110 protein-coding genes and 1 riboswitch (2 of these 111 only partly in view) are annotated in these 111,674 nt (G+C 61.0%); of the genes, 57 read left to right on the top strand and 53 right to left on the bottom strand.

The window, feature by feature from the left end; all coding sequences use genetic code 11:
- Positions 1-168, top strand: partial view of a DUF2269 domain-containing protein gene (locus tag AOA62_RS28155; protein WP_099550313.1) — the final stretch only. Its footprint begins 300 nt before the window's first position; 168 of the gene's 468 nt are visible here — the last part of the coding sequence; its start codon lies beyond the left edge, outside the window; its stop codon occupies positions 166-168.
- A gap of 102 nt (positions 169-270) precedes the next feature.
- Here the strand turns inward: AOA62_RS28155 and AOA62_RS28160 are convergent, their stop codons facing one another.
- Positions 271-927, bottom strand: a complete 657-nt coding sequence (locus AOA62_RS28160) for an HAD family phosphatase (protein ID WP_099550314.1) — start codon at positions 925-927, stop codon at positions 271-273.
- A 143-nt stretch (positions 928-1,070) separates the two neighbouring features.
- Here AOA62_RS28160 and AOA62_RS28165 point away from each other — a divergent pair, with 143 nt between their 5' ends.
- Together AOA62_RS28165 and ptsP are read left to right on the top strand one after the other, a co-directional pair.
- The gene (locus AOA62_RS28165; RefSeq protein ID WP_003176750.1) at positions 1,071-1,550 is read left to right on the top strand and encodes an RNA pyrophosphohydrolase; all 480 of its coding nucleotides are present in this window, start codon (positions 1,071-1,073) and stop codon (positions 1,548-1,550) included.
- A gap of 22 nt (positions 1,551-1,572) precedes the next feature.
- Positions 1,573-3,852 (top strand): phosphoenolpyruvate--protein phosphotransferase, encoded by a 2,280-nt coding sequence (gene ptsP / locus AOA62_RS28170; RefSeq protein ID WP_017139499.1) that lies wholly within the window; start codon positions 1,573-1,575, stop codon positions 3,850-3,852.
- 97 nt (positions 3,853-3,949) lie between these two features.
- On the opposite strand, the gene AOA62_RS28175 is transcribed toward ptsP, so the two are convergent.
- Positions 3,950-4,696: an NRDE family protein gene (locus AOA62_RS28175; protein ID WP_017139498.1), complete on the bottom strand. Its 747-nt coding sequence runs from the start codon at positions 4,694-4,696 to the stop codon at positions 3,950-3,952.
- A gap of 212 nt (positions 4,697-4,908) precedes the next feature.
- On the opposite strand from AOA62_RS28175, the gene lgt reads away from it, so the two are divergent.
- Positions 4,909-5,721, top strand: coding sequence for a prolipoprotein diacylglyceryl transferase (lgt, locus tag AOA62_RS28180; protein WP_056857664.1), 813 nt, complete (start codon positions 4,909-4,911; stop codon positions 5,719-5,721).
- Positions 5,722-5,774: 53 nt separating this feature from the next.
- Entirely contained in the window at positions 5,775-6,608 is an 834-nt protein-coding gene (locus AOA62_RS28185; RefSeq protein ID WP_017139496.1) for a thymidylate synthase, read from the top strand.
- A gap of 141 nt (positions 6,609-6,749) precedes the next feature.
- Here AOA62_RS28185 and cadR read toward each other — a convergent pair whose 3' ends face one another.
- A complete protein-coding gene (gene cadR, locus AOA62_RS28190) occupies positions 6,750-7,199 on the bottom strand; it encodes a Cd(II)/Pb(II)-responsive transcriptional regulator (protein ID WP_017139495.1) in 450 nt (149 codons plus the stop codon).
- An 85-nt stretch (positions 7,200-7,284) separates the two neighbouring features.
- On the opposite strand from cadR, the gene AOA62_RS28195 reads away from it, so the two are divergent.
- From AOA62_RS28195 to AOA62_RS28235, 9 genes are all read left to right on the top strand, one after another.
- Entirely contained in the window at positions 7,285-9,579 is a 2,295-nt protein-coding gene (locus AOA62_RS28195; protein ID WP_099550315.1) for a heavy metal translocating P-type ATPase, read from the top strand.
- A 16-nt stretch (positions 9,580-9,595) separates the two neighbouring features.
- Positions 9,596-10,459, top strand: a complete 864-nt coding sequence (locus tag AOA62_RS28200; protein WP_099550316.1) for a LysR family transcriptional regulator — start codon at positions 9,596-9,598, stop codon at positions 10,457-10,459.
- A 224-nt stretch (positions 10,460-10,683) separates the two neighbouring features.
- Positions 10,684-11,748: a putative 2-aminoethylphosphonate ABC transporter ATP-binding protein gene (locus AOA62_RS28205; protein ID WP_017139492.1), complete on the top strand. Its 1,065-nt coding sequence runs from the start codon at positions 10,684-10,686 to the stop codon at positions 11,746-11,748.
- A gap of 1 nt (position 11,749) precedes the next feature.
- Positions 11,750-13,474, top strand: coding sequence for a putative 2-aminoethylphosphonate ABC transporter permease subunit (locus AOA62_RS28210; RefSeq protein WP_099550317.1), 1,725 nt, complete (start codon positions 11,750-11,752; stop codon positions 13,472-13,474).
- A 22-nt stretch (positions 13,475-13,496) separates the two neighbouring features.
- Entirely contained in the window at positions 13,497-14,513 is a 1,017-nt protein-coding gene (locus AOA62_RS28215) for a putative 2-aminoethylphosphonate ABC transporter substrate-binding protein (RefSeq protein ID WP_099550318.1), read from the top strand.
- Between the two features lie 126 nt (positions 14,514-14,639).
- Entirely contained in the window at positions 14,640-15,770 is a 1,131-nt protein-coding gene (locus tag AOA62_RS28220; protein ID WP_017139489.1) for a TIGR03364 family FAD-dependent oxidoreductase, read from the top strand.
- Entirely contained in the window at positions 15,767-16,327 is a 561-nt protein-coding gene (locus AOA62_RS28225) for a phosphonate degradation HD-domain oxygenase (RefSeq protein ID WP_017139488.1), read from the top strand. The genes AOA62_RS28220 and AOA62_RS28225 overlap by 4 nt, the downstream gene beginning before the upstream one ends.
- A gap of 97 nt (positions 16,328-16,424) precedes the next feature.
- The gene (locus AOA62_RS28230) at positions 16,425-16,955 is read left to right on the top strand and encodes a hypothetical protein (protein ID WP_017139487.1); all 531 of its coding nucleotides are present in this window, start codon (positions 16,425-16,427) and stop codon (positions 16,953-16,955) included.
- A 314-nt stretch (positions 16,956-17,269) separates the two neighbouring features.
- Positions 17,270-17,824 (top strand): hypothetical protein, encoded by a 555-nt coding sequence (locus AOA62_RS28235; RefSeq protein ID WP_099550319.1) that lies wholly within the window; start codon positions 17,270-17,272, stop codon positions 17,822-17,824.
- On the opposite strand, the gene AOA62_RS28240 is transcribed toward AOA62_RS28235, so the two are convergent.
- Together AOA62_RS28240 and AOA62_RS28245 are read right to left on the bottom strand one after the other, a co-directional pair.
- Positions 17,811-19,193, bottom strand: a complete 1,383-nt coding sequence (locus AOA62_RS28240; RefSeq protein ID WP_099550320.1) for a DUF3482 domain-containing protein — start codon at positions 19,191-19,193, stop codon at positions 17,811-17,813. The two genes, AOA62_RS28235 and AOA62_RS28240, sit on opposite strands and share 14 nt — an antisense overlap.
- Positions 19,186-20,565, bottom strand: coding sequence for a DUF2868 domain-containing protein (locus AOA62_RS28245; RefSeq protein WP_099550321.1), 1,380 nt, complete (start codon positions 20,563-20,565; stop codon positions 19,186-19,188). The genes AOA62_RS28240 and AOA62_RS28245 overlap by 8 nt, the downstream gene beginning before the upstream one ends.
- Before the next feature lie 69 nt (positions 20,566-20,634).
- Here AOA62_RS28245 and AOA62_RS28250 point away from each other — a divergent pair, with 69 nt between their 5' ends.
- Positions 20,635-21,147 carry a dihydrofolate reductase gene (locus AOA62_RS28250; RefSeq protein WP_017139482.1) on the top strand — a complete coding sequence of 171 codons (513 nt, stop codon included), beginning with the start codon at positions 20,635-20,637 and terminating at the stop codon, positions 21,145-21,147.
- Between the two features lie 95 nt (positions 21,148-21,242).
- Here AOA62_RS28250 and AOA62_RS28255 read toward each other — a convergent pair whose 3' ends face one another.
- A complete protein-coding gene (locus tag AOA62_RS28255; protein WP_017139481.1) occupies positions 21,243-22,634 on the bottom strand; it encodes an L-cystine transporter in 1,392 nt (463 codons plus the stop codon).
- A 241-nt stretch (positions 22,635-22,875) separates the two neighbouring features.
- Between AOA62_RS28255 and AOA62_RS28260 the strand changes: the two genes are divergently transcribed.
- Positions 22,876-23,934 (top strand): hypothetical protein, encoded by a 1,059-nt coding sequence (locus tag AOA62_RS28260; protein ID WP_017139480.1) that lies wholly within the window; start codon positions 22,876-22,878, stop codon positions 23,932-23,934.
- Positions 23,935-24,110: 176 nt separating this feature from the next.
- Here the strand turns inward: AOA62_RS28260 and ilvD are convergent, their stop codons facing one another.
- From ilvD to AOA62_RS28275, 3 genes are all read right to left on the bottom strand, one after another.
- The gene (ilvD, locus tag AOA62_RS28265; RefSeq protein WP_017139479.1) at positions 24,111-25,952 is read right to left on the bottom strand and encodes a dihydroxy-acid dehydratase; all 1,842 of its coding nucleotides are present in this window, start codon (positions 25,950-25,952) and stop codon (positions 24,111-24,113) included.
- 228 nt (positions 25,953-26,180) lie between these two features.
- Positions 26,181-27,341, bottom strand: coding sequence for an MFS transporter (locus AOA62_RS28270; RefSeq protein ID WP_099550322.1), 1,161 nt, complete (start codon positions 27,339-27,341; stop codon positions 26,181-26,183).
- A 203-nt stretch (positions 27,342-27,544) separates the two neighbouring features.
- A complete protein-coding gene (locus AOA62_RS28275) occupies positions 27,545-28,741 on the bottom strand; it encodes a class I SAM-dependent rRNA methyltransferase (RefSeq protein ID WP_003213799.1) in 1,197 nt (398 codons plus the stop codon).
- Positions 28,742-29,026: 285 nt separating this feature from the next.
- On the opposite strand from AOA62_RS28275, the gene AOA62_RS28285 reads away from it, so the two are divergent.
- Both AOA62_RS28285 and mutM read left to right on the top strand, forming a co-directional pair.
- Positions 29,027-29,839 carry an HDOD domain-containing protein gene (locus AOA62_RS28285; protein WP_169987622.1) on the top strand — a complete coding sequence of 271 codons (813 nt, stop codon included), beginning with the start codon at positions 29,027-29,029 and terminating at the stop codon, positions 29,837-29,839.
- Positions 29,840-29,860: 21 nt separating this feature from the next.
- A complete protein-coding gene (mutM, locus tag AOA62_RS28290) occupies positions 29,861-30,673 on the top strand; it encodes a bifunctional DNA-formamidopyrimidine glycosylase/DNA-(apurinic or apyrimidinic site) lyase (protein ID WP_099550323.1) in 813 nt (270 codons plus the stop codon).
- A 123-nt stretch (positions 30,674-30,796) separates the two neighbouring features.
- Here the strand turns inward: mutM and AOA62_RS28295 are convergent, their stop codons facing one another.
- The 5 genes from AOA62_RS28295 to AOA62_RS28320 form a co-directional block, all read right to left on the bottom strand.
- Positions 30,797-31,048, bottom strand: coding sequence for a YfhL family 4Fe-4S dicluster ferredoxin (locus AOA62_RS28295; protein ID WP_003213796.1), 252 nt, complete (start codon positions 31,046-31,048; stop codon positions 30,797-30,799).
- 226 nt (positions 31,049-31,274) lie between these two features.
- Positions 31,275-31,754 carry a pantetheine-phosphate adenylyltransferase gene (coaD, locus tag AOA62_RS28305; protein ID WP_003176711.1) on the bottom strand — a complete coding sequence of 160 codons (480 nt, stop codon included), beginning with the start codon at positions 31,752-31,754 and terminating at the stop codon, positions 31,275-31,277.
- Positions 31,755-31,857: 103 nt separating this feature from the next.
- Entirely contained in the window at positions 31,858-33,453 is a 1,596-nt protein-coding gene (locus AOA62_RS28310; protein WP_099550325.1) for a GMC family oxidoreductase, read from the bottom strand.
- Between the two features lie 147 nt (positions 33,454-33,600).
- Complete coding sequence (locus AOA62_RS28315; RefSeq protein WP_017139473.1) at positions 33,601-34,146, bottom strand: hypothetical protein; 546 nt, start codon at positions 34,144-34,146, stop codon at positions 33,601-33,603.
- Positions 34,147-34,174: 28 nt separating this feature from the next.
- On the bottom strand, positions 34,175-35,602 hold the full coding sequence (locus tag AOA62_RS28320; protein WP_099550326.1) for a coniferyl aldehyde dehydrogenase: 1,428 nt from the start codon (positions 35,600-35,602) through the stop codon (positions 34,175-34,177).
- 146 nt (positions 35,603-35,748) lie between these two features.
- On the opposite strand from AOA62_RS28320, the gene AOA62_RS28325 reads away from it, so the two are divergent.
- Together AOA62_RS28325 and AOA62_RS28330 are read left to right on the top strand one after the other, a co-directional pair.
- Positions 35,749-36,420 carry a TetR/AcrR family transcriptional regulator gene (locus tag AOA62_RS28325; protein ID WP_099550327.1) on the top strand — a complete coding sequence of 224 codons (672 nt, stop codon included), beginning with the start codon at positions 35,749-35,751 and terminating at the stop codon, positions 36,418-36,420.
- 33 nt (positions 36,421-36,453) lie between these two features.
- Positions 36,454-37,308: a sulfurtransferase gene (locus AOA62_RS28330; protein ID WP_099550328.1), complete on the top strand. Its 855-nt coding sequence runs from the start codon at positions 36,454-36,456 to the stop codon at positions 37,306-37,308.
- A 153-nt stretch (positions 37,309-37,461) separates the two neighbouring features.
- Here the strand turns inward: AOA62_RS28330 and AOA62_RS28335 are convergent, their stop codons facing one another.
- From AOA62_RS28335 to AOA62_RS28350, 4 genes are all read right to left on the bottom strand, one after another.
- Positions 37,462-38,457: a hydrolase gene (locus AOA62_RS28335; RefSeq protein WP_099550329.1), complete on the bottom strand. Its 996-nt coding sequence runs from the start codon at positions 38,455-38,457 to the stop codon at positions 37,462-37,464.
- 229 nt (positions 38,458-38,686) lie between these two features.
- Positions 38,687-39,304: a 16S rRNA (guanine(966)-N(2))-methyltransferase RsmD gene (gene rsmD / locus AOA62_RS28340; RefSeq protein ID WP_056857682.1), complete on the bottom strand. Its 618-nt coding sequence runs from the start codon at positions 39,302-39,304 to the stop codon at positions 38,687-38,689.
- The gene (locus AOA62_RS28345) at positions 39,304-40,794 is read right to left on the bottom strand and encodes a pitrilysin family protein (RefSeq protein ID WP_099550330.1); all 1,491 of its coding nucleotides are present in this window, start codon (positions 40,792-40,794) and stop codon (positions 39,304-39,306) included. The genes rsmD and AOA62_RS28345 overlap by 1 nt, the downstream gene beginning before the upstream one ends.
- A complete protein-coding gene (locus AOA62_RS28350) occupies positions 40,787-42,142 on the bottom strand; it encodes a pitrilysin family protein (RefSeq protein ID WP_065912227.1) in 1,356 nt (451 codons plus the stop codon). Before AOA62_RS28350 ends, AOA62_RS28345 begins: the two co-directional genes overlap by 8 nt.
- A gap of 338 nt (positions 42,143-42,480) precedes the next feature.
- Between AOA62_RS28350 and ftsY the strand changes: the two genes are divergently transcribed.
- The 4 genes from ftsY (at position 42,481) to rpoH (ending at position 46,576) form a co-directional block, all read left to right on the top strand.
- Entirely contained in the window at positions 42,481-43,905 is a 1,425-nt protein-coding gene (ftsY, locus tag AOA62_RS28355) for a signal recognition particle-docking protein FtsY (RefSeq protein ID WP_099550331.1), read from the top strand.
- Positions 43,902-44,573, top strand: coding sequence for a cell division ATP-binding protein FtsE (ftsE, locus tag AOA62_RS28360; RefSeq protein WP_003213784.1), 672 nt, complete (start codon positions 43,902-43,904; stop codon positions 44,571-44,573). The genes ftsY and ftsE overlap by 4 nt, the downstream gene beginning before the upstream one ends.
- A complete protein-coding gene (gene ftsX / locus AOA62_RS28365) occupies positions 44,570-45,592 on the top strand; it encodes a permease-like cell division protein FtsX (RefSeq protein WP_017139466.1) in 1,023 nt (340 codons plus the stop codon). Before ftsE ends, ftsX begins: the two co-directional genes overlap by 4 nt.
- Positions 45,593-45,721: 129 nt before the next feature.
- On the top strand, positions 45,722-46,576 hold the full coding sequence (gene rpoH / locus AOA62_RS28370) for an RNA polymerase sigma factor RpoH (protein ID WP_017139465.1): 855 nt from the start codon (positions 45,722-45,724) through the stop codon (positions 46,574-46,576).
- 410 nt (positions 46,577-46,986) lie between these two features.
- On the opposite strand, the gene mtgA is transcribed toward rpoH, so the two are convergent.
- Positions 46,987-47,709: a monofunctional biosynthetic peptidoglycan transglycosylase gene (mtgA, locus tag AOA62_RS28375; RefSeq protein WP_099550332.1), complete on the bottom strand. Its 723-nt coding sequence runs from the start codon at positions 47,707-47,709 to the stop codon at positions 46,987-46,989.
- Between the two features lie 74 nt (positions 47,710-47,783).
- Between mtgA and AOA62_RS28380 the strand changes: the two genes are divergently transcribed.
- The 4 genes from AOA62_RS28380 (at position 47,784) to trmB (ending at position 50,028) form a co-directional block, all read left to right on the top strand.
- Positions 47,784-48,161, top strand: coding sequence for a DUF423 domain-containing protein (locus tag AOA62_RS28380; RefSeq protein ID WP_099550333.1), 378 nt, complete (start codon positions 47,784-47,786; stop codon positions 48,159-48,161).
- A 71-nt stretch (positions 48,162-48,232) separates the two neighbouring features.
- Positions 48,233-48,433, top strand: coding sequence for a sulfur carrier protein ThiS (gene thiS, locus AOA62_RS28385; protein WP_032865944.1), 201 nt, complete (start codon positions 48,233-48,235; stop codon positions 48,431-48,433).
- A 65-nt stretch (positions 48,434-48,498) separates the two neighbouring features.
- Entirely contained in the window at positions 48,499-49,293 is a 795-nt protein-coding gene (locus AOA62_RS28390; protein ID WP_017139461.1) for a thiazole synthase, read from the top strand.
- 9 nt (positions 49,294-49,302) lie between these two features.
- Positions 49,303-50,028: a tRNA (guanosine(46)-N7)-methyltransferase TrmB gene (gene trmB, locus AOA62_RS28395; protein ID WP_017139460.1), complete on the top strand. Its 726-nt coding sequence runs from the start codon at positions 49,303-49,305 to the stop codon at positions 50,026-50,028.
- 143 nt (positions 50,029-50,171) lie between these two features.
- Here the strand turns inward: trmB and AOA62_RS28405 are convergent, their stop codons facing one another.
- From AOA62_RS28405 to AOA62_RS28445, 9 genes are all read right to left on the bottom strand, one after another.
- Positions 50,172-50,495 (bottom strand): DUF3392 domain-containing protein, encoded by a 324-nt coding sequence (locus tag AOA62_RS28405; protein ID WP_017139459.1) that lies wholly within the window; start codon positions 50,493-50,495, stop codon positions 50,172-50,174.
- Positions 50,496-50,512: 17 nt separating this feature from the next.
- A complete protein-coding gene (hemW, locus tag AOA62_RS28410; protein WP_017139458.1) occupies positions 50,513-51,715 on the bottom strand; it encodes a radical SAM family heme chaperone HemW in 1,203 nt (400 codons plus the stop codon).
- Positions 51,712-52,305, bottom strand: coding sequence for an RdgB/HAM1 family non-canonical purine NTP pyrophosphatase (gene rdgB / locus AOA62_RS28415; RefSeq protein ID WP_017139457.1), 594 nt, complete (start codon positions 52,303-52,305; stop codon positions 51,712-51,714). Before rdgB ends, hemW begins: the two co-directional genes overlap by 4 nt.
- Positions 52,302-52,739, bottom strand: a complete 438-nt coding sequence (locus AOA62_RS28420; protein ID WP_017139456.1) for a DUF4426 domain-containing protein — start codon at positions 52,737-52,739, stop codon at positions 52,302-52,304. The genes rdgB and AOA62_RS28420 overlap by 4 nt, the downstream gene beginning before the upstream one ends.
- 21 nt (positions 52,740-52,760) lie before the next feature.
- Positions 52,761-53,381: a methionine biosynthesis protein MetW gene (gene metW, locus AOA62_RS28425; protein ID WP_016972957.1), complete on the bottom strand. Its 621-nt coding sequence runs from the start codon at positions 53,379-53,381 to the stop codon at positions 52,761-52,763.
- 7 nt (positions 53,382-53,388) lie between these two features.
- Positions 53,389-54,528 carry a homoserine O-acetyltransferase gene (locus AOA62_RS28430; protein WP_017139455.1) on the bottom strand — a complete coding sequence of 380 codons (1,140 nt, stop codon included), beginning with the start codon at positions 54,526-54,528 and terminating at the stop codon, positions 53,389-53,391.
- A 194-nt stretch (positions 54,529-54,722) separates the two neighbouring features.
- Positions 54,723-55,310, bottom strand: coding sequence for a YggT family protein (locus AOA62_RS28435; protein ID WP_017139454.1), 588 nt, complete (start codon positions 55,308-55,310; stop codon positions 54,723-54,725).
- Positions 55,311-55,335: 25 nt separating this feature from the next.
- Positions 55,336-56,154, bottom strand: coding sequence for a pyrroline-5-carboxylate reductase (gene proC / locus AOA62_RS28440; protein ID WP_017139453.1), 819 nt, complete (start codon positions 56,152-56,154; stop codon positions 55,336-55,338).
- Between the two features lie 33 nt (positions 56,155-56,187).
- A complete protein-coding gene (locus AOA62_RS28445; protein ID WP_099550335.1) occupies positions 56,188-56,874 on the bottom strand; it encodes a YggS family pyridoxal phosphate-dependent enzyme in 687 nt (228 codons plus the stop codon).
- Positions 56,875-56,931: 57 nt separating this feature from the next.
- Here AOA62_RS28445 and AOA62_RS28450 point away from each other — a divergent pair, with 57 nt between their 5' ends.
- Positions 56,932-57,966 (top strand): type IV pilus twitching motility protein PilT, encoded by a 1,035-nt coding sequence (locus tag AOA62_RS28450; RefSeq protein ID WP_099550336.1) that lies wholly within the window; start codon positions 56,932-56,934, stop codon positions 57,964-57,966.
- Between the two features lie 130 nt (positions 57,967-58,096).
- Here AOA62_RS28450 and AOA62_RS28455 read toward each other — a convergent pair whose 3' ends face one another.
- Positions 58,097-58,732 (bottom strand): C40 family peptidase, encoded by a 636-nt coding sequence (locus AOA62_RS28455; RefSeq protein WP_017139450.1) that lies wholly within the window; start codon positions 58,730-58,732, stop codon positions 58,097-58,099.
- Positions 58,733-58,981: 249 nt separating this feature from the next.
- Between AOA62_RS28455 and AOA62_RS28460 the strand changes: the two genes are divergently transcribed.
- Entirely contained in the window at positions 58,982-59,410 is a 429-nt protein-coding gene (locus AOA62_RS28460) for a TM2 domain-containing protein (protein ID WP_099550337.1), read from the top strand.
- Between the two features lie 145 nt (positions 59,411-59,555).
- On the opposite strand, the gene AOA62_RS28465 is transcribed toward AOA62_RS28460, so the two are convergent.
- The 7 genes from AOA62_RS28465 to gshB form a co-directional block, all read right to left on the bottom strand.
- Positions 59,556-60,827, bottom strand: coding sequence for a dihydroorotase (locus AOA62_RS28465; protein WP_099550338.1), 1,272 nt, complete (start codon positions 60,825-60,827; stop codon positions 59,556-59,558).
- A complete protein-coding gene (locus tag AOA62_RS28470; RefSeq protein ID WP_056857699.1) occupies positions 60,824-61,828 on the bottom strand; it encodes an aspartate carbamoyltransferase catalytic subunit in 1,005 nt (334 codons plus the stop codon). Before AOA62_RS28470 ends, AOA62_RS28465 begins: the two co-directional genes overlap by 4 nt.
- A gap of 24 nt (positions 61,829-61,852) precedes the next feature.
- Positions 61,853-62,359, bottom strand: a complete 507-nt coding sequence (gene pyrR / locus AOA62_RS28475; RefSeq protein WP_099550339.1) for a bifunctional pyr operon transcriptional regulator/uracil phosphoribosyltransferase PyrR — start codon at positions 62,357-62,359, stop codon at positions 61,853-61,855.
- Positions 62,360-62,441: 82 nt separating this feature from the next.
- Positions 62,442-62,879, bottom strand: coding sequence for a Holliday junction resolvase RuvX (gene ruvX, locus AOA62_RS28480; RefSeq protein WP_003195067.1), 438 nt, complete (start codon positions 62,877-62,879; stop codon positions 62,442-62,444).
- Entirely contained in the window at positions 62,879-63,448 is a 570-nt protein-coding gene (locus tag AOA62_RS28485; protein ID WP_017139445.1) for a YqgE/AlgH family protein, read from the bottom strand. Before AOA62_RS28485 ends, ruvX begins: the two co-directional genes overlap by 1 nt.
- A gap of 179 nt (positions 63,449-63,627) precedes the next feature.
- The gene (locus tag AOA62_RS28490) at positions 63,628-64,533 is read right to left on the bottom strand and encodes an energy transducer TonB (RefSeq protein WP_017139444.1); all 906 of its coding nucleotides are present in this window, start codon (positions 64,531-64,533) and stop codon (positions 63,628-63,630) included.
- Between the two features lie 77 nt (positions 64,534-64,610).
- Complete coding sequence (gene gshB / locus AOA62_RS28495; RefSeq protein ID WP_099550340.1) at positions 64,611-65,564, bottom strand: glutathione synthase; 954 nt, start codon at positions 65,562-65,564, stop codon at positions 64,611-64,613.
- Positions 65,565-65,803: 239 nt separating this feature from the next.
- Between gshB and pilG the strand changes: the two genes are divergently transcribed.
- The 15 genes from pilG (at position 65,804) to madM (ending at position 83,627) form a co-directional block, all read left to right on the top strand.
- The gene (pilG, locus tag AOA62_RS28500; RefSeq protein ID WP_010564379.1) at positions 65,804-66,211 is read left to right on the top strand and encodes a twitching motility response regulator PilG; all 408 of its coding nucleotides are present in this window, start codon (positions 65,804-65,806) and stop codon (positions 66,209-66,211) included.
- 46 nt (positions 66,212-66,257) lie between these two features.
- Complete coding sequence (gene pilH / locus AOA62_RS28505) at positions 66,258-66,623, top strand: twitching motility response regulator PilH (RefSeq protein ID WP_017139442.1); 366 nt, start codon at positions 66,258-66,260, stop codon at positions 66,621-66,623.
- Between the two features lie 12 nt (positions 66,624-66,635).
- Entirely contained in the window at positions 66,636-67,160 is a 525-nt protein-coding gene (locus AOA62_RS28510) for a chemotaxis protein CheW (RefSeq protein WP_017139441.1), read from the top strand.
- Positions 67,157-69,208: a methyl-accepting chemotaxis protein gene (locus AOA62_RS28515; RefSeq protein ID WP_017139440.1), complete on the top strand. Its 2,052-nt coding sequence runs from the start codon at positions 67,157-67,159 to the stop codon at positions 69,206-69,208. The genes AOA62_RS28510 and AOA62_RS28515 overlap by 4 nt, the downstream gene beginning before the upstream one ends.
- A gap of 159 nt (positions 69,209-69,367) precedes the next feature.
- A complete protein-coding gene (locus AOA62_RS28520) occupies positions 69,368-75,187 on the top strand; it encodes an Hpt domain-containing protein (RefSeq protein ID WP_099550341.1) in 5,820 nt (1,939 codons plus the stop codon).
- Positions 75,180-75,635: a chemotaxis protein CheW gene (locus tag AOA62_RS28525; RefSeq protein WP_017139437.1), complete on the top strand. Its 456-nt coding sequence runs from the start codon at positions 75,180-75,182 to the stop codon at positions 75,633-75,635. Before AOA62_RS28520 ends, AOA62_RS28525 begins: the two co-directional genes overlap by 8 nt.
- 870 nt (positions 75,636-76,505) lie before the next feature.
- A complete protein-coding gene (gene mdcA, locus AOA62_RS28540) occupies positions 76,506-78,176 on the top strand; it encodes a malonate decarboxylase subunit alpha (RefSeq protein ID WP_099550344.1) in 1,671 nt (556 codons plus the stop codon).
- Positions 78,177-79,010: a triphosphoribosyl-dephospho-CoA synthase gene (locus AOA62_RS28545; protein ID WP_099550345.1), complete on the top strand. Its 834-nt coding sequence runs from the start codon at positions 78,177-78,179 to the stop codon at positions 79,008-79,010.
- Positions 79,010-79,309 carry a malonate decarboxylase subunit delta gene (locus AOA62_RS28550; RefSeq protein WP_017139433.1) on the top strand — a complete coding sequence of 100 codons (300 nt, stop codon included), beginning with the start codon at positions 79,010-79,012 and terminating at the stop codon, positions 79,307-79,309. Before AOA62_RS28545 ends, AOA62_RS28550 begins: the two co-directional genes overlap by 1 nt.
- Entirely contained in the window at positions 79,302-80,144 is an 843-nt protein-coding gene (locus AOA62_RS28555) for a biotin-independent malonate decarboxylase subunit beta (RefSeq protein ID WP_099550346.1), read from the top strand. Before AOA62_RS28550 ends, AOA62_RS28555 begins: the two co-directional genes overlap by 8 nt.
- On the top strand, positions 80,141-80,911 hold the full coding sequence (mdcE, locus tag AOA62_RS28560; RefSeq protein ID WP_099550347.1) for a biotin-independent malonate decarboxylase subunit gamma: 771 nt from the start codon (positions 80,141-80,143) through the stop codon (positions 80,909-80,911). Before AOA62_RS28555 ends, mdcE begins: the two co-directional genes overlap by 4 nt.
- A complete protein-coding gene (locus tag AOA62_RS28565) occupies positions 80,905-81,501 on the top strand; it encodes a malonate decarboxylase holo-ACP synthase (protein ID WP_099550348.1) in 597 nt (198 codons plus the stop codon). The genes mdcE and AOA62_RS28565 overlap by 7 nt, the downstream gene beginning before the upstream one ends.
- The gene (mdcH, locus tag AOA62_RS28570) at positions 81,498-82,397 is read left to right on the top strand and encodes a malonate decarboxylase subunit epsilon (protein ID WP_099550349.1); all 900 of its coding nucleotides are present in this window, start codon (positions 81,498-81,500) and stop codon (positions 82,395-82,397) included. Before AOA62_RS28565 ends, mdcH begins: the two co-directional genes overlap by 4 nt.
- Positions 82,398-82,464: 67 nt before the next feature.
- Entirely contained in the window at positions 82,465-82,857 is a 393-nt protein-coding gene (gene madL, locus AOA62_RS28575) for a malonate transporter subunit MadL (RefSeq protein ID WP_017139428.1), read from the top strand.
- Positions 82,858-82,862: 5 nt separating this feature from the next.
- Positions 82,863-83,627 carry a malonate transporter subunit MadM gene (madM, locus tag AOA62_RS28580; RefSeq protein WP_026013868.1) on the top strand — a complete coding sequence of 255 codons (765 nt, stop codon included), beginning with the start codon at positions 82,863-82,865 and terminating at the stop codon, positions 83,625-83,627.
- Between the two features lie 137 nt (positions 83,628-83,764).
- Here the strand turns inward: madM and AOA62_RS28585 are convergent, their stop codons facing one another.
- Both AOA62_RS28585 and AOA62_RS31605 read right to left on the bottom strand, forming a co-directional pair.
- Positions 83,765-84,679: a LysR substrate-binding domain-containing protein gene (locus AOA62_RS28585; RefSeq protein WP_017139426.1), complete on the bottom strand. Its 915-nt coding sequence runs from the start codon at positions 84,677-84,679 to the stop codon at positions 83,765-83,767.
- The gene (locus AOA62_RS31605) at positions 84,673-84,855 is read right to left on the bottom strand and encodes a hypothetical protein (RefSeq protein WP_143521932.1); all 183 of its coding nucleotides are present in this window, start codon (positions 84,853-84,855) and stop codon (positions 84,673-84,675) included. The genes AOA62_RS28585 and AOA62_RS31605 overlap by 7 nt, the downstream gene beginning before the upstream one ends.
- Positions 84,856-85,090: 235 nt before the next feature.
- Here AOA62_RS31605 and AOA62_RS28590 point away from each other — a divergent pair, with 235 nt between their 5' ends.
- On the top strand, positions 85,091-85,708 hold the full coding sequence (locus AOA62_RS28590) for a hemolysin III family protein (RefSeq protein ID WP_099550350.1): 618 nt from the start codon (positions 85,091-85,093) through the stop codon (positions 85,706-85,708).
- A gap of 90 nt (positions 85,709-85,798) precedes the next feature.
- Here AOA62_RS28590 and AOA62_RS28595 read toward each other — a convergent pair whose 3' ends face one another.
- Entirely contained in the window at positions 85,799-86,701 is a 903-nt protein-coding gene (locus AOA62_RS28595; RefSeq protein WP_099550351.1) for a LysR family transcriptional regulator, read from the bottom strand.
- Between the two features lie 108 nt (positions 86,702-86,809).
- Between AOA62_RS28595 and AOA62_RS28600 the strand changes: the two genes are divergently transcribed.
- The 3 genes from AOA62_RS28600 to AOA62_RS28610 are packed head-to-tail and all read left to right on the top strand — an operon-like array spanning position 86,810 to position 89,339.
- Positions 86,810-88,051: a D-amino acid dehydrogenase gene (locus AOA62_RS28600; RefSeq protein ID WP_099550352.1), complete on the top strand. Its 1,242-nt coding sequence runs from the start codon at positions 86,810-86,812 to the stop codon at positions 88,049-88,051.
- Between the two features lie 10 nt (positions 88,052-88,061).
- Positions 88,062-88,412, top strand: a complete 351-nt coding sequence (locus AOA62_RS28605) for a RidA family protein (RefSeq protein ID WP_017139422.1) — start codon at positions 88,062-88,064, stop codon at positions 88,410-88,412.
- A 24-nt stretch (positions 88,413-88,436) separates the two neighbouring features.
- The gene (locus AOA62_RS28610) at positions 88,437-89,339 is read left to right on the top strand and encodes a transporter substrate-binding domain-containing protein (protein WP_099550353.1); all 903 of its coding nucleotides are present in this window, start codon (positions 88,437-88,439) and stop codon (positions 89,337-89,339) included.
- A 131-nt stretch (positions 89,340-89,470) separates the two neighbouring features.
- Here AOA62_RS28610 and AOA62_RS28615 read toward each other — a convergent pair whose 3' ends face one another.
- Both AOA62_RS28615 and AOA62_RS28620 read right to left on the bottom strand, forming a co-directional pair.
- Entirely contained in the window at positions 89,471-90,190 is a 720-nt protein-coding gene (locus AOA62_RS28615) for a 16S rRNA (uracil(1498)-N(3))-methyltransferase (protein WP_017139421.1), read from the bottom strand.
- A 126-nt stretch (positions 90,191-90,316) separates the two neighbouring features.
- Entirely contained in the window at positions 90,317-91,723 is a 1,407-nt protein-coding gene (locus AOA62_RS28620; protein WP_099550354.1) for an adenosylmethionine--8-amino-7-oxononanoate transaminase, read from the bottom strand.
- A 273-nt stretch (positions 91,724-91,996) separates the two neighbouring features.
- Here AOA62_RS28620 and AOA62_RS28625 point away from each other — a divergent pair, with 273 nt between their 5' ends.
- Together AOA62_RS28625 and AOA62_RS28630 are read left to right on the top strand one after the other, a co-directional pair.
- Complete coding sequence (locus AOA62_RS28625) at positions 91,997-92,548, top strand: cytochrome b (protein WP_099550355.1); 552 nt, start codon at positions 91,997-91,999, stop codon at positions 92,546-92,548.
- Positions 92,549-92,580: 32 nt separating this feature from the next.
- On the top strand, positions 92,581-93,177 hold the full coding sequence (locus tag AOA62_RS28630) for a YceI family protein (RefSeq protein WP_026013867.1): 597 nt from the start codon (positions 92,581-92,583) through the stop codon (positions 93,175-93,177).
- Between the two features lie 61 nt (positions 93,178-93,238).
- Here AOA62_RS28630 and AOA62_RS28635 read toward each other — a convergent pair whose 3' ends face one another.
- The gene (locus tag AOA62_RS28635; RefSeq protein WP_099550356.1) at positions 93,239-94,123 is read right to left on the bottom strand and encodes a LysR substrate-binding domain-containing protein; all 885 of its coding nucleotides are present in this window, start codon (positions 94,121-94,123) and stop codon (positions 93,239-93,241) included.
- A gap of 127 nt (positions 94,124-94,250) precedes the next feature.
- Between AOA62_RS28635 and AOA62_RS28640 the strand changes: the two genes are divergently transcribed.
- Entirely contained in the window at positions 94,251-94,625 is a 375-nt protein-coding gene (locus tag AOA62_RS28640; protein WP_017139416.1) for a nuclear transport factor 2 family protein, read from the top strand.
- Positions 94,626-94,686: 61 nt separating this feature from the next.
- Here the strand turns inward: AOA62_RS28640 and AOA62_RS28645 are convergent, their stop codons facing one another.
- From AOA62_RS28645 to ahcY, 4 genes are all read right to left on the bottom strand, one after another.
- A complete protein-coding gene (locus AOA62_RS28645; protein ID WP_017139415.1) occupies positions 94,687-96,579 on the bottom strand; it encodes a DEAD/DEAH box helicase in 1,893 nt (630 codons plus the stop codon).
- A gap of 221 nt (positions 96,580-96,800) precedes the next feature.
- On the bottom strand, positions 96,801-97,592 hold the full coding sequence (locus AOA62_RS28650) for an ABC transporter substrate-binding protein (RefSeq protein ID WP_099550357.1): 792 nt from the start codon (positions 97,590-97,592) through the stop codon (positions 96,801-96,803).
- A 129-nt stretch (positions 97,593-97,721) separates the two neighbouring features.
- Positions 97,722-98,567, bottom strand: a complete 846-nt coding sequence (gene metF, locus AOA62_RS28655; protein WP_017139413.1) for a methylenetetrahydrofolate reductase [NAD(P)H] — start codon at positions 98,565-98,567, stop codon at positions 97,722-97,724.
- Positions 98,568-98,736: 169 nt separating this feature from the next.
- Complete coding sequence (gene ahcY, locus AOA62_RS28660; protein ID WP_017139412.1) at positions 98,737-100,146, bottom strand: adenosylhomocysteinase; 1,410 nt, start codon at positions 100,144-100,146, stop codon at positions 98,737-98,739.
- 21 nt (positions 100,147-100,167) lie between these two features.
- A riboswitch (S-adenosyl-L-homocysteine riboswitch) is annotated at positions 100,168-100,273 on the bottom strand.
- Positions 100,274-100,471: 198 nt separating this feature from the next.
- On the opposite strand from ahcY, the gene AOA62_RS28665 reads away from it, so the two are divergent.
- The 3 genes from AOA62_RS28665 (at position 100,472) to AOA62_RS28675 (ending at position 103,770) form a co-directional block, all read left to right on the top strand.
- Positions 100,472-100,870, top strand: coding sequence for an acyl-CoA thioesterase (locus AOA62_RS28665; protein WP_017139410.1), 399 nt, complete (start codon positions 100,472-100,474; stop codon positions 100,868-100,870).
- Between the two features lie 86 nt (positions 100,871-100,956).
- Entirely contained in the window at positions 100,957-101,841 is an 885-nt protein-coding gene (locus tag AOA62_RS28670) for a formate/nitrite transporter family protein (protein ID WP_017139409.1), read from the top strand.
- A gap of 66 nt (positions 101,842-101,907) precedes the next feature.
- The gene (locus AOA62_RS28675) at positions 101,908-103,770 is read left to right on the top strand and encodes a DUF3857 domain-containing transglutaminase family protein (protein ID WP_099550358.1); all 1,863 of its coding nucleotides are present in this window, start codon (positions 101,908-101,910) and stop codon (positions 103,768-103,770) included.
- Positions 103,771-103,812: 42 nt separating this feature from the next.
- Here AOA62_RS28675 and AOA62_RS28680 read toward each other — a convergent pair whose 3' ends face one another.
- Positions 103,813-105,072, bottom strand: coding sequence for a sodium:proton antiporter (locus tag AOA62_RS28680; protein WP_017139407.1), 1,260 nt, complete (start codon positions 105,070-105,072; stop codon positions 103,813-103,815).
- Positions 105,073-105,264: 192 nt separating this feature from the next.
- On the opposite strand from AOA62_RS28680, the gene AOA62_RS28685 reads away from it, so the two are divergent.
- Positions 105,265-105,651, top strand: coding sequence for an MAPEG family protein (locus AOA62_RS28685; protein WP_017139406.1), 387 nt, complete (start codon positions 105,265-105,267; stop codon positions 105,649-105,651).
- A 153-nt stretch (positions 105,652-105,804) separates the two neighbouring features.
- Here AOA62_RS28685 and AOA62_RS28690 read toward each other — a convergent pair whose 3' ends face one another.
- Positions 105,805-106,992 carry a murein transglycosylase A gene (locus AOA62_RS28690; protein ID WP_099550359.1) on the bottom strand — a complete coding sequence of 396 codons (1,188 nt, stop codon included), beginning with the start codon at positions 106,990-106,992 and terminating at the stop codon, positions 105,805-105,807.
- A 129-nt stretch (positions 106,993-107,121) separates the two neighbouring features.
- Between AOA62_RS28690 and AOA62_RS28695 the strand changes: the two genes are divergently transcribed.
- Positions 107,122-107,571, top strand: a complete 450-nt coding sequence (locus AOA62_RS28695) for a cytochrome c (RefSeq protein ID WP_017139404.1) — start codon at positions 107,122-107,124, stop codon at positions 107,569-107,571.
- Positions 107,572-107,577: 6 nt separating this feature from the next.
- Here AOA62_RS28695 and AOA62_RS28700 read toward each other — a convergent pair whose 3' ends face one another.
- The 5 genes from AOA62_RS28700 to AOA62_RS28720 form a co-directional block, all read right to left on the bottom strand.
- On the bottom strand, positions 107,578-107,973 hold the full coding sequence (locus AOA62_RS28700; protein ID WP_099550360.1) for a DUF1090 domain-containing protein: 396 nt from the start codon (positions 107,971-107,973) through the stop codon (positions 107,578-107,580).
- Positions 107,974-108,042: 69 nt separating this feature from the next.
- Complete coding sequence (ligB, locus tag AOA62_RS28705) at positions 108,043-109,707, bottom strand: NAD-dependent DNA ligase LigB (RefSeq protein WP_099550361.1); 1,665 nt, start codon at positions 109,705-109,707, stop codon at positions 108,043-108,045.
- 95 nt (positions 109,708-109,802) lie between these two features.
- Positions 109,803-110,150, bottom strand: a complete 348-nt coding sequence (locus tag AOA62_RS28710) for a hypothetical protein (RefSeq protein WP_017139401.1) — start codon at positions 110,148-110,150, stop codon at positions 109,803-109,805.
- 213 nt (positions 110,151-110,363) lie between these two features.
- The gene (gene metK / locus AOA62_RS28715; protein ID WP_099550362.1) at positions 110,364-111,554 is read right to left on the bottom strand and encodes a methionine adenosyltransferase; all 1,191 of its coding nucleotides are present in this window, start codon (positions 111,552-111,554) and stop codon (positions 110,364-110,366) included.
- Between the two features lie 19 nt (positions 111,555-111,573).
- Positions 111,574-111,674: the 3' portion of a metalloregulator ArsR/SmtB family transcription factor gene (locus AOA62_RS28720; protein ID WP_017139399.1), read on the bottom strand. The gene runs 895 nt beyond the window's last position; the window shows 101 of its 996 coding nt (coding positions 896-996); the start codon falls outside the window, past its right edge; it ends in the stop codon at positions 111,574-111,576.

The raw sequence follows: 111,674 nt of genomic DNA on the forward strand, positions 1-111,674 counted from the left end.
GTGTGGCTGCAGATTCGTGTGCACAAGATGGCGGAGCAGGCGCTGCGCTATGGCACGGCGATGCCGATCAAGGCCGCGACCTATATGCGCTGGTGGTTTGGCCTGGGCTGGCCGGCGTTTCTGGCGTTTCTGGTGATTTTCTATTTGATGGTGGCCAAGCCGGTTTAGGGCTTGGGACCGAGGCGGCTTCATCGCAGGCAAGCCAGCTCCCACATTTTGATCTGTGAATACATCTAAAGTGTGGGAGCTGGCTTGCCTGCGATGGCGTCATCAGCCGCGCAGGGTAATCACCGGCCAGCCACGCTTCTCGGCTTCGGCACGCAAATTCGGGTCCGGGTCCACCGCCACCGCATGCGCTACCTGCTCCAGCAACGGCAAATCATTCATCGAATCGCTATAGAAGTAGCTGTCTTCCAGGCTGTACCCGGTTTCTTCCAGCCAACGATTCAAGCGCGTCACTTTGCCTTCACGGAAGCACGGGATATCCGTGCTGCGCCCGGTATATCGGCCGTTTTCCATCTCGCATTCAGTGGCGATCAGGGTTTCAACCCCCAGCAGCTCGGCGATCGGCGCGGTCACGAAGCGGTTGGTGGCGGTGATGATCACCAGCTTGTCGCCAGCGGCGCGGTGTTTGTCCAGCAGTTCCAGGGCGAGCGGCAGCATCAGTGGGGCGATGCAGTCGCGCATGAAGTCGCGGTGCCATTCGTCCAACTGGGCCATCTCGGTGCGGCCAAGGATTTCCAGGCTGAAGTTCAGGTAGGCGGCGTTATCCAGCTTGCCGGCCAGGTAATCCTGGTAAAACTCGTCGTTACGGGCTTTGTAGGCCACCGGGTCAAGAATCCCACGCTCACAGAGGTAATCGCCCCACGCGTGATCGCTGTCACCGCCGAGAAGCGTGTTGTCCAAGTCGAATAAAGCCAGGCGCATTGCAGTTACTCGCTGAAAAGTCTGTAAAAAGGCGTCCAGAATACGGTCTTTTCACAAGAGTGCACATAAGGTAAGAAGCCTCGTTGCCGCTGGAACAACCTTTGTGGAACAATGCGGCGACATGCGTTTGCGAGGTTGTTGCCGTGATCGACCCCGATGGTTTCCGTCCTAATGTCGGGATTATTCTTACGAATGATGCCGGACAGGTGCTATGGGCTCGCCGAATCAACCAAGATGCCTGGCAGTTTCCTCAAGGCGGAATCAACCCCGACGAGACCCCTGAAGACGCCTTGTACCGTGAGTTGAATGAAGAAGTCGGCCTTGAGCGCGAAGATGTGCAAATTCTGGCCTGTACCCGTGGCTGGTTGCGCTATCGTTTGCCGCAACGCCTGGTGCGTACCCACAGCCAACCGCTGTGCATCGGCCAGAAGCAGAAATGGTTTCTTTTGCGCCTGATCTCGAACGAGCAGCGGGTGCGAATGGATTTGACCGGTAAACCGGAGTTCGATGGCTGGCGCTGGGTCAGCTATTGGTACCCGTTGGGCCAGGTGGTGACATTCAAGCGCGAGGTTTATCGTCGCGCTCTCAAAGAGCTTGCCCCGCGCCTTTTAGCGCGCGACTGACGACGGAGTTCGACCCCGAGCCATGCTCAATACGCTGCGCAAGATCGTCCAGGAAGTTAACTCCGCCAAGGATCTCAAGGCGGCGTTGGGGATTATTGTGTTGCGCGTCAAGGAAGCCATGGGCAGCCAGGTCTGCTCGGTTTACCTGCTGGACCCAGAGACCAACCGTTTTGTGCTGATGGCCACCGAGGGCTTGAACAAGCGCTCGATCGGCAAGGTCAGCATGGCGCCCAATGAAGGTCTGGTGGGCCTGGTGGGGACGCGTGAAGAACCCCTGAACCTTGAAAACGCGGCCGATCACCCGCGTTATCGCTACTTTGCCGAAACCGGCGAAGAGCGCTACGCCTCGTTCCTCGGCGCACCGATCATTCACCACCGCCGCGTTGTCGGCGTGTTGGTCATCCAGCAAAAAGAACGCCGCCAGTTCGATGAAGGCGAAGAAGCCTTCCTCGTGACCATGAGCGCGCAGCTCGCCGGGGTTATTGCCCACGCTGAGGCGACGGGTTCGATTCGTGGTCTGGGCCGTCAGGGCAAGGGCATCCAGGAAGCCAAGTTCGTCGGCGTGCCAGGTTCGCCGGGCGCTGCGGTCGGTACGGCCGTGGTCATGCTGCCGCCAGCCGACCTGGATGTGGTGCCGGACAAAACCGTCGATGACATCGACGCTGAAATCAAACTGTTCAAGACTGCCCTGGAAGGCGTGCGCGCCGACATGCGCAACCTGTCGACCAAGCTGGCCACGCAACTGCGCCCCGAAGAGCGCGCGCTGTTCGACGTGTACCAGATGATGCTCGACGACGCGTCCCTGGGTAACGAAGTCAAAACCGTGATCAAGACCGGGCAGTGGGCCCAGGGCGCGTTGCGCCAGGTGGTCACCGATCACGTCAACCGTTTCGAACTGATGGACGATGCCTACCTGCGTGAACGCGCCTCGGATGTGCGCGACCTCGGCCGCCGTCTGCTGGCCTACTTGCAGGAAGACCGCACCACCAACCTGGTCTACCCCGACAACACCATCCTGATCAGTGAAGAACTGACCGCCACCATGCTCGGCGAAGTGCCAGAGGGCAAGTTGGTGGGTTTGGTGTCGGTACTGGGTTCGGGTAACTCCCACGTCGCGATCCTGGCTCGGGCCATGGGTATTCCGACGGTAATGGGCCTGGTGGACCTGCCGTATTCCAAGGTCGACGGCATCGACATGATCGTCGACGGCCATCGTGGTGAAGTCTTTACCAACCCCAGCGAGCTGCTGCGCAAGCAATACGCCGAGGTGGTGGAAGAAGAGAAACAACTGGCGCTGGGCCTCGATTCGCTGCGCGAGCTGCCGTGCGTCACCCTCGATGGCCACCGTGTGCCGCTGCTGGTCAACACCGGCTTGCTGGCCGATGTGGCCCGAGCGCAACAGCGCGGCGCTGAAGGTGTGGGGCTGTACCGCACCGAAGTGCCGTTCATGATCAACCAACGTTTCCCGAGTGAGAAGGAGCAGCTGGCGATTTATCGCGAGCAACTGTCCGCCTTCCACCCGTTGCCGGTGACGATGCGCAGCCTGGACATCGGCGGCGACAAGTCACTGTCGTATTTCCCGATCAAGGAAGACAACCCCTTCCTTGGCTGGCGCGGTATTCGTGTAACCCTCGACCACCCTGAAATTTTCCTCGTCCAGACCCGCGCCATGCTCAAGGCCAGCGAAGGCCTGAACAACCTGCGTATCCTGCTGCCGATGATCTCCGGCACGCATGAGCTGGAAGAAGCGCTGCACCTGATCCACCGCGCCTGGGGCGAAGTACGCGACGAAGGCGCCGACGTGCCGATGCCACCGATTGGCGTGATGATCGAAATTCCGGCGGCGGTGTACCAGGCCAAAGAACTGGCGCGGCAAGTGGACTTCCTCTCGGTCGGCTCCAACGACCTGACCCAGTACCTGCTGGCCGTGGACCGCAACAACCCACGGGTGGCCGACCTCTACGATTACCTGCACCCGGCAGTGCTGCAAGCCCTGCAGCATGTGGTGCGCGACGCCCATGCCGAAGGCAAGCCGGTGAGCATCTGCGGTGAAATGGCCGGCGACCCGGCGGCAGCGGTGCTGTTGATGGCAATGGGCTTTGATAGCCTGTCGATGAACGCCACCAACTTGCCGAAGGTGAAGTGGATGTTGCGTCAGGTTGAGCTGAGCATGGCCAAGGACCTGCTGGCCGAGTTGATGACCATCGACAACCCGCAAGTTATCCACAGCTCGCTGCAACTGGCGCTGAAGAACCTGGGGCTGACGCGAATGATCAACCCGGCTTCTGCAAAAACCCTCTAGACAGCTATCGCAGGCAAGCCAGCTCCCACATTTGACTGTGTTCACAGTTCAAAATGTGGGAGCTGGCTTGCCTGCGATGACGGCAGCCCAAGCGCCATCAAATGTTCAGTTCGACCTCACCCAACCGTCCCCCCAACGGCCCAAAACTACGCTCCACCATCTGCCGCGACCCATCGGCATTCACAATCAACGCCGTACTCGCCCGCGTTCCATAACTGGGGCTGGCAATAAACACGCTGGAGAGCAGGCTTTCGGTCGCCAAGCCCACGCCGGTGTCCGGCAAGTCGGCAAATGGCGCAGTCTGCGGGTCGCTCAAGATTTCCAGCAAGGCCTGCGGCTGTGGGTGCTCCAGCAATTCACTCAACGCCGCCCTGGCCTTGAGCAATTTGGGCCAAGGCGTATTCAGGCCTGCATTCGACAGGCCATAAACCCCAGCCTCCAACCGCGTCGGCTCGGTCTCATTGGCGTTGTAATGCCACAGCTCATCCCGCGTGCCTACCAGCAGGTTAAAACCGGAGTATTCAATCGAACGGCCGTTAACATCGGCCAAATATTCGTCAATTGGCAGCGATCCACTGAGAAATCGCGCCACCAACTCCCCTCGGGACTTACGTGCAGGCGGCTGGTGCGGGTCGCGAATATTGGTCAGGGCAGCAAACCGCCCCTCGGCGTTCACCCCAAGCCAGGTGCCACCGGCTTCCTGGTCGCGACCAGCGTAGACATGTGGCGCATCCGGCCACTGAGCCAGCGGCAGGCTGGGGCGGGCGTAGAACTCATCACGGTTGGCCGCGACGATCAGCGGCTGGGCGTGGCCCGGCCGCCAGGCGAAAACAATCAGGCACATAAGGCGTTCCCTTTGTGTTTTGTTCACTCTACCCATACAGCGGATGGCTATCCATCGTATCGAAGTTGGGCCGAGCGCCTTCCATCCGTTAACATGCCGGGCAATTGGGCGTGTCTAACCTTCTTAATTTGAAATTGCGGCTGTAACGCAGGCTTAATCCCACACCGGCATGGTCCGGTGCGCCATGACTAATGATTTAACGAGGAGTCGCAATGCTGCCTTACCCGCAGATCAACCCGGTGGCCGTGGCCATCGGTCCGCTGCAAATCCATTGGTACGGGTTGATGTACCTGATCGGCATCGGCGGTGCCTGGCTGCTGGCTTCCCGGCGCCTGAACCGTTTTGACCCGACCTGGACCAAGGAGAAGCTCTCCGACATGGTGTTCTGGATGTCGATGGGCGTGATCGTCGGCGGACGCCTGGGGTATGTGCTGTTCTACGATCTTCCGGCCTATATCGCCAACCCGACGCTGATTTTCGAAGTGTGGAAGGGCGGCATGGCGTTCCACGGTGGCTTTGTCGGCGTGATGATTGCCGCATGGTGGTTCGGCCGCCGCAACGGCAAGTCGTTCTTCCAACTGATGGACTTCGTCGCACCGTTCGTGCCGATTGGCCTGGGTGCCGGGCGTATCGGTAACTTCATCAATGCCGAGTTGTGGGGCAAGCCGACCGACGTGCCGTGGGCCATGGTATTCCCACCCTTCAGCGACCCGGCGCAACTGCCACGCCACCCGTCGCAGCTCTACCAGTTCGCGCTGGAAGGTGTGGCACTGTTCCTGATTCTTTATATCTTCTCGCGCAAGCCACGCCCAACCATGGCGGTTTCCGGCATGTTTGCGTTGTTCTACGGGATCTTCCGCTTCATCGTCGAGTTCGTCCGCGTGCCGGATGCACAGCTGGGCTACCTGGCGTGGGGCTGGTTGACCATGGGGCAGATTCTCAGCATGCCGATGATCCTGGCGGGCCTGGGCCTGCTGTGGTGGGCGTACAATCGCCCGCAAGGCATCAAGAACGCCGCGCTTTAAATTCGAATGCCGAGGCTTTTGCGAGCCTCGGCTTCTTTGATACGGGTAAAAACATGAAGCAATATCTCGAACTACTGAACGACGTCGTGACCAATGGATTGACCAAGGGCGATCGCACCGGCACCGGCACCAAAGCCGTGTTTGCCCGTCAGTATCGGCATAACTTGGCCGACGGCTTCCCGCTGCTGACCACCAAGAAGCTTCATTTCAAAAGCATCGCCAACGAATTGATCTGGATGTTGAGCGGCAATACCAACATCAAGTGGCTGAACGAAAACGGCGTGAAAATCTGGGACGAATGGGCCACCGAAGACGGCGACCTCGGCCCGGTGTACGGCGAGCAGTGGACCGCCTGGCCAACCAAGGACGGCGGCACCATCAACCAGATCGACTACATGGTCGACACGTTGAAAAACAACCCCAACAGCCGTCGCATCCTGTTCCACGGCTGGAACGTCGAATACCTGCCGGACGAAACCAAGAGCCCGCAGGAAAACGCGCGCAACGGCAAGCAAGCCCTGCCGCCGTGCCACCTGCTGTACCAGGCGTTTGTGCATGACGGCCATCTGTCGATGCAGTTGTACATCCGCAGCTCCGACGTATTCCTCGGCCTGCCGTACAACACCGCCGCGCTGGCGTTGCTGACCCATATGCTGGCCCAGCAATGCGACCTGATCCCGCACGAGATCATCGTCACTACCGGCGACACCCATGCCTATAGCAACCATATGGAACAGATCCGTACGCAGCTGGCGCGCACGCCGAAGAAGCTGCCGGAACTGGTAATCAAGCGTAAGCCGGCGTCGATTTACGACTACAAGTTCGAAGATTTCGAGATTGTGGGCTACGACGCCGATCCGAGCATCAAGGCTGACGTCGCCATCTAAAGCCTGTCTCGGTTAAAAATGTGGCAACTGGCTTATGTGGGAGCTGGCTTGCCTGCGATAGCGAAGTGTCAGGCGATACAAATGCCTCTGATCCACCGCTATCGCAGGCAAGCCAGCTCCCACAGTTGTTCTGTATGCACCTTAATGCCCGTGGCTTCTGCCCACATGCGAAGGCTCCGCCTCGCTGGCCGCCACACTGCCGCTGACCTCCAGCCGCTGCAAAATCCCGCACTGGTCCAGATCCGGCCCACCGCCGCAGCGTTGGCGCAGGTCGAGCAATTGCGCCTGCAACGCCAACAGCCCATCGATCCGCGCTTTCACATGGTGGATATGCTCGTCGATCAACGCATTCACACTCTCGCACTGGTCCTGCGGGCTGTCGCGCAGCCCCAGCAGGCTGCGGATTTCTTCAAGCGTCATGTCCAGGCTGCGGCAGTTGCGGATAAAGATCAGCCGCTCGGTGTGCGCCTGGGTGTACACGCGATAATTGGCATCGGTGCGCGCCGGGGGCGGCAGCAGGCCTTCTTTTTCGTAATAACGGATGGTTTCCACCTGACAATCGGTCAGTTTGGCCAATTCACCGATCTTCATCGCAGCAATCTCCAAATGGGTGCTTGACCCTATAGTGGCTACAGGGTCTTTACTTGGCAACAGGCACCTTTACGGACGCGACAGAATGAGCGATTCCATCCACACCCCGAAAAAACATGATCACAAGCACGACCATGATCATGACCATAGCCACGAACATAGCCACGACCACGGCGCCACGCTGACCCCGGTCAAAAAGCATGATCATGGCAGCCATGGCGATTCCTGCTGTTCCAGCAAGGTAGCGCCTGCTGTGGTTACGCTCAGCGAAGCGCCGACGGCCGGCTCGCGCCTGAGCACTTTCCGCATCGAAGCCATGGACTGCCCCACCGAACAGACGCTGATCCAGAACAAACTGGGCAAGCTTGCCGGTGTGCAGCAGCTGGAATTCAACCTGATCAACCGCATCCTCGGCGTCACCCATGACCTGCCGAGCACTGCGCCGATCATCGCGGCGATCAAATCCATCGGCATGCAAGCCGACCCTATCGAAGAGGGGACACCTGCTGCCGCGCCGCCTGCCAAGAAACATTGGTGGCCGTTGGCGGTGTCCGGCGTAGGTGCATTGGGCGCCGAAGTGTTGCATTTCACGGGCGTGGCACCGACCTGGGTAATTGCCTTGGTGGCGCTGGTATCGATCCTCAGCGGCGGCCTCACCACCTATAAAAAGGGCTGGATCGCCCTGAAAAACCTCAACCTGAACATCAACGCGCTGATGAGTATCGCGGTAACTGGTGCGATCCTGATCGGCCAGTGGCCGGAAGCGGCCATGGTGATGTTCCTGTTTACGGTGGCCGAGTTGATCGAAGCCAAGTCTCTGGACCGTGCGCGTAATGCCATCAGCGGCCTGATGCAAATGACGCCGGAACAGGCCACGGTGCAGCAGGCCGATGGTTCGTGGCTTGAAAAGGAGGTAAAAAGTATTGAATTGGGCGCGATCGTGCGGGTAAAACCCGGCGAACGCATAGGCCTGGACGGTGAAGTTACTGCCGGCCAATCCACCATCGATCAGGCGCCGATCACCGGCGAAAGCCTGCCGATTGAAAAAACCGTAGGCGATAAGGTCTTCGCCGGCACCATCAACCAGGCCGGTTCCCTTGAGTACAAGGTCACCGCAGCGGCGAACAATTCCACCCTGGCGCGCATCATTCACGCGGTGGAACAGGCCCAGGGCGCACGGGCGCCGACCCAGCGCTTTGTCGACAGCTTCTCGAAGGTCTACACCCCGGCAGTCTTCCTGTTTGCCCTGGGCGTGGCGATTATCCCACCGTTGTTCATGGCCGGCGTGTGGTTCGACTGGATCTACCGCGCCCTCGTATTGCTGGTGGTCGCGTGTCCATGCGCCCTGGTGATTTCCACCCCGGTGACCATCGTCAGCGGCCTGGCGGCTGCGGCGCGCAAAGGCATCCTGATCAAGGGCGGCGTGTACCTGGAGGGTGGTTACAAGCTCGACTACCTGGCCCTCGACAAGACCGGCACCATCACCCACGGTAAACCGGTGCAAACCGATTACCTGGCGCTGTTCCCCAACGTCGAAGACAGCGCACCCGCCTTGGCGGCCAGCCTGGCCGGGCGCTCCGACCACCCGGTGTCGCTGGCCATCGCCAAGGCAGCTGTGGATAAAAACTTGCCAAGCCACGTTGTGGATAACTTCGAGGCCTTGCCAGGTCGCGGTGTGCGTGGCGACATCAACGGCGAAACCTACCACTTGGGCAACCACCGTCTGGTGGAAGACCTGGGCCTGTGCTCGCCGGCGCTGGAAGAAAAGCTGTTCGCCCTGGAAAAACAAGGCAAGTCCGTGGTGCTGCTGCTCGACAAGTCCGGCCCGCTGGCGTTGTTCGCCGTGGCTGACACGGTAAAAGACAGCAGCCGCGAAGCCATCCAGCAACTGCACGCGCTGGGCATCAAGACCCTGATGCTCACCGGCGACAACACCCACACCGCCCAGGCGATTGCGGCGCAGGTTGGCATCGATCAGGCCCAGGGCGATCTGTTGCCCACCGACAAGCTGCAAGCCATCGAAACCCTCTACGGCCAAGGCCGCCGGGTAGGCATGGTCGGCGACGGCATCAACGACGCCCCGGCCCTGGCCCGCGCCGAAATCGGCTTTGCCATGGCCGCAGCCGGCACTGACACGGCAATCGAGACTGCCGACGTGGCGCTGATGGACGATGATCTGCGCAAGATTCCGGCATTCATTCGTCTGTCGCGGCAAACGTCGAGTATCCTCAAGCAGAACATCGCCCTGGCGTTGGTGATCAAGGCGATCTTCCTGGCAGTCACCTTCCTGGGCATGGCGACCATGTGGATGGCGGTGTTCGCAGACATGGGCGTGAGCCTGCTGGTGGTATTCAACGGTCTGCGCCTGTTGCGCAAATAGAGGATGAGAGGGCGGTGTGCTGAGTGCTGAGTTAAAGGCGTTTTTTATGGTCGCCCGCCTGGGCAGCATTACCCAGGCGGCGAAAAAACTCGGCTTGAGCCAGCCCACCGTCACCACCCAGATTCGCAACCTGGAAAGCCAATACGGCGTTGAACTGTTCTACCGCGGCGGGCGGCGCCTCACCGTCAGTGACGACGGCGCGCGCCTGCTGCCGATGGTCAAGGCGCTGTTGCAGCAAGAGGCCGATATCGAGTTTTTCCTGCGCAATACTGGCCAGGTCCAGGGCGCTTTGAGGATTGCCGCCACGGCGCCGTATTACATCCTCGATCTGGTCAAAGCCTTTCGCGAACGCCTGCCCCATGTGGACGTCTCGGTGGAAATCGGCAATTCCCAACAAGTGCTCGAAGCACTGGACGATTACCGCGTCGATGTCGCGGCCTCCTCGCAACTGCTCGAAGACCCACGCCTGATCCGCCGCGTGCTGGGCACCGACCCGCTGGTACTGGCGGTGCATCGCAATCATCCCCTGGCCAAGCTTGAACATGTGCCACTGAGTGCGCTGGCCGGGCATACGCTGCTGATGCGCGAAGCCGGTTCCACCACGCGGCGGTTGACTGAAGATATGTTGCAGGGCGCCGGCGTGAGTTACGGGCCGTTACTGGAAATCGGCAGCCGTGAGTCGATTCGCGAGGCGGTGCTGCGCAACATCGGCATCAGCATCATTGCCCGCCAGGAAGTGCCCCATGACCCACAACTGCGGGTGCTGACCATCGAGAATGCACCGCAGATTCCCGAGTATTTGTACTGCCTCAAAGAGCGCAAAGGCGCGCGGTTGCCGGCGGCGTTTCTGGGGTTGGCGCAGGAAATGTCGCCGCTCTGATCGTTCCCACGCTCCGCGTGGGAATGCCGCCCTGGACGCTCCGCGTCTGCGCTTGAATGTCGTGACGCGGAGCGTCACAAGATGCATTCCCACGCAGAGCGTGGGAACGATCGCCTTACACCCAAATCCACCAATACCACTATCACTGCCTTTTGCCTTTCTGCCACAAGAGGGACGCATTGCCCGCCTAGCATGACCTTCATCAGTTTGATGAGGTGCCTTGCATGAACACAGCCCTGACCCAACCCGGTGCGCCAATGAAGGTGCGCGGTATCCAGAAACGCTTCGGCGCATTCACCGCGCTGGACAACGTGTCCCTGGAGGTCGCGGCCGGCGAGCTGGTGTGCCTGCTAGGCCCGTCCGGCTGCGGCAAGACCACCTTGCTGCGCTGTATCGCCGGCCTGGAGCGCCAGGACAGCGGTGAGCTTTACCTGGGCAACCGCGATGTTTCCCTGCTGCCGCCGCAGGCTCGGGACTACGGCATTCTGTTCCAGTCTTACGCGCTGTTTCCCAACCTGACCGTCGAAGCGAACATCGGCTACGGCCTCACCGGCAGTGGTCGCGACGAAGTGCGCAAGCGCGTCGGGCAGATGCTCGAACTGGTCGGCCTGGTCGGCAGTGAAAAAAAGTACCCCGGTCAACTCTCCGGCGGCCAACAACAGCGCGTCGCCTTGGCTCGCGCCCTGGCACCGGCGCCGTCATTGCTGCTGCTGGATGAACCCATGTCGGCCCTCGACGCCCGCGTGCGTGAGCATCTGTGTACCGAGCTGCGCCAATTGCAACGGCGCCTGGGCATCACCACGCTGATGGTCACCCACAACCAGGACGAGGCCATGCTGATGGCCGACCGAATTGCCGTGATGAACAACGGCAAGGTCGAGCAGTACGCCACGCCCCAGGAAATCTACGACCGCCCGGCCACGCCGTTTGTGGCGGAATTTGTCGGCCAGGGCAACTGGCTGCCGTTCAGCCGCAGCAGCGACAGTCATGCCCAAGTCGGCGGCCTGCACATGCGCCTGGATGACAGCGCCAGCAAAGCCAAGTCCGGCCGCTTGTTCTGCCGCCCGGAAGCCATCAGCGTCAACCCGCTGGTGCATGAAGAAAACCTGTTCCCGGCCAAGGTCCGCGAGATCACTTTCCTCGGCAACCGCTGCCGCATGAGCTTTGAGCTGGAGCAATTGCCTGGCCACCCGCTGTTGGCCGAACTGGCCCCCGAAGCCATGCCGCGCCTGGGCGCGCAGGATATCTGGGTGGCCCTGCCGCCGCGCAGCCTGCAGGTGTTTGCCTGAGATGGCTGCTGATATGAGTCTGCCGATACCCGACCACGTGGCTCGTCAGGTTTCCCGCGCTGAGCTTGGCGACCGCCTCTTTGTGGTCGGCGGCAAGCTGCTTTGGTTACTCCTGCTGGGCATTGCGGTGTTGTTGCCGTTGCTGGCGATCTTCTGGCGCGGCTTCAGCAGCGAAGCCGGGCAGGGCGGCGGCCTGGTCGCGGCGCGAGAGCTGGTGACCAGCGCCAACTTCCATTGGTTGTTGGGCAATAGCCTGAAAGTTTCCCTCAGCGTGGCGGCCATCGTCGTACCGCTGGCCTACCTGTTTGCCTACGCACTGCAACGCACGCTGATCCCCGGCAAGCCGATCTGGCGCGGCCTGTCGCTGCTGCCATTGATGGCCCCGTCGATGTTGCCGGGTATTGCGCTGGTCTATCTGTTCGGCAACCAGGGCATGTTGCGTGGTTTGCTCTCGGACAATATCTACGGCTTCTGGGGCATTGTGCTGGGTGAAGTGATCTACACCTTCCCACATGCCCTGATGATTCTGCTGTCGGCGCTGTCCCTGGCGGATGCGCGCCTGTTCGATGCCGCCTCCAGCATGGGCGCCAGCCCGGCCCGGGCGTTTCGCAGCATTACCTGGCCGGCCACGCGTCAGGCGGTATTCGCGGCGTTTTGCCTGGTGTTCACCCTGACCATCACCGACTTCGGCGTGCCCGTGGTGGTGGGTGGCGATTATCAGGTGTTGGCGCTGGAAGCCTACAAGGCGGTGGTCGGCCAGCAACAGTTCGGTCGCGGCGCCTTGATCGGCATGGTGTTGCTGCTGCCGGCGCTGTTCAGCTTTGCTGTGGATGCCTGGCTGCGCCGTCGTCATGGCGACGCCATGAGCGGCCGCGCCCAAGTGTTCCAGCCGGCGCCATCGCGCTTGAGGGATGGCTGCTACCTGGCGATTGTGCTGTTGATCTGCGGCGTGTTGCTGCTGGTGTTCGGCATGGCGGTGTATTCCTCGCTGGTGAAGTTCTGGCCGTACAACCTCTCTCTATCGCTCAATCACTACCAATTTGAAGACACGGCCGGCGGCGGCTGGCTGGCCTATCGCAACAGCCTGACCATGGCCCTGTGCACCGCGCTGATCGGCAGCGTACTGATCTTCACCGGCGCCTACCTGATGGAAAAGACCAAGGGCCAGAAAGGCCTGAACCTGGCGCTGCGCATGCTCAGCTTTGTGCCGATGGCTGTGCCGGGCTTGGTGCTGGGCCTGGGTTACGTGTTCTTCTTCAACCTCAACGGCAACCCGCTGCATGTGTTCTACGGCACCATGACATTGTTGGTGGTGTGCACCATTGCTCACTATTTGACCACTGCGCAAATGACCGCAACCACCGCGTTGCGCCAACTGGATGCCGAGTTCGAAGCCGCTGCGCTGTCCCTCAAGGCGCCGCTGTACCGCCACTATCTGCGTGTCACCGTGCCGATCTGCCTGCCCGCGCTGCTGGATATCGTGCGCTACCTGTTTGTGTCGGCGATGACCACCGTGTCCGCCGCGATCTTCCTCTACAGCCCCGACACCATCCTCGCCGCCGTCGCCGTGTTGAACATGGACGACGCCGGCAATGTGGGCGGCGCTGCGGCCATGTCGACCCTGATCCTGTTCACGTCGGCCGGCGTCTCGCTGCTGCTGGCGTGGGCCTCACGTGGCGCTTTACGCCGCTCTCAAGCCTGGCGCCAAACCGCGCCCGGCCAATAAAAGTCCCTGAAGGAGGTGCTCCATGTTCAAGCCCTTGGCCCTGGCCGCTGCTCTACTCAGCGCATTCAGCCTGAATGCCTTTGCCGCCAAAACCGAGTTGACGGTGTACACGGCCCTCGAAGCCGAGCAGTTGAAGACCTACAAACAGGCCTTCGAAAAAGCCAACCCGGATATCGATATCAAGTGGGTGCGCGATTCCACCGGCATCATCACCGCCAAGCTGCTGGCCGAAAAAGCCCGGCCCCAGGCGGATGTGGTGTGGGGGCTGGCTGCCTCCAGCCTGGCGATTCTCGATCAGCAGGGCATGCTGGATAACTACGCGCCCAAGGACTTGGACAAGATCGGCAAAAACTACCGTGACGCCGCCAACCCACCGGCCTGGGTCGGCATGGACGTGTGGGCTGCGACCATCTGCTTCAACACTGTCGAAGCCGAGAAACAAGGCCTGACCAAGCCGGTGAGCTGGCAAGACCTGACCAAGCCTGAGTACAAGGGCAAGATCGTGATGCCGAACCCGGCGTCGTCCGGCACCGGTTTCCTGGATGTGAGCGCCTGGCTGCAGACCTTCGGCGAGAAGCAGGGCTGGCAGTACATGGACGACCTGCACCAGAACATCGGCCAGTACGTTCACTCCGGCTCCAAGCCGTGCAAGCTGGCGGCTTCCGGGGAATTCCCGATTGGTATTTCGTTTGAGTACCCGGCCGTGCAGCTCAAACGCCAAGGCGCGCCGCTGGACATTATCTTGCCCAAAGAAGGCTTGGGCTGGGACATCGAAGCGACTGCCGTGATCAAGGGCACTGCTCACGCCGATGCGGCCAAAAAACTTGCCGACTTCTCCGCCAGCCCCGCTGCGATGGAGCTGTACAAGGACAACTTCGCCGTCCTCGCCCAGCCGGGTATCGCCAAGCCGCAGACCGAATTGCCGGCTGATTACGAACAACGCTTGATCAAGAACGACTTCGCCTGGGCCTCGAAAAACCGCGACAGCATCCTGACCGAATGGCGCAAGCGTTATGACGGAAAGTCCGAGAAGCAGTAACTGATCATCGTTCCCACGCTCCGCGTGGGAATGCTGCCCTGGACGCTCCGCGTCCGCTCTTGGAAGTCGTGACGCAAAGCGTCACTGGATGCATTCCCACGCAGAGCGTGGGAACGAGAGGAACACATGAGTAGCGATCTGTTAATCATCGGCGCCGGCATCCTCGGCCTGTCCCACGCCTACGCCGCCGCCAAACGTGGCCTCAAGGTCAAGGTCTTCGAGCGCAGCGCCACACCGCTGGGCGCCTCCGTGCGCAACTTCGGCCAGGCACTGGTCACCGGCCAACCCCCCGGGCCGATGCTTGATCTGGCGCAGGAAAGCCGTGATATCTGGGCGCACTGGGCACAGGTGGCCGGTATCCAGCTCAAGCGCAACGGCTCATACCTGTTCGCCCGCACCGAAGCCGAAGAACATCTGCTGGAAGCCTTCTGCGCTGGCCGGGCGCAAGAACACGACTACAACGTCGAGCTGTTGCAAGGCGCGGCGATGAAAGACCTGTACGGCGGCCAGTTTCGCCATCACCGTGCCGCGCTGCATGGCAAGGATGATCAGCAACTGTATTCGCGCGAAGCGATCCCGGCGCTGATCAATTATCTGGCCCAGGAATTGAAGGTGCAGTTCTATTTCTCCACGCTGGTGCGCGACGTTGAGCCTGGTCAAGTACACACTACAGCGGGCAGCTTTCGCGGTGAGCAGGTCATCGTATGCTCCGGTCATGACTACCAAACCTTGTTGGCGGAGTCGATTGCCGGGCTCAACCCCAGCATCTGTCGCCTGCAAATGCTGCGCGCCCGGCCTGCGCTCAACCTGAACCTGCAACACGCATTGCTCACGGGCCTTAGTTGCGTGCACTACGGCGCGTTTGCCGACCTGCCGGAAGCTGCGCCAGTGCAGGCGCAGATCCTGCGTGAAGCGCCCCACCTGCAAGAGCACGGCATTCACTTGCTGATCAGTCCGACACCGCAGGGCGAGCTGATCATCGGCGACTCCCATGACTACGGCAGCGACGCATCGCCGTTCAATGCCGAGCAAGTCGATGACTGGCTGATCGAACTGGCTGAGCAAACGTTAGGCTGCAAAATCCAGGTAGTGGAACGCTGGCAAGGTGTCTATGGCTCACGCGGCCCGGCACCGTTTTCATTCCTGCCTGCGGCGCCGGGCGTGAGCGCGGCGTTGATGCACTCCGGCGTAGGCATGAGCGTTGGCCCGGCGATGGCCGAGCGAAATATCACAGCATTGTGGGGAGACGCATCATGAATCCGGAACAGGCAATCGCCGAAGTCTTCGGCTTATACGAACAGCACGGCGCGGCCGATTACATCGGTGAGCCGGTGTCGCAGATCGAACATATGTCCCAGGCTGCGCAGCTCGCTATGGCCGAAGGCTTCGACGATGAGGTGGTGCTGGCGGCGTTTTTCCACGACATAGGGCATCTCTGCGGGCAGGGCGGTGAGAACATGGGCGGCTATGGCGTGGTCAGCCACGAACGCCTGGGTGCGGACTATTTGCGCCGCGCAGGCTTCAGCGAGCGCATGGCCAAACTGGTGGAGTACCACGTGCAAGCCAAACGCTACCTGACCTTCAGCCAGCCGGACTACTGCGCGCGCTTGAGTGAAGCCAGCCGCCGTACCCTGGGTTACCAGGGCGGTGTGATGACGGCCGAAGAGGCTCGGGCTTTTGAGCAAGATCCGCTTTGCGAGGTCAGCCTGCGCCTGCGTGATTGGGATGAGCAGGCCAAGCAAATGCACGTGCCTGTACTGGACTTGGAGGTATTAAAGTTCAAGGCTCGGCGGCTACTGACGTTGCCTTCATAAGAATGGCGTGATTCCGACCGATGACACGGACGCAGCGCATGGAGTCAATGTCCACGCACTCTGTAAGGTACGCCCTCTGATTAAGGGAGCGATTTAGATGCGTTATTTGAGAGTTGCCGTGAAGGATCAAAGTGCTAATGCTTTGGCGGATACCGTGGACCTTCTGTTTTTTCAACGCACGCCAAAGCTGCCGGATGAGCTGGTGCGCCAGGCCACAGCTGTCGACTTATCTGCGGATGGCCTGGTCGATTACCAGATCACCGGTGACATCGACGGCAATGGTGTCTCGGGGGAGAGGGACAGGGCGTTACTCAAGGATTTTGCCAATGCTGTATTGAAAGTGAATTGGCTCTGCCGTCCACCCATGCCCAACCGCTCGATCAACTTTTATGTGAGCCGTTTCACCGTCGCAGGCGACCCCGCCGAAGTTCGCTTGGATCTCTATCAGAACGAAAAACCCATGATTGAAAAACAGCGGCTGAAGTTCAGCGTCACCGCGTGCGATAGCCTCGGCATGGGCGTAATGCAACTGGATGACGAAGCGCTGCCTCTTGAGCTGTTCGACACCATGGATCTAAAGGCACTGCAATCAATGGCCAATCTGTATCTGAAGTTCAACTGGCGTTAAGGGGCGACACATGTCGAGCCTTCTTACAGCGGGCATCGACTGTGTGCGCTGGTGAGCGCACGAGGCATGAATTAGCTTTTCAGGAAACCTCCATGCGCTATTCACCCTTGCGATAACACCCCGCTGATATGGAACGCCGCCTATGACTTTGATAGTGACGGGGCGTTGGAGTGGAATATTCACTTCGATATTAACCGTGACGGCGTCACCAATGACGTCGACAAGGGCTTGGTGCAAGTGCTCGCCGATACGGTTTTGAAGTTCAATTGGTTTACTGACGACGAGGGATGTCCAGTATGAAACGAGAGTCTGTGATGCGTTACTTGAAAGCCACCGCTCAGGACAGAAGCGGTAATGGCAAACCCGACATGGCGGTGTTGCAGTTTTTTCAGCGGGCCGACAACGACCCTGACGAGCTGGTGCATGAAGCCGTGGCCGTGGATATTACGGCTGACGGTGCTGCCGATATCCTGCTACCCGGCGATATCAACGCTGATGGCTATAAATCAGCGGAAGACAAAGTGTTGCTCAAGGCCTTTGTCGATACCTTTTTGAAGCAAGGCTGGTTTAACCCCGGCGATACCTGGCGGCGTTACTTGACGATGCACGTCAGTCACTGGGCGAAAGATGGCGTGCCCAATGCGATCAAGCTGAATTTTTACCAGTGCTGCTCACTGCAGGGTAAACGCGCGCTGGTGTACAGCGCGGCTGGTTATGACGGCGATAGTGATGGGGTTCTGGAGTCATTTACCAACAGTGACTTGGATCGGGATGATGTTGCTGACCACCGCGACAAACTTGCGATTAAGGTCTTGTGCAACGCGTTCCTCGCATTCGACTGGCATACACAACCCATCAAGACGGCTTAACCTCAGCCTCATTGAGTTTGGTCGCCAAGACTTCGACCTGCTCTTGGCGCTCGGCTTGGCTCAGCTTGGCGTGAGGGTTGAGCGACGACCATTGCGGATGGGCGCGCGCCTTATACAGCGCATCCGGCAGCTTGCCTTCGCGCCAGGTTTTGTCCTGCGGCGAGTCGACCTTGATGCTGTGCATCGCCGCATGGCCACGCAGGTTCAGGGCCCTGAGCAACTGGCGTTGGCGCAGGGCGAGCAGGCGCAGCACGCTGTCGTCGACGGTCAGCTCGCGCTGGCCCTTGAGCTTGCCCAGCAGGCGGCTGCCGTAGCTGCGTGCAGTTTGCAGTGCGCCACCGGCAATGGCACCGGCGAGGGCGGCGGCGCCGAGGGTGAGACCGCCGACCAGCAGGTCCACACCCGCACCGGCTGCCGCGCCTGCGGCGATCCCGCCGCCGACCCGAACGCCGAGTTGTTTGAGGGTTTCGGGGTTGAACAGGTCATCGCCCCAGCGGCCATCCAGCAAGGGCAGGTCGCTGGCCGCGGCGTCCTGTGGGCGAAAACCGAATAGCTTGAGCAACGCCTCTACGCATTTCTGTTCGCGCTGGCGCACGGCTTTGCGCAAATCAGCGATGGCTTGCTGCTCATCTTCGGTGACCACACTGCGCCGACATGCGGCGCAGTCGATCAGCAGCTCGGCGATCAAGCGCGCAGCGCTTTGCTGGCGGGCCAGGCGTTGGGCTTGCTGATCGAGGATCAGGCGTTCCAATTGCGGCCGTGAGTTTTCCAGCAGCAGTGCCAGGCTTTCATACAAGCGGCGTTCGCCGTCTTCCGGCGGCGCCACGCTGTCGAAACGCACCAGCGCATGCAGGCCGAGGCGGGCCAGGGCTTCGCGCCAGTCCGGCTCGCGGTGGTCGTTGCTGCTGACGAAGTTGAGCACCGGCAGCAATGGCTTGCCGCAACTGGCCAGCACTTGCAGCTCGTCGCGGTACTTGGCCAGCACTGGTTCGCGGGCGTCGATCACGTACAAACCGGCGTCCGAGGCCAGCAGTTGCCGCAGCACTTTGGCCTCCTGTTCAAAACGCTGGCGGGCTTCGCTGCCTTCCAGGAACCGCGCCAGGCGAGCCGGGCCATCGAGGCGTTCGCCGGGTCGGTCCAGGCGTTCCAGGTAATCAAGCAACGCGATGGCATCCTCCAGGCCGGGCGTGTCGTACAGCTCCAGCAAGGCTTCGCCATCGACCGACAAACGCGCACCTTCCACATGACGGGTGGTGCTGGGGCGATGGGAGACTTCGCCAAAGCCCACATCACGGGTCAACGTGCGTAGCAGCGAGGTCTTTCCGACATTAGTGTGGCCGACCACGGCGAGCTTCAGCGGTTTAGTCATGACCGGTCTCCAGCCAGTTCAGCGGCGCACAGTCGGCGAACGGCAGCTCCAGCTGTTGCAGCGCGGCGTGCCAGTCGCCCAAGCGCTCGGCGTCCAGCGCCTGGCCGGGTGGCGCCTGCAACAGCCATACGCGGGTGGCGGTGGCGCTGCGGGCCAGCTCGGCGATCAACGCCAGGCTGCCGCGATCCGGCGAGCGGCGCGGGTCACAGGCAATGGCCAGGCGTGCGGGCGGGAAGCGCGTGAGTTGTTCCAGCAGTTTGTTGCGCGATTCGCGGCTGTCGAGGATGCCAGCATCCTTGACGCTGCTTGGCAGCTTGGGCGGCCACGGGTGCTGATCGTCGAGTTCGATGGCCACCAGCAGGGCGCCGTCGCTTTCCAGTTCGCTGATGCCGCCAGTGACGAGGTGCAGTTGTTCGGGCGCGGCGTCGTTGACGCCCAGCCGTTCACTGCTTGGCATCAGGCGTTCGCGTAATTGGCTGTAGCCGGGCAGGTTGAGGTCCAGGCGCAACGCAGCACGCCCGCGTTTCCAGCGCCACAGGCACAGCAGGGCGAGGAGCAATCTGGGCAGCAGGCCGTACACCAGCAGTACGCCTACCAGCCACGCGGCCCAGGCCTGGCGGGCGCTTTCGATATTCAGGGCCGAGTCACCGCTGGCGCGGATCATCTCCACCGTCGGCACATTAAAACCCAGCAAGGCGGGCAAGCTGCCGAGGGCTTGGGTGACGGCAACAAAGGTATCGGCGCCGAGGATGGTGGTTTCCCACACAAAACCGTAGCGCCGCGTGGCCAGCAGTGTCAGCAGAATCACCAAGGCGCTGAGCAATGCCAACAACCACAGGCTGTTGACCAGCACACCCACGGCCCAACGGTTGAGTTTCTGGCGCTGCAACAACAGCAACAAGGCTGGCGCCAATTGCGCGGCTTTGGCATCCCGGGCAAGTTTTTCGCTGAGCCACAACCACAGCCGCCCGAGGCTGGCGCTGTGTTCACCGGCAAACAGCAAGCCCAAGGCCCAGCTGATTAACAGGATCAGGTTCAAGCCGAGCAGGCTGCCCAAGGCCCAGAACACGTTCACCGGCGTCAGGCCGTTGCCCAAGGCGGCAAAGGCCAGCCCGGCGCCACTGATAACCGCGACCGCCGCCAGCAGCACCAACGCCAAACGAGCGCCTTGTAGCCAGCGGGTGAGGGCGGCGGTCAGCCCATCGCGCTCGGCCAGGTGCAGAGCACGCTGCTGGATGCGCGTCGCCAGGTCGCCACCGGCCGCGCGGGCCAGCCGGTTGGCTTCCAAGTCTTCCAAAGGGCCTGCGTGTTCTTCGCGCAGGCGCACGGTTTCGGTCAGCCAAAGTGTATGCAGCGGGTTCAGAGCAGTCACGCGCCGTCCTGTTGAGCAAGTGAGCTTGGAGCATAACCGCAGACTCGTGGCTCTGGTATTCTCGTCGGCATGAAAAAAACTCTCCCTTTAAGCCTGATCGCAGCCCTTGGTGAAAACCGGGTGATCGGCGTCGACAACAGCATGCCCTGGCATTTGCCGGGGGATTTTAAATATTTCAAGGCCACCACGCTCGGCAAGCCGATCATCATGGGGCGCAAGACCTGGGATTCCCTGGGCCGACCGTTGCCGGGGCGCTTGAACATTGTGGTCAGCCGTCAGACCGGCTTGGCGCTGGAAGGTGCGGAAGTTTTTCCGTCACTGGACGCGGCGGTTGAGCGGGCTGAAGCCTGGGCGCTGGAACAGGGCGTGGATGAGCTGATGCTGATCGGCGGTGCGCAGCTGTATGCGCAGGGGCTGGCGCAGGCGGATCGCCTGTATTTGACGCGGGTGGCGTTGAGCCCGGAAGGCGATGCATGGTTTCCGGCGTTTGATTTGAACCAGTGGAAGTTGGTTTCAAACGTCGAGAACCTGGCTGAAGGCGATAAGCCTGCCTACAACTTCGAAGTCTGGGAAAAAGCCTAAAAGCATCGCAGGCAAGCCAGCTCCCACAGTTGACCGATTTCTCCTGAGGAAACCGATTCAAGTGTGGGAGCTGGCTTGCCTGCGATAGCGGTCTATCAGACCTGCGCTAATTCAGCATGCTCATCGGCATCCAGCAGCGCTTTATCCGTCTGCCCCATGATCTGGCTGGTAATCGCCCCGGCTGTCATCGAACCATTCACGTTCAACGCCGTGCGGCCCATGTCGATCAGCGGCTCCACGGAAATCAGCAGCGCCACCAGTGACACCGGCAAGCCCATCGCCGGCAGCACGATCAGCGCGGCAAAGGTCGCACCACCGCCCACGCCTGCCACACCGGCCGAACTCAAGGTCACAATCGCCACCAGCGTCGCGATCCACAGCGGGTCCAGCGGGTTGATGCCCACGGTCGGTGCAACCATCACCGCCAGCATGGCTGGGTAGAGACCGGCGCAACCGTTCTGGCCGATCGTCGCGCCAAACGAGGCGGCAAACCCGGCGATGGACTGCGGGATCCCCAGACGGCGGGTCTGCGCTTCAATGCTCAGCGGAATGGCTGCCGCACTGGAACGACTGGTGAAGGCAAACGTCAGTACTGGCCACACCTTGCGGAAGAACCGCAGCGGGTTGATCCCGGCCAGCGACAGCAATAGGCCGTGAACCACAAACATCAGCCCCAGAGCCAGATAAGACACCACTACAAAACTGCCGAGCTTGATGATGTCTTGCAGGTTGGAGCCGGCGACTACCTTGGTCATCAGCGCCAGCACGCCGTAGGGCGTCAGCTTCATCACCAGGCGCACCAGGCGCATGACCCAGGCTTGCAGGGTGTCGATGGCGTTGAGCACTTTCTGGCCTTTTTCCACGTCATCCTTGAGCAGTTGCAGCGCGGCAACCCCCAGGAATGCAGCGAAAATCACCACGCTGATGATCGACGTCGGCTTGGCGCGGGCCAGGTCGGCAAACGGGTTGGCCGGTACGAACGACAGCAGCAGCTGCGGGATATTCAGGTCGGCAACCTTGCCTGCGTAATCACTCTGGATCACTTGCAGGCGTGCCATCTCCTGGGTGCCCGCCACCAGACCTTCGGCGGTAAGGCCGAACAGATTGGTCAGGCCGATACCGATCAGCGCCGCAATCGCGGTGGTGAACAGCAGCGTGCCGATGGTCAAAAAGCTGATCTTGCCCAGGGACGAGGCGTTATGCAGGCGCGCCACGGCACTGAGGATCGAGGCGAACACCAGCGGGATCACGATCATTTGCAGCAGTTGCACGTAGCCATTGCCGACCAGATCAAACCAACTGATCGAGGCCTTCAGCACCGGGTTGCCGTCGCCATAAATGGTGTGCAACACCGTGCCGAACACCACGCCCAATACGAGGGCAAACAGCACCTTCTTGGCGAGGCTCCAGTTCGTGCGACGGGTTTGTGCCAGGCCCAGCAACAGGGCCACGAACACCAGTAAGTTGAGAATCAGGGGCAGATTCATTGAAGCTCCGTTGAGAAGGCAGCCAATCGCGTGAGCCTGCGATTGCGAACCGGGAAGCCTAACAGTTTGAAATATATTGATTTAATACCAATATGGAATGGCGACTGTCGTTTTTGGAATAAGCATTTGGCGCTCAGGCACATGCCCTTGGCGTTATCACGACGCAAGCGGTCGTGCTCGGGCGATAACTGTCATACAGATTTGTTAGCGTCGGTGTCTTTCACTCAGGGAGAAAACGCTTATGAAGCTCGCGCCAAAACTACTTGCCGCCGCCTTCTGCCTCGGCCTCGTCAGCCAGGCATTTGCCGCCACAGAGTTGAAACACTGGCCGGCGCCGGCCGCCGAGCAACTGAACAAGATGATCGCCGCCAACGCCAACAAGGGTAACTTCGCGGTGTTCGACATGGACAACACCAGTTACCGCTACGACCTCGAAGAGTCCTTGCTGCCCTACATGGAAAACAAGGGCCTGATCACCCGCGAGAGCATGGACCCATCGCTGAAGCTGATGCCGTTCAAGGACACCGCCGACCACAAGGAAAGCCTGTTCAGCTACTACTACCGCCTTTGCGAAGTCGACGACATGGTCTGCTACCCATGGGTTGCGCAGATTTTCTCGGGCTTCACCCTCAAGGAGCTCAAGGTCCAGGTGGACGAGCTGATGGCTTCCGGCAAGCCGGTGCCGGTCACCTACTTTGAAGGCGATGTGGTGAAGAAGTCTGAGGTGCAGCCGCCAAAAGTCTTCACCGGCCAGGCCGAGCTGTACAACAAGCTGATGGAAAACGGCATCGAGGTGTATGTGATGACCGCCGCCTCCGAGGAGTTGGTGCGTATGGTCGCCGCCGATCCGAAGTACGGTTACAACGTCAAACCCGAGAACGTCATCGGCGTGAGCACCTTGCTCAAGGATCGCAAGACCGGCGAACTGACCACTGCGCGTAAGCAAATCACTGCGGGCAAGTATGACGAGAAGGCCAACCTCGGCCTGGAACTGACGCCGTACTTATGGACCCCGGCAACCTGGATGGCCGGCAAGCACGCAGCGATCCTGACCTACATCGACGAGTGGAAAAAACCGGTGATCGTCGGCGGTGACACACCGACCAGCGACGGTTACATGCTATTCCACGATGTGGACGTGGCCAAGGGTGGCATTCACTTGTGGATCAACCGCAAGGACAAATACATGACCCAGCTCAACGGCATGATGGCCAAGCACGCGGCTGCTCAGGCCAAGGAAGGCTTGCCGGTGACGGCGGACAAGAACTGGGTGATCGTCAAGCCGGACGAAATCCAGTAACGCGGTCAGTGTGGGAGCTGGCTTGCCTGCGATAGCGATCGGTCAGGCTCAGAGAGGCAAGCTGACACGCCGCCATCGCAGGCAAGCCAGCTCCCACAGTTGATCTCTGTTGTCTGGGGAGTTTTATTCAGGCAAAAAAATGCCCCGCACGTGGCGGGGCTTTTTTATGGGCGGGCTTACAGGCCGTCGAGCATCGCCTTGTTACGCACAGCACCTTTGTCGGCACTGGTGGCCAGCAGGGCGTAAGCCTTCAACGCGGTGGTGACTTTGCGCGGACGCTTCTCCACCGGTTTCCAGCCTTTCTTGTCCTGCTCAACCCGGCGTGCCGCCAGTTCTTCGTCGCTGATCAACAGGTTGATCGAGCGGTTCGGAATGTCGATCAGCACCTTGTCGCCGTCCTGCACCAGACCAATCGCGCCACCGGCAGCGGCTTCTGGCGAAGCGTGGCCGATCGAGAGGCCCGAGGTGCCGCCAGAAAAGCGGCCGTCGGTCAGCAAGGCGCAAGCTTTGCCCAGGCCTTTGGATTTCAGGTAAGACGTAGGGTAGAGCATCTCCTGCATACCCGGGCCGCCTTTCGGGCCTTCGTAGCGGATGATCACGATGTCGCCTTCTTTCACTTCGTCGGCGAGGATGCCGCGTACCGAGCTGTCCTGGCTTTCGTAGATCTTGGCGCGGCCTTCGAACACGTGGATGGATTCATCCACACCGGCGGTTTTCACCACGCAGCCGTCCAGCGCGATGTTGCCGTACAGCACGGCCAGGCCGCCTTCTTGCGAGTAGGCGTGCTCGACACTGCGGATGCAGCCGTTTTCACGGTCGTCATCCAGGGTTTCCCAACGGGTCGACTGGCTGAACGCGGTCTGGGTCGGGATACCCGCCGGGCCAGCCTTGAAGAAGTGATGCACCGCTTCGTCGTCAGTCTGAGTGATGTCCCACTTGGCGATGCCTTCGGCCAGGGATTTGCTGTGCACAGTCGGCAGGTCGGTGTGCAACAGGCCGCCACGGGCCAGCGAGCCAAGAATCGAGAAGATCCCGCCGGCGCGGTGCACGTCTTCCATGTGGTACTTCTGGATATTCGGCGCGACTTTGCACAGTTGCGGCACATGACGGGACAGGCGGTCGATGTCGCGCAGGTCGAAGTCGATCTCGGCTTCTTGCGCTGCGGCCAGCAAGTGCAGGATGGTGTTGGTGGAACCGCCCATGGCGATGTCCAGGGTCATGGCGTTTTCGAACGCCTTGAAGTTGGCGATATTGCGCGGCAACACCGACTCATCGTTCTCGGTGTAGTAACGCTTGCACAGCTCGACGATGGTGCGGCCAGCCTGCAGGAACAGCTGTTCGCGGTCGCTGTGGGTGGCCAGGGTGGAACCGTTGCCCGGCAAGGCCAGGCCCAGGGCTTCGACCAGGCAGTTCATCGAGTTGGCGGTGAACATGCCGGAGCACGAACCGCAGGTCGGGCAGGCGCTGCGTTCGTATTCCGCGACCTTCTCGTCAGAAGCGCTGGAATCGGCGGCGATGACCATGGCGTCGACCAGGTCGAGGCCGTGGGAGGCGAGCTTGGTCTTGCCGGCTTCCATCGGGCCGCCGGAGACGAAGATCACCGGGATGTTCAGGCGCAGGGCGGCCATCAGCATGCCGGGGGTGATCTTGTCGCAGTTCGAGATGCAGACGATGGCGTCGGCGCAGTGGGCGTTGACCATGTATTCCACGGAGTCGGCAATGATCTCGCGGCTCGGCAGCGAATACAGCATGCCGTCATGGCCCATGGCGATGCCGTCATCCACGGCGATGGTGTTGAATTCCTTGGCGACGCCACCGGCGCGTTCGATCTCGCGGGCGACCAGCTGGCCCAGGTCCTTGAGGTGGACGTGGCCCGGTACGAACTGGGTAAAGGAGTTGGCAATCGCGATGATCGGCTTCTTGAAGTCGTCATCTTTCATCCCCGTGGCACGCCACAGTGCGCGCGCGCCGGCCATATTGCGGCCGTGGGTGGATGTTTTCGAGCGGTAATCTGGCATGGAGCACTCCGGGCGGCTAATCAAGTACTAAAGGGAAGTGAGCTTCTATTGACGTATGGAGCACTCAGAAAATGGCCGTGTGTCCAAACGTTGCCACTCGCGTCGCGGGATCGCCGCGTGCCTGGGCCTCGAGCTCATAAACCCGCCGGGGGATGACTGGCGATGAATAAGGCCGATTCTACACCGCTGGCGGCTGGAGGGAATGACCGTCTGTGGCGAGGGCGCTTGCTAGCGACCCACACGTGCATTCGCCACCCAACCCCACAGGCTGAAAACGATGAAGCTTACGGCGATGGTCATCAGCAAATGGTTGCCGGTCTGCGCGAGGGCGGCGCTGCTGATGGCCGCGGTCAGGAACATGATGCTGTTGCCCGCCGACGCTGCCGTGCCCGCGCTGCTGGAAAACAGCAGCATCGCCGCCGAAATCGCGGCAGGCCGCACAAGAGTGACGGCCAGGGCACTGATCAGCATCGGGATCAGCAGAGTCAGGGAGGTGATGGCCTCAACGCTGATAATCAGCGTTAACAAAATGCCGGCCACCAGCAGCAATCCCAGCCCGATATTGATTTGCCGGGACAGCGAGATGCGCTTCTGCAAGTACGATGCCGCGACGCCACCGAGCAGGTAGGCCACGCCGTACACCATCAACACCAGTGCGTATTGGTATTCGGACAGTTTCAACGCATCCATGAAAATCAGCGGCGTCACGCTGATCAAGGCGAAATAGCAGGCGAACACCAGCGCGGCGATCCACCAGTAGCGCAGGAAGTCGCGGTTGCCAGCGACGGCTCTGAGCGTACCGATGATTGATACCGGCGCGCGGTGCGGGCTGGCGGCCTTGGACGGCAGGATGCAGAGCGCATGGATCAACATGCCCAGTGCCATCAGCGCAAAGCCGTAGAAGCTGCCTTGCCAGTCGAAGGTGGTTTGCAGCCAGGAGCCGATCAGCGGCGAGAGCGCCACAAACGAACCGCTAAGGGTCATGTAATACAGGCGTACGCGGGCGCGGTCCTGTTCTTCGAACAGGTCTTCGACCAGCGCATGGCCCAGTACGAAAAACCCGCAGCCCATGGCCTGCACGCAGCGAAACAGCAGGAAGGTCAGGTAGTCGGACGCGAACGCGCAACCCATCGCGCCGAGGATCGACAGCGTAATGCAGCCGATCAACACTTCCTTGCGGCCCCATTTATCCGACAGCGGGCCTGCAATCAATTGGGAAATTGAAAACACCAGCGTGAACAGACTGATCGACAGTGCGATTTCTGCGGTAGGTGTGTCGAACCTGGCAGCCAGCGCGGGAAAAGAGGGCAGCAGAATGTTAATCGGGAAGAAACTGATCAGGGAAATGCAGGTGATGAGGATGAAGCGGGAGAGGTAGGGCCCAGACATTGTTTTTGTTTTCCGGAGTAATTCCAGAAACCGATACTAGTCTGCGAAATGTGGAATTCAATCAAAACCGTTGAAGGACGGTTTGTGTCGGAAAAATGTGGGAGCGGGCTTGTCCGCGATGGCTGAGTGTCAGTCAACAAACTCGTCAACAGGTCCACCGCTATCGCAGGCAAGCCAGCTCCCACATTTGATCTGCGTGTTACTTAGCTATTAGGCAACAATCGGCAGGTAATGCTCTTGATGTAGCGCGTTTCGGCAATCGCCGGGTGCACCGGGTGATCCGGGCCCTGGCCGCCGCGTTCGAGCATCTGGATGTTGCGGTCCAGGTGACGGGCGCTGGTCAGCAGGATGTTCTGCAGGTCGTCTTCCGGCAGGTGCATGGAGCACGATGCGCTGACCAGAATGCCGTCCTTGCTGAGCAGGCGCATGGCTTGCTCGTTCAGGCGGCGGTAGGCGCCTTCGCCGTTTTTCATGTCTTTTTTGCGTTTGATGAAGGCCGGTGGGTCGGCGACGATCACGTCGAAACGTTCTTCGCTGGCTTTCAGCTCTTTGAGGGCTTCGAACACGTCGCCTTCAATGCAGGTCATCTTCTCGGCAACACCGTTCAGTGCGGCGTTGCGCTCTACGCCGTCGAGGGCGAAGGCGGAGGCGTCGACGCAGAACACTTCACTGGCGCCGAACGCTGCAGCTTGCACGCCCCAGCCGCCGATGTAGCTGTACAGGTCGAGTACGCGTTTGCCTTTGGCGTACGGGGCCAGGCGGGCGCGGTTCATGCGGTGGTCGTAGAACCAGCCGGTTTTCTGGCCCTGGATCACCGGGGCTTCGAATTTCACGCCGTTTTCTTCCAGCGCCACCCACTCCGGCACCAGGCCGAACACGGTTTCGACATAGCGGTTGAGGCCTTCGGCGTCACGCGCGGCGGAGTCGTTCTTGAACAGGATGCCGCTTGGCTTGAGCACTTGGGTCAGGGCAGCGATCACGTCTTCTTTGTGCGCTTCCATGGTCGCCGAGGCGATCTGTACTACAAGGATGTCGCCGAAACGGTCGACGACCAGGCCCGGCAACAGGTCGGAATCACCGTAGACCAGGCGGTAGAACGGCTTGTCGAACAGGCGGTCACGCAGGGACAGGGCGACGTTGATGCGGTGCACCAGCAGCGATTTGTCCAGCGGCAACTTGATGTCGCGTGACAGCAGGCGGGCGCAGATCAGGTTGTTCGGGCTCATGGCCACGATGCCCAGGGTCTTGCCGCCAGCCGCTTCCAGGATAGCCTGGTCGCCTGCCTGGAAGCCGTGAAGAGGTGTGGCGGCCACATCGATTTCGTTGCTGTAGACCCACAGGTGGCCGTTGCGCAAACGACGATCGGCGTTGGCTTTGAGACGCAGGCTAGGCAGGGACATGACGTCGCTCCGGAAAAAAGAGCGGGAGTATACCCTGTTGCGCCGTTATTCATGTGGGAGCTGGCTTGCCTGCGATGCAGGCGATTCGGTGTATCTGACGTACGGTGGTGATGCAATCGCAGGCAAGCCAGCTCCCACACAAGCCCAGAGCCCACATTCAATCCGGTTTTTGAGGTGTCGGTCAGCTTCCCATAGAGGTTAGAATTCGCGCCTAGTCCAGAGTGTGTATTTATGTCCCCAGAGCTTTCCGCCGAGCAGATCCAGCAGGCCCTGCAAGGCATCAGCGTGCCGCCTCAACCGCAAATCATGGTGGATTTGCAGATGGAGCAGTACATGCCCGACCCGGACCTGGAAGTGATCGCGCGGCTGATCTCCCAGGATCCAGGCCTGTCTGGTGCGCTGCTGAAGATCGTCAACTCGCCGTATTACGGCCTGAGCAACAAGATCGCCTCGATCCAGCGCGCGGTGAACCTGCTGGGCAGCCGCTCGATCATCAACCTGATCAACGCGCAGTCGATCAAGGGCGAGATGAGCGACGACACCATCGTCACCCTCAACCGCTTCTGGGACACCGCCCAGGACGTGGCCATGACCTGCCTGACCCTGGCCAAGCGCACCGGCTCGCAAACGGTCGACGAGGCCTATGCCTTGGGCCTGTTCCACGACTGCGGCGTGCCGCTGATGCTCAAGCGCTTCCCCAATTACATGGCGGTGCTGGAGCAGGCTTACGCCAATGCCGGCCCGGATTGCCGGGTGGTCGACACCGAGAACAACGCGTTCAACACCAACCATGCCGTGGTGGGTTACTACACCGCCAAATCCTGGCGTCTGCCGGAGCATGTGACCGACGCCATCGCCAACCACCACAACGCCCTGGCGATTTTCAGCGATGAGTCGTCGCGCAACCCGCAACTTAAAAACCTGTTGGCGATCCTCAAGATGGCCGAGCACATCTGCTCGTCCCACCGCGTGCTGGGCAACCAATCGGCGGACCATGAGTGGGATGCCATCGGGCATCTGGTGCTGGACTACGTGGGCCTGTCGGACTACGACTTTGAAAGCCTGAAGCTATCGATCCGCGAACTGGGCGCGCACTGACCCTTTAATCAAGAGGTACACATGCCCGAGTTACCCGAAGTCGAAACCACCCGGCGCGGGATTGCGCCGCATTTGGAAGGCCAACGCGTCAGCCGTGTGGTGGTGCGTGAACGGCGCCTGCGCTGGCCGATCCCGGAAGACCTGGATGTGCGCCTGTCCGGGCAGCGCATCGTGCTGGTGGAGCGGCGGGCCAAGTACCTGTTGATCAATGCCGAAGTGGGCACGTTGATCAGCCATTTGGGTATGTCGGGCAATTTGCGCCTGGTGGAAGTCGGCTTGCCAGCGCTCAAGCATGAGCATGTGGACATCGAGCTGGAGTCGGGCCTGGCGCTGCGCTATACCGACCCTCGGCGTTTTGGCGCGATGCTCTGGAGCCAGGACCCGCACAACCACGAACTGTTGCTGCGCCTGGGGCCGGAGCCGTTGACCGACCTGTTTGATGGCGAGCGTCTGTTCCAGCTGTCGCGTGGCAAGTCGATAGCGGTGAAGCCGTTCATCATGGACAACGCGGTGGTGGTGGGCGTGGGCAATATCTACGCGACCGAAGCGTTGTTTGCGGCAGGGATAGATCCGCGCCGGGCTGCGGGTGGTATCTCACGCGGGCGTTATTTGAAGCTGGCGATCGAGATCAAGCGCGTGCTGGCGGCAGCTATCGAGCGTGGTGGCACCACGTTGCGGGACTTTATCGGCGGTGATGGGCAACCGGGGTATTTCCAGCAGGAGCTGTACGTCTACGGCCGGGGCGGTGAGGCGTGCAAGGTCTGCGGGAGCGAGTTGCGCAATGTGGTGCTGGGGCAGCGGGCGAGTGTGTTTTGCCCAAAGTGCCAGAGCTGAGTGTCGGGTGATGGCTGATGTCGCCATCGCAGGCAAGCCAGCTCCCACATTTGGATGTATTCACCACTCTAAATGTGGGAGCTGGCTTGCCTGCGATGAGGCCTTTACAGGCAATAAATAACTTCAGGCCTTGCCGGTAATCAACCGGTACTTCTCCATCAACTGCTCTTCCGTTTCCGGATGGGCCTCATCCAGTGGAATACAATCCACCGGGCACACTTGCTGGCACTGAGGCTCGTCGTAGTGACCGACGCACTGGGTGCACAGGTTGGGGTCGATCACGTAGATCTCTTCGCCCTGGGAAATCGCAGCGTTCGGGCACTCGGGTTCGCAGACGTCGCAGTTGATGCAATCGTCGGTGATGATCAGGGACATGGAAACTCCTGCCAGGGCTGTCAGCCAGGGCATCTGAAAACTAATGCGTGCAATTGTGCCGCATTGGCGCCCGCAGTGCGAGCGTGTGGCAAGCCCGAATATCGGTCGCTGTCTCTGTGGCGAGGGAGCTTGCTCCCGTAGGGCCGCGCAGCGGCCCCGCTGTGCTGGAAACGATTGGGACTGCTGCGCAGTCCAGCGGGAGCAAGCTCCCTCGCCACAAAGAGCCTTACTTCTTGAAGCGCAGGGTCAGCGCATCGGCTACGGCCGGATGCACGAACTTGGTGATATCTCCGCCCAAAGCGGCAATTTCACGCACCAACGTCGAGGAAATGAACGAGTAACGTTCCGACGGCGTAAGAAACAGGCTTTCCACGTCCGGCGCCAGTTGGCGGTTCATGTTGGCCAGCTGGAATTCGTATTCGAAGTCCGACACAGCGCGCAGGCCACGCAGGAACACATTGGCGTTCTGCTCTTTGGCAAAGTGCGCCAGCAACGTCGAAAAGCCCACCACTTCCACGTTGGGCAGGTGCTTGGTGACCTCACGCGCCAGCTCTACGCGCTGTTCCAAGGGGAACAGTGGGTTTTTCTTGGGGCTGGCGGCGACCGCGATGATCACATGGTCGAACAAGCGAGACGCACGTTCGACCAGATCGCCATGGCCTTTGGTAATCGGGTCGAAGGTACCTGGGTACAACACTCGGTTCATCGCGTCGTCCTGGCGGAGTCCGTTGGGGAACCGGATGGTATCGCAGCATTCCCGGTGGGCCAAGTCGACTTATGTAGATAGATACCGTGAATACCCGGTTTTTTCATGCTGTTTTCAGACGTTCGGCCAATGCTGTCGCCAGTTGCGCGGTCAACCCGTACACCGATAATTGTGGGTTGGCGCCAATGCTGGTGGGGAACAGCGAGCCGTCGTGGATCGACAGGTTACGCAATTGATGATGACGGCCGAGGCTGTCGGCCACCGCGTTTTTCGGGTCCTCGCCCATGGCGCAACCGCCCATCACATGGGCGCTGCCCAGCGTGGTGCGGTGCAGTTCCAGGCTCAGGCCATCGATCAGGCTGCGTGCCTCGGCCAGGGTATTCACGTAGCGTGCATCGTGATGCAGCGGCTTGACCGACTTGGCGCCCGCCGCGAACTGAATCTCGGCCATGGTATGAAACGCACGGCGCAGGCCGTCCCAGGCGTAGTCCGAGACCTGATAGTCGAGCACCGGTGTGCCGTCGCCACGTAATTCCACCGTGCCGCCGGGGCTGTCGGGGTGAAAGCCGTCGCGCAGCAGGGCGAGCATGGCGTGGGTGTGGGGCAACTGACTCATGTCCAGCGCGTTCCCGGTGCCGTAGCCGCCGAACAGCGTGCTGGCCAGGCCTGGATGCAGCGGCGGCGCCTCCAATTTGTAAGACATTTTGCCGGTGGTGCCGTCCTGCCACTGGAAGTGATCGGAATAGATCGACTGCGGAGCGCCATAGAACGGATTGATCACCTCGTCGAACTGCCCCGCGGAGAAATTCACCAGATGCAGGAAGGTACGCTTGCCCAGCCGCGAATGCGGGTCGGGCGCGTCCGAACGCATCAACAGCGCCGGGCTGTTGATGCCACCGCCCGCGAGCACGTAATGCTTGGCCTTGACCGTGATCTTGCGCCCGGTAGGCGCCACGCAACGCTCATCCATGGCCACGCATTCAAGGCTGCTGATGGTGTCGCCGCTGTATTTCAGGTGTTCGGCGCGGGCCAGGTAGAGCAGTTCGCCGCCCTTTTCCAGGGTGGAAGGAATGGTGGTCACCAACATCGATTGCTTGGCGTTGACCGGGCACCCCATGCCGCAGTAACCCAGGTTGAAGCAGCCGCGCACGTTGCGCGGAATCACGTGCCAGCTATAGCCGAGCTTTTCGCAGCCTTTGCGGATCACATCATTGTTGGCATTCGGTGGAATGGCCCAGGGGGCGATGCCCAGGCGCTGTTCCATCTTTTCGAACCACGGCGCCATTTCTGCGCTGCTGTGGCCCTTGACTGCATATTCACTGGCCCAGTGGGCGAGGGTGGCATCGGGTGTGCGAAAGCTTGAGGTCCAGTTGATCAGCGTGGTGCCGCCGACGGCACGCCCCTGCAGGATAGTAATCGCGCCGTCCTTGCTCATGCGGCCGATGCCTTCCTGGTAGAGGCTGGCGTAGGCTTCGTCTTCGAGCAGCTTGAAGTCGCTGCTGGTCTTGAGCGGGCCTTCTTCGATCAGCAGCACTTTGTAGCCCGCAGCACTGAGGATCTCGGCAGTGGTGCCGCCACCCGCGCCACTGCCGATAATGGCCACATCGGCTTCCAGGGTCAGGTCATTGCTGAGGGCGGCGCCATTGTGGGTTTTCCAGCCACGGGTCAGGCCATCGCGGAACAGATCGGGTACGGGCATAGAAGTGCACTCTTATTTTTATACGAAGTTGCATTCAGTGTGGGAGCTGGCTTGCCTGCGATGGCGGTCTGCCTGCCTTTCATTTCTGGCTGATACACCGCTATCGCAGGCGAGCCAGCTCCCACATGTTTGATTGGGTTGCCAGGGCTAGATCTTCGGTGGGCCGGGGTAGCCGCAATGCGCCCAGGATTGTGGCCGGAAGTACCAGGCCATGATCACCAGCTTGAGCAGCGAGCCCTGGCCCATGCGCAGCAGGTTCAGGTAGCTGTTCTCCCAGCGGTGCAGGAAGTTGCGGATCTGATCGCTGCTGGCGTTTTCCCAACTGCCCCAAATGCCGGTCAACGGGCCACGGGTGATGCCCATGCTCAGCACGTCGAACAGTTGCTGGGTGAGCTTGAACATCTCCGGCGACAGGTTTTGCAGGCTGTAGTCGAGTTTTTTCAGGGTGTCTTCGATGCCGGCGACCACGTCCTGGGCGCTGGCCGCGCCTTCGAGCAACACCGGGATGATTGCGCGCAAAAACGGCAAGTCGCTGCTGCGCAGCATGGCAAAGCCACTGGCCGGGGTGCTGCTGGAGCAGCCGCTGAGGCTGGCCCCCAAGCCGGCGGTGGCCAAGAATGCGCTGGCGCACAGGCCGATTTTCAGAACGCCGCGCCGTGACAGCGCGGGTGTTTCAGTCAGGCTAGGGTTCATTGTTATTGTTATCCCGAGGGTGGCGGAATCAGCGGATAAACAGCTTCTGGATCAACTTCTGGATGGCTTTGCCGTAAGGCGGGTAGATCAGTTTCGCCGCGTTCAGGCGCTGTTTGACCAGCACCCCTTTGGCCTTGCTGAACGTGAGGAAGCCTTCATGGCCGTGGTAATGGCCCATGCCCGACGGGCCGATGCCGCCAAAGGGCATATCGTCCTGGGCCACATGCAGCAGCGTGTCGTTGAGGCAAACACCGCCGGAATGGGTTTCGTGGAGCACGCGGTTCTGTTCGCCTTTGTTGTAGCCGAAGTAATACAGGGCCAGTGGGCGAGGGCGCTGGTTGATGTAGGCAAACGCTTGGTCGAGGCCGCGATAAGGCACGATCGGCAGCACCGGGCCGAAGATTTCGTCCTGCATCACCGTCATCTCGTCGCTGACATTCAGCAACAGGCTATGGGCCATACGCCGTGCCTGGCCCTGGTCATACAGCGGTATCAGGGTGGCGCCCTTGTCGGTGGCGTCTTTGACGTAGGCATTGAGCCGGGCCTGTTGCCGCTCATTGATGATGGCGGTGTAGTCCGGGTTGTCGGCCAGGGTCGGATAAAACCCGCGAACGGCGTTGCTGTAGGCCTCGACGAAACCTTCAACGCGGTCTTCCGGCACCAACACGTAATCCGGTGCCACGCAGGTTTGCCCGGCATTCAGGCATTTACCGAAGGCAATGCGCTCGGCGGCGTCTTTGAGTGGCACGTCCGCGGAAACAATGGCTGGCGACTTGCCACCGAGCTCCAGGGTAACCGGTGTCAGGTGCTCGGCCGCTGCGCGCATCACGTGTTTGCCGATGCTGGTGGCGCCGGTGAACAGCAGGTGATCGAAGCGCAATTTGGAAAATGCCATGCCCACTTCGGCCTCGCCCAGCACCACGCACACCAGGTCTTCGGGGAAGATTTTGGCCAGCAGCGCCTTCAGCAGTTCGCCCGTGGCGGGCGTGGATTCGCTGAGTTTGAGCATCACCCGGTTTCCCGCCGCCAAAGCCCCGACCAACGGGCCGATGGCCAAGTACAACGGGTAATTCCAGGGCACAATCACCCCGACCACACCCAGCGGCTGGTAGATGACTTTGGCTGACGCTGGTTGGAAGGCAATGCCTACCGCACGCCGGGAAGGTTTCATCCAGCCTTTGAGGTGTTTGCTTGCGTAGTGAATGCCATGCAGGCTGGGCATCAACTCGGCGAACAGGGTTTCGTCTGCGCTGCGGTGGCTGAAGTCCTGGCTGATCGCGGTGATCAGCGCCTGGCGTTCGTCGCTGAGCACGTCGCGTAAAGCCTTTAGCCACTGCTGGCGCTGTGCAGCTGGCGGCATCGGGTTGGCCGCATAGGCGCGACGTTGGGCGTCGAACAGGTCCTGGAGTTGATCCAGCGCCTGGGAATCTTGCAGGTAGGCAACGTTGGCAGACATGGCGCAGTTCCCGATTGTTATAGGTCTGCCTGGATTTTTAGAGTCATTGCTCTAAATTGTCAAATGTCATTGCAGCAACATGCGGATTTATCCTGACAAGGATAGGCCGTAAGATGCCCCATCCCGTGTTCAGAAGCTGATCCCCTATGGCACCACGAGTAAAGACCAGCGAGCGCATTGTGCAAACCAGCCTGGAGCTTTTTAACCAGCAGGGTGAGCGCAGCGTCAGTACCAACCATATCGCCGCCCATATGGAAATTTCCCCGGGCAACCTGTACTACCACTTCCCCAACAAGCAGGCGATCATCGCCGTGCTGTTTCGTGAGTACGAAGCGCTGGTGGACAGTTTCCTGCGCCCGCCACAGGGCCGCGCGGTGACTGTCGAAGACAAGCGCTTTTACCTGCAGGCCGTGCTGGCCGGCATGTGGCGCTACCGCTTCCTGCACCGAGACCTCGAACACCTGCTGGAAAGCGACCCGGAACTGGCCACCGGCTACCGGCGGTTTTCCCCGCGCTGCCTGATCCAGGGCGGGGCCATTTACCAAGGGTTTGTCGACGCTGGCATCCTCAGTATGGACCCGGTGCAAACCGAGGCACTGACCCTTAATGCCTGGATCATCCTCACCTCTTGGGTGCGGTTCCTGTGCACCACCAATGAGAACTCCGCGCACTTGAGCGCCGAAGCGATCAAGCGCGGTGTGTATCAGGTGCTGGTGCTGGAGGCGGGGTTTGTCACGCCCCAGGCGAAAGAGGCGGTGGATGCCTTGTTCAAAGAGTTTTACGTGCCGTTGAACCAGGCACTGGAAGAAGTGAAGTAGGACCTTTCCCGAATCTGTTCACAGGAGCCCGTCATGTCGCTTGCCCAACTGATCAGCCCCCAGCAATTGGCCGAACGCCAAAAGGCTGCGGGGCTGGTGATCCTGGATTGTCGTTTTGCCCTCGAAGACCCGGACTACGGGCTGTGCAGCTATGCCGAAGGGCATATCGAAGGCGCGCAATATGCCGACCTGGAGCGCCACCTCAGTGGGCCGGTGACCAAAGGCGTGACCGGCCGCCACCCGTTACCGGCGGCGGACACTTTGGTTGCGCAACTGCGGGCCTGGGGCATCCATGCCAACACCGACATCGTCCTGTACGACGACGGCCCCGGCGCCTATGCCGCCCGCGCGTGGTGGTTGCTGGCCTGGCTGGGCAAGCGTGACGGGGTGTTTATCCTGGACGGTGGTCTCAAGGCCTGGCACGCCGCCGGTTTCCCGTTGAGCCTCGATGCACCGGTGGTGGAGCCGGGAGCGTTCGCCGGTAAGCCGGACAACCGCCTGCTGCTGGACGCCGAGCATTTGCAAAAGCGCTTGGGTGAGCCGGGCCTCACCTTGATCGACGCCCGTGCAGCGGCGCGTTTTCGCGGCGAGGTAGAGCCGATTGATCCGATTGCCGGGCACATTCCCGGTGCGCAATGTGCAGCGTTCACCGAAAACCTGGGCAGTGATGGCCGCTTTCTACCGGCCGATCAGCTCAAGCAGCGCTTCGCCGCACAGTTGCAGGGCCGGTCACCGGATGAACTGGTGGCGTACTGCGGTTCGGGCGTGACGGCGTGCCACAACCTGTTTGCCTTGAGTCTGGCGGGCTACCCGTTGGGCAAACTGTATGCGGGGTCGTGGAGTGAGTGGATTACCGACCCCACACGGCAGATTGCAACCGGCGACTGATTGAATAGCCATGTAAACCCAATAAAACTGTGGGAACTGGTTTGTGTGGGAGCTGGCTTGCCTGCGATGAGGGAGTGTCAGTCAGCTAATTATTGGCTGACACACCGCTATCGCAGGCAAGCCAGCTCCCACACAAACCAGCTCCCACATTGTTTAACCGTGTTGTGTCAGTAACCACTGCGGAATACGGCGCTCCAGGTAGTAACTGGGGCGTTTCAACGTGCCATCCACAAACCCCACATGCCCACCCTTGGCCAACAACTCAAACTCGGTGCAATCCGACAGTTCACTGGCCTCGGGCAGGCTGTGAGCAAACACGAACGGGTCATCGGCGGCCTGGATAATCAGGGTTGGCGTGCGGATTTCGCCCAAGTAGTAACGGCTCGAGGCGCGACGATAATAGTCCTCGGCACTGAGGAACCCGTGCAACGGTGCGGTCACCCGGCCGTCGAAGTCCCAGAACGTGCGCATTTTCTCCAATGAGCCCAGGGCTTCCAGGGTTTTCAGCCCTTCGGCCCGGCCATCTTTCACAAAGCGGCTTTGCTTGACGCGGATATACGCCAACATCTCGCGCATGAAGTGCTTCTGGTACACCCGCGAAAAGCCCAGCCCGATACGGTCAGCGCACTGGTCCAGTCGAAACGGCACCGACACCGCCGCTGCGCCTTGCAGCCCGGACGTCTCGCCGGTTTCGCCCAGGTGCTTGAGCAGCACATTTGCGCCCAACGAATAACCCACCGCATACAGCGGCGCCAAGGGTCGTTTGGCATGCAGATGTGCAATCGCCGCCGCCAGGTCTTCACTGGCACCGGAGTGATAGCTGCGTGCCAACAGGTTTGGCTCGCCCGAGCACCCACGCCAATTCAAGGCGGCGCTGGCCCAGCCTTGAGCTGCGAGGGCTTTTTGCAGCCCGGCCACATAAGGCGAGTTGGACGAGCCGGTCAGCCCGTGCAGCACCAGCACCAATGGCGCTTGCGCGTCATGGGGCCCATGCCAGTCGAGGTCGAGAAAGTCGCCGTCGTCCAGCCACAGGCGTTCGCGTTGGCGTTCGATATGGGTGGTAGGGCGCCACAGCGGCCCCCACAGGGTTTGCAAGTGGGGGTTGCCGAGGCCGAAGGCGGGTTTGAACAGCTCAGAGGACGGGATCATGAAACTCTCGGTAGCAAGCGAGCTTACTGTGGCATGCGAGCTTGTTGTGGCGAGCAGGCTTGCCCTGCGTTGGGCTGCGAAGCGGCCCCAGTAAAGTCGCCGCATTCTATTTGTAGGATCGCGGTGCCTTTAAAAGGGGCTGCTTCGCAGCCCAACGCAGGGCAAGCCTGCTCGCCACAACCATCCTGGCCGCCACAAAAAGCCCGCTCACTACAACATTTACCTAAGGTTAAGCGGCGCTTTCAACCAACCGATGCCACAACGCGTAATACACGCGACCGGACTTCTGCTCCCGGTGCAGGCGCCAGCTGCCCGGCAGGCCGAGGGTAGACGGCGCGGTCTCGCTTTCAGTGTAGATCCACGCATCGGGTGCCAGCCACTGGCGCTCTTCCAGCAGCGCACACACCGTCGGCAACAGGTTCTGGTTGAACGGCGGGTCGAGGAACACCACGTCGTATTCGCTGGCCGCCTGGGTTTCCAGGTAGCGCAGCGCATCGGCTGTCTGCACCTGGCCGGTGGTGCAGCGCAGTGTGCCCAGGTGTTCCTTGAGGCTGGACACCGCCACATTGCTGGCATCCAGCGCCTGGCCCTGGGCGGCGCCACGGGACAGCGCTTCGAGGAACAGCGCGCCGCTGCCGGCGAACGGGTCCAGTACCTTGGCGCCGCCGATATACGGCGCGAGCCAGTTGAACAGGGTTTCACGCACGCGATCCGGCGTTGGGCGCAGGCCCACGACGTCAGGGAAACTCAGCTTGCGGCTGCCCCATTCACCGCCAATGATGCGCAGTTGGCCCACACCGTTATGCACGTTGTGGACAGGTTTTTTCGGGCGAGATGAACTGGCCATTAATGCTCCGGAACCCCGAGCGGCTGCTCGGCGGGTTTATCAGTGGGGGGCGGTAGTGGCTTTTGCGCAATCGTCGGGCCGGCGGTCACGATGACCATCTTGTCGGCGCTCAAGTGTTTATTCATTGCAGCCTTGACCTGCTCTACGGTCAGGGCCTGGGATTGTTTCATGAAATCCTCAAGATAGCTCAGCGGCAGGTTATAGAAACCCATGGCGCCCAGCTGCCCGACGATATCGGCGTTGCTTGCGGTAGACAGCGGGAAGCTACCGGCCAGCTCACGCTTGGCGTCGTCCAGTTCCTTTTGCGTCGGGCCGGTCTTGAGGTAGTCGGCCAGCACGTCTTCAACCAGGCGCAGGGTGCCGCCGCTCATTTCGGCGCGGGTCTGCAGGTTGATCATGAACGGACCACGTACCTGCATCGGCGAGAAACCGGAGTAAACGCCGTAGGTCAGGCCGCGCTTCTCACGCACTTCGCTCATCAAGCGGGTGCCGAAACCACCACCGCCGAGGATCTGGTTGCCCAGGGACAAGGCGGCGTAGTCCGGGTCGGCGCGGTCGATGCCCAGTTGCGCGAACAGTAAATGGGTTTGCTTGGACGGGAACTCGATATGGCTCAGGCCAGCTTTCGGCTCGGTCGGCTGGGCGATCTTGGCCAGGGCCGGGCCTTTGGGCAGCGATGCGGAGACCTTGGCCGTCATGGCCTCAGCGTCGGCGCGAGTCAGATCGCCCACCACGGCAATCACCGCATTGCCCGCTGCATATGCTTTGGCGTGGAACGCCTGCAACTGCGCCAGGGTAATCGCCGGAATGCTCTCAGGCGTGCCTTCGCTCGAGTGCGCGTAAGGGTGGTCGCCGTACAACCGCTTGAACAACTCAAGGCTGGCCAGCTTGCCTGGGTTCTGTTTCTGGTACTCAAAACCGGCCAGAATCTGGTTTTTGATGCGCGCCAGGGAGTCGGCCGGGAAAGTCGGCTTGCCGATCACTTGGTCAAACAGCGTCAGGGCCGCGTCGCGCTTGTCGCTGTCGCTCAGGCTGCGCAGGGACACCAACGCCATGTCGCGATAAGCGCCGTTGCCGAAGTCGGCACCCAGGCCTTCAAAGCCGCTGGCGATCTGGCTGACATCCTTGCCCGGTATGCCTTCGTTGAGCATGGCGTTGGTCAGCAACGCAACGCCTGGGGTATTGCCGTCCTGGCTGCTGCCGGCGGCGAACAGGATGCGCATGTCGAACATTGGCAGTTCGTGGGCTTCGACGAACAGCACCTTGGCGCCCTCGGCGGTGGTCCAGGTTTGCACGTCGAGCTTGCGGTTGGTCGGCGCCTTGCCGTCCAGTTCTGCCAAAGATTGCAGTTTGTTGGCCGATTGCGCCTTGTCCAGCGCCTGGCTGGCCACCGATTCACTCGGGCGCAGGAAGTACACGGCGCTGGCGGCGATCAGGGTGACGACGACCAGGCCGGGGAAGATCAGGCGGCTGCTTTTGCGATTACTCATGAGCGGTCTCCTCGGGCAAAACATGGGCGACGCTCAAACGTTCGCGGGTGAAGTAGGTGCGCGCGGCTTTCTGGATGTCTTCCGGGGTCACGCTTTGCAGGTCGGCAAGCTCGGTGTCCATGAGTTTCCAGGACAGGCCAACGGTTTCCAGCGAGCCGATGGCCGTGGCCTGGCTGGTGATGGAATCACGTTGGTAAACCACGCCGGCAATCACTTGGGCGCGGATACGCTCCAGTTCTTCGGTGGTCGGCGGCTTGGCTTTCAACTCGTCCAGCAGGCGCCACAGGCCGGCTTCGGCCTGGGCAATGGTCTTTTTCTTCTGCTGATTCGGCGTGGCGCTCAATGTGAACAGGCTGTCACCACGGGTATAGGCGTCGTAGCTGGTGGACGCGCCGGAGACGAGTTCTTCACCGCGCTCCAGCTGTTCCGAGATACGCGCGCTGTAGCCGCCATCGAGCAGGGCCGAGAGCAGGCGCAGGGCTTGCACCGAGCGCTTATCTTCGGCAGTCGCCAGGCCCGGCACGTTGAAACCGAGGATCACGCTTGGCAGTTGGGTCTGCACGTGCAGGGTCAGCAAGCGCTCGCCAGGCTCGGCCAGCTCCAGCGGGATCTTGGCCGGTGGCACGTCACGCTTGGGGATCGGGCCGAAGTAGCGCTGGGCGAGTTTCTTGACCTCGTCCGGCGTCACGTCGCCGACCACCACCAGCGTGGCGTTGTTCGGCACATACCAGGACTGGTACCAGTGGCGCAGTTCTTCAACCTTCATGCGCTCAAGGTCGGCCATCCAGCCGATGGTCGGCGTGTGATAGCCGCTGGCCGGGTAGGCCATCGCCTTGAAGCGCTCGTAGGCCTTGGACATCGGGTTGTCGTCGGTGCGCAGGCGGCGTTCTTCCTTGATTACCTCGATTTCGCGGCTGAACTCATCGGCCGGCAGGCGCAGGCTGGCCATGCGGTCGGCTTCCAGCTCGAAAGCGACGCCCAGGCGGTCACGCGCCAGTACCTGGTAATACGCGGTGTAGTCATCGCTGGTGAAGGCGTTTTCTTCAGCGCCCAGGTCACGCAGGATCAGCGAGGCTTCGCCGGGACCGACTTTGGCGCTGCCCTTGAACATCATGTGTTCCAGGGCATGGGACAAACCGGTCTGGCCCGGGGTTTCGTAGCTCGAACCGACCTTGTACCAGACCTGGGAAACCACCACCGGCGCGCGATGGTCTTCGCGCACGACCACTTTAAGGCCGTTATCGAGGGTGAATTCATGGGTGGGTTGTGGGTCGGCAGCCAAGGCTGAAAGAGGCAGACAAACTGTGCTGAGCAGCAGGCCTGCGGCGCGGCGGGCTAGAGCAATCATTCGTGTTTTAACCTGTTGGGCTACCCGCTTGGTCTTAGCGTCGGCGGGCGAGGAGGTGCTAGGATACTGATCCGGTTTGGACAGGGCCACTGTGGCAGTCATCTTGTCCCGGTTTCAGTCGTAGGAATGTAGGAATTGGCGCTGGATTTCCCCGACGATCTTCTACTTTTCGCCGATTTTGTCGCTTCAGTCCTTTATTGAAACGATTTGTTGAGGCCTTTATTTACGCCTTACAAAATGTTGCGCATGAACAAGCGAGCGTTAAAGCAGTCTGTTCTGCATCGAATTTATTTACCGAGGCGCCCTGGCGCATCGCTACTTTGAGATAGCCGTCCTCCATGTTTGGTTCCAACGACGACAAGAAGAGTCCAGCTGCGGCTGGCGAGAAAAAAGGCCTGTTCGGATGGCTGCGCAAAAAGCCGCAGGAAACCGTCGTCGAACAGCCACAGGTTCAGCCTGAGCCGATTCCAGAGCCTGTATTAGAAGCCGAACCGGTCGCTGAAACCCCGGCGCCGGTGGTGTTGCCGATGGCTGAGCCCGTATTGCAGCCAGCGGCACAGGTTGAGCCAGAGCCAGAGCACAAGTCGTGGCTGGAACTGCCGGTGGCCGAAGAGCCTGTGGCGCTGGTTGAAGACGTGCAGGCTGAGCACGTGACGCCGCCGATTCCGGTCGTGGTTGAGCCGGTGGCGGTTGTGGTCGAAGCGCCGCCAGTGATCGAAACGCCTGCGCCGGTGGTTGTGGAGCCAGCGCCGGCACCTGTGGTGGTTGCCGCCCCCGCCATTATCGAGCCGCCGGTCGCCCCGGAGCCCGTTGTTGCTCCCGCTGAAACCAGCAAAACCGGCTTCTTCGCCCGCCTCAAGCAAGGCCTGAGCAAAACCAGCGCCAGTATCGGCGAAGGCATGGCCAGCCTGTTCCTGGGCAAGAAGGTTATTGATGACGAGCTGCTGGAAGACATCGAAACCCGTCTGTTGACCGCCGACGTGGGCGTCGAAGCCACTGCCGTGATCATCCAGAGCCTGACCCAGAAGGTTGCGCGCAAGCAGTTGACCGACGCCGATGCGCTCTACAAATCCCTTCAGGCCGAACTGGCTGCGATGCTCAAGCCGGTGGAAGCGCCGCTGGTGATCACGCCGAACAAGCCGTTCGTGATCCTGGTCGTCGGCGTCAACGGCGCCGGCAAAACCACCACCATCGGCAAGTTGGCCAAGAAGCTGCAGTCGGAAGGCAAAAAAGTCATGCTCGCCGCCGGTGACACCTTCCGCGCCGCTGCCGTGGAGCAGTTGCAGGTCTGGGGTGAGCGCAACAAGATCCCGGTCATCGCCCAGCACACCGGCGCCGATTCCGCCTCGGTGATTTTCGATGCCGTGCAGGCTGCCAAGGCCCGTAACATCGATGTGTTGATCGCTGATACCGCCGGTCGCCTGCACACCAAAGACAACCTGATGGAAGAACTGAAGAAAGTGCGCCGCGTAATCGGCAAGCTCGACGCCGACGCCCCGCACGAAGTGCTGCTGGTGCTCGACGCCGGCACTGGCCAGAACGCCATCAGCCAGGCCAAACAATTCAACCAGACGGTGCAACTGACCGGCCTGGCATTGACTAAGCTCGACGGCACGGCCAAGGGTGGTGTGATCTTCGCCCTGGCCAAACAGTTCGGGTTGCCGATTCGTTATATCGGTGTCGGTGAAGGTATCGACGACCTGCGCACCTTTGAAGCCGAACCCTTTGTACAGGCACTTTTCGCCGAGCGGGAGCGTTCATGATTCGATTCGAACAGGTCGGTAAACGCTACGCCAACGGGCATGTGGGCTTGCATGAGCTGAGCTTTCGAGTGCGGCGTGGCGAGTTTCTATTTGTAACCGGCCATTCGGGCGCCGGTAAAAGTACGCTGTTGCGGCTGTTGCTGGCGATGGAGCGCCCGACCACCGGCAAGCTGCTGCTGGCCGGCCAGGATCTGGCCACCATCAGCAATGCACAGATCCCGTTCCTGCGCCGCCAGATCGGCGTGGTGTTCCAGAACCACCAGTTGCTGTTCGATCGTACGGTGTTCAACAACATTGCTTTGCCGCTGCAGATTCTCGGCTTGTCCAAGGCTGAAATCGTCAAACGTGTGGATTCGGCCCTGGAGCGCGTGGCACTGTCGGACAAGACCGACCTGTACCCGGGCGACCTGTCCACCGGCCAACAACAGCGCGTCGGCATCGCCCGCGCCATTGTCCACCGCCCGGCCTTGTTGCTGGCGGACGAACCTACCGGTAACCTCGACCCGCGTCTGGCGGCTGAGATCATGGGCGTGTTCGAAGACATCAACCGCCTGGGCACCAGCGTATTGATCGCCAGTCACGACCTGGCACTGATCGCCCGTATGCGCCACCGCATGCTGACCTTGCAACGCGGCCGCCTGATCGGCGACGGGGAGGCTGGCGTATGAGTGCGACTCGCAGCCCCAAGGTTTCTGAGCGTGTGGCGCCAAAAGCCGCCGACCCGCAACCGCCGAAGAAAAAACGCGACGAAGATGATGGCCCGGATTTCGCCACGCTGCTGCGCGCCTGGATCGAAAGCCATCGCGCCAGCTTGGTCGACAGCCTGCGCCGCCTGGGCAAGCAGCCGATCGGCAGCTTTTTCACCTGCCTGGTAATGGCTGTGGCACTGAGCCTGCCGATGGGTTTGTCGCTGCTGCTTAATAATGTGGAGCGCCTGGGCGGTTCCTGGCAGCGCGCGGCGCAGATTTCGCTGTACCTGGACCTCGACACCAGCGCCAAAGATGGCGAGAACCTGCGCGACGACATCAAGAACCTGCCGGGCGTGGCGGATGCCGAATACATCAGCCGCGATCAGGCCCTTGAAGAGTTCCAGCAGCAATCAGGCCTGGGTGAGGCGCTTAAAGAGCTGCCGCAGAACCCGCTGCCGGGCGTGGTGCTGGTGACGCCGAACGAAGTCGACAAGCCAGCGCTTGAGGCCCTGCGACAAAAACTCGCAGAGATGCCCAAGGTACAACAGGCACAACTTGATCTAGTCTGGGTAGAGCGTCTGGCGGCCATTCTCAAGCTGGGCGACCGCTTTGTGTTCGGTCTCACGGTGTTGTTGGTGTCTGCATTACTTTTGGTGATAGGTAATACCATTCGTCTTCATATTGAAAACCGCCGCACCGAGATAGAAGTGATTAAACTGGTCGGCGGCACAGACAGCTATGTGCGTAGGCCTTTTCTGTACATGGGCGCGCTTTATGGCTTCGGTGCCGGGATTTTGTCCTGGGGCGTTTTGGCTTTTGGCTTGAACTGGCTCAACGACGCGGTAGTAGGGCTGGCCGGGTTGTACGGCAGCGATTTTGCCCTGGCCGGCGTGCCGGTCGCCGACGGTCTGAGTCTCTTGCTTGGTGCCGTCTTGTTGGGGTATATCGGTGCCTGGATTGCGGTCGCTCGTCATTTACGTGAGCTGGCACCGAAGTAGTTAATGTCAGATTAATGTGGTTTCGTTTGTATTGACCGTATTGGTGGTTTAGGGAACTTGTCCTACGGTTCCCGGTCAATTTTCGCAGTGCTGAACTGCACGAGTTATGTGAGTCGGAGGTTTTTTCGTATGACCACTTCTTTGCAACCTGCTTATGCTCTGGTCCCGGGTGCGAACCTGGAGGCCTATGTGCACACGGTCAACAGCATTCCATTGCTGACGCCCGAGCAGGAGCGTGAACTGGCCGAGAGTCTCTACTATGAGCAGGATTTGGGGGCGGCTCGGCAGATGGTGCTCGCCCACCTGCGTTTTGTCGTACATATCGCCCGTAGCTATAGCGGCTACGGGTTGGCCCAGGCTGACCTGATCCAGGAAGGCAACGTCGGCCTGATGAAGGCTGTAAAGCGCTTCAACCCTGAGATGGGCGTGCGCCTGGTATCGTTTGCCGTGCACTGGATCAAGGCGGAAATCCACGAGTTCATCCTGCGCAACTGGCGCATCGTGAAAGTCGCGACCACCAAGGCCCAGCGCAAGCTGTTCTTCAACCTGCGCAGCCAGAAAAAACGCCTGGCGTGGCTGAACAACGAGGAAGTCCACCGCGTGGCCGAAAGCCTCGGCGTGGAGCCGCGTGAAGTGCGCGAGATGGAAAGTCGCCTGACCGGCCATGATATGGCCTTCGACCCGGCCGCTGAAGCGGACGACGACAGCGCCTTCCAATCGCCGGCCAACTACCTGGAAGACCACCGGTACGACCCGGCGCGTCAACTGGAAGACGCCGACTGGAGCGACAACTCCAACCAGAACCTGCACGAAGCGCTGGAAGTGCTGGACGACCGTAGCCGTGACATCCTCTATCAGCGCTGGCTGGCTGAAGAAAAAGCCACGCTGCACGACCTGGCACAGAAGTACAACGTGTCGGCCGAGCGGATTCGTCAGCTTGAGAAAAGCGCGATGAACAAGCTGAAGTTGTCGATCGCCGCTTAAAACGCTGCGATAAGACAAAAAAATGCCCCGATCGAAAGATCGGGGCATTTTTGTTTGCAGTCGAAAATCTCAAGCTCAACTCGGTCCACTGTGGGAGCTGGCTTGCCTGCGATGAGGCAGTCTCAGCCAGCACATGTGTTGATTGACCCACCGCAATCGCAGGCAAGCCAGCTCCCACAGGTATTGCATTGTGTCAGTCAGCCCACGGGGCTTTTCGGGAGTTGTTCAACTCCACCAATGCACTAATCGAAAGGCCGGGGCATTTTTGTTTGCAGTCGAAAATCTCAAGCTCAACTCGGTCCACTGTGGGAGCTGGCTTGCCTGCGATGAGGCAGTATCTGCTAACACATGGGTAGTTTGACCCACCGCTATCGCAGGCAAGCCAGCTCCCACATGGGTAGTGCAGTGTGTCAATCGGACCAGGGGGCTTTGCGGGAGTTATTCAACTCCACCAAGTAACCATCCCCGCCCAACTGGCTCATCTGCTGCCGAATCCATGCCGCTCGCCGTGCCACATAGGCTGTTGGATGGCTGGCACTCCACACTCGAGGGTTGGGCAAAACCGCCGCCAGATAGCTGGCCTGCTGACGGGAAAGCGCTTTGGCACTCACGCCAAAGTGATGCCGCGCGGCGGCCTCTGCGCCAAACACGCCTTCATCCCACTCCACGCTATTGAGGTACACCTCAAGAATCCGCTGCTTGGGCCACAACACTTCGATCAGTGCGGTAAACCAGGCTTCCAGGCCTTTGCGCAGATAACTGCGACCGGTCCACAAAAACAGGTTCTTTGACACTTGCTGGCTCAGAGTGCTGGCGCCGCGAATCGAACCGCCGCGCTCGTTGTGCAGCAGCGCCGCCTGGATCGCGCCGAAGTCAAAACCCCAATGCTGCGGAAAACGCTGGTCTTCACCCGCCATTACCGCCACTTTCAGTTCGTCGGATATCTCATCCCACGGCACCCAGGTGCGCTGCACATCGATCGGCTCGCCGTCGATCCAGGATTCGATCTTGCGCTCCACCATCAACGCGGTGAACGGCGGCGGCACCACACGAAACAGCAGCACCAGCAGCACACTGCCGATGGCAAACCATTTAATGACTTTAAGAAAGCGCTTGAAGAGGAGACGCAGCATAGAGATGGCTTGGCCGAACCCGTTGAGCGGGCCATTATACAGACCCTGCCCCTCGAGTCTGACTGGAGTTCCTCATGCTGCGTAGCTTTCTGATGCTGGCTGCCTTTTTCGGCTTTACCGGCGTCGCCCTGGGCGCCTTTGCCGCCCACGGCCTGAAAAACCGCCTGAGCGCCGAGTACCTGGCGATCTTCCATACGGGCGTCACCTACCAGTTGGTGCACGCCCTGGCGCTGTTCGGCGTGGCGTTGCTGGCCGCGCATATTCCTGGCCGATTGGTCAACTGGGCGGGCATCTCCTTTACCGTCGGCATCCTGCTGTTCTCGGGCAGTCTGTATGCGCTGACCCTGACCGGCATCAGCAAGCTCGGCATCATCACGCCGTTTGGTGGTTTGGCCTTCTTGGTCGGCTGGTTCTTCCTCGGTTTGACTGCGTGGCGTCTACAGGTAGCCTGACCAAGGGACTTGGGTCAGCCACGCTGATCGGGCTAGAATGCTGGCCCCTAAAAACGATGGCGGCCCGTGGCATGCGCATTCAGTTGAACGGCGAATCCTTTGAACTGCCCGACGGTGAAACCGTTGCGGCCCTGCTGACCCGTCTGGACCTGACCGGACGCCGAGTCGCAGTGGAGCTCAACCTGGATATCGTCCCGCGTAGCCAGCATGCCGAAACCGCGCTCACCGAAGGTGATCAGGTCGAAGTGGTCCACGCCATCGGCGGCGGCTAGCCGCCCGGCGCTCAAGGGCGTCAACCCGCATTCTGCAGAACCTCACCCCAATTCGAGGATTTCCCATGAGCATCGTTCGTAGCGACAAGCCCTTCGTCCTGGCCGGTCGTACCTACCAGTCCCGCCTGCTGGTTGGCACCGGCAAGTACCGCGACATGGAAGAAACCCGTCTGGCCATCGAAGCCTCGGGTGCCGAGATCGTGACGTTTGCCGTGCGCCGCACCAACCTCGGCCAGATCGAAGGCGAACCGAACCTGCTCGAAGTGTTGTCGCCGGATCGCTACACCTTCCTGCCGAACACTGCCGGTTGCTACGATGCCATCGAAGCCGTGCGCACCTGCCGCCTGGCCCGTGAGCTGCTTGACGGCCACAACCTGGTGAAACTGGAAGTGCTGGCCGATCAGAAAACCCTGTTCCCCAACGTGATCGAAACCCTCAAGGCCGCCGAAACCCTGGTCAAGGAAGGCTTCGACGTGATGGTCTACACCAGTGATGACCCGATCATCGCTCGCCAATTGGCCGAAATCGGCTGCATCGCCGTGATGCCGCTGGCCGGCCTGATCGGTTCTGGCCTGGGCATCTGCAACCCGTACAACCTGCAAATCATCCTCGAAGAAGCCAGGATTCCGGTGCTGGTGGACGCGGGCGTGGGCACTGCCTCCGACGCTACCATCGCCATGGAGCTGGGTTGCGACGCGGTGCTGATGAACTCGGCCATCGCCCATGCCCAGCAGCCGGTCATGATGGCCCAAGCCATGCAACACGCAATCGTCGCGGGCCGCTTGGCCTACCTCGCCGGTCGCATGCCGAAAAAACTGTACGCCAGCGCCTCCTCGCCGCTGGATGGTCTGATCAAGTAAGAGCCATTGATGACTGAATCAAACGAAACGCCGAACACCGTGGAAGAAGGCGACGAGTCCAAGCACCGCCGCATCAAGAGTTTTGTGATGCGCGCCGGCCGCATGACCGAAGGCCAGCAAAAGGGCCTGGAGCAAGGTACGCCGCTGTTCGTGTTGCCATTGGCCGACGCGCCGGTGGACTACGACCAGGTGTTCGGCCGTTCGGCCCCGCGTTCCCTGGAAATCGGTTTCGGCATGGGCCACTCCCTGCTGGAAATGGCCGCGGCCGCGCCGGACCAGGACTTTATCGGGGTGGAAGTGCACCGCCCAGGTGTCGGCGCGCTGCTTAACGGCGTACTGACCCAAGGCCTGACCAACCTGCGAGTCTACGACTGCGACGCGATTGAAGTACTCAACCGCTGCATCGCCGACAACAGCCTCGACCGCCTGATGCTGTTCTTCCCGGACCCATGGCACAAATCGCGTCACCACAAACGCCGTATCGTCCAGGCTTCCTTCGCGGAGCTGGTGCGCAGCAAGCTGAAAGTGGGTGGCATTCTGCACATGGCCACAGACTGGGAGCCGTATGCCGAATACATGCTGGAAGTGATGGACGTAGCGCCTGGCTACCGCAACCTGGCCGAAGACGGCAAATGCGTGCCGCGCCCGGCCGAGCGCCCGATCACCAAGTTCGAACGCCGCGGCGAGCGACTGGGGCATGGGGTTTGGGATTTGAAGTTCGAGAAGGTTGACTGACAAGCCAATAGCCGGCTTGGAGTGTAATCAACTGTGGGAGCTGGCTTGCCTGCGATAGCATCACCTCAGTATCACAGATACACCGAGGTGCCTGCATCGCAGGCAAGCCAGCTCCCACAGTTGTTTTGTGTTGGGCTTTGGAATCAGCGGCGGTCGGCGACTACGCCAATCAACACCAGCACCACCACCAACACTGGCGCCAAACTGTAGTTATTAAACTGGCTCAGCCCCCGCACAATCCAAGGCGTGGCATACAGCAAGGCTGCGCCGCTGCCGATCATGCATACCAGCGCCATCAACGGTACGCGCAATGCTCCGGCGATGCTGCCCAAGCGGCCTTCGATCCAGCCTTTGATATCCGCGCCAAACAACACCAGCAAACAACCGACAAGGGCCAGGGAGATTTCCGACAGGTTGCTACGGCTCCAGCGGGACACGGTGGCGAGCAGGTCGAGTACCAAATCCATGTGATTTCCTTAGAGCGTCAGCTCAAAAACTTCTGCAACAGGTCATTGAGAAAGAGTTGCCCACGGTCGGTGGCCGCCAGGCGTGACGGTTCGACCTGCATTAAGCCACTTTGTTCTGCCTCCTGGCGGCCTTCGTCGAGGCTGGCCAGGTCGAGGCCGGTGCGTTCGGCGTACAGCTTGGATTCAACGCCTTCGGTGAGGCGCAAAGCGTTCATCAGGAACTCGAACGGCAGCTCCTCATTGGTCAGTTCTTTCGCCCCGGCCTGGAAACTTTTTGCCGGGTTGAGGTAGTCCTTTGGCGCCCGGGTTTTCCAGGTGCGCACGATGCGCCCGTCCGGATGGCTGAGCTTGCCGTGGGCGCCCGCGCCGATGCCGATAAAGTCGCCGAAGCTCCAGTAATTCAGGTTGTGCCGTGCCGGGCGGCCCGGTTGGGCATAGGCCGACACTTCATATTGCGCGTAACCGTGTTCGGCCAGCAGTGCCTGGCCAGCTTCCTGAATATCCCACAGCGTGTCGTCTTCCGGCAGCGCGGGCGGCTGGTTCCAAAATACGGTGTTGGGTTCCAGCGTCAGCTGATACCAGGACAAGTGCGTTGGCTTCAATGCGATGGCCTGGCGCAAGTCGCTCAGGGCATCGTCCAGTGACTGATCGGGCAAGCCGTGCATCAGGTCCAGGTTGAAGTTATCGAACCCGGCCTGGCGTGCCATGCCGGCGGCGCGCACAGCTTCATCGCCGTTATGGATGCGGCCCAGCGCCTCAAGCTTTTGCTGCTGGAAGCTCTGGATGCCGATGGACAGGCGATTGATCCCCAACTTGCGGTACGCCACGAACTTCTCTTGCTCGAAGGTGCCAGGGTTGGCTTCCAGGGTGATTTCGATGTCGTTGGCAAACGGGATACGGGCTTGCACGCCTTTGAGCAGGCGCCCCAGCGCGGCGGCGCTGAACAGGCTGGGCGTGCCGCCACCGAAGAAAATCGAGCTTAGTTCACGGCCGTAAACCGCATGCAGGTCTTGATCAAGGTCGGCCAGCAATGCGTCTACGTACTCTTCTTCCGGCAGCACTTTGCTGGCGGTGTGGGAGTTGAAGTCGCAATACGGGCATTTGCGCACGCACCACGGGATGTGGATGTACAGCGCCAGGGGCGGCAGCACCGGCAATGCCGCCCGAGGCGTTTGCGCGCCGCCGTGGATCAGCGGTTGCGCAGAGGTGTTTTGGGTCATTTCAGGCTCAGGCGTTGGCGCAGCAAATCCATTGCGCGGGCGCGGTGGCTGATCTGGTTCTTGTCGGCCGGGCTCAGTTCGGCGCTGGAGACATTGCGCTCCGGCACCCAGAACAGCGGGTCATAGCCAAAGCCATGCTCGCCACTGGCGGCATGCAGGATGCGCCCGTGCCACAGGCCTTCGCACAGAATCGGTAAGGGGTCATCAGCGTGGCGAACCAGCGCCAGCACGCAGACAAACTGTGCGCCGCGCATCGCGTCCGGCACGTCCTTGAGGGCGTCCAGCAGTTTGGCGTTGTTGGCCGCGTCGCCTTTGCCATCGGCATACCGCGCCGAGTAGATGCCCGGTGCGCCGCCGAGGAAGTCCACGGCCAGGCCCGAGTCATCCGCCAGCGCCGGCAGGCCGGAGATGCGTGCGGCATTGCGGGCCTTGAGGATGGCGTTTTCGACAAACGACAGGCCGGTCTCTTCCGGTTCGACCTGGCTGAACTCGCCGATCGAGCGCAGCTGCACGGAGTCGCCGAGCATGGCCTGGAGTTCTTTGAGTTTGCCGGCGTTATGGCTGGCGAGTACGAGCTGTGTCAGGTTCATTTGGTGCCCGGAAAAAGTTCTTGGACGAAGCTGAAGCCGTGGGCCTTGCCACCGGTTTCAACGTTGATGGTAAACGTCCGGTATTCCTGCTGTGTGACCGAGTAGGGCGCCAGGTACGAGATGCCGCCCTTTTCAGTAATCTGCTTGAACGTCAGCACTTCGCTCTTGCCGCTCAAGTCCTTGATCGTGCCGGTCACCTGCGCGGCCACTGGCGTCACGCCCTTGATCACCGACACATTGATCAGGCCCTTCTCGTTGCTGCGCACGATACCGGCTGCCTGGGCGGTTTCCGGTTGCAGGAAACTCGAGGTGAAGGTGTTGTAGTGCACAGTGATATCGCCAAATTCTTTCTGGCGGTTACCGTCGACGGCGTCTGCTGCCACGGCGCTGGCGCCCAGGAAGGCGGTCAATAGAAAAACAGCCAAACGACTCATGATCGTGCCTCTTGATAATGATTAGACGGCAATCTTGTGGTCGGTCAGGCCAGGGCTGCTGACCCGGTAGATACCAATTTCGCCCAACAGATTAGGCCATAGCTTACTCGCCCACCCATGGCGGTGCTGTTGATCGACGGCAAGGCGGTTGATCACCTTGGCTTCACGCTCGCCGCACAGGGCTTCGAAGTCTTCAAACGTACAGAAGTGGATGTTCGGCGTGTTGTACCAGGTGTATGGCAGGAAGTCCGAGACCGGCATCCGGCCCTTGGTCGCCAGGTACCAGCGGCAGCGCCAGTGGCCGAAGTTGGGGAAGGTAATGATGCACTGACGGCCCACGCGCAGCATCTCGTCGAGGATGCGGTCCGGGTAATGCACCGCTTGCAGGGCCTGGGTCATCACCACGATATCGAAACTGTTGCTGGCAAAGTTGCCCAGGCCCTTGTCCAGGTCCTGCTCGATCACGTTGATGCCCTTGGCCACGCACTGGGCGATGTTGTCCGGGTCGTTTTCCAGGCCATACCCGGTGACTTGCTTGTTGTCGCGCAGCCAGCTGAGCAGTTCGCCATCACCGCAGCCCAGGTCGAGCACGCGGCTGCCGGCGGGGATCCAGTCTTGGATGATTTCCAGGTCGGCTCTCATGGCGTTCTCACAAAGTAATGCGGTTCATGTAGTTGCTGAAAGCCTGCAGGTAGCGTGGGATCGGAATCAGGAAGGCGTCATGGCCTTGCGGAGCATCGATCTCGAGGTAGCAGACGTCTTTGCGTGCGGCCATCAAGGCGTCCACCAGTTCACGTGAACGCGCTGGCGAGAAGCGCCAATCGGTGGTGAATGACATCACGCAGAACTTGGCCGTGGCGTGCTCGAAGGTTTTCGCCAGGTCGTCGTCGTGGTTGGCGGCCGGGTCGAAGTAGTCCAGCGCCTTGGTCATCAGCAAGTAAGTGTTGGCGTCGAAGCGCCCCGAGAACTCCTCGCCCTGGTAACGCAGGTAGCTTTCGACCTGGAATTCGACACTGTGGAAATCGTAGTTGAGCTTTTCGCTCTTGAGCCCACGGCCGAATTTTTCGCCCATGGAGTCATCGGACAGGTAGGTGATATGCCCGACCATCCGCGCCAGCATCAAGCCGCGCTTGGGGATCACACCGGCTTCCTGGAACGAACCGCCGTGGAACTCGGGGTCGGTGAGGATGGCCTGGCGTGCCACTTCGTTGAACGCGATGTTCTGCGCCGACAGTTTTGGGGCCGAGGCGATGGCCAGGCAATGGCGCACGCGATCCGGATAGGAAATGGTCCATTGCAGCGCCTGCATGCCGCCCAGGCTGCCGCCGATCACGGCGGCCCATTGGTTGATGCCCAGCAAGTCGGCAAGGCGCGCCTGGCTGTGCACCCAGTCTTCCACGGTCAGCACCGGGAAGTCGGCGCCGAACGGCTTGCCGGTTTCCGGGTTGAGGCTGCTCGGGCCGGTGGAACCATTGCAGCCGCCGAGGTTGTTCAGGCTGACCACAAAGAATTTGCTGGTGTCGATGGGCTTGCCGGGGCCGATGCAGCTGTCCCACCAGCCGGGCTTGCGCTCGTCGGCACTGTGAAAGCCAGCGGCGTGATGATGGCCGGACAGGGCGTGGCAGATCAGCACGGCGTTGCTCGCCGTGGCGTTCAACTGGCCGTAGGTTTCATAGATCAGGTCGTAGGCAGGCAGCGAACGGCCGCAGGCCAGGGCCAGCGGTTCGCTGAAGTGCGCCACTTGGGGCACGACCAGTCCAACAGAATCGGGGGGGAAGGCAGCTGGCATCGACCCTGCTCTCGTTTAAATGAGGCGTAAGTCTAAAGAGCGGTGACCCCAGCGGCAAGCAAAGGCCCGCACCAGTACGCAGATACAGATATCAGCACTGGCTTGTGTGGGAGCTGGCTTGCCTGCGATTGCATCACCAAGGTGAGACTGACACACCGAGGAGCCTGCATCGCAGGCAAGCCAGCTCCCACCTATCAGATCAGGCCGAACAGCTCTTTAGGCATGAACGCATAGTAGGCCAAGCGCGGAATCACCCAGCTTTGCAGCAGCTGGATCGCGATAAACGCGAAGATTGGCGAGATATCCAGGCCGCCCAGGTTCGGGATCAGGCGACGGAACGGTGCCAGCACCGGTTCGGTGATCTGGGCTACCAACTCAGCACCCGGGCTGCGGCTGCCGGGTGCGACCCACGACAGAATCACGCTGATGATCATCGACCAGAAAATGATCTTCAAAAACAGCGAGAAGATTCCGATCAAACCCCATGGCAACAGCAGCACGGTGAACGCCTGGTAGCCGTTGAGCATCAGGATCACTACAAACAACAGGATTTGCAGCAGCAGTGCCAGCACCAGCGAGGACATGTCCAGGCCGAACATGCTCGGCACTACCCGGCGCAGTGGCTTGAGCAGCGGTTGGGTGGCCTTGACCACGAATTGGCACAGCGGGTTGTAGAAGTTCGCCCGCACCAGTTGCAGGATAAAACGCATCAGCACGATCAGCAGGTACAGGCTGCCCAAGGTCTGGATGATGAAAATGGCAGCGTCATTGATTCCGAGCATGTTTGATTACCTTGGTAAGGGATGACTATTTGCCCAGTTGCTCAGCCATCTCGGCTGAACGGTGTGCTGCGGCACCCAGTGCTTTTTCCACCAGGGCTTCAAAGCCCCCGGCCTGGAACGATTCGATGGCGGCCTGCGTGGTACCGCCTGGCGAGGTCACGCGACGGCGCAACTCGGCAGCGTCTACATCACTGTCGACCGCCATGTTCGCGGCGCCCAAAGCAGTTTGCTCGGCCAGTTGCTCGGCGACTTCATGGGGCAGGCCGAGTTTGACGCCGGCGGCGGTCATGGCTTCGATCAGCAGGAAGAAGTAAGCCGGGCCGCTGCCGGACACGGCGGTGACCGCGTCCAACTGCTGCTCCTGTTCCAGCCACACGGCCAGGCCCACGGCAGACAGCAGTTCCTGAGCCTGGTCGCGCTGCTCGGCAGTCACCTCGGAGGTGGCGTACAAGCCGCTGACGCCCTTGCGCAGCAGTGCCGGAGTGTTGGGCATGCAACGCACGATCGGCTGGGCACCGAGCCAGGTGTTCATGCTGGCGCAGGTGATGCCGGCGGCGATCGACACCACCAGTTGGTGAGGTTGCAGGCTCGGGCGCAGGCTTTCGCACACGGCCTTCATGGCTTGCGGTTTTACCGCCAGCACGATCACGTCGACGCCCTGGATGGCCTCGGCGTTATCGGCAAAGGTTTCGATACCGTGCTCGGCGCTGACGCGGGTGCGGGTCTCGGCGCCGGGGTCGCTGGCGCGGATCTGCGTGGTTTCCAGGCCCTTGGCCCGCAGGCCGCCGATCAGGCTGGCCGCCATGTTGCCGGCGCCGATAAAGGCTATACGCGTGTTGCTCATGACAGGTCCTTACTTAGAGGGATGTCAGCCATTTTACGGCTGGCCGTAGTCGCGGGCGCCAAACAGGGCGGTACCGATCCGCACCCAGGTGGCCCCTTGGGCGATGGCCGACTCAAGGTCGTGGCTCATGCCCATGGAAAGTGTGTCCAGCGGCAGGTTCAGGCTGGCTTGCAGGTCTTTTACCGCAGCGAAGGCTGCATCTTGTGCAGCGCGATCTTCAGTCGGCTCGGGGATCGCCATCAAGCCACGCAGCTTCAAACGCGGCAGGGCGCTGATTGCAGCGGCCAGGGCCGGCAGGTCGGCGGGTGTACAGCCGGACTTGCTGGCTTCGCCACTCACGTTGACCTGAATGCAGATATTCAGCGGCGGCAGGTCAGTCGGGCGTTGTTCAGACAGGCGTTGCGCGATTTTCAGGCGGTCCACGGAATGCACCCAGGCGAAGTGCTCGGCGATCGCACGAGTCTTGTTCGATTGAATGGGGCCGATGAAGTGCCAACTCAAGGGCAGGTCGGTTAATTCAGCCTGTTTGCCCAAGGCTTCTTGCAGGTAGTTCTCGCCAAAATCTCTCATCCCGGCGGCATAGGCTTCGCGCACGGCCTGGGCCGGTTTGGTCTTGCTCACGGCCAGCAGGTGGATGCTGCTTTCGTCACGTTGCACGGCGTGGGCCGCGGCGCGGATGCGCTGGCTAACCTGGCCAATGTTGTCTGCTATCGTCGACATTCAAGATGCACCCGTGGATATGGAGTCCGCGGCATTCTACTGGAAATGGAAAGCCCTATGGATATCACTGAACTGCTGACGGCCAGCGTGCGCCGTGGCGCCTCCGACCTGCATTTATCGGCTGGCCTGGCGCCAATGCTGCGTGTCGATGGCGAAATCTGGCCATTGGAGGGGCCGGTGCTTTCGCCTACGCAAGTTGCGGACTTATTAAGCCCTTTGCTCAACCAGCACCAACAAAAGGATTTCGAAACATCTCTTGAAACGGATTTTGCGTTCGCGCTGCCGGGCCTGGCGCGGTTCCGCGCAAATGTGTTCCGCCAGGATCGCGGCATGGGCGCAGTGTTTCGCACTATCCCGACCGAAGTGCAAAGCCTGGAAGACCTCGGATTAGGCGAGGTCTTCCGCCGTATCGCGCAGTTGCCGCGCGGCCTGGTACTGGTGACTGGGGCAACCGGCTCCGGCAAGTCGACGACCCTGGCGGCGATGATTGACCACCTCAACCAGCACCGGCGCCAGCACATTCTCACGCTGGAAGACCCGATCGAATTTATCCACAGGCCGAAAATGGCCCTGATCAACCAGCGCCAGGTACACCGCGACACTCATAGTTTTTCGGCGGCGCTGCGCTCGGCCCTGCGTGAAGACCCGGATGTGATTCTGGTGGGCGAGCTGCGTGACCTGGAAACCATCCGCCTGGCACTGACGGCGGCAGAGACCGGGCACTTGGTATTGGGCACGCTGCACACCACTTCAGCGGCAAAGAGCGTGGATCGGCTGGTGGATGTGTTCCCTGCGGGGGAAAAAGCCATGGTGGGCGCCATGCTGTCGGAGTCGCTGCAGGCGGTGGTGTCCCAGGTGCTGGTCAAGAAGCTCGGCGGCGGCCGGGTGGCGGCGCACGAGATCATGCTGGGCACGCCAGCTATCCGTAACCTGATCCGCGAGGACAAGGTGGCGCAGATGGTCTCGGCGATTCAAACCGGCGGGGCGTTGGGGATGAAAACGCTGGATATGAGCTTGAAGGCGTTGGTCAGCGCAGGGCTGATCAGCCGGGAGGATGCGCGGGGGCTGGCGCGGGTGCCGACAGATATCTGAACGCCGATGAAATCAGTGTGGGAGCTGGCTTGCCTGCGATGACGGTGTGCCAGTCGACAGAGATGTCGCCTGGCAGTTCGATATCGCAGGCAAGCCAGCTCCCACATTTTGTAGTGCATTCAGCCTGGGATCAGCGCTGAACAACCCGCAGGTTATTCTGCTCTTTAGGCAGAACACGCTTGGCAATCACGTAGTTCTTGTCCCAGAACGGCTTTTTCAGTGTGTCGATGCTCACCGACTTGCCACGGCGCGGTGCGTGGATAAAGCGGTCGTTGCCCAGGTAGATAGCAACGTGGTTGACCTGGCGGCTCTTGAGTTTGAAGAACAACAGGTCGCCCGGTTTTAAATCCTTGCGATCAACCTTCAAGCCGTGGCCGGCAGCCATGGCGTTGGAGGTGCGGGGCAAATCCACCGCTTTTACATCATTAAACGCATATTTCACCAAACCGCTGCAGTCGAACCCTTTACTTGGGCTGCTGCCGCCCCAACGATAAGGGGTACCGAGCACGTTAACGGCACGGCTGAGGACATTGCTGCTTTGTTTGGTGTTGACGGCCAGTTGGGTGTGGATCGCTTTACCGTGGGCCTTGCTCACTTGAGTCGGGCGGTTGACGGTCAGCTTTACCGACTTGGCAGTGCTGGGTGTGCTGTGAACTTTAGGGGTGAAACCGTTAACGTTAGGAAGACGTTGCTCACGATTGGTGGCGTGGGCGGCCAGTGGCATTAATAGGCAAATGGTTAGCCATGTCTTGAAAAATGGTCGCATTAGGCGTGGCTCTTTTAGGTTTGCGCGCAACTTTATAACAGCTTTTTGTGTCGTTCTCAGGCCGTTTGTCGACTGAACTCTGGGGTCAAACTCAGGAAAAACGCGACGAATTGCCGCTATTGTCCTACAGAAGTCAGGTGGCATAAGGCTTTGCGGGAGGGAAGATACCATTTGCCGTGCGTCGGGCGCCCGTAAAAAAGTCACAAAGAAAATGAAAAAATTTATCTATCGAGGCAAAAGAGGTACTCCATGAACACCTATCGACAGGATGTTGCGCAGCAAGACACCCACAGCAAGGTGATCGGTTACCTGCTTTGGATTTTTGGTTTTACCGGGGCGCATCGCTTCTATTACGGCAAACCCGTGACCGGAACGATCTGGTTTTTCACCTTCGGCCTGTTCGGTATCGGTTGGCTGATCGACTTGTTCCTGATCCCGGCCATGGACCGTGAAGCAGACCTGCGTTTTACCGCCGGTCCGATCGAATACAACGTGGCCTGGATTCTGTTGGCGTTCCTGGGTGTATTCGGCTTGCACCGCATGTACCAGGGCAAATGGATCACCGGCCTGATCTACCTGCTGACCGGCGGTTTGTTCCTGATCGGTGTGCTGTATGACTTCTGGACGTTGAATACGCAGATTTCGATCCGCAATGCCGAGCGCAGTGCTGGACGATAAAGCACTTAAGTCATGTAGAGATGCAAATGTGGGAGCTGGCTTGCCTGCGATAGCATCACCTCGGTAGGGATGAAAGACCGAGGTGTCCGCATCGCAGGCAAGCCAGCTCCCACATTGACCGTGCCTACACTAGCTGTGTGATCTATCAGGCCTGGTAAGTAATCCGCCCATCCACCAAGGTGTAGCGCACCGTCGCCGGCAGGCTATGGCCGATGAACGGGCAGTTCTCGCCCTTGGACAGCCAGTGTTCCCCGGCAACCGTGGAACTGGCCGGGTCAAACAGCACCAGATCCGCCGCCGAACCCACCGCCAACTTGCCCGCCGGAAGGCGTAGGGCCTCGGCAGGGCCAGCGCTCAGGCGGGCGAGCAGTGTCGGCAAGTCCAGCAAGCCGTCTTCCACCAGCGTCATCGCCAGTGGCAACAACAGCTCTACGCTGCTGATGCCCGGCTCTGTTGCGCCAAACGGTGCCAGCTTGGCATCCCGTTCGTGGGGCTGGTGATGGCTGGAAATCGCCGAAACCACACCCGACTTCACCGCCGCCCGCAAACCTTCACGGTCGGCCAGCGTGCGCAGCGGCGGCTGCACGTGATACAGGCTGGAGAAGTCGATCAACGCCTCATCGGTCAAAATCAGCTGATACAACGCCACATCCGCCGTCACCGGCAGGCCGCGCGCTTGCGCCTGGGCGATCAACGCCACGCCGCGTGCGCTGGTGAGCTGGCTGAAGTGCGCGCGTACGCCGCTTTGCTCCACCAACAACAGGTCACGGGCCAGGGCCACGGTCTCGGCAGTTTCCGGAATGCCCGGCAGGCCGAGGAAGCTGGCCACGGCGCCTTCATGGGCCAGGCCGCCTTCGGCCAGGTCGCGGTCCTGGGAGTGGAAGATCACGGTCAGATCGAACGTAGCCGCATATTCCAGCGCACGGCACAGCGTGCGGGTGCTGCGAAAACTCTCCAGGCCGTTGCCGAATGCCACGCAACCGGCGTCACGCAGGGCGATCAGCTCGGCAAGTTGTTCGCCTTCCAGGCCTTTGCTCAGCGCGCCGATGGGGAACACTTTGCAATTACCGGCTTCACGGGCGCGGTCGAGGATCAACTCGGTCACCGCCGAAGTGTCCAGGATCGGCTTGGTGTGTGGCGGGCAGCACAGGCTGGTGACGCCACCGGCTGCGGCCGCACGGGTTTCGCTGGCGATGCTGCCTTTGCGGCTGTAACCCGGCTCGCGCAGGGCGACGTTCAGGTCCACCAGGCCAGGCGCGGCCACCAGGCCGTTGGCATCGATACTCTGGCTGGCGCTGAAGCCTGCGGGCGCGGCGCCAATGGCGATGAGCTTGCCGGCTTCCAGGTGAAGGTCGGTGACTTGATCCAGCCCGCTGGCCGGATCGATAACGCGAGCGCCAAGAATGCTGAGCTTCACTGGGCGTTCTCCTGCTCGAATTGACGTTGCGCGGTTTGCCCGCTCATGGCCATGGACAACACGGCCATGCGGATGGCGATGCCATAAGTCACCTGGTTGAGGATCACCGACTGCGGGCCATCGGCCACTGCCGATTCAATCTCCACGCCACGGTTGATCGGGCCTGGGTGCATCACGATGGCATCCGGCTTGGCGCCGGCCAAACGCGCGGTAGTCAGCCCGAACAGGCGGTAGAACTCGCCTTCGCTCGGCAGCAGGCCACCGGACATGCGCTCACGTTGCAGGCGCAGCATGATCACCACGTCCACATCCTTGAGGCCTTCGGTCATGTCGGTGTAGACCTTCACGCCGTATTGCTCGATGCCGATCGGCAGCAGGGTTTTCGGCGCGATCACGCGAATGTCCGGGCAGCCGAGGGTTTTCAGGGCCAGCATGTTCGAGCGCGCCACCCGCGAGTGCAGGATGTCGCCGACGATGGCCACCGAGAGGTTTTCAAAGCTGCCCTTGTGCCGACGAATAGTGAGCATGTCCAGCATGCCCTGGGTCGGGTGGGCGTGGCGGCCGTCGCCGCCGTTGATGATTGCCACCTGCGGGCACACATGTTCGGCGATGAAATGCGCGGCGCCGGAGTCGCCGTGGCGTACCACGAACATGTCGGCGGCCATGGCTTCCAGGTTGCGCAGGGTGTCGAGCAGGGTTTCGCCCTTGCTCGCCGACGAGGTGGACACGTTCAGTGTGATCACGTCGGCCGACAGCCGCTGGGCCGCCAGTTCAAAGGTGGTGCGGGTGCGCGTGGAGTTCTCGAAGAACACATTGCAGATGGTTTTGCCACGCAGCAGCGGGACTTTCTTCACCGCCCGGCCACCGACTTCGAGGAACGAGTCGGCGGTGTCGAGGATTTCGGTGAGCAGTTCGCGGGGCAAACCGTCGAGGGACAAGAAGTGTTGCAACTGGCCCTGAGCATTGAGCTGCAGCGGGCGCTTGGCATCTAGAGGCGTCATCGCGGGGACTCTGTACAAGGCGGTTTAAAGGGCAAGGTCTTGCAGTTCGAGTTCGAGCGGCGTGGGACCGGACAATTTTACCCGTTGATGGGCTTGCAGCGACAGCGTTGCGCCAACCACGTCCGGGCTGATCGGCAATTCGCCGGCGTCCAGGTCCAGCAGGCATACGAGGGTCACACTGGCCGGGCGGCCGTAGTCGAACAGCTCGTTAAGGGCGGCGCGGATGGTGCGGCCGCTCATCAGCACGTCGTCGATCAGCACCAGATGCTGGCCTTCGACCTCAAACGGCAGTGCCGAGGGCTGCACTTGCGGGTGCAGGCCATTCTGGCTGAAGTCGTCGCGGTAAAAGGACACGTCCAGGGTGCCCAGCGGCGAATCGCTGCCCAGCTCTTCCAGTAGCGCCTGGGCCACCCACACACCACCAGTGCGGATGCCGATAAAACGCGGCTCGCTGATGGCGCGGTGTTCCAAGTGGGCCTTAAGGCGAATCGCCATCTGGCTGATCAGTTCGGTGGGATTGGGCAGGCTCATGGTGGCTCCTTCTAGGCCTTGCGCAGCGAGGTGCGCACAAGGTCCGGGCTCAAACGTAAAAAGACGCGGCAAGCCGCGTCAGTCAGGATTCAAATAAAGCGGTGTTTTCATCCAGCCAGCCCTGCAGCAACAGGGCGGCGGCAATGGCGTCCACGGGGTTGTCGCGGTAGCTGCCTTTTTGCCCGCCACGGTCGCGGCGTTCACCCTTGGCTTCAAAGGTGGTCAGGCGTTCATCGTGGGTATAGAAGGGCAGGTTGTAGCGGCCATTGAGGCGGCGGGCGAATTTTTCCGCGCGCAGGCACATGTCGCTGGGGGTGCCGTCCATGTTCAACGGCAGGCCGACCACCACAGCATCGGGCTTCCACTCTTTAATGAGGGCTTCGACCTGGTTCCAGTCCGGCACGCCGTTCTGGGCTTTCAAGGTACACAGCTCGCGGGCCTGGCCGGTAATCACCTGGCCGACCGCTACGCCGATCTGTTTGGTGCCGTAGTCAAAACCGAGGATCAAGCGCAAAGCCATCAGGCGTGCCCCGCCTGGCTGGTCAGCAGGCTGAGGTTGACCCGAAGCTTGGCGGCAGCTGCTTCCAGGCGCAGCTCACTGGCGGTGTTGAACAGGATGTCGGCGTCAAACGGGCAGGTCAGCCAGGCATTGCTGGCCAGTTCGGCTTCCAGTTGCCCGGCTTCCCAACCGGCATAGCCGAGGGTGATCACGCTTTGCTCGGGGCCGACGCCGTCGGCGATGGCAAACAACACGTCCTGGGAGGTCGACAGTGACACGCCTTCAAGGTCTACCGTGGCCTGAAACTTCGGCCCGGTGGGGTGCAGCACAAAGCCACGATCGGTCTGCACCGGCCCGCCGATGTAGATCGGCACGCCCTGGCAACGCGCCGGTGGGTCGATCTCGGGGCGCAGTTGCTCAAGGATATCGGCCAGGTTCAGCTCTTGCGGGCGGTTGACCACCAACCCCATTGCACCATTGGCCGTGTGCTCGACGATGTAGGTCAAGGTCTGCGCAAAGTTCGGGTCGGCCATATGGGGCATGGCGATCAGGAATTGGTGCTTGAGGTAGGTCGGGCTGACATTTTTCATGCCCACTAGTGTGGCGTTGGAGGGGCGAACTGACAAGCTGGAGTTAGTGATCACTCCGCGTCGCGCTCTTAAAAGTGGACGCGGAGCGTCCTGAGATGCATTCCCACGCAGAGCGTGGGAACGATCCTTATCCTTCATTAAAGGATGTACTTCGTACCTGTGGCGAGGGGGAACGATCCTCAGTTGCTCGACAGCCGATCGCCCCTGGCGAACTTCCAGGTGCGGATGATTTCCAGGCGGTCGATGTCGTTCAAGTCACCGGTAAACGGCGCGAAAGGCGCAGCCAGGCGCACGATGCGCTGGGCAGCCTGGTCCAGCAGCGGCTGGCCGGACGACTCCAGCACCTGCACTTCATAAAGCGAGCCGTCGCGGTTGATCGACACCAGAAGACGCAAATTGCCGTAAATCTGCTGACGCCGCGCCTCATCCGGGTAGTTGAGGTTACCGATGCGCTCGACCTTCTTGCGCCACTCGTCCTTATACCAGGCGCCTTTGTCGCGCATGGTTGACGCGGCATTCAGGCGGTAGATGCGCGGGCGTTTAGCGTATAGCTGCTGTTCATTGGCCAGTTCGGCTTCGAGGCTGGAGATCTGGTCGGAGAGCTGCGAACTGTCGAACGTCGGCGCAGGCTTCACCGGCTCAGGCGTAGGTTCGGTCTTGGCTTTCTCGCGCTGGGTCGCAGCTTTTTGCGGTTTGGGCGCAACGGTGGTCACGGCGGCCTTGGGCGCGGCCTGCTTGACCTCGGGCTTGGGGGCGGGTGGGGGCGTGACTTTATTGACCTTGTTGTCCTGGAAAGGCGCCACTTCGGTGGTCTTGGGCACGGCCTTCTTGTCGAGGGTGCCGCTGCCTTGCTGGTTGTCCTGGGCAAGAAAATCGGCCTTTTCGGGCTTCTTTTCGCTCTTGAACGTGGCGAGGGTGATTTCCAGGGTTTTGCTGATCTGCTTGGGCTCGACGTAGGTGAAGCCCAGGCCGAGCAGTAGGGCGAGGTGGATCAAGGCGGCCAGGAACAGGGTAAATCCGAGCCGATCAGCCGGGCGCACGCCGCTGTGGGAGAGTTCGTAGGGCAGATCGGACGGGAGTGTCATGACAAAAAAACCAACATCGCGCGTTTCACAGGTGGCGCATGATAACGCAATGTTGGTTTATGTCCGGCTGTTCTATGTCACTTGGCTTGTAGCTTGCGCTCAATGGCCGCCATCAGCATTTCGCCGATGTTCGTGCCAAATGCATTGTCGATCTCGCGAATACAGGTCGGGCTGGTGACGTTGATTTCGGTGAGGTTCTCACCAATTACGTCTAGTCCTACAAATAGCAGGCCTTTTTCCCGCAGGGTTGGGCCAACCTGAGAGGCGATCCAACGGTCTTTGTCCGACAACGGGCGTGCTTCACCGCGACCACCGGCCGCCAGGTTGCCACGGGTCTCGCCGGCTGCCGGAATACGCGCCAGGCAGTAATCCACCGGTTCGCCGTCGATCATCAGGATGCGTTTGTCGCCATCCTTGATCGCCGGAATATAAGCCTGGCCCATGATCTGCTGGGTGCCCAGCGCGGTCAGGGTTTCCAGGATCACCGACAGGTTGGGGTCGCCGGCGCGGTGACGGAAGATCGACGTGCCGCCCATGCCGTCCAGCGGTTTGAGGATCACATCACCGTGTTTGGCGGCGAATTCACGCAGCACGTCGGCGCGGCGGCTGACCACGGTCGGCGGCGTGCACTGCGGGAACAGCGTGGCGAACAGCTTTTCATTGCAGTCGCGCAGGCTTTGCGGCTTGTTGACGATCAGCACACCGGCGCGCTCGGCCTGCTCCAGCAGGTAGGTGGAGTAGACGAACTCCATGTCGAACGGCGGGTCTTTGCGCATCAGGATCACGTCCAGATCGCTTAGCGGGCTGTCGATCTCGTCCGCCAGTTCGAACCACTTCTCAGGGTTGGCAAACACCTGCAGCGGGCGCATGCGCGCGCGGGCCTCGCCGTCGCCCTGGTAAAGATCGCGCTGCTCCATATAAAACAGGGTCCAGCCGCGGGCCTGGGCGGCCAGGAGCATGGCCAGCGAGCTGTCCTTTTTATAGGAAATGCTGGCGATAGGGTCCATGACAATGCCGACGCGAACGCTCATGGGGGATTTCCTCTAGCAAATTAGGGCGCATAAAAGTGGCGTCAGAGTGGCGCTGCGGCTGTTGTGGGTCAAGGAAAAACCACCTGGCCGGTTGCTCGATAGATTGCGCCCGGAGACTGTGCTAAAAAGACTGCCACGGCGCAGCAGCCCTTGAATTCCAAGGCTTGCGGCGCTCATCCTGTGCAACATCAGGCAGTACACACCGAAAACCGATTCGCTGTGGCGATGGTAGAGCAGATATGGAACAGCATTCCAACGCCTTGAGAGTGATGGTGATCGATGATTCAAAAACGATCCGCCGCACCGCCGAGACGCTGTTGAAGAACGTGGGCTGCGATGTGATCACGGCTATCGACGGTTTCGATGCCCTGGCCCGGATTGTTGATCATCACCCGCACATTATCTTTGTCGACATCATGATGCCGCGCCTGGATGGCTATCAGACCTGCGCCCTGGTGAAGAACAACCCGGCGTTCAAGTCGATCCCGGTGATCATGCTGTCTTCTAAAGACGGCCTGTTCGACAAGGCCAAGGGGCGCATCGTTGGTGTCGATCAGTTTTTGACCAAGCCTTTCAGCAAGGAAGAACTGCTGGGCGCAATCAAGGCTTACGTGCCTGGGTTTGCCGCAGTAGAACAAGCACACTGACGCCGCCTCACAAGGGCTGGCGCCGACCAATGTAGTGGGGAAAACCATGGCACGCGTTCTGATCGTCGACGATTCGCCGACTGAAATGTACAAACTCACCGGCATGCTGGAAAAGCACGGCCACGTGGTGCTCAAGGCCGAAAACGGCGCGGACGGCGTGGCCCTGGCCCGCCAGGAAAAACCCGACGCCGTGCTGATGGACATCGTGATGCCGGGCCTCAACGGCTTCCAGGCTACCCGCCAACTGTCCAAGGAGCCGGAAACCAACGGCATTCCGATCATCATCATCACCACCAAGGATCAGGAAACCGACAAAATCTGGGGCGCGCGCCAGGGTGCCAAGGATTACCTGACCAAGCCTGTGGACGAAGACACCCTGATCGCCACCTTGAACAAGGTGCTGGCCGGCTAAAGGCTCGCGATCATGACCGAGTCGCAAACCGCCTTCGAGCTGCTGCTGGACATCGACCGCCGCTGCCGCCTGCTGGCCGCCGACCTGCCGTCCCAGGAAGCTCGCCTGCAACGCTGGAGCGGGATCGGCTTTCGCCTGGGGCCACACTGGTACGTGGCGCCGATGGGCGAAGTCGCCGAAGTGCTGCATGAGCCGCGTTGCACCTTGATGCCCGGCGTCAAGCCGTGGGTCAAGGGCGTGGCCAACCTGCGTGGGCGTTTGCTGCCGGTGATGGACTTGGGCGGCTTTCTTGGCCTTGAATTGTCCAAGGCACGCAAGCAACGGCGGGTGCTGGTGGTCGAGTACAACGACCTGTTTGTCGGGCTGCTGGTAGACGAGGTGGTGGGCATGCAGCATTTCGCACAAGACGCTTTGTTGACCAGCGCCGCACCCGGCGCGCCGTTTATCCTCGGCCAGTTCGACGGCGACCCGCTGTGGCAGGTCTTCAGCCCCTTCGCTCTGGCCCAGGCCCCAGGCTTCATGGATGTTGCCGCATGACCACCGTCACCACGCCCAAACCCCAGGCCGCATCGCGCAGCCGCTCACAGATCATCGTGCTGTTTATTGCGCTGATCGTGTTCATCATGCTGTTGTTCGCCAACTTCGCGTACCTCAACACTCAGTCCACCTATGACAAGCAGTACATCGGCCACGCCGGTGAGCTGCGTGTGCTGTCCCAACGCATCGCCAAAAACGCCACCGAGGCCGCTGCCGGCAAGGCCGCCGCGTTCAAATTGCTGGGCGATGCGCGCAACGACTTTGCCCAGCGCTGGGGCTACCTGAAAAAAGGTGATACCGAAACCGGCCTGCCCGCCGCGCCCAGTGCGGTTCGTGCGGAAATGCGCGCGGTGCAGACCGACTGGGAAGCGCTGCTGAAAAACACCGACGCGATTCTCGCCAGCGAACAAACCGTGTTGTCCCTGCATCAAGTGGCCGCGACCCTCGCCGAAACCGTGCCGCAATTGCAGATGGAATCGGAAAAGGTCGTCGATATCCTGCTGCAACGTGGCGCACCGGCCAGCCAGGTAGCGTTGGCTCAACGCCAATCGCTGTTGGCCGAACGTATTCTCGGCGCGGTCAACACCGTGCTGGCGGGCGACGAAACCGCCGTGCAAGCCGCCGATGCCTTTGGCCGCGATGCCAGCCGCTTCGGTGTGGTGCTCAACGGCATGCTCAATGGCAACCCGGGCTTGCGCATTACCCAGGTCGAAGACCATGACGCGCGCGCGCGGCTGGCGGAAATTTCGGAGCTGTTCGAGTTTGTCTCCGGCTCCGTGGATGAAATCCTCGAAACCTCGCCGCAGCTGTTCCAGGTGCGGGCCTCGGCGAGCAATATCTTCAACCTGTCGCAAACCCTGCTCGATGAGGCCTCGCACCTGGCCACCGGTTTTGAAAACCTCGCCAGCGGGCGAAGTTTCGACACCATTGGTGGCTACGTGCTGGGTTTGCTGGCACTGGCCTCGATCATTCTGATCGGCCTGGTGATGGTGCGCGAAACCAACCGCCAACTGCATGAAACCGCCGAGAAGAACGAGCGCAATCAGAACGCGATCATGCGCCTGCTCGATGAAATCGAAGACCTGGCCGATGGCGACCTCACCGTGACCGCCTCGGTCACCGAGGACTTCACCGGCACCATCGCCGACTCCATCAACTACTCCGTCGACCAACTGCGCGATCTGGTCGCGACCATCAACCTCACCGCCGGGCAAGTGGCCGGTGCGGTGCAGGACACCCAGGCCACCGCCATGCACCTGGCCCAGGCTTCGGAGCATCAAGCCCAGCAGATCGCCGAAGCCTCCACGGCGATCAACCAGATGGCCCAGTCCATCGATCAAGTGTCGGCCAACGCCGCCGAATCTTCGGCCGTGGCGGAGCGCTCGGTGGAAATCGCCAACAAGGGCAACGAGGTGGTGCACAACACCATCCATGGCATGGACAACATCCGCGAACAGATCCAGGACACCGCCAAGCGCATCAAACGCCTGGGCGAATCTTCCCAGGAGATTGGCGATATCGTCAGCCTGATCGACGACATTGCCGACCAGACCAACATCCTCGCCCTCAACGCCGCCATCCAGGCGAGCATGGCCGGTGACGCCGGGCGCGGTTTTGCGGTGGTGGCCGACGAAGTACAGCGGCTGGCCGAGCGCTCATCCGCCGCCACCCGGCAAATCGAAACCCTGGTGCGGGCGATTCAGGCCGACACCAATGAAGCGGTTATCTCCATGGAACAAACCACCACCGAAGTGGTGCGTGGCGCACGGCTGGCCCAGGACGCCGGGGTGGCGCTGGAAGAGATCGAAGGCGTGTCGAAAACCCTGGCGGCGTTGATTCAGAGCATCTCCAATGCGGCGCAGCAACAGACCTCATCGGCGGGGCAGATTTCGCTGACGATGAATGTGATTCAGCAGATCACCACGCAGACGTCGTCGGGTTCCACGGCCACGGCGGAAAGCATCGGCAACCTGGCGAAGATGGCCAGTCAGTTGCGCCGGTCGGTGTCGGGTTTCACTCTGCCGCCGCCTAAACAGGCCGATGATTGAAATGCTATCTGATGTGGGAGCTGGCTTGCCTGCGATAGCGGTGGGTCAGTTGCACAGGTATCACCTGACAGTCCGCCATCGCAGGCAAGCCAGCTCCCACAGGTGATCTCGATTGTTCTTGGCAACACCAGCAACTCATAAATTTTAAGCGGAGCAGTTATGGTTGATCGGCACGACTACGTGGCCCTTGAATGGGTCAAGGGCGACATTGCCGAAACCCTGAAGCAGGCCCGTTCGGCGCTGGATGCGTTTGTCGAAACCCACGACAGCGACGCCATCGCCGAGTGCCTGGCCGCCATCCACCAAGTGCATGGCGCGCTGCAAATGGTCGAGTTCTACGGTGCGGCGTTGCTCGCCGAAGAAATCGAAGAATTGACCCTGGCCCTGCAAGCCGAGCGCGTCGGCCAGCGCGATGAAAGCATCCGCCTGCTGCAACAAGCCCTCAGCCAATTGCCGTTGTATCTGGACCGCGTACACAGCGCCCGCCGCGACCTGCCGCTGGTGGTGTTGCCGCTGCTCAACGACCTGCGCAGCGCCCGCGGCGAAAGCCTGTTGTCGGAAACCAGTCTGTTCAGCCCGCAACTGCTGTCGATTGCACCGTTGCCCGACGAAGCCCTGGCCCAGCGCGCAGTGCCAGAACTGCACGAACAATTGCACCAGTGGCACAAATTGCTCCAACAAGCCTTGGCCGGCCTGCTGCGCGAAGACCATGGCCCGAGCAACCTGGAAGACATGGCGCGGGTGTTTGCGCGCCTCGAAGCGCTGTGCCAGGGCGCGCCGCTGTTGCCGTTGTGGCAAGTCACCTCGGCGCTGGTCGAAGGCATGCTCACCGGCGTGATCGCCAACAGCCCGGCGCTGCGCAGCCTGCTCAAGGCCAGCGACAAGCAACTCAAGCGCCTGCTGGCCCAGGGCATCGGCGGTATCAACCAGCCGGCGCCCGACGAACTGCTCAAGAGCCTGCTGTTTTATGTGGCCAAGGTCACTCGTCCGACGCCGCGCATGCAAAGTCTCAAGGAACGCTACGGCCTGGATGAGGCCTTGCCCGACAGTGCCGTGGTCGATGCCGAACGGGCGCGGCTGGCCGGGCCGGATCGCAATGCCATGGGGTCGGTGCTTGGCGCATTGTGTGAGGAACTGGTGCGGGTCAAGGAGCGCCTCGACTTGTTCGTGCGCAGCGACCGCCAACACACCGACGACCTGGATGCGCTGCTGGCGCCATTGCGGCAGATCGCCGATACCTTGGCCGTGCTGGGCTTCGGCCAGCCGCGCAAGGTGATCATCGACCAGCTCGCCGTGGTGTTGAGCCTGGTGCAAGGTCACCGCGAACCCAACGACGCCGTACTGATGGACGTCGCCGGCGCCTTGCTCTATGTCGAGGCCACGCTGGCCGGCATGGTCGGCACCGTCGAACCGGAAAGCCGCGAAGAAAGCCGCCTGCCCACCACCGACCTGACGCAGATTCATCAACTGGTGATCCGCGAGTCCTGCCAATGCCTGCGCCAAGCCAAAGAGCTGGTGATCGACTGCATTGAAGCCGACTGGGACCGCCAACGCCTGGAATCCCTGCCGGAGCTGCTCAGCCAGGTGCGCGGCGCCTTGGCGATGATTCCACTGCCACGCGCAGCGAGCCTGATGCGGGGTTGCACCGATTACGTCGACGAACAGTTGATGGTCAACGACGCGCCGCCGACCCAGGCGCAGTTGGCGCATTTCGCCGACGTGATCAGCAGCCTTGAGTATTACCTGGAACGCATGCTCCAGGACCCTGACGCCGCTGGCGAACGCGTGCTGGAACTGGCCACCCAAGGCTTGGCCGCGCTCGGTTACCTGCCCGCCGAAAAGCCCTGGCGTCAGGCGCTGGTTGCGCCGGATGGCGCATTGTCGGCCGACAGCACGCCGAGCCAGTCCCAGTTCGATGCCTTGGCCAGCCCGATCACGCGCCTGAATCCGCCGGCGCTGCATCGCCCCGGCAGTTTGCTGCCGCCGCCGGCCGATGAAGAACCCATCGACGATGAGCTGCGCGAAGTCTTCCTCGAAGAAACCGACGAAGTCCTCGACGTGCTACACCGCCATCTGCCCAACAGCGCCGACAAAACTGCTCAAGGCGAAATGCGCCGGGCTTTTCACACGCTCAAAGGCAGCGGCCGCATGGTCCGTGCCCTGGTGCTGGCCGAACTGGCCTGGGCGGTGGAAAACCTGCTCAATCGCGTGCTCGAACGCAGCGTGGCCCTCAGCTCCGATGTGCAACACGTACTGGATGAAGCGGTGGCCCTGCTGCCCGAATTGATCGCCGACTTCGCCACCGACGACCAACACCAGCGCGATGAAGTCGACGCCCTGGCCGCCCGTGCCCATGCCCTAGCCAGTGGCACTGCAACAGCCACCGCCGAGCCGCACGACCCAATGCTGCTGGAGATCTTCCGCAACGAAGCCCAGAGCCACCTGGAGAGCATCAACCGCTTCCTGCAACAGGCCGCCGAGCATGTGCCGCTGCAAGTCAGCGATGAGCTGCAACGTGCCCTGCACACCCTCAAAGGCAGTGCCTACATGGCCGGTGTGCTGCCGATTGCCGAACTGGCGCGGCCGCTGGATCACCTGACCCGCGAATACAAGGCCCACCGCCTGCCGCTGGACCTGGACGAAGTGGAGCTGTTGCTGGAAGCCGAAGGCTTGTTCCAGCGCGGCCTGCACCAACTGGACAGTGACCCGCTGGTGCCAATCAAGGGCGCGCCGGACCTGATCAGCCGCACTCAAAGCCTGCTCGACCAACAACTGCAAGCCTTGCTCGACGCGCCGAACACGGGCCTGCGTATCAAACGCGACCCGCAGTTGATCGCCAACTTCCTGGCCCAAGGCATGGACATTCTGCTCGACGCCGAAAGCCTGTTGCGCCGCTGGCAGCAGCACCCCGGTGAGCGTCAGGAACTCACCGCACTGCTGGACGAGTTGACCACCTTGGGCGAGGGCGCGCATATCGCCGACCTGCACAGCATCGACGAACTCTGTGAAGCTTTGCTTGACCTGTACGGGGCGGTGGAGGAGAGCAGCCTGGCGGTCAGCGAGCGGTTTTTCCAAGAAGCCGAACAGGCCCATGACGCGCTGATCAACATGCTCGACCAGTTGGCTGCGGGGCAGGAAATCAGCCCGGCGCCGGCGCGGGTGCAGGCCCTGCGCGAATTGCTCGATGAAGCCCTCGACCCGTCGGCCACCGGTCTGATCAAAAGCGACGGCAGTCGTGCCCTCAGCATCGCTGAATTGGGCGCGGCCACGGCGCAGTTGAACCAGGACACGGCAATGGACGATGAGATCGTCGAGATTTTCCTCGAAGAAGCCGTGGACATCCTCGACAGCGCCGGCCAGTCGCTCAAACGTTGGCTGCTGGAGCCCGGCAGCGCAGCGCCGTTGTCTTCGTTGCAGCGCGACTTGCACACCCTCAAGGGTGGCGCGCGCATGGCCGAAATCGGCCCGATTGGCGACCTGGCCCATGAGCTGGAAGGCCTCTACGAAGGCCTGGTAGACCGCCGTTACAGCTACTCCACCGAGTTGTCCCAAGTGTTGATGGCCAGTCACGAGCGGCTGGCCTTGCAACTGGATCAACTGCAAGACCAGCAACCGCTGAGTGACTCCAGCGACTTGATCGCGCAACTGCGCGAGTTGCGCCACAGCAGCACGCCCGTAGCCGCGGCCACAGCACCCGAAGTGGCGACCGCCGACCCCGAGTTGCTGGAAATTTTCCTCGAAGAAGCCGCCGACATTCTCGACAGCTCCGGCAGCGCGCTGGTGCGTTGGCAGGCCGAGCCGAACAATCGCCAGGAAGTGGAAACCCTGCTGCGCGACCTGCACACCCTCAAGGGCGGTGCACGCATGGTCGAGATCGGGCCGATTGGCGATCTGGCCCATGAGCTGGAGTTTCTCTACGAAGGGCTGTCCGCTGGTTTGCTCGCGCCGTCGCCGGAACTGTTTTCGCTGCTGCAAGGTTGCCACGACCGCTTGGCGCAGATGATCGACGCGGTGGCAGACGGTTTACCGGTGGGCTCGGTGGACAAGCTGATCGAGCGGATCAAGAGCCTGGTACACCCGAGCGATGAGCCGCTGGCGCCGGTTGCACTGCCCGCCGGTAAGGCCGAAGCGGCTATGGACCCGGCTGCGGACATGGTGAAAATCTCCGCCGACTTGCTCGATGACCTGGTCAACCTGGCCGGTGAAACCTCGATTTTCCGGGGGCGCATCGAGCAGCAGGTCAACGATGCGCGCACGGCCCTCAGCGAGGTCGAAACCACTATCGAGCGCATGCGCGACCAATTACGCCGCCTCGACAGCGAAACCCAGGGTCGTATCCTCAGCCGCCAGCAAGCCGAGGCCGAGCGCCTGGGTTATGAAGAGTTTGACCCGCTGGAAATGGACCGCCATTCGCAGTTGCAGCAACTGTCCCGTGCGCTGTCCGAGTCCGCTTCCGACCTGCTGGACCTCAAGGAAACCCTCGACCGCCGCAACCAGGATGCGCACAACCTGTTGCAGCAACAGGCGCGCATCAACACCGAGTTGCAAGAAGGCCTGATGCGCACGCGCATGGTGCCGTTTGAGCGCATGCTGCCGCGCCTCAAGCGCATCGTGCGGCAGGTTGCAGAGGAATTGGGCAAGGACGTGGAGTTCGTGGTCGGCAATGCCGAAGGCGAGATGGACCGCAACGTGCTCGAACGCATGGTCGCGCCGCTGGAACACATGCTGCGCAACGCCGTCGACCATGGCCTGGAGTCGCGCGAAGCACGTGTGCTGGCGGGCAAACCGGAAAAGGGTCGTATCACCTTGGACCTGACCCACGAAGGCGGCGACATCGTGTTCGATATGCGCGACGACGGCGCCGGCGTACCGCTGGACGCAGTGCGGCGCAAGGCGATCAAGCGCGGCCTGCTCGACCCCCATCAAGAGATCAGCGACCGCGACGTGTTGCAGTTCATCCTGCAGCCGGGCTTTTCGACAGCGGAAAAGATCACCCAGATATCCGGACGCGGCGTGGGCATGGACGTGGTGCACGAAGAAGTGCGCCAGCTTGGCGGCTCGATGGTGATTGACTCCACGCCTGGTGCGGGCGTGCACTTTCGCATTCGCCTGCCGTTTACCGTGTCGGTTAACCGGGCGCTGATGGTGCAGTGCGCGGACGATCAATATGCTATCCCGCTCAACACCATCGAAGGCGTGGTGCGTGTGCTGCCCCACGAGTTGGCTGGGCACTATCAGCAAGACCCGCCGCGTTATGAATATGGCGGCCAGCGTTATGAGTTGTTCTACCTTGGCGACCTGCTGCATACCGTCAGCCGCCCGAAATTGCTCGGCCAATACCAGCCCGTGCCGGTGCTGCTGGTGCAATGCAACGAGCGGCGCGTGGCGGTGCATGTGGATGCCATGGCCGGTACTCGGGAGATTGTAGTGAAGGGCCTGGGGCCGCAGTTCGCGGGCGTGCAGGGGCTGTCCGGCGCGACCATCCTGGGTGATGGCCGCGTGGTGCTGATCATCGACCTGCTTGCGCACATCCGGGCACGTCAACCCGTGTCGCCGGCCCAGGCGGTTGACGCGCCGCTGATCCTCAACGACCCGCTGAAAAAACGCCCGCTGCTGGTGCTGGTGGTGGACGATTCGGTCACCGTGCGCAAAGTTACCAGCCGCCTGTTGGAGCGCAACGGCATGAACGTGCTCACCGCCAAAGACGGCATCGACGCCATCGCCGTACTCGAAGAGCACACCCCGGACCTGATGCTGCTCGACATCGAAATGCCGCGCATGGACGGCTTCGAGGTGGCGATTCAGGTGCGCAACGACCCGCGCCTGATGCGCCTGCCGATCATCATGATCACCTCGCGCACCGGCCAGAAACACCGCGACCGCGCCATGGCCATCGGCGTCAACGACTACCTCGGCAAGCCGTACCAGGAGTCGGTGCTGCTGGAAAGCATCGCCTACTGGAGCAAGTCCCATGCTTGACCACCGCACCAGCCAACTCACTGGCCTGTTGTTGCCCTTGGCTGACCGCCATCTGCTGCTGCCCAATGTGGCCGTGGCCGAGCTGATCGACTTCCAGCGCGGCGAACCGGCCAGCGATGCGCCGCCGTGGTACCTGCGGCAAGTGACGTGGCGTGACCGGCAAATACCCCTGATCAGCTTTGAAGCGGTGTGCGGCGAGGCGATCTTGACCGCCGAGCGCTCGCGCATCGTGGTGCTGAATGCGCTGGGCGGGCGGCCGACGTTGAAGTTTATTGCGCTGGTGATCCAGGGCATTCCCCGCTCGTACAAGCTCGACAGCGAATTGAGCTACGTGGACGTGCCACTCTGCCCGCTGGAACTCGCGGCGGTGCAGGTGGGCGAGCACGTGGCGAAGGTGCCGGATTTGATGGGGTTAGAAGCGCTGTTGGTCGAGTCCGGCCTGGCCTGACGGCGATGATCGTTCCCACGCTCCGCGTGGGAATGCATCCCGTGACGCTCCGCGTCACCCTTGCGCTGGTCTTGAGTCTTGTGCTGCCTGGCGGGACGCGGAGCGTCCCAGGCGGCATACCCACGCGGAGCGTGGGAACGATCCAAATGGCAGAGCTGAGTCAGCTGTTGGTCGACAGAGCACTGGAACACGTCAGCCCTGCCTGAGTAGTCCCAAAAGGGGACCGCTATCTAACTAGCATCACCGAACACATGTGGGAGCTGGCTTGCCTGCGATAGCAGACTGTCAGCCCACAACTTCATTGCTGACCCACCGCCATCACAGGCAAGCCAGCTCCCACAGGGGGCTCTGTGCGGCAGCCTGAAAGTAGCCGCAGGTCGCGGATTACTTGAGATGATCGTTCCCACGCTCCGCGTGGGCATGCATCCCGTGACGCTCCGCGTCACCCTTTCGCTGGTCTTGAGTCTTGTGCTGCCTGGCGGGACGCGGAGCGTCCCAGGCGGCATTCCCACGCGGAGCTTGGGAACGATCCAAATGGCAGAGCTGAGTCAGCTGTTGGTCGACAGAGCACTGGAACACGTCAGCCCTGCCTGAGTAGTCCCAAAAGGGGACCGCTATCTAACTAGCATCACCGAACACATGTGGGAGCTGGCTTGCCTGCGATAGCAGACTGTCAGCCCACAACTTCATTGCTGACCCACCGCCATCGCAGGCAAGCCAGCTCCCACCTTTGATTTTCATTTGGCTTGAATCCAGCATTCACTGATGTTCCGTTACTCCAGCCGTAACGATCCACCGCCGGGCTTGATTGATGCCCCCCACATTCACTCCTAAGGTACAGCCCACGACAGCAAACCCCGTGGAGCGACCATGACAACAACCATCACCCCCGATTCGCGCTGGACGCGGCGGCGCGACGAGAAGCGGCGGCGGCTCGGGCTGGTCAAAAAGTACGCAGACGGGGCAGTGTTGCCCAGTGACAAAATCGTCGAGGCGTTGGAAGCGCTGATCCTCCCCGGCGACCGGGTGGTGCTGGAGGGCAATAACCAGAAGCAAGCCGATTTTCTCTCGCGCTCACTGGCCAAGGCCGACCCGACCAAGCTCCACGATTTGCACATGATCATGCCCAGTGTCGGCCGTTCCGAGCACCTGGACCTGTTTGAAAAGGGCATCGCGCGCAAGCTGGATTTCTCCTTCGCCGGCACCCAGTCCCTGCGCATCAGCCAGTTGCTCGAAGATGGCCTGCTGGAAATCGGCGCGATCCACACCTACATCGAACTCTACGCACGGCTGGTGGTTGACCTGATCCCCAACGTGGTGCTTTCGGCCGGTTTCATGGCCGACCGCGCCGGCAATATCTACACCGGCGCCAGTACCGAAGACACTCCGGCGCTGATCGAACCCGCTGCGTTCAGCGATGGCATCGTCATCGTGCAGGTCAACCAGTTGGTCGACGATGTCACTGACTTGCCCCGTGTCGACATCCCGGCGAGCTGGGTGGATTTTGTGGTGGTGGCCGACAAGCCGTTCTACATCGAACCGCTGTTTACCCGCGACCCGCGTCATATCAAGCCGGTGCATGTGCTGATGGCGATGATGGCGATCCGTGGCATCTACGAAAAACACAATGTGCAGTCGCTCAACCACGGCATTGGTTTCAACACCGCCGCCATTGAGTTGATCCTGCCGACCTACGGCGAGTCCCTGGGCCTCAAGGGCAAGATCTGCCGCAACTGGACCCTCAACCCGCACCCAACTCTGATCCCCGCGATTGAAAGCGGCTGGGTGGAAAGCGTGCATTGCTTCGGCACCGAACTGGGCATGGAAAACTACATCGCCGCCCGCCCGGATGTGTTCTTCACCGGCCGCGACGGCTCGATGCGTTCCAACCGGATGTTCTGCCAACTGGCCGGCCAATACGCGGTGGACCTGTTTATCGGCGCCACGCTGCAAGTGGATGGCGACGGGCATTCCAGCACCGTGACCCGTGGCCGTCTTGCCGGTTTTGGTGGCGCGCCGAACATGGGCCACGACCCACGCGGCCGCCGTCACGGTACGCCGGCCTGGCTCGATATGCGCCACGACGACGCGCCGGAGGCCTTGCTGGAACGCGGCAAAAAGCTTGTGGTGCAAATGGTCGAGACCTTCCAGGAAGGTGGCAAACCCACCTTCGTCGAAACCCTCGACGCTGTGGAGGTCGCGCGCAAAAGCGGCATGCCGCTGGCGCCGATCATGATCTACGGCGACGACGTCACTCACCTGCTCACCGAAGAAGGCATCGCCTATTTGTATAAGGCACGCTCGCTGGAAGAGCGCCAGGCGATGATCGCCGCCGTTGCAGGCGTCACCGCCATCGGCATGCGCCACAACCCCAAGGACACTGCGCGCATGCGCCGCGAAGGCTTGATCGCCTTGCCCGAAGACCTCGGCATCCGCCGCACCGACGCCACCCGCGAGCTGCTCGCCGCCAAGAGCGTGGCCGACCTGGTGGACTGGTCCGGTGGCCTGTATAACCCGCCCGCCAAGTTCAGGAGCTGGTAAATGCGCGCCCTCAAACTGCATGAACTGAGCCTCGCCGATCGCCTGGCGGATATGGCCGTGGATGCCTTGATTGATGAGGCTGACCTGTCACCCAAACCCGCATTGGTAGACCGTCGCGGCAATGGCGCCCATAGCGATTTGCACCTGGGCCTGATGCACGCCTCGGCGCTGTCGTTGTGGCCGATGTTCAAGGAAATGGCCGAAGCGGCGCTTGAGTTCGGTGAAGTGGGTTTGCCCTTGCGCGAAGCCCTCGGGCGTATCGGGCGCGAAGGTGAGCAAGCCATGCTCGCCACCACCCAAGGCGTGAATACCCATCGCGGCGCGATCTGGGCCCTCGGTTTGCTCACTGCCGCAGCGGCTCTGGAGCCACGCGCTGTCACGCTCACCGCCGCCAAACTGGCCTTGCTCACTGACCGCTACGCCCCGCAACCGCTGAGCCATGGCGCGCAAGTCGCGCAACGCTACGGCGCACGCGGTGCCCGTGAAGAAGCGCAATTGGGCTTCCCTGCCGTGGTGCAACGCGGCCTGCCGCAGTTGCACAAAAGCCGCCGGCAAAACGCCGGTGAACAGAATGCGCGCCTGGACGCCTTGCTCGCGATCATGACCGACCTGGCCGACACCTGCGTGCTCTACCGAGCCGGCACCGAAGGCCTGCGCGCCATGCAACGCGGCGCCCAGGCGGTGCTGGACGCTGGCGGCAGCGCGAGCCTCGCCGGGCGTCGCCAACTGCACGACCTTGACCAGCAACTCCTGGCCCTGAATGCCTCCCCCGGCGGCGCCGCCGACCTGTTGGCCGCCTGCCTGTTTATCGACCGCCTCGACGGAGCGTTGTGATGGAAACCTTATCCTTTGAATTCCCCGCCGGGCAGCCGCCCAAAGGCCGTGCGCTGGTGGGTTGCGTCGGCTCCGGCGACCTGGAAGTGTTGCTGGAACCGGGCACGCCCGGCACGCTGACCATTCAAGTGCAGACCTCCGTGAATGGCGCCGAGCAACGCTGGCAGCATCTGTTCGAACGGATCTTCCAGGAGCAGACGCCACCGGCTTTGAAGATTGATATTCACGACTTCGGCGCCACCCCCGGCGTGGTGCGTTTGCGCCTGGAACAGGGTTTCGAGGAGATCGGCCATGACTGATTTACTCAACAAGCACAGCTTCGTCGAACTCGGTGCGCGGCAGCGAGCCAAGGCGTTGCTGGACAGCGGCACTTACCGCGAACTGATCGACCCGTTCCAACGCGTGATGTCGCCCTGGCTCAGCCGCCAAGGCGTGGTGCCGCAAGCGGATGACGGCGTGGTGATCGCTAAAGGCAGCATCGCCGGGTTGCCGGTGGTGATTGCTGCCATTGAAGGCAATTTCCAGGGCGGCAGCCTCGGTGAAGTGGGCGGCGCAAAAATCGCCGGTGCCCTCGAACTGGCGGCTGAAGACAACCGCAACGGTGTTCCGACCCGTGCCGTGCTGCTGCTGGAAACCGGCGGCGTGCGCTTGCAGGAAGCCAACCTCGGTTTGGCTGCGATTGCCGATATCCATGCGGCGATTGTCGACCAGCGCCAGTACCAGCCGGTCGTCGGCGTGGTGGCGGGTAGTGTTGGTTGTTTTGGTGGCATGTCCATCGCCGCCGGGTTGTGCAGTTATCTGGTGGTCACCCGCGAAGCACGCCTGGGCTTGAATGGCCCACAAGTGATCGAGCAGGAAGCGGGGCTGGAAGAGTACGACTCCCGCGACCGGCCGTTTATCTGGAGCTTTACCGGCGGCGAGCAGCGTTTTAACAGCGGCCTGGCCGACCGTTATGTGGCCGACGATGTGGCGCAGATCCAACAGACCGTCAGCGCCTTGCTGCAACAGGGTTTGCCCGAGCAACAGCGTAGCCGTCAGATCGATTTCTACCTGGCGCGCCTCACTGAGCTGAACGCTGCGCCGCAAATAGATCCCGCGACGGTGTGCGACCTGTATCAAGGAGAACGTCCATGAGAGGCTTGCAGTGGTTCAACGCATTGAGCTCCGGCGCAACGCCTGTCGAAGGGTTGCCCGACTCATTGAAGGTTGCAGACGGCGTAGTGGGTGAACAGGCCGTGCGCTTTATTGCCGTGGTCACCGATGCGCAAAATCGTTTCCCGCGTGCGCGCAACGGCGAAGTCGGTTTACTGGAGGGCTGGGGCCTTGCCAAGGCTGTCGACGAAGCCATCGAGAAGGGCGACAAACGCCCCATCATCGCTATCGTCGATGTACCCAGCCAAGCCTACGGCCGTCGCGAAGAAGCCCTCGGCATCCATCAGGCCCTGGCCGCCGCCGCCGACAGCTATGCCCGTGCTCGCTTGGCCGGGCACCCGGTGATTGCGCTGCTGGTGGGCAAAGCCATGTCCGGTGCATTCCTTGCTCACGGTTATCAGGCTAACCGCATGATCGCCCTGCGTGACCCTGGCGTGATGGTGCACGCAATGGGCAAGGCCTCGGCGGCGCGGGTGACCTTGCGCAGTGTTGAAGAACTCGAGGCCCTGGCCGCCAGCGTGCCGCCCATGGCCTATGACATTGACAGCTATGCCAGCCTGGGTTTGCTCTGGGAAACCCTGTCGGTCAGCCAGATTGAACAGCCCACCGCGGACGACGTGACGCGGGTCAGCGATTGCCTGCTGCACGCCATTGAAGATATCCACAGCCCGGATCTGAAAGGGCGCCTCGGTGCGAGCAATCGCGCCGCCTCAAGCCACGTACGCCAACTGCTGCGGGAGCAATGGTGAACGCCCACGACTTGCTCTGGGGCATGACCCCGGCGCATCTGCCCGCTGATGCGCCGGCCTGGGTGCTGGAGGTGATCAGCGCCGGTCACCCGGTGGTGGTGCGTCGCGCCACGGTCGAGCCGGGTGACGTGGCTGTGGGTGTGCGCGGGCGCTTGCGTGAGCAGCGCTTTGCGGCGCTGATGCCCCTTGTGGCAGTGCAACGACGCGTGACGCCGCAAGATTTGCGCAGTGTGGTCTCGTCGCGGGATCTACCGGCATTGCGCGCGCTTGATCATCTGCGCCCAGTGCTGGCGCAGCAGGACTGGGGCGTCACCGGCAGTGCAGGTTTCGAGCTGGCCAGCGGCATTGAAGCACTGCATGCCCAAAGCGATCTGGATTTGATGCTGTGCACACCCGAGCCACTTGAGCGCAACGCCGCACGCAATCTGTTGGCGTTGTTGGACTCGGCCGAATGCGCTGTCGACCTGCAACTGCAAACCCCGTTTGGCGCTGTCGCCTTGCGTGAATGGGCTGGCGAATCACGCCGGGTGCTGCTTAAAACCACCCACGGCGCGCACCTGGTACTTGACCCTTGGCAGGCCGTGGCATGAGCAGCCTTCTGGTATTTCCGGGGCAGGGTGCCCAACGCGCGGGCATGCTTCAAGCGTTGCCTGATCACGTCCTGGAAGAAGCCAGTGATGCATTGGGCGAAGACGTAAGCCAGCTCGACTCAGTCCAAGCCTTGGCCAACACTCGCGCCGTGCAACTCTGCCTGTTGATCACCGGTGTGGCCCACGCCCGCCAATTGCAACGCACGCCTGATTACGTGGCGGGCCTGTCCATCGGCGCCTACCCGGCAGCCGTCATCGCTGGTGCGCTGGAGTTTGCTGACGCGGTAAAGCTGGTGAGCCTGCGCGGCGAACTGATGCAAAACGCTTATCCACAAGGCTTTGGCATGACCGCGATTCTCGGCCCGCAGTTATCCACAGTCGAAACGCTGCTGGCTGAAATCCACAGCCCGCAAACCCCGGTGTACCTGGCCAACATCAACGCCGACAACCAGACCGTCATCGCCGGCAGTGACGAAGCCATGCAGCGTGTCGCGCAACGCATCAAAGGCAACGGCGTGGCCAAGCGCCTGGCCGTGAGCGTGCCATCCCATTGCGTGCTGCTGAACGAACCCGCCGAGGCATTGGCGCAGGCGTTTGTAACGCTCAAGGCGCCGCGCATTACCTACCTGAGCAGCACCCGCGCGCGGCCGATCCACAACCCCGAGCAACTGCGCGACGACCTGGCTTTCAACATGTGCCGCATCGTCGACTGGCGCGGCACCGTGCAAAGCGCCTACGAGCGTGGTGTGCGCCTGCAAATCGAATTGCCGCCTGGCGCGGTACTCACTGGCCTGTCCCGCCGTGTCTTCGAGCAAGGCAGCGTAATCGCCTATGAAGGCGCACGCCTGGACACCTTGCAGGCCCTGCTGCAAGAGGAGGAGCGCCGCCACCGATAAAGCACCACCCAAGGCTTTCGAAGCACAAAAACAACAATTTCGATGAAGCACTTCGAGGACAACAACAATGATTATTTACGGTGTGGCGTTTCTGGCGCTGTGTACGTTGATCGGCCTGTTTATCGGTGAGTTGCTGGGCAAGTGGATGGGTATTCCGGCCAACGTCGGCGGGGTGGGTATCGCCATGTTGCTGTTGATCGGCCTGGGCAGTTACCTCAGTAAACGTGGGCTGTTTACCGGCAAGTCGGAGCAGGGCGTGAGCTTCTGGGCGGCGGTGTATATCCCTATTGTGGTAGCGATGGCGGCCCAACAAAACGTGTACGGCGCAATCAAGGGCGGGCCGATGGCGATTCTGGCCGGCACGCTCGCTGTAGTGCTGGGTTTTGCCCTGGTACCGGTGTTAGTGCGCATCGGCAACCGCAAGCCTGTTGCGGTTGTTCCCACTAAAGAAGCCGGGTGATCGCCATGTACGAATCCATGATGAAAGTGATCACCGGCTACGGCCTGATCAGTGGTTTTGCCGTGATCGGCCTGACCATGTGGGTGTCCTATTGGATCTCCGACACCTTCACCAAAGGCCGGCTGCACGGTTCGGCCATCGCCATTTTGCTCGGGCTGGTGCTGTCGTATGTGGGCGGCGCGTTTACCGGCGGCGCCAAGGGTGTTGTGGATATTCCGTTGCTGTCGGGCATCGGCTTGCTGGGCGGCGCGATGCTGCGGGACTTTGCCATTGTTGCCACGGCGTTTGGCGTGAGTGTGGATGAACTCAAGCGCGCCGGTTATGTGGGCGTGCTGGCGCTGTTTGTCGGCGTGGGTTCGTCGTTCGTGGCTGGCGTTGGAGTGGCGCTGGCGTTTGGTTATACCGATGCCGTAAGCCTCACCACTATTGGTGCGGGCGCCGTGACCTACATCGTTGGCCCGGTGACGGGCGCGGCGATTGGTGCCAGCTCCGAGGTCATGGCGCTGTCGATTGCCGCCGGGTTGATCAAGGCCATTCTGGTGATGGTGATGACGCCGTTTGTAGCGCCGTTGATCGGGCTGAATAACCCACGCAGTGCGGTGATTTTCGGCGGACTGATGGGCACGTCCAGCGGCGTGGCCGGTGGTTTGGCAGCGACCGATCCGAAGCTGGTGCCATATGGTTGCCTGACGGCGGCGTTTTACACGGCGCTGGGCTGTCTGCTGGGACCGTCGTTGCTGTTTTTGCTGATGCGCGGGTTGGTGGGCTGACCTGAGCCGGCCTCATCAATGATCGTTCCCACGCTCCGCGTGGGAATGCCTCATGTGACGCTCCGCGTCACGCCTTTAAGAGCAGACGCGGAGCGTCCAGGGCTGCATTACCACGCAGAGCGTGGGAACGATCGGTGTCAGGTTTGGCGGTTGGCATACATCCGACACTCCGCCAGCAACGCCAGCAAGTTCGGATCACGCTCCTTGGCCTTCAAAAACACCACGCCAATATGCTGCTGCAACCGATACCGGGGTTGCAGCGGTATGAGCTTCACGCGGTTCTCATACACCGCTGCAATCCGCCCTGGCAGCAACGCATAACCCACGCCTGAACTGACCATGCTCAGCAGCGTAAAAATGTCGTTCACCTGCATCGCCACCTTCGGCTCAAACCCCGCCTGCTTGAACACCCGATTGCCGTCCTGATGGGTGGCGAAGCCTTGGGTGAGGGTAATGAAAGTAGCGTCGCGCACATCCGCCAGGTCGATTTGCTGTTCACGGTCGAAGGGTGAATCGGCTGGAGTGGCGAGGAAGATGTCGTCGGAAAACAGCGCGATCTGTTCGCAGTCGGGGTCGTTGGCGTGGTCGTCGAGGGAGATGAGGATCGCGTCGACTTCCATGTTCTTGAGTTTGTAGAGCAAGTCAAAGTTGGAACCCAGGATCAGGTCGATATTGAGTTCGCTGCGCCTGATTTTAAGGCCCATGATCAATTGCGGCACGGTTTTGACCGTCAGCGAATACAGCGAGCCCAGCTTGAAGCGCTCGGCGGAAAACCCGGCGGCTTCGCGGGTCAGGCGCACGCTGTCGACCACATCGGCGACCAGTTTCTGCGCGCGTTCTTCGAGCACGTAGGCACTTTCCAGCGGCGTGAGGTTGCGCCCTTCATGCTTGAACAGCGGGCAGCGCAGCGCGTTTTCCAGGGAGTGGATGGCGCGGTGTACGCTGACGTTGCTGGTTTGCAGCTCGGCAGCGGCGCGGGCCAGGTTGCCGGTGCGCATGAATGCCAGGAAGATTTCCAGTTTCTTGAGGGTGAATTCTTCGTCGATCAGCATGGCCGTGGCTCGGGTTCGAATGCCGTCGATTGTGCCCCTAAAACCCGTTCACTCCCAGCCATGCGCTGCACAGGCCCAGCACCAGGCGGGTGTACCGAAGGGAACAGGTACAGCCCGCGCACGGTCACAATCGCACCCGGCAAGCCATGCAGGTGGCGATATTGGGGCCGGGCCATGGAGATTGCCGTATGTGGGAGCTGGCTTGCCTGCGATGAGGTCTGTCAATTATTGAATGATGGGCTGACACACCGCTATCGCAGGCAAGCCAGCTCCCACAGGACTCAGTGAGTGATCCATCGGCACGGGGTCGTTGGGCAAAGGCAGAAATGCGTGTTACCTGTAACAGTGCCGGTAGCGTCAGAATGGTCCTGGCACAACCATGTGGTAACGGTTATTCGAGGTGAGTGACACATGTATCACGGGGAACGATTCAACGCCTGGAGCCATTTGGCCGGGGCGGTCGCCGCGTTTGTCGGCGCAGTGTGGATGTTGGTGGTGGCGAGCCTGGACGGCAGCCCCTGGAAGATCGTCAGCGTGGCGATTTATGGTTTTACCCTGCTGGTGCTGTACAGCGCGTCCACCGTGTACCACAGCGTGCAGGGGCGGCGAAAAGAGATCATGCAGAAGGTTGATCACTTTTCGATCTACCTGCTGATTGCCGGCAGCTACACCCCCTTTTGCCTGGTGACGCTGCGCGGGCCGTGGGGCTGGACGCTGTTTGGAATCGTGTGGGGGCTGGCGGTGATCGGCATTTTGCAGGAGATCAAGCCAAGGTCTGAGGCGCGGATTCTGTCGATTGTGATCTACGCGGTGATGGGCTGGATTGTGCTGGTGGCGGTCAAGCCACTGATTGCCGCGCTGGGCACGGCGGGGTTTATCTGGCTGGCGTTGGGCGGGGTGTTGTACACCGTCGGCATCATCTTTTTTGCCCTGGAGGATCGCCTGCGGCATTCCCATGGGATCTGGCATTTGTTTGTGATCGGCGGCAGTTTGCTGCACTTTGTGGCGATCATGCACTACGTGCTCTGACCTGTGGGAGCTGGCTTGTGTGGGAGCTGGCTTGCCTGCGATAGCGTCGGCACATTCAATACCGCTATCGCAGGCAAGCCAGCTCCCACATTACAAGCGTTCCAGCAGCTCTCGCGCTCGGTTGCCGAAAATGTCCAACAGGTTCGCCAACATATGCGGCGGCGGCTCATTCGCGCGGGTCAGGGCGTACAGGGTGATCGGCAACGGCGGCGTGAGCGGGCGAATGCAGGTGGTCGCCGTTGACGCGCCGAGGGCGGTAAACGGGTCGATCACCGTCAACCCGGCACCTGACTCCACCATCGCCCGGGCCAGGGAATAGGTCTGTACGGCAATGCTCACCCGTGGCGGTGGGTCGACGTTTTCCAGGTAGCTGTCGAGCTTGGCGGCCAACGGGTCGGCACTCGACAGGCCAATCAACGGCGCACCCGCCAGGTCCGCCAATGGCAGGGGCGTGCTCAGCTCGGCATCCGACCAATAACCCTTTGACGCCAACGCCACCAAGACCCCATTGGCCAGCACTTGCGTGGTCAGCCCAGGATGGCCGGAGAAGTTCAGCGTCAGCGCCAGGTCAATCTCACGCATCAACAGCTTCTGCACCAGCTCGCGGCTGTGGTCGCTGGACAGCTCACAGGCAATGTCCGGGTAGTCGCGCTTCCATTCCAGAATCGCCGGCGGCAGCAGCGACAGGGCCAGTGCCGGAATCGCACCAATACGCACACTTTGACCCGGCTCACGGCGCAGGCTCTTGGCCAGGCGCCGCACGCCTTGCAGGCTTTCGGTGACTTTCTCGACTTCGCTTTCCAGCGCCAGCGCTTCCGGTGTGGGCTGCAGTTTGCCGCGCACCCGTAAAAACAGCGCAAAGCCCAACTGCAACTCGGCGTGCTGCAGCACCTTGGTCACCGCCGGTTGCGAGACGTGCAACAGCTGCGCGGCGGCGCTGACGGAGCCGGTCTGGCGGATGGCCTGGAAGATTTCGATATGACGCAGGCGCATGGCAAGTCCATAACCTTTGTTTATAGATGACCCATCTTTATTCATTGTCGGCGACCTGTCACCTGGCCCTAGGCTTGGTGCCAGTCAATTCAATAGCGGGTGGCAGCAATGGCCAAGCGGGTTTGCATCATCGGTGGTGGCGTTATCGGCTTGGCAAGCGCCTATGCCCTGGTGCGTGCAGGCCATGAGGTGACAGTGATCGACGCGCGGGACAGCCTCGGCAGCGAGACCAGTTTCGCCAATGGCGGGCAACTGTCCTACCGCTATGTCGCGCCGTTGGCCGACAAAGGTGTGCCGCTGCAAGCCATCGGCTGGTTGCTGCGCGGTGATTCGCCGCTGAAGCTGCGCCCGCGTCTCGACCCGCAGCAATGGCGTTGGATGGCGGCCTTTATCGGCGCCTGCCGTGGCTCGGTGAACACGCGCAATGCCGCGCACCTGCTGCGCCTGGCGTCCTTGAGCCAGGCCACGCTGGAGCAATGGCGCGAAGGCGATCGCCTGGAGGGCTTCGATTGGCGCCGCAACGGCAAACTGGTGACGTTTCGTAACGCCGTCTCCTTTGAGCATGCGCGCAGCAAGGTCAGCAATAACGTGCAGCAGCAAGTGTTGTCCGTGGCCGATTGTGCGCACTTGGAGCCAGCGTTAATGGGCGCCGACTTTCTCGGTGGCATCTACACGCCGAACGAGGAGGTGGCTGACTGTCACGCCTTCTGCCAACGGCTGGCGGCCCGGCTCGAAGCCTCGGGGCGCTGCAGGTTTTTGCTGGGCCGCAAGGTCACTCGCATACGCCACGCCGACGGCGCGGTGCAGGCCATCGAGTTGGGTGACGAGGTGATGGCGGTGGATCAACTGGTGCTGGCGGCCGGGCATCGCAGCGCGCAATTGGGTTTGCCAGGGTTGTCATTGCCACTGTATCCGCTCAAGGGCTACAGCCTGAACGTGCCGATTGGCGCGCATCACCAGGCGCCGAACGTGAGTGTCACCGACTATGACCGCAAGATCGTGTATGCGCGCATCGGCGAGCAACTGCGGGTCGCGGCCATGGTGGATATCGTCGGCTTTGATGCAGGCCTTGAGCCCAAGCGTCTGGCGCTGATGAAACGCCAGGCCATGGAGACATTCCCAACGGCCGGCGATTACACCCACGCGGTCGAATGGGCCGGCATGCGCCCGGCAACGCCCACCGGCGTGCCGCTGATCGGCGCCAGCGCCTATCGAAACCTGTGGTTGAACCTGGGCCACGGTGCCCTGGGTTTTACCCTGGCCTGCGGCAGCGGGCAATTGCTGGCCGAACTGATCAGCGAGCACGCGCCTTCCATTGATATGCAGGGCCTCACGCCCCGCGCCGCTTGAGGATGCAGCCATGACCATCACTCGAATCAGCAGCAACGAGCGCCTCTCTGGCGCCGTCACCTTCAAGGACTTGGTGTTCCTCTCGGGCCAGGTGCCGGGCGACGGCCAGGATGTGGCCACGCAAACCCGCGAAGTACTGGCCAGGATCGACGCACTGCTGGCGCAAGCCGGCAGCGACAAGGATCACGTGCTCAACGCCACTATTTACCTCAAAGACATCGGCAGTGGTTTTGCACCCATGAATGAAGTGTGGTCCGCGTGGTTGTCGCCGGGCATGGCGCCGACACGCACCACCTTGCAGGCCGAACTGGCGCGCCCGACGGTGCTGGTGGAAATCAGCGTGATTGCTGTACGTAAATAACCGCAAGACCAACGGAGAATAACAATGAAAAAAATCCTGTTGACCGGCTGCACCCTGGGGCTGCTGTTTGGCGCACAGGTTCAGGCCAATGAAGCCCCGCTGGACGGCACCTTGAGCAAAATCGCGAATGCCAAGTCGATCACCTTGGGGTATCGCGATGCCTCGGTGCCGTTTTCCTACGTGAGCGACAACAGTGGCAAGCCCATGGGCTATTCGGTGGAGTTGGCGAGCAAGATCGTTGAGCGCATCCAGCAGAAAATCGGGGTGGCCAAGCTGAATGTTAAGTACAACCTGGTGACCTCTCAGACCCGTATTCCGCTGGTGCAAAACGGCACCGTCGACCTTGAATGCGGTTCCACCGGTGTCACCGCCGAGCGGCAGAGGCAGGTGGCGTTTTCCTACGGGTTTATCTATGTGAAGGGCCAACTGCTGACCGCCAAGGACAGTGGCATCCAGGGTTTTGAAGACCTCAAGGGCAAGAATGTGGTGACCACGGCCGGCACCACCAATGAACGCTTTCTCAAGCGCTACAACGCCGACCACAAAGCCAATATGTTTGTGATCAGCGCCAAGGACCATGGCGAAGCGTTCAAAATGCTCGAGACCGGCCGCGCAGTGGCGTTCTACATGGACGATGCGTTGCTCTACGGTGAGCGCGCCAAGGCCCGAGACCCGCACCACTGGGTGGTGGTGGGCAAGGAACAGTCGCGGGAGATTTACAGCTGCATGCTGCGCAAGGACGACCCGCAGTTTCTAGCGGTGGTCAACGAAACGCTCGCCGACCTGTACCGCTCCGGGGAGATCAACGGGATTTACCAGCGTTGGTTTGAACAGCCGATTCCGCCCAAGGGCCTGAACCTGGAGTTTCCGATGACCAGCGAGTTGAAGGCGATAATTGCCAAGCCGGTGAGTGACCCGGTGGAGTGATAGCCGCAATGATCGTTCCCACGCTCCGCGTGGGAATGCAGCCTTGGACGCTCTGCGTCCCAATTTGAGGTCGTGACGCAGAGCGTCACAGGAGGCTTTCCCACGCAGAGCGTGGGAACGATCGGGCGAGGTTAGAAGTCGCCCCAGAGTTGCTGGGCCACGCTCAATGCCACGACTGGCGCGGTTTCGGTGCGCAGCACCCGCGGGCCGAGGCGGGCGGCGTGGAAGCCGGCAGCTTGGGCGGTTGCGACTTCTGCGTCGGTCAACCCACCTTCAGGCCCGATCAGGAACGCCAGGCTCGATGGCTTGGCGTGGCTGACCATCGGCTCGGCCACCGGGTGCAGCACCAGCTTCAAATCCGCCTCGGCTTGCTTCAACCAGTCGGCCAGTAACAGCGGCGGGTGAATCACCGGCACTGTCGAACGCCCGCATTGCTCGCAGGCGCTGATCGCCACTTGGCGCCAGTGCAGCAGACGTTTGTCGGCGCGTTCGTCCTTCAGGCGTACTTCGCAGCGGTCGCTGAAAATCGGCGTGATTTCATTCACACCCAGTTCGGTGGCTTTCTGGATCGCCCAATCCATGCGCTCGCCCCGGGACAGGCCTTGGCCGAGGTGGATGTGCAGCGGTGATTCGGTCTGGCCCGCAAAGCGTTCCGTGAGTTGCACGGTAACGCGTTTTTTCCCGACTTCCAGCAAGGTGCCGAGGAATTCCTGGCCGGAGCCGTCGAACAGTTGTACGGCGTCGCCTTCACCCATGCGCAATACGCGACTGATGTAATGCGCCTGGGCTTCGGGCAATTCATGGTCGCCGATGCTGAGCGGGGTGTCGGTGAAAAAGCGGGACAGTCTCATTTCTGTTCTCTGGAAGTGGTGTGCAGAGCGGACGCGGAGCGTGGGAACGATCATACAAAACCTGTGGGAGCCGGGCTTGCCCGCGATAGCGGTAGACCCGACACCCGATCAGTTGAGTGAACTCAATTAACCCGGATCCCGAAAGCCTGGGTGAAAATCTTGTGGCACCGCAACACTGACAGTGCTGTTGGTGGCGATATCGATCCCTTCGCTGGCGACTTCAGCCAGGAAGTCGATCTGTTCCGGCGTTATCACATACGGCGGCAGGAAATACACCACGCTGCCCAGCGGCCGCAGCAGCGCACCGCGCTCCAGGGCATGCTCGAACACCTTCAAGCCACGGCGTTCCTGCCACGGGTAGGCGGTTTTGGTGGCTTTGTCCTGAACCATCTCGATGGCCAGCACCATGCCGGTCTGGCGCACTTCCGACACGTGCGGGTGGTCCACCAGGTGCGCGGTGGCGGTGGCCATGCGCTGGGCCAGGGCCTTGTTGTTTTCGATGACGTTGTCTTCTTCGAAAATATCCAAAGTCGCCAAGGCTGCCGCGCACGCCAGCGGGTTGCCGGTGTAGCTGTGGGAATGCAGGAAGGCGCGCAACGTCGGGTAGTCGTCGTAGAAGGCGTCGTACACATCGTCGGTGGTGACGACCGCCGCCAATGGCAGGTAACCGCCGGTGAGGGCTTTGGACAAGCATAAAAAGTCCGGGCGGATGCCGGCTTGCTCGCAAGCGAACATGCTGCCGGTGCGGCCGAAGCCGACGGCGATTTCGTCGTGAATCAGGTGCACGCCATATTTGTCGCAGGCTTCACGCAGCAGCTTGAGGTACACCGGGTGGTACATGCGCATGCCGCCGGCGCCCTGGATCAGCGGCTCGACGATCACGGCGGCGACGCTGTCGTGGTTTTCGGCCAGGGTCTGTTCCATGGCCAGGAACATGTTGCGTGAGTGTTCTTCCCAGCTCATGCCCTCGGGGCGCAGGTAGCAATCCGGGCTTGGCACCTTGATGGTGTCGAGCAGCAAGGCTTTATAGGTTTCGGTAAACAACGGCACATCGCCCACGGACATCGCGGCAATAGTTTCGCCGTGGTAGCTGTTGGTCAGGGTGACGAAGCGCTTCTTGTTCGGCAGGCCACGGTTGAGCCAGTAGTGAAAGCTCATCTTCAGCGCGACTTCGATGCACGACGAGCCGTTGTCGGCATAGAAGCAGCGGGTCAAACCTTCAGGCGTCATCGCCACCAGGCGTTCGGACAATTCGATCACCGGCTGGTGGCTGAAACCGGCGAGGATCACGTGTTCCAGCTGATCCACCTGGTCCTTGATGCGCTGGTTGATGCGCGGGTTGGCGTGGCCGAACACATTGACCCACCAGGAACTGACGGCATCGAGGTAGCGCTTGCCTTCGAAGTCTTCCAGCCATACGCCTTCGCCACGTTTGATCGGGATCAGCGGCAGTTGCTGGTGGTCTTTCATCTGGGTACAGGGATGCCACAGCACCGCGAGGTCGCGTTGCATCCACTGGTTATTCAAGCCCATCGGTTATCTCCTCGAAGCGGCCCTGCGCCCGGCGCAGGCGAAACAATCGCGCAAGCCTATGCAATGCCAGGCGGCGTCACAACCCATTACGGATGAATTGGCAGTAAAGGCAGGACGATCTGTCACGTTTATCAGGAATAGTCCTTAATCCATTGTTAACGTACTGTGCATACTCTCTTGATCGTATTTCTCGATATTTCAAAGCGAAATTTTCCGCTTTAATTCGATAGGTAAATCGCTAGTCTTGGGCACAGTTCTTACGGGATTTGGGACATGCAGCTACGTAATTCATCGGCCCGTTATGGCTGGGTCAGCATTGTTTTGCACTGGGGCGTAGCCCTGGTGGTGTTCGGTTTGTTCGCGCTGGGCCTGTGGATGGTCGGCCTCGACTACTACAGCGCCTGGCGCAAAGACGCGCCCGACCTGCACAAGAGCATTGGCATCACGCTGTTCGCCATCATGCTGGTGCGTATCGTCTGGCGCATTGTCAGCCCGCCACCGCCACCTTTGGCCAGCTACAGCCGCTTGACGCGTATTGGCGCTGCGTTTGGCCACGCGTTCCTGTATCTCGGGCTGTTTGCCGTGATGATCGCCGGTTACCTGATTTCCACCGCAGACGGTGTCGGTATCCCGGTGTTTGGCCTGTTTGAGATTCCTGCCGTGGTTTCCGGGCTACCGGACCAGGCAGACAACGCCGGCTTGGTGCATTTGTACCTGGCCTGGGTGTTGGTGGTCTTCGCCGGTTTGCATGGCGTGGCCGCGTTTAAACACCACTTTATCGATCGTGATGCGACCCTGACACGAATGCTGGGACGCAAAGCCTGATGTTCAACCTCGACTCACAAGGAATAGAAAGCATGTTGAAAAAGACTCTCGCCGCTCTGGCAATCGGTTCCGCACTGCTGTCCGCAGGTTCGGCGATGGCCGCTGATTATGTTGTCGACAAGGAAGGCCAGCACGCCTTCGTTGACTTCAAGATCAGCCACTTGGGCTATAGCTTCATCACCGGTACTTTCAAGGATCTGGACGGTAAGTTCAGCTTTGACGCCGCCAAGCCTGAAGACAGCAAAATCGAGTTCAACGTCCGTACCGCCAGCGTGTTCACTAACCACGCCGAACGTGACAAGCACATCGCCAGCAAAGACTTCCTGGACGTTGGCAAGTTTGCCGATGCCAAGTTCGTCTCCACCAGTGTCAAAACCACCGGTAAAAATGCTGCAGGCCAAGTTACTGCCGACGTGACTGGCGACCTGACCTTTCATGGCGTGACCAAGCCGATCGTGGTCAAGGCCACGTTCCTGGGCGAAGGCAAGGATCCATGGGGCGGCTACCGTGCCGGCTTTGAAGGCACTACCAGCTTCAACCGTCAGGACTTCGGCAAGCAGATGGACCTGGGCCCAGCGTCCAACACTGTTGAGCTGTACGTGACTTTTGAAGGCGTAAAAGCGAAGTAATTATTTCGCTGTTTCAAACGCCAAGCGCCGACCTCAGGGTCGGCGTTTTGCTGTGCGCTGTTCAAAGGCTTTCTTGATACGTCGTCACTTGGCCCTTGAGCCAAGTGTGCAATAAGGTCAACTGCGCCGACGGTTTGCTGCCCGCAGGCCAGACTATGTAATAGCGTGAGGTGTGCGCCGGTTCAATGTCGGTGAGCCGGACCAGCTCCCCGCGTTGAATCAGTGCATGGGCAATCGAGCGGCGTGTCAGCGCGACGCCGTGCCCGAGCCGCACAGCTTCGAGCATCAACGTGGAATCGGTGAACTCCAGCGGCGCTTGCGGACGTTGCCCCTCGATACCTGCGGCGCCCAGCCAGATCGGCCAGCTCTCACTGGCGTGCAGCAAAGGCTGCTCAAGGACGGCTTGCGCCGTGTCCGGCAGCACGCCGTGGTTGAAGTCGCGCGCGGCGACCACCAGCAATGAGTCACCCATCAGCGTTTCGCAATGCACATCCGGCCACTGGCCATGACCGAAGCGAATCGCGCAATCAAGCGGGCCTTGCTCGAAGCTGGCGAACTCCATGCTCGACTCCAGCCGCAAGTGCAGCTCGGGGTGAGCCGCCCTGAAATCATGCAGGCGCGGCAACAACCAATGCATGGCGTAGGAAGGCAGCACCGAAGCGGTCAGCTGTGGGTGCCTGGTTTTTGCCATCAGTTTTTCGGTGATCCCGGCGATTTCGCCCAGGCCCTGCCTGATCTGGTAGGCATACACGCGGCCTTCATCCGTCAGCATCAGCGTGCGCTTGTTGCGCATGACCAAAGCGAGGCCCAGATACTCTTCAAGGGCGCGAATCTGATGGCTGACGGCACTGTGGGTCACGTGCAGTTCGAGGGCGGCCAGGTTCACTTTGCCCAGTCGGGCCAAGGCCTCGAAAGCACGCAGCGCGGCAAGGGGAGGCAGTTTCAAAGTGTGAATTCCTTTCACAGAAAAGCCTAATAATAGCCGCTATACGTGAAATGAGTGGGCTATCAATAATGGCGGCAAGTTATTTATTCAAATAACACCGTGTTGAAACTGTCGGGAGTTGTGCGCCATGATTGATGAGATTCAAGCGTTTCTGAACGATTACTTTAGTGTGTTGCAAACTCAGGATTTGAATACGTTCGATCAAGTCTTTCATCGTGGCTGCGTGTTATACAGCGCACAGAACTCGACCGTGGTCGTGCGGCCGTTCGAGGAATACCGGACCATGGTTCAAGGCCGAAAGTCGCCGCAGGAAGGCGGTTTTCCGCAGCTTGATGAGGTATTGATGATTGACGTGATGTCGCCGGAAATGGCCATCGTCAAAGTGCGCTTGCGCTTGTTCAATAACGTGATGGTTGATTATTTGAACCTGATGAAAGTTGACGGTCGCTGGATGATCTTTGCCAAGCTTTTTCATAAGGCCGGTGAAGTGGCTGATCAATAAGCTAACGCCTGGATGCAAAAACGCCCCGATTAATCGGGGCGTTTTTGTTAGCGTCGAAAACTCAGCGGTTGCGGGTCAGCAGCGCTGGTTTTTCACCACGAGGGCGGCCTGGCAGTTGATCCAGCTGCTCAGGTGTCGGGAAGCGATCCGCTTTCGACTCCTTGTGGATGATCTTCGGCGCCGGACCACCGCGCGGGTTCTGCACGGCGGGTTCCGACAAGCGTGGCTGGTCGTCACGAGCCGGACGGCGGTTGTTGCTGCGCGAGTCTTCACGACGGGCCTGGCCGTCACGGGGGGCGCCATTACGCGGGCCGTTGCGCTTGGCAGGTGGCGTACCGGTGGTACCGCCGCTGCTGTTGCGCGGGCCATTTTGACGACCGCCCTGTGGCTGGCCGCCACGTGGAGCACCCGTGCCTGCGCCCGCACCTTGTGCCGGGGCACCTGGACGGCGGCCACGGCCCTGGGCCGGCTTGGCCTGAGGCACGTAGTCAACGCGGTTACCGAAGTTATCCACATCGTCGTCGAGGAACTCGTCCGGGGCGCGGTCGGCAGCGGCACGTGGCGGCTGGCTCGGCTGGCGCTGTTCGCGGGCCGGGGTGCCTTCACGGGGCTTCTGCTCACGGGCTGGGCGTTCGCCACGGCCGTTGGTAGGCGCTTTTTCCTTGCCGCCTTTGTCTTTGCCCTTGTCGCGGCGGCCACCGCCACCACCGCCGCCGTTCGGGCCATCGCCCTTCGGACCGCGTGGGTTGCGTGGGTTACGCACGTCCGGACGCTCGCGCGCTTCAGGCTTTTCGGCCTCCACGGCGCTGGAGTCGAAGCCCATCAGGTCGCCGTCGGCGATTTTCTGCTTGGTCATGCGCTCGATGCTTTTCAGCAGCTTTTCTTCGTCCGGAGCGACCAGGGAAATGGCCTCGCCCGAACGACCGGCACGGCCGGTACGGCCGATACGGTGCACGTAATCTTCATCGACGTTCGGCAGCTCGAAGTTGACCACGTGTGGCAATTGGTCGATATCCAGGCCGCGCGCGGCGATATCGGTGGCGACCAGGATGCGCACAGTGCCGGCCTTGAAATCGGCCAGGGCTTTGGTGCGCGCGTTCTGGCTCTTGTTACCGTGGATGGCGACGGCCGTGAGGCCGTGCTTGTCCAGGTACTCGGCCAGGCGGTTGGCGCCGTGCTTGGTGCGGGTAAACACCAGCACCTGCTCCCACGCGCCGTGGGTGATCAGGTGCGCCAGCAGCGAACGCTTGTGGCTGGCGGCCAGGCGGAATACGCGTTGCTCGATACGCTCGACCGTGGTGTTCGGCGGCGTGACTTCGATGCGTTCCGGGTTGTGCAGCAGCTTGCCGGCCAGGGCGGTGATGTCTTGGGAGAACGTTGCCGAGAACAGCAGGTTCTGACGTTTGGCCGGCAGGCGGGCGAGGACCTTTTTCACGTCATGGACAAAGCCCATGTCGAGCATGCGGTCGGCTTCGTCCAGCACGAGGATTTCCACGTGGGACAAATCGACGCTGCCTTGGCCGCACAGGTCGAGCAAACGACCCGGGCAGGCTACCAGCACGTCAACACCACGAGACATGGCCTGAACCTGTGGGTTCATGCCGACGCCGCCGAAGATGCAGGCGCTGACGAACTTCAAGTCGCGGGCGTACAGCTTGAAGCTGTCGTGCACTTGGGCGGCGAGTTCGCGGGTTGGGGTCAGGACCAGTACGCGGGGTTGGCGCGGGCCGTGACGCTGGGATTTGTCCGGGTGACCGTTGGGGAACAACCGCTCCAGAATCGGGAGGGCGAAACCACCGGTTTTACCAGTACCTGTCTGCGCCGCAACCATCAGGTCGCGACCTTGCAACACGGCGGGAATGGCCCGCTGTTGCACCGGAGTAGGCTCGGTATAGCCCGCTGCCTCGATGGCGCGGACTAAAGCCTCGGAGAGACCGAGGGAAGCAAAGGACATGAGTAATCCTGTTTTAGTTAGGGCTTGGCCCAAAGGGATAATCTTGCCGGGCGTGAATGGCGCTTAGGGGAGCGCAACCCCGTCCGGTCCTGCTGCGTCTGGCGGGCACTCCACCGGCTCGCGCGGGCTGAAAGCTGCGCAGTAGCTGGGTTAGGTGCCTTTTTCAAGACCTCAGCGGCCGGGCGTGAGCCTGGCGGAAAGGCCGGAGTATAACAGAGCAATCACGGCGCGCCGCTTTCCTGCTGCTCAACGGTGTGTTCAGGGGCGGTATTGGCTTGGATTCCGCCATATTTGGCGCTTAAGGCTGCGTAGGCAGGCTCTTGCTTGAAGCGCTTGAGCTCGGCGGCGAAGCGTTGCACCAGCAGGTCCATGCCGGCGCCACGGCGCACGGCTAAAAATTGCGGCTGGCGGCTGACCACCAGCGGCGCCTGGCTGACCTTGCCTTCCAGGCCCATGGCCTTGATCACATGCTGGCCGACTCGACGGTCCGTAATCACCAGGTCAATGCGGCCCAGCGACAGTTTGCCGAAGTTGGCCTCATGGCTGGGCGCCGGCTCGCGGTCGAACAGGCTGGATTCGCTGAAGGCCTCGCCATACAGATAGCCTGGCGACGTGCCGACCGTCAGCCCGCGCAGGCCATCCAGGGTCTGGGCCGGATGAGGGCGGTCGTTGGCATAGAACAGCACGAACTCGACAGCCGACAACGGTTCGCTGGGGTAAAGCAGCAAAGCGTCGCGCTCATGGCTGTGGAAAATATCCAGTGCGCCATCGGCGTGGCCCTGGTCCAGCATGGCCAGGCAACGTTTCCAGGGCAGGAATTGCCACTCCACCTCCACCCCCAGGCGTTGGAACACGATCATCGTGGTTTCGTAATCCAGGCCGCGCATGCTGCCGTTGTCGTCGTACACATAAGGTGCCCAAGGCTCGGTGACAACGCGCAATTTCTCGCCGTAAGCGGTGAAGCTCAGGCAAGCAAAAAGCACAGCGGTCAACAGCTTGAGAATGACGGGCATCCCCTGAGGTTACGATGCTCCTGCGCTAAAGAGAAGCTCTGGCACACGCATTCGCGGGCAAGTTGATATGGCGCATTAAAAGCAAAAGGCCCTCGTATAAACGAGGGCCTTGGCATTACCAAACAAGCCTTAGCGTGGCAGCTTGAGGTTATTCCAGATGGCCAGGCTGGGTTCAGTCTGGTTCAGGGTGTAGAAGTGCAACCCTGGTGCGCCACCTTGCAGCAATTGTTCACACATCTGCGTGATCACCTGCTCGCCGAACGCCTGGATGCTCTTGACGTCATCGCCATAAGCTTCCAGTTGCTTGCGCACCCAGCGTGGGATTTCAGCACCGCAGGCGTCGGAGAAACGCGCCAGCTTGCTGTAGTTGGTGATCGGCATGATGCCCGGCACGATAGGGATATTCACACCCATGGCCCGTACACGCTCGACAAAGTAGAAGTAGCTGTCGGCGTTGAAGAAGTACTGGGTGATCGCGCTGTCGGCACCGGCATTGGCCTTGCGCACGAAGTTCTGCAAATCGTCTTCGAAATTACGCGCCTGTGGGTGCATCTCCGGGTAAGCCGCCACTTCGATATGGAAGTGATCGCCGCTTTCTTCACGGATGAAGCTCACCAGGTCATTGGCGTAGCGCAGCTCGCCGCTGGCCATGCCCATGCCGGACGGCAGGTCGCCACGCAGGGCGACGATGCGCTTGATGCCGGCTTGTTTGTATTGGGTCAGCAGGCTGCGCAGGTCGGCCTTGCTGTCGCCCACGCACGATAAGTGCGGAGCGGCGGGAACTTTGACTTCGCTTTCGAGCTGCAGCACGGTGTTGATCGTGCGGTCACGGGTCGAGCCGCCGGCGCCGTAGGTGCAGGAGAAGAAGTCGGGGTTGTAGCTGGCCAACTGCTTGGCAGTCGCCATCAGTTTTTCATGCCCAGCATCGGTCTTGGTCGGGAAAAACTCGAAGCTGTAGCGACGGTCTTGGGACATGGTCGTACCTATGGAAACTCAGAATACCGGTGTGGGAGCGGGCTTGCCCGCGATGCAGGCACCTCGGTTTTTCAGCAATACCGAGGCGATGCTATCGCAGCGGTGCGGCGATCCGACAAGCCAGCTCTCACAAAAGCCAGCTCCCCTATGGCAGCTGGCACTGGGCCGATCAGTAACGGTAAGCGTGCGGCTTGAACGGACCTTCGACGGTCACGCCGATGTAGTCGGCCTGGGTCTTGGTCAGTTGAGTCACCACGCCGCCGAAGCCGCGGACCATTTCCAGGGCCACTTCTTCGTCGAGTTTCTTCGGCAGTACTTCCACGGTCAGACGCTCGGCTTTCTGGGCCGGCGACAGGTCGGCGTACTTCTGGCCGAACAGGAAGATCTGCGCCAGGACCTGGTTGGCGAACGAGCCATCCATGATGCGGCTTGGGTGGCCGGTGGCGTTGCCCAGGTTAACCAGACGGCCTTCAGCCAGCAGGATCAGGTAGTCGTCGTTCTGCGGGTCGAAATCGCCAGCGCCGGTACGGTGAACCTTGTGTACCTGCGGCTTCACTTCTTCCCATGCCCAGTTCTTGCGCATGAAAGCGGTGTCGATTTCGTTGTCGAAGTGGCCGATGTTGCAGACTACAGCGCGCTTCTTCAGGGCTTTGAGCATGTTTGCGTCGCAAACATTCACGTTACCGGTGGTGGTCACGATCAGGTCGATCTTGCCCAGCAGGGCTTTGTCGATGCTCGCTTCGGTGCCGTCGTTCTGGCCGTTGATGAACGGCGAAACCACTTCGAAACCGTCCATGCACGCTTGCATGGCGCAGATCGGGTCAACTTCGGAGACTTTAACGATCATGCCTTCCTGACGCAGAGACTGGGACGAACCCTTGCCCACGTCGCCGTAGCCGATTACCAGGGCTTGCTTGCCCGACAGCAGGTGGTCGGTGCCGCGCTTGATGGCATCGTTGAGGCTGTGACGGCAGCCGTACTTGTTGTCGTTCTTGCTCTTGGTCACCGAGTCGTTGACATTGATGGCCGGGATTTTCAGCTCGCCCTTGGCCAGCATGTCCAGCAGGCGGTGTACGCCAGTGGTGGTTTCTTCGGTCACACCGTGAACGCGGTCCAGAATCTGCGGGTATTTCTTGTGCAGCAGCTCGGTCAGGTCGCCGCCGTCGTCGAGGATCATGTTGGCATCCCATGGCGCGCCATCTTTGAGGATGGTTTGCTCCAGGCACCACTCGTACTCTTCTTCGGTCTCGCCTTTCCAGGCATAAACCGCGATACCGGCAGCAGCGATAGCAGCAGCGGCCTGGTCCTGAGTCGAGAAAATGTTGCAGGACGACCAACGTACTTCGGCGCCCAGGGCAACCAGGGTTTCGATCAGCACGGCAGTCTGAATGGTCATGTGGATGCAGCCGAGGATCTTCGCGCCTTTGAGCGGCTGCTCAGCGGCGTACTTGCGGCGCAGGCCCATCAGGGCTGGCATTTCGGATTCGGCGATAAAGGTTTCGCGACGGCCCCAGGCAGCGAGGGACATGTCGGCGACTTTGTAGTCGGTAAAACCTGCAGGCGTGATTACAGCGCTCATGAAGAGCCTCCATTCGTAGTGTGCGAATGGGCGCCGTTGTGCGTTTAGTATCCAGCTGGCTAACCAGGCCGAACAACGCCCCATCCGAGCCTGACAGGTTGAACCTGCTGCAGCGCCCCTCGGACAGGTGGCGGGAGAACGGTATCAATCGAAGATGACCGTTTTGAAGCGGTGGCGATTATAGCCGTGTGCGCGGCACTTCCCAAGCCTTTCTGTCGGCCACATGCAGATCGTGCATGGGCATGATAGGCAATGGTGCATAGAGCTTGGGCGCGGGCTCTGCCATGATGTTGCCCATCATTCGGCAAGACGCTTTGGAGTGACCATGAACTTCCACACCCGCAAATGGGTAAAACCCGAAGACCTCAACCCCAACGGCACCCTGTTCGGCGGCAGCCTGCTGCGCTGGATCGACGAAGAAGCGGCGATCTACGCGATTGTTCAACTGGGCAACCAACGCGTGGTGACCAAGTACATCTCCGAAATCAACTTCGTCAGTGCCTCGCGCCAGGGTGACATCATCGAACTGGGCATCACCGCCACCGAGTTCGGCCGCACCTCGATCACCCTGACCTGTGAAGTGCGCAACAAGATCACCCGCAAAAGTATCCTCACCGTAGAGAAAATGGTGTTCGTCAACCTGGGCGAAGATGGTTTGCCGGCACCGCACGGGCGTACAGAAATCAGGTACGTCAAAGACCAGTTCAAAGACGAAACCGAGTAACTGCGAACCCAGCGGCGGCGGGCATTGAACGCTGGCGGCTGGCGACAGGTCGTACCTGAACAACACCCACCTGTTCAGGTACACCCATGGCGACTCAAGCAGACGGCAAAACCCCCAACCTGTCGCAGGAAGAGCAACAGGACGTCGACAACAACCAGCCGCCCCGCGCGGCGGTGCTGCACGAAATCATCCGCACCCAGGGCGATCAGGAACTGGAACGCAATGTGGCTGCGTTGTGGTGGTCGGCGTTGGCGGCCGGCCTGACCATGGGCCTGTCGCTGATGGGCATGGGGTTGCTCAACTCGCGCCTGCCGGATGGCGAAGCTTTCAAGGTGATCGCCAGCTTTGGCTATTGCGCGGGCTTTCTCGCGGTCATCCTCGCGCGCCAGCAATTGTTCACCGAAAACACCCTGACCGCCGTGCTGCCGGTGATGAGCAAGCCGACGCTGGCCAATGCCGGCCGCCTGTTGCGGTTGTGGACGGTGGTGCTGGTGGGCAACCTGTGCGGCACCTTGCTGGTGGCCTACGTGATGCTGCACCTGCCGATCTTCGACACCAAGACCGACATGGCCTTTCTCGAAATCGGCCGCAAGGTCATGGAAAACGACCCCGGCCAGATGTTCGCCAAGGGCATTATTTCCGGCTGGATGATCGCCACCATGGTGTGGATGATCCCGTCCATGGAAAGCGCGAAGATGTTCATCATCATCCTGATCACTTACCTGATGGCGCTGGGGGACTTCACCCACATCGTCGTCGGTTCGGCGGAAGTGTCGTACCTGGTGTTTGCCGGCGAACTGCCGTGGAAGGACTTCTGGCTGGTGTTCGCTGGGCCGACCCTGGCAGGCAATATCATCGGCGGCAGTTTCATTTTTGCGCTGATCAGCCATGCGCAGATTCGCAGTGAGAGCAGCTTGCCGGGCAAGCCCGCAGACCCGCGCCATCCCCAGCGGGTGAACAAGGACGAGTAAGCTGATTCGTCATAAATGAATGGCAAAGTCGCTGCGCGGTTTTCCATTCATGAAAGAAGGATCTTTATGCGGACTTTCCCTTTTTTGCGGGGGCGCAGTTGGTGCACGCTGGTATTGGCGGTGGGCGTTTTCGGCGTGGCACAGGCCAAGGATGATGCTGCGGATCGCTCCGTGACCATCGAAAAGCAAACTCAGCGCTACGTGATCAATGCCGACGGCAGCTATGTGGTGGATGCCGATAAGGTCGTGCTGATCAATGAAGAGCGGGCCATCAGGTCCAGTGCCCAGCAAGCGGTCAGTTATAACCGCTCATTGGATAGCCTGGAGATTATCGAGGCGTTCACGCTCAAGCCCGATGGGCGCAGGGTAATGGTCACCGCGCCACAGATCAGGGAACAACAGGAGCAGGCCTCGGCCAATGCTCCGATGTTTCAGGATTCGCGGGTCAAGGTGGTGATTTTTCCTGAGGTGGCAGTGGGTGATCGTCTGAGCTTGCGTTACAAGCGAATACGCCACACGGCGCTGTTTCCTGGCGAGTTTACCGACTTCTCCACGGCGAGCTTGAGCCCCACGCTGGATTACTCCCTGATCTACGACTTGCCGGCCGACAAGCCTTTGTACGCCGAGGCCCGGGGTTTCAAAGCCTCCACTTCGGCCGCAGCGGTTGGGCGTAAGGTGTACCGATGGGACTACGTGCCGGCCGACAAAACCCGGCCCGAACAAGGCGCGGTGGCCTACACCGACTATGGCCAACTCCTCGCTGTTTCGACCTTTGCAACCTACAAAGACCTGGCCAGGGCTTATGAGGCACGTGCCAAGGTTGAGGTCACACCGCAAATCACCGAATTGGCGCACAGGCTCACCGCCGACCAGCCAACGCCTCGGGCCAAGGCCCTGGTGCTCAGCGATTGGGTGCGCAAGAACATCCGTTATGTGGCGGTGTACATCGACGCCGGCGGCGTGGTGCCGCACCTGGCGCAATCGGTGCTGGACAACCGTTACGGCGACTGCAAGGACCATGTGGCCCTGCTGGAAGCCATGCTCAAGGCCGTTGGCATCGACAGCTCACCGGTGTTGATCAACGCCGGCAATGCCTATGTTTTGCCCAAGGTGGCGGCGTTACGCGTGCTCAACCATGCGATCACCTATGTGCCAAGCCTGGACCTCTACCTGGACTCCACCGCCAGTTTCATCGCTGCCGGTTACTTGCCACTGCAGGACTTGGACAAGCCGGTGTTGTTGACGCGTACTGGCGAGATGGCACGTACCCCGGCCACTCAGCCGAGCAAGCTATCGAGTGAACTGGTGTTCAAGGTCGATGACAAGGGCGCGGCAGACTTTACGCAAACGTCCCTCGCCGAGGGTTGGCGTACCGAAGCGACGCGTTTTTGGATCAGGTCTCAGCAGCCGGCGGAGCGTGATCAGATGATCCAGAAAATGCTGCGCAGCTCAGGCCAGGCGGGCAACGGCACCCTGCAAACAGATGCGCTGGACGGTGATGCGTCCGGCTTCAACACCACGTTGGCCGGGCGCACGGAAAACCTCGTCAACGTGCCTGGGCCGATCGGTGTACCGGCACTCAGTCGCCTGGGAAGCTATATCGCCCAGGATGTGCAGGTCCTGTCGGTAGAAAAGAAGCGGGTGCAGAACTTCACCTGCTTTGCCGGCGAGAGCGTTGAAAAGGCCCGCTTCGAGTTCCCCGCGTCGTTGACTATTCTGGCGCTGCCCAAGACCGTTTCGCTCAAGGGCGCGGATGTAACCTACGACGCCAGTTATGAGCGCAGCGGCAATACCGTGCTGGTTTCCCGCACGCTTGCCTTTAACCACCCCGAAGCGGTGTGCAGCCCTGAGTGGTTCAAGAGTATGCAGCCGATGATCGAGGCGATGTTCAATGACCTCAAAAGCCAGATCATCGTGCAGGCCCATTGATCGCAGGCGCCGGCGGCGAAATGAATCCGCCGCCGGCCTCAATCAGTGAGCCTCGGTTGGCGGTGCAGGCTCATCTTTGGTCACATGCTTGACCAGCTTGCCGATGCTCAAACCCTGCAACAGGATCGACGACAGCACCACGATGTAGGTGATGCTCAGCAGCAAGTCGCGTTCCGGGCCAAGCGGCAGGGCCAGCGCCAGTGCTACCGAGACGCCACCGCGCAAACCACCCCAGGTGAGAATGCGGATAGTGCCGCGTGGCACCGTGCGCCAGCGGCGCAGCAACAGGATCGCCGGGGCCACGGTCAGCAGGCGTGAGGCCAGGATCGCCACGGCCAGCAAGCTGGCGGCCAGTACGTGCAGCCAGTTGAACGGCAACAGCAGCAGCTCCATGCCGATCAGTGCAAACAGCAGGGCGTTGAGCATGTCATCGAGCAACTCCCAGAAGCCGTCGAGGTAGCGGCGGGTCATGTCGTTCATGGCCAGCTTGCGCCCCAGGTTGCCGATGATCAGCCCGGCCACCACCATGGCAATCGGCGCCGAAACGTGCAGTTCGGTCGCCATTGCCGAACCGCCGATCACCAGCGCGAGAGTCAGCATCACTTCGATCTGATGCTGCTCGATGCTCTTGATCATCAGGTACACCAAGTAGCCGATCAGCCCGCCGAACACCACGCCGCCAATCGCTTCATGGGCGAACAGCATGGCCGTGGCGCCGACGGTCGGTGTTTCGCCCAGCTGTGCGATGCCCAGCAGTACGGTAAACACCACCACTGCGGTGCCGTCGTTGAACAGCGATTCGCCGACGATGGTGGTTTTCAGTGGTTTGGAGGCGTTGGCGGTTCGCAGCACGCCCAACACCGCAATCGGGTCGGTGGGCGAAATCAGTGCACCGAAAAGCAGGCAGTAGAGGAAGCTGACGTGCCAGCCGAACAGGGCAAAGATGTAGTACGCCAGGCTGCCGATGACCACGGTGGCGATCAATACGCCGAAGGTCGCCAGCAGGCCGATGGGCCAGCGATAGCTGCGCAGGTCGTTGAGGTTGACGTGCAAGGCGCCGGCGAACAGCAGGAACGACAGCATCCAGTTCATCAGCAAGTCGCCGAAGTCGATCTGGCCGATTAACTGCTGGATACGTTCTTCGAGGCCTGGGTAGCCGATAAGGCTCAGGCCTTGCAAAATCAGGGAGAACACCAGGGCCGTGACCATCACACCGATAGTGGGCGGCAGCCCGATAAATCGGTAGTTCACATAGGTGAGCAGGGTGGTAAGGCAAATAAAGGCGGCGACAAGTTCAAGCATCCGAGGTCCTTGGAAGTGAGGGAAGGTCGTTATTGCTGGGATGGACCGCACCAGCTGCGGGATGTTTCAAGGCACCGGCTAAAAGCCTGATAGAACCTTTCGGCGCGCCTCGGTTCATAGCCGGTGAGTGCGATATTGCAGTTATAGTGCTAAAACTCTAATTTCTATTTAAAACAAAAAAAGGAATCCATCATGACGGCCGCTTTCTGGTGTGTGTTGATCGCAATATTCCTGCCTTACCTGTGCACGGGGGTGGCCAAGTTCAGCGGTGGCAAGTTCGGCCCGCGGCAGAACCACGACCCGCGTGCCTTCCTGGATACCGTCGAAGGCGTCGCCAAGCGCGCCCACAATGCCCAGCTCAACAGCTTTGAAGTGACGCCTGCGTTTGCAGCGGCGGTAATCATCGCGCACCTGGCCGGTACGGCGTCGCTGGTGACCATCAATGTACTGGCGGTGCTGTTTATCACCAGTCGGCTGCTGTACATCATTTGCTACCTGGCCGACTGGGCGATGCTGCGTTCGCTGGTGTGGGCGGTGGGGATGGCGTTGATTGCGAGTTTCTTTTTTGTGTCGATCTAGAGGTTTGACGTAATTCCCTGTGGGAGCTGGCTTGTGTGGGAGCTGGCTTGCCTGCGATTCGGGCACCTCGGTATGTCAGTTACACCGCGGTGATGCTATCGCAGGCAAGCCAGCTCCCACACAGGCCCGCACACATGGGTTCTTCAGCGTTATTCAGGTGCCGGCAGGCGCATCCTGCACGTGGGGCAACGCCGCGCCCTTGGGCCACAGCATCCAGATCTGCCCCTGCTGCTTCATATTCCCCGCCAGCTCACCCGCCGCGTCACCGGTGCCCCAGAACAAGTCTGCGCGCACTTCGCCGGTGATCGCGCCGCCGGTGTCCTGCGCGGCGACGGGCCGTGCGATGGGCGAGCCATCGGGTTTGGTGGTCGACAGCCACAACAGGCTGCCCAGCGGAATCACCTTGCGGTCCACCGCCACGCTGTAACCCGCCGTCAGCGGCACATTCAGTGAGCCGCGCGGGCCTTCGTTGCTGTCCGGGCGGGCGCTGAAAAACACGTAGCTGGGGTTGCTCGCCAACAATTGCGGAATGCGCTGCGGGTTGGCCTTGGCCCAGGCGCTGATGGCGCCCATGGTCACGTCTTCTTTTTTCAGTTCGCCTTGCTCCACCAGCCAGCGGCCGATCGGGCGGTACGGGTAACCATTCTGGTCGCCATAGCCCACGCGCAATTGGCGCCCACCGGCCAGTTGAATACGCCCCGAGCCTTGAATCTGCAGGAATTGCAGGTCCATCGGGTTGGTCAGCCAGGCAATCGGCTTGGCAGTGGAGCCTTGGCCGTTGATGGTGCTGGCGTCGTCATACGGCTTGAGTACACGGCCCTCGAGGCGGCCGCGCAGGCGCTTGCCTTTGAGTTCCGGGTAGATGCTTTCCAGGTTGACGATGATCAGGTCGTCCGGCACGCCGTACACCGGCACATGGGCGGTGGCGGTTTCGGTCAGGCTGCCGGGGTAGACCGGCTCGTAGTAGCCGGTGATCAGGCCATTGGGTGTGTTGTCGGCCGAGCGCAGGCCGAACACATCCAGGCGCTCCTTGAGAAAATCGCGCACGGCTACGGCATCGCCCGGTACGGTGGTGGCGGCGGCACAGGTTGCGCCCCACACCGGATCAGCTTTTAGGCGCTGGCAGGCACTGCGCCAGGATTCAAACCCGGCCAGCAGGTCGCTGTCGGAAACCACCGGCAGCGCTTCCCACGGTGCACTGACATAGGTGGCGACGGCATGGGGCTTGGCCGCTTCATCTTTTTTGCCGGTGTCTTTGCCGCCATCGCAACCGGCCAGCAGCGCAACCATCGGCAGAGCCCACACCATTCGGCGGCTCCAGCGTTTCAAGGTGACATTCATACACGTAATTCCTGAAGCGGTTGCCTGCGCCGCAGCGCATTCGGGCAACCCTTATTATTAATAGGGCTATTGGTCTTTGCGGGCGGGGCGAGGATACTGGCCGCCGTTTCCCGTGACCCTGAAGCCATCATGACTTTTAAAAAACTGACCGTGGTATTGCTGGCCTGCCTGACCTTGTCCGCCTGCGGCGGTGTCGATCCTAATTCGCCGCTGGGCCAACGCAAGGCCATCTTCAAGCAGATGCTCAAGACCGGCGAAGACCTGGGCGGCATGCTGCGTGGGCGTATCCCGTTCGACGGCGCGAAGTTCGCCGAAGGCGCGGTCAAGCTCGATGCGTTGTCCCACGAACCGTGGAAGCATTTCCCGAGTGTGCGTGAGGAAGATCACACCAGCGCCAAGGATACTGTGTGGCAACAGCAGGCACGCTTCCAGGAGCTGGCCCGAAACCTTGAAACGGCTACCGGTGAATTGGTAATCGCAAGCCAGGTGCAGCCCTACAAGGCCAGCAACCTGGGGCCTGCGGTGCAGAAAGTCGAAGATGCCTGCACGGCCTGCCATAAACAGTTTCGCGACCACTGACCGGTTTTATTTGTCGAGTTCGTCGACAGCCTCCTGCAGTTCTTTGCGCGACTGAGCCAGCTTGTCTTTGCGTTTGTTGATCTTGTCGGCATCGCCTTTTTTCATCGCCTTGTCGAGGTCGGCCTGACGGCGGGTGACTTCGTGCTTGGCGTCGAGCACTTTGTTCTCGCGTTCTTTGCGCAAGGACGCATCGGTGCAGTGGGCGGTGACTTCGCTCAGGGCTTTTTCCAGGCCGGCTTGTTGTTCGCTGTTGCCATGGGTCTTGGCTTGTTCGATTTGTGCGCTGATGGCCTGGCGCTTGGCGGCGCAGCCGGTGAGTTCCGGCACTTCTTCGGCGGCCAGCAGCGGCATGTTCGCCAGGCTTACGGTGGCCAACAAGGCAAGTGGGGCTAGAAATTTCATGTGAGGCTCCAAGGTCGCAATCGGATGGCAGGGTGAATTCTGCCGGGAGTAAAAGTGGCCGGGTTGGGCTTAAAACCCGTCAATTCCAGCCACGCGTAATGTTTCAGCTAACGCTTGTACTTGCGGGTCGCGAAAAAAAGCGCTCAATTGCGCCGCGCGGCCCGGGCCAATGCCGTCGGTGGCCAGCCAGGCTTGCGTGTCTTTGGCTGCCAGGGCCTGCCAGCCACCCTCCAGATCGTTGCGCGCCGAAGGCGGTACGCCCAGGGCTTTTAGCCATTGTGCAAAGGGCCGTTGCCGCGCGCTTTGCAGGCTGTCGAGCACCCGGGCACGGCGGCGATCACCGAAGCCGTCAATGTTAGCAAGCTCTGCCGCATCCAGGGTTAACCAATCGAGAATGCCTGCGATTAGACCGGCCTGGATCAATGCGTTCCAGGTCTCGCGGCCCATATAAGGCAGGGCCAGTCCCTGGTTGCTGCTCAGCCAGGTCAGGCGCGCGAGCAATTGCTCTTCGCAGCCAGGGTCCAGTTGCCAACAACTCAAGGCGTGGAAGTTGCGCGCATCCGGTACTTGCACCGCCACCCTGGTCTCGTTGCGCAGGATCACTTGCTCCAACCGAGGAATCACTTGGCCGGCAAGGCTGATGGAGACCTGATCGCCGGGGCGGATATCCAGTGCATGCCAGTGTTTCAAGGAGCCGACGCTGACGCGGCGGATTTGCCGGTCGTCCAGTCGCACCGACTCCAGTTCCAGAATGGGCGTGATACGCCCCGTGCGGCCGATCTTGAACTGCACCTTGCGTACCAGCGCCAAAGCCCTGGTTATCGGGTATTTCCAGGCGACCGCCCAATACGGCGCGCTGACCTGCCAGCGCTTGGCAGGTGCGTGCCGGGCCTGGTGCAGCACCACGCCATCGCTGGCAAAGGGCAGCGGATGGTTGTACCAGTACCTGCGCCAATGCGCGGCTTCAGTGAGGTTTTGCACGGGATGGCTGTAGCGGCGGCTATCGGTGAACCCCCAGCGCGCCAGGGTGGCCAGGCGCGTGCTGAAGTCTGTCGGGCCGTCGGGCCAGGCCCAGACGAATAGCCCGATCCTGGAGGCCTCGGCATCGCTTAACTGTCGGCGATTCATCAGCCCCGCCACTTTGCTGCGGGCACTGAGCCCGCCGTGTTCGGACTGCACATGATCGTCAAGACGCCAATAGAGTTCGCCTTGCAGCACCAGGTCGATGGGCTCTGGCAGTTGCTGGACAATGCCCTGGATCTTGCGCGCGGCGGCTGTCCAGTCCTGACCGAGCAGGCCGTCGCCACGGCTGATGAGCTGGCTCAGGCGGCCTTTGCGATACACCAGCGTCACCGCAACGCCGTCGACCTTGGGCTGGATCCAGACGTCCTGGCGTGTCTTGAGCCACTCACCCACGGCCCCTTCATCCACCAGCTTTTCCAGGCCGGTATGAGCGACTGGATGAGGCTGCGTACCGCGTGCACCTGCCAGCGGGTTATCAGCCGTCGACTGCGTTTGCGCAAAACAGGCCTGCCACCGCGCCAGGCGCTGTCGGGCCTGGTCGTACAGCTCGTCGCTGACCGGGGACTGACCGAGCCGGTGGTAACTGTCATCCCAGAGCTTGAGCTGTTCAGCCAGGGTGCCGACCTGTGAGCGTGCCTCTTCGGGGCAGTCTTCGGCCCAGGCTGGAAACGCCAGGGCGCTGAGTAGAAGGGCAATCAGTAAATGCATCATGAGCATCCTTGCTCGGAAGGGACGCTCAGCCTAAGTGATCCAGGCGGCCACAAAAAAGCCCCGGCAGTGCGGGGCTTTTTACCGGGTGTTACCAGTTACTTGAACAGGCCGCCCAACGCCTTCACGGCATCGTTCTTTTCCATCTTGGCTTCCTGTGTTTGTTGCTTGGCATCGACCTTGGCCTGGGATTCTGCCAGTTTGTTACAACCTTTGTTGAGCTGCTCCTGAGCCGCTTTAAACGCCTGGACGCTCAGCAGGTCGTTCTTGGCTTGCGCCGCATCGATCTTGGCTTGCAGGTCTTTGGCTTGCTGCTGACAGTCGCCGGTTTTGCCGCCTAGCTGAGTGCTCAAGGCGCCACCCAATGCACTCAGGTCGGCGGCATGGGCCGGCAGGGCGAACAGGCAGAACAGCAGGGCGGCAGGAGCGAGCGTGGAAATGCGCATGAAAAACCTCAATGTTCGATTGCTTGCGCGCTGGTCTATCCCGGGCTGGCGCAAGGCAATATCCAAATAAGGTGAGAGGCCCGAGAGGGCGCGGATTCTAGAGGGCCATTATTTGGCCTGCAAGCATTGGATCCAAAAAATACGAAAGTCATCACGCAGACAATAAAAAGCCCCGTCGGGCGAACCCGGCGGGGCTTTTGGTGCAACGCGTGCTTACAGGCCGGCGGCAGTGCGCAGGTCGTTGGCGCGGTCGGTTTTTTCCCAGGTGAAGGTGGTGAAGGTGTCGTCGCCGACAGTCTTCTGCGCAGGGGTACGGCCGAAGTGGCCATAGGCTGCAGTGTCCTGGTACATCGGGTGCAGCAGGTCGAGCATGGTGGTGATTGCGTAAGGGCGCAGGTCGAAGATCTCACGCACCAGCTTGACGATCTTGTCATCGCTGATCTTGCCGGTGCCGAAGGTATTCAGCGAGATCGACGTAGGCTGGGCTACACCGATCGCGTAGGAAACCTGGATTTCGCAACGCTCGGCCAGGCCGGCCGCGACGATGTTCTTGGCCACGTAACGACCGGCGTAGGCCGCCGAGCGGTCAACCTTGGAGGGGTCTTTACCCGAGAACGCACCACCGCCATGACGGGCCATGCCGCCGTAGCTGTCGACGATGATCTTGCGACCGGTCAGGCCGCAGTCGCCCACTGGGCCGCCGATGATGAACTGGCCGGTCGGGTTGATGTGGAACTGAGTGTCTTTGGTCAGCAGTTCGGCAGGCAGCACGTGCTTGACGATCAGCTCCATCACGCCTTCACGCAGGTCGGCGTAGGACACGTCCGGGTTGTGTTGGGTCGACAGTACAACGGCGTCGATGCCCACCACTTTGCCGCCTTCGTAACGGCAGGTGACCTGGGACTTGGCGTCTGGACGCAGCCATGGCAGCACACCGGATTTACGTGCTTGCGCCTGGCGCTGTACCAGCTGGTGCGAGAAGGTGATTGGTGCCGGCATCAGCACGTCGGTTTCGTTGCTGGCGTAGCCGAACATCAGGCCCTGGTCGCCGGCGCCCTGATCTTCAGGCTTGGCGCGGTCCACACCCTGGTTGATGTCGGGGGACTGCTTGCCGATGATGTTCATCACGCCGCAGGTCGCGCCGTCGAAGCCGACGTCGGAGCTGTTGTAGCCAATGTCGGTGATCACGTCACGAACGATCTGCTCCAGGTCGACCCAGGCCGTGGTGGTGACTTCACCGGCGATGATCGCCACGCCCGTTTTCACCAGAGTCTCGCACGCCACACGGGCGAACTTGTCTTCAGCAATGATGGCGTCCAGCACCGCGTCAGAAATCTGGTCGGCGATTTTGTCCGGATGCCCTTCAGACACGGACTCGGAGGTGAAAAGGGAGTATTCGCTCATCTCGATGTTTTCCTGATATTTACCGATGGTGAGTGTCGCCAGTCGGTCGCTGAAAGTGGCGGACCTGGATCTGGAAACCATTACGTAAACCTACATAGAGGCTTTCCCCGGGAACGAGTC

The organism is Pseudomonas sp. 2995-3, from assembly GCF_002742565.1.
Lineage (GTDB): Bacteria > Pseudomonadota > Gammaproteobacteria > Pseudomonadales > Pseudomonadaceae > Aquipseudomonas > Aquipseudomonas edaphica.

What these genes read in the sequence shown, in the direction of transcription:
- metF (WP_017139413.1), bottom strand. Translation starts at nt 98,567, where the DNA reads ATGTCCCAAGACCGTCGCTACAGCTTCGAGTTTTTCCCGACCAAGACC.
- thiS (WP_032865944.1), top strand. Translation starts at nt 48,233, where the DNA reads ATGCGCATTCAGTTGAACGGCGAATCCTTTGAACTGCCCGACGGTGAA.
- AOA62_RS28625 (WP_099550355.1), top strand. Translation starts at nt 91,997, where the DNA reads ATGCAGCTACGTAATTCATCGGCCCGTTATGGCTGGGTCAGCATTGTT.
- AOA62_RS28680 (WP_017139407.1), bottom strand. Translation starts at nt 105,072, where the DNA reads ATGCTTGAACTTGTCGCCGCCTTTATTTGCCTTACCACCCTGCTCACC.
- AOA62_RS28320 (WP_099550326.1), bottom strand. Translation starts at nt 35,602, where the DNA reads ATGTCTGCCAACGTTGCCTACCTGCAAGATTCCCAGGCGCTGGATCAA.
- ftsX (WP_017139466.1), top strand. Translation starts at nt 44,570, where the DNA reads ATGAGTGCGACTCGCAGCCCCAAGGTTTCTGAGCGTGTGGCGCCAAAA.
- AOA62_RS28485 (WP_017139445.1), bottom strand. Translation starts at nt 63,448, where the DNA reads ATGAAAAATGTCAGCCCGACCTACCTCAAGCACCAATTCCTGATCGCC.
- AOA62_RS28690 (WP_099550359.1), bottom strand. Translation starts at nt 106,992, where the DNA reads ATGAATGTCACCTTGAAACGCTGGAGCCGCCGAATGGTGTGGGCTCTG.
- AOA62_RS28670 (WP_017139409.1), top strand. Translation starts at nt 100,957, where the DNA reads ATGGCGACTCAAGCAGACGGCAAAACCCCCAACCTGTCGCAGGAAGAG.
- AOA62_RS28310 (WP_099550325.1), bottom strand. Translation starts at nt 33,453, where the DNA reads ATGCCCGTACCCGATCTGTTCCGCGATGGCCTGACCCGTGGCTGGAAA.
- trmB (WP_017139460.1), top strand. Translation starts at nt 49,303, where the DNA reads ATGACTGAATCAAACGAAACGCCGAACACCGTGGAAGAAGGCGACGAG.
- pilH (WP_017139442.1), top strand. Translation starts at nt 66,258, where the DNA reads ATGGCACGCGTTCTGATCGTCGACGATTCGCCGACTGAAATGTACAAA.
- AOA62_RS28315 (WP_017139473.1), bottom strand. Translation starts at nt 34,146, where the DNA reads ATGAACCCTAGCCTGACTGAAACACCCGCGCTGTCACGGCGCGGCGTT.
- AOA62_RS28630 (WP_026013867.1), top strand. Translation starts at nt 92,581, where the DNA reads ATGTTGAAAAAGACTCTCGCCGCTCTGGCAATCGGTTCCGCACTGCTG.
- AOA62_RS28610 (WP_099550353.1), top strand. Translation starts at nt 88,437, where the DNA reads ATGAAAAAAATCCTGTTGACCGGCTGCACCCTGGGGCTGCTGTTTGGC.
- pilG (WP_010564379.1), top strand. Translation starts at nt 65,804, where the DNA reads ATGGAACAGCATTCCAACGCCTTGAGAGTGATGGTGATCGATGATTCA.
- AOA62_RS28160 (WP_099550314.1), bottom strand. Translation starts at nt 927, where the DNA reads ATGCGCCTGGCTTTATTCGACTTGGACAACACGCTTCTCGGCGGTGAC.
- AOA62_RS28490 (WP_017139444.1), bottom strand. Translation starts at nt 64,533, where the DNA reads ATGACACTCCCGTCCGATCTGCCCTACGAACTCTCCCACAGCGGCGTG.
- AOA62_RS28685 (WP_017139406.1), top strand. Translation starts at nt 105,265, where the DNA reads ATGACGGCCGCTTTCTGGTGTGTGTTGATCGCAATATTCCTGCCTTAC.
- AOA62_RS28335 (WP_099550329.1), bottom strand. Translation starts at nt 38,457, where the DNA reads ATGATCCCGTCCTCTGAGCTGTTCAAACCCGCCTTCGGCCTCGGCAAC.
- AOA62_RS28255 (WP_017139481.1), bottom strand. Translation starts at nt 22,634, where the DNA reads ATGAATCTGCCCCTGATTCTCAACTTACTGGTGTTCGTGGCCCTGTTG.
- mdcA (WP_099550344.1), top strand. Translation starts at nt 76,506, where the DNA reads ATGACAACAACCATCACCCCCGATTCGCGCTGGACGCGGCGGCGCGAC.
- rdgB (WP_017139457.1), bottom strand. Translation starts at nt 52,305, where the DNA reads ATGAACCTGACACAGCTCGTACTCGCCAGCCATAACGCCGGCAAACTC.
- mtgA (WP_099550332.1), bottom strand. Translation starts at nt 47,709, where the DNA reads ATGCTGCGTCTCCTCTTCAAGCGCTTTCTTAAAGTCATTAAATGGTTT.
- AOA62_RS28250 (WP_017139482.1), top strand. Translation starts at nt 20,635, where the DNA reads ATGAAAAAAACTCTCCCTTTAAGCCTGATCGCAGCCCTTGGTGAAAAC.
- mdcH (WP_099550349.1), top strand. Translation starts at nt 81,498, where the DNA reads ATGAGCAGCCTTCTGGTATTTCCGGGGCAGGGTGCCCAACGCGCGGGC.
- AOA62_RS28270 (WP_099550322.1), bottom strand. Translation starts at nt 27,341, where the DNA reads ATGTCTGGGCCCTACCTCTCCCGCTTCATCCTCATCACCTGCATTTCC.
- AOA62_RS28235 (WP_099550319.1), top strand. Translation starts at nt 17,270, where the DNA reads ATGCGTTACTTGAAAGCCACCGCTCAGGACAGAAGCGGTAATGGCAAA.
- AOA62_RS28450 (WP_099550336.1), top strand. Translation starts at nt 56,932, where the DNA reads ATGGATATCACTGAACTGCTGACGGCCAGCGTGCGCCGTGGCGCCTCC.
- madM (WP_026013868.1), top strand. Translation starts at nt 82,863, where the DNA reads ATGTACGAATCCATGATGAAAGTGATCACCGGCTACGGCCTGATCAGT.
- lgt (WP_056857664.1), top strand. Translation starts at nt 4,909, where the DNA reads ATGCTGCCTTACCCGCAGATCAACCCGGTGGCCGTGGCCATCGGTCCG.
- metK (WP_099550362.1), bottom strand. Translation starts at nt 111,554, where the DNA reads ATGAGCGAATACTCCCTTTTCACCTCCGAGTCCGTGTCTGAAGGGCAT.
- ahcY (WP_017139412.1), bottom strand. Translation starts at nt 100,146, where the DNA reads ATGAGCGCTGTAATCACGCCTGCAGGTTTTACCGACTACAAAGTCGCC.
- ftsY (WP_099550331.1), top strand. Translation starts at nt 42,481, where the DNA reads ATGTTTGGTTCCAACGACGACAAGAAGAGTCCAGCTGCGGCTGGCGAG.
- coaD (WP_003176711.1), bottom strand. Translation starts at nt 31,754, where the DNA reads ATGAACCGAGTGTTGTACCCAGGTACCTTCGACCCGATTACCAAAGGC.
- AOA62_RS28295 (WP_003213796.1), bottom strand. Translation starts at nt 31,048, where the DNA reads ATGTCCCTGATCATCACCGACGATTGCATCAACTGCGACGTCTGCGAA.
- AOA62_RS28205 (WP_017139492.1), top strand. Translation starts at nt 10,684, where the DNA reads ATGAACACAGCCCTGACCCAACCCGGTGCGCCAATGAAGGTGCGCGGT.
- AOA62_RS28515 (WP_017139440.1), top strand. Translation starts at nt 67,157, where the DNA reads ATGACCACCGTCACCACGCCCAAACCCCAGGCCGCATCGCGCAGCCGC.
- AOA62_RS28175 (WP_017139498.1), bottom strand. Translation starts at nt 4,696, where the DNA reads ATGTGCCTGATTGTTTTCGCCTGGCGGCCGGGCCACGCCCAGCCGCTG.
- AOA62_RS28550 (WP_017139433.1), top strand. Translation starts at nt 79,010, where the DNA reads ATGGAAACCTTATCCTTTGAATTCCCCGCCGGGCAGCCGCCCAAAGGC.
- madL (WP_017139428.1), top strand. Translation starts at nt 82,465, where the DNA reads ATGATTATTTACGGTGTGGCGTTTCTGGCGCTGTGTACGTTGATCGGC.
- pyrR (WP_099550339.1), bottom strand. Translation starts at nt 62,359, where the DNA reads ATGAGCCTGCCCAATCCCACCGAACTGATCAGCCAGATGGCGATTCGC.
- mdcE (WP_099550347.1), top strand. Translation starts at nt 80,141, where the DNA reads ATGAGAGGCTTGCAGTGGTTCAACGCATTGAGCTCCGGCGCAACGCCT.
- AOA62_RS28710 (WP_017139401.1), bottom strand. Translation starts at nt 110,150, where the DNA reads ATGCGCATTTCCACGCTCGCTCCTGCCGCCCTGCTGTTCTGCCTGTTC.
- AOA62_RS28470 (WP_056857699.1), bottom strand. Translation starts at nt 61,828, where the DNA reads ATGACGCCTCTAGATGCCAAGCGCCCGCTGCAGCTCAATGCTCAGGGC.
- AOA62_RS28590 (WP_099550350.1), top strand. Translation starts at nt 85,091, where the DNA reads ATGTATCACGGGGAACGATTCAACGCCTGGAGCCATTTGGCCGGGGCG.
- AOA62_RS28545 (WP_099550345.1), top strand. Translation starts at nt 78,177, where the DNA reads ATGCGCGCCCTCAAACTGCATGAACTGAGCCTCGCCGATCGCCTGGCG.
- AOA62_RS28675 (WP_099550358.1), top strand. Translation starts at nt 101,908, where the DNA reads ATGCGGACTTTCCCTTTTTTGCGGGGGCGCAGTTGGTGCACGCTGGTA.
- hemW (WP_017139458.1), bottom strand. Translation starts at nt 51,715, where the DNA reads ATGACCCAAAACACCTCTGCGCAACCGCTGATCCACGGCGGCGCGCAA.
- rsmD (WP_056857682.1), bottom strand. Translation starts at nt 39,304, where the DNA reads ATGGCCAGTTCATCTCGCCCGAAAAAACCTGTCCACAACGTGCATAAC.
- AOA62_RS28665 (WP_017139410.1), top strand. Translation starts at nt 100,472, where the DNA reads ATGAACTTCCACACCCGCAAATGGGTAAAACCCGAAGACCTCAACCCC.
- AOA62_RS28615 (WP_017139421.1), bottom strand. Translation starts at nt 90,190, where the DNA reads ATGAGACTGTCCCGCTTTTTCACCGACACCCCGCTCAGCATCGGCGAC.
- AOA62_RS28445 (WP_099550335.1), bottom strand. Translation starts at nt 56,874, where the DNA reads ATGTCGACGATAGCAGACAACATTGGCCAGGTTAGCCAGCGCATCCGC.
- gshB (WP_099550340.1), bottom strand. Translation starts at nt 65,564, where the DNA reads ATGAGCGTTCGCGTCGGCATTGTCATGGACCCTATCGCCAGCATTTCC.
- AOA62_RS28380 (WP_099550333.1), top strand. Translation starts at nt 47,784, where the DNA reads ATGCTGCGTAGCTTTCTGATGCTGGCTGCCTTTTTCGGCTTTACCGGC.
- AOA62_RS28645 (WP_017139415.1), bottom strand. Translation starts at nt 96,579, where the DNA reads ATGTCCTTTGCTTCCCTCGGTCTCTCCGAGGCTTTAGTCCGCGCCATC.
- AOA62_RS28260 (WP_017139480.1), top strand. Translation starts at nt 22,876, where the DNA reads ATGAAGCTCGCGCCAAAACTACTTGCCGCCGCCTTCTGCCTCGGCCTC.
- AOA62_RS28455 (WP_017139450.1), bottom strand. Translation starts at nt 58,732, where the DNA reads ATGCGACCATTTTTCAAGACATGGCTAACCATTTGCCTATTAATGCCA.
- AOA62_RS28430 (WP_017139455.1), bottom strand. Translation starts at nt 54,528, where the DNA reads ATGCCAGCTGCCTTCCCCCCCGATTCTGTTGGACTGGTCGTGCCCCAA.
- AOA62_RS28585 (WP_017139426.1), bottom strand. Translation starts at nt 84,679, where the DNA reads ATGCTGATCGACGAAGAATTCACCCTCAAGAAACTGGAAATCTTCCTG.
- AOA62_RS28555 (WP_099550346.1), top strand. Translation starts at nt 79,302, where the DNA reads ATGACTGATTTACTCAACAAGCACAGCTTCGTCGAACTCGGTGCGCGG.
- AOA62_RS28435 (WP_017139454.1), bottom strand. Translation starts at nt 55,310, where the DNA reads ATGCTCGGAATCAATGACGCTGCCATTTTCATCATCCAGACCTTGGGC.
- AOA62_RS28240 (WP_099550320.1), bottom strand. Translation starts at nt 19,193, where the DNA reads ATGACTAAACCGCTGAAGCTCGCCGTGGTCGGCCACACTAATGTCGGA.
- AOA62_RS28185 (WP_017139496.1), top strand. Translation starts at nt 5,775, where the DNA reads ATGAAGCAATATCTCGAACTACTGAACGACGTCGTGACCAATGGATTG.
- AOA62_RS28600 (WP_099550352.1), top strand. Translation starts at nt 86,810, where the DNA reads ATGGCCAAGCGGGTTTGCATCATCGGTGGTGGCGTTATCGGCTTGGCA.
- AOA62_RS28230 (WP_017139487.1), top strand. Translation starts at nt 16,425, where the DNA reads ATGCGTTATTTGAGAGTTGCCGTGAAGGATCAAAGTGCTAATGCTTTG.
- AOA62_RS28520 (WP_099550341.1), top strand. Translation starts at nt 69,368, where the DNA reads ATGGTTGATCGGCACGACTACGTGGCCCTTGAATGGGTCAAGGGCGAC.
- rpoH (WP_017139465.1), top strand. Translation starts at nt 45,722, where the DNA reads ATGACCACTTCTTTGCAACCTGCTTATGCTCTGGTCCCGGGTGCGAAC.
- AOA62_RS28460 (WP_099550337.1), top strand. Translation starts at nt 58,982, where the DNA reads ATGAACACCTATCGACAGGATGTTGCGCAGCAAGACACCCACAGCAAG.
- AOA62_RS28510 (WP_017139441.1), top strand. Translation starts at nt 66,636, where the DNA reads ATGACCGAGTCGCAAACCGCCTTCGAGCTGCTGCTGGACATCGACCGC.
- AOA62_RS28695 (WP_017139404.1), top strand. Translation starts at nt 107,122, where the DNA reads ATGACTTTTAAAAAACTGACCGTGGTATTGCTGGCCTGCCTGACCTTG.
- AOA62_RS28215 (WP_099550318.1), top strand. Translation starts at nt 13,497, where the DNA reads ATGTTCAAGCCCTTGGCCCTGGCCGCTGCTCTACTCAGCGCATTCAGC.
- AOA62_RS28700 (WP_099550360.1), bottom strand. Translation starts at nt 107,973, where the DNA reads ATGAAATTTCTAGCCCCACTTGCCTTGTTGGCCACCGTAAGCCTGGCG.
- AOA62_RS28390 (WP_017139461.1), top strand. Translation starts at nt 48,499, where the DNA reads ATGAGCATCGTTCGTAGCGACAAGCCCTTCGTCCTGGCCGGTCGTACC.
- AOA62_RS28405 (WP_017139459.1), bottom strand. Translation starts at nt 50,495, where the DNA reads ATGGATTTGGTACTCGACCTGCTCGCCACCGTGTCCCGCTGGAGCCGT.
- AOA62_RS28565 (WP_099550348.1), top strand. Translation starts at nt 80,905, where the DNA reads ATGGTGAACGCCCACGACTTGCTCTGGGGCATGACCCCGGCGCATCTG.
- AOA62_RS28275 (WP_003213799.1), bottom strand. Translation starts at nt 28,741, where the DNA reads ATGTCCCTGCCTAGCCTGCGTCTCAAAGCCAACGCCGATCGTCGTTTG.
- ilvD (WP_017139479.1), bottom strand. Translation starts at nt 25,952, where the DNA reads ATGCCAGATTACCGCTCGAAAACATCCACCCACGGCCGCAATATGGCC.
- AOA62_RS28620 (WP_099550354.1), bottom strand. Translation starts at nt 91,723, where the DNA reads ATGGGCTTGAATAACCAGTGGATGCAACGCGACCTCGCGGTGCTGTGG.
- AOA62_RS28220 (WP_017139489.1), top strand. Translation starts at nt 14,640, where the DNA reads ATGAGTAGCGATCTGTTAATCATCGGCGCCGGCATCCTCGGCCTGTCC.
- ptsP (WP_017139499.1), top strand. Translation starts at nt 1,573, where the DNA reads ATGCTCAATACGCTGCGCAAGATCGTCCAGGAAGTTAACTCCGCCAAG.
- ftsE (WP_003213784.1), top strand. Translation starts at nt 43,902, where the DNA reads ATGATTCGATTCGAACAGGTCGGTAAACGCTACGCCAACGGGCATGTG.
- AOA62_RS28640 (WP_017139416.1), top strand. Translation starts at nt 94,251, where the DNA reads ATGATTGATGAGATTCAAGCGTTTCTGAACGATTACTTTAGTGTGTTG.
- cadR (WP_017139495.1), bottom strand. Translation starts at nt 7,199, where the DNA reads ATGAAGATCGGTGAATTGGCCAAACTGACCGATTGTCAGGTGGAAACC.
- AOA62_RS28225 (WP_017139488.1), top strand. Translation starts at nt 15,767, where the DNA reads ATGAATCCGGAACAGGCAATCGCCGAAGTCTTCGGCTTATACGAACAG.
- AOA62_RS28325 (WP_099550327.1), top strand. Translation starts at nt 35,749, where the DNA reads ATGGCACCACGAGTAAAGACCAGCGAGCGCATTGTGCAAACCAGCCTG.
- AOA62_RS28525 (WP_017139437.1), top strand. Translation starts at nt 75,180, where the DNA reads ATGCTTGACCACCGCACCAGCCAACTCACTGGCCTGTTGTTGCCCTTG.
- AOA62_RS28420 (WP_017139456.1), bottom strand. Translation starts at nt 52,739, where the DNA reads ATGAGTCGTTTGGCTGTTTTTCTATTGACCGCCTTCCTGGGCGCCAGC.
- AOA62_RS28350 (WP_065912227.1), bottom strand. Translation starts at nt 42,142, where the DNA reads ATGATTGCTCTAGCCCGCCGCGCCGCAGGCCTGCTGCTCAGCACAGTT.
- metW (WP_016972957.1), bottom strand. Translation starts at nt 53,381, where the DNA reads ATGAGAGCCGACCTGGAAATCATCCAAGACTGGATCCCCGCCGGCAGC.
- AOA62_RS28345 (WP_099550330.1), bottom strand. Translation starts at nt 40,794, where the DNA reads ATGAGTAATCGCAAAAGCAGCCGCCTGATCTTCCCCGGCCTGGTCGTC.
- AOA62_RS28650 (WP_099550357.1), bottom strand. Translation starts at nt 97,592, where the DNA reads ATGCCCGTCATTCTCAAGCTGTTGACCGCTGTGCTTTTTGCTTGCCTG.
- proC (WP_017139453.1), bottom strand. Translation starts at nt 56,154, where the DNA reads ATGAGCAACACGCGTATAGCCTTTATCGGCGCCGGCAACATGGCGGCC.
- AOA62_RS31605 (WP_143521932.1), bottom strand. Translation starts at nt 84,855, where the DNA reads ATGGCCCGGCCCCAATATCGCCACCTGCATGGCTTGCCGGGTGCGATT.
- AOA62_RS28330 (WP_099550328.1), top strand. Translation starts at nt 36,454, where the DNA reads ATGTCGCTTGCCCAACTGATCAGCCCCCAGCAATTGGCCGAACGCCAA.
- AOA62_RS28195 (WP_099550315.1), top strand. Translation starts at nt 7,285, where the DNA reads ATGAGCGATTCCATCCACACCCCGAAAAAACATGATCACAAGCACGAC.
- AOA62_RS28605 (WP_017139422.1), top strand. Translation starts at nt 88,062, where the DNA reads ATGACCATCACTCGAATCAGCAGCAACGAGCGCCTCTCTGGCGCCGTC.
- AOA62_RS28595 (WP_099550351.1), bottom strand. Translation starts at nt 86,701, where the DNA reads ATGCGCCTGCGTCATATCGAAATCTTCCAGGCCATCCGCCAGACCGGC.
- ruvX (WP_003195067.1), bottom strand. Translation starts at nt 62,879, where the DNA reads ATGGCTTTGCGCTTGATCCTCGGTTTTGACTACGGCACCAAACAGATC.
- AOA62_RS28210 (WP_099550317.1), top strand. Translation starts at nt 11,750, where the DNA reads ATGGCTGCTGATATGAGTCTGCCGATACCCGACCACGTGGCTCGTCAG.
- mutM (WP_099550323.1), top strand. Translation starts at nt 29,861, where the DNA reads ATGCCCGAGTTACCCGAAGTCGAAACCACCCGGCGCGGGATTGCGCCG.
- ligB (WP_099550361.1), bottom strand. Translation starts at nt 109,707, where the DNA reads ATGATGCATTTACTGATTGCCCTTCTACTCAGCGCCCTGGCGTTTCCA.